Genomic DNA, 115,343 nt, shown 5'->3' with positions numbered 1-115,343 from the left:
AGCGGGTTTTTCGTCAGGTGCTGGCCCTCCTGCCAGATCCAATGGGTGTCGATGGCGGTGGGATTACCGGGCGCGGCGGCGCCGACATGGGTAAACATCGCCAGTGAAATATCGAAGTGATTATTGGAATGGCAACCCCAGGTCAGCCCCCAGTCGTTGCACAGCTGAGCTACCCGCACTGCGCCGCGCAGGGTCCAGAAATGCGGATCCGCCAAGGGGATATCCACCGCTTGCAGCATTACCGCATGGCACATCTCGCGCCAGTTGGTGGCGATCATGTTAGTGGCGACCGGCAAGCCGGTGGCGCGGCGGAACTCCGCCATCACTTCACGGCCGGAGAATCCCTGTTCGGCACCGCAAGGATCCTCGGCATAGCTCAGAATGCCCCGCATGCCCTTGCACAAGGCGATAGCCTCGTCGAGCAGCCAGGCGCCATTGGGATCGACGGTAATGCGGGCATCCGGGAAATGCTTAGCCAGCGCACGCACCGCGTCAATTTCCTGTTCGCCCGGCAACACACCGCCTTTCAGCTTGAAATCCCGGAAGCCGTAACGATCCCTGGCTGCCGCGGCCAGTTCGACGATCGCCGGCGTGTCCATTGCCTGCTGATGTCGCAACTGGTACCAGGGGTGCCGGCTGCGTTGAGCGGATTGATAGGGTAAATCCGTTTTCCCGGCGTCGCCGATATAAAACAGGTAGCCAAGCACCGCCACCTCGTCACGCTGCTTGCCGGGGCCAAGCAGCTCCACCACCGGCACGCCGAGGAACTGGCCGAGCAGATCGAGCAGCGCGGCCTCCAAAGCCGCCACCGCGTTCACCCGCAGCTCAAAGGTCCAGGCCCCCTGACCGAAGGCGTTAAAATCGGCCTCCTGATTGCCGCTGTGAATGTCGTGCACCAACCGGTTCATGTGCGCAACCTGCTGACCGATGACCCGGGGAATAACCGCCATCAGCGTGCGATAAATCACTTCGCCGCCCGGCGCCTCCCCAACGCCGGTATGCCCTGCGCTGTCGGTCAGCACCACAACGTTGCGGGTGAAACAGGCCCCGTGCGCGCCGCCGATATTCAGCAGCATGCTGTCGTACCCGGCCACCGGGATAACGCGCATTTCGGTGATCACCGGCGTGCTTTGCGTGTTGCTCATGCTAATTTCCTCACCTGTGCAAGGGTTTCAATTCGATGCGTTTGATTTCGCCGACAATGAACAGGTAGCTCGCCACCGCCAGCAAGGCGTGGATGCCGACATACACCAGCGCGCCGTTAAAGGATCCCGTGGTGCCGATGATGTAGCCGATAGCGATCGGCGTGACGATGCCGGAGACGTTGCCGAACATATTGAACAGCCCGCCGCTCAGGCCACTGATCTCTTTTGGCGCGGTATCCGCCATGACCGCCCAACCGAGCGCCCCCACCCCTTTGCCGAAGAACGCCAGCGCCATGATGCCGACCACCATCCATTCGGTGTCGACGTAGTTGCAGAACACCATCGTCATCGACAGCAGCATGCCCAGCACAATCGGCGCCTTGCGGGCGAAGGTCAGCGACTGCGTGCGGCGCATCAGGTAGTCGGAGATCACGCCGCCGAGCACCCCGCCGACAAAACCGCAGATGGCCGGCACCGAAGCCACCATCCCGGCCTTAAGGATCGACATGCCGCGCGCCTGCACCAGATAGACCGGGAACCAGGTGATGAAAAAATAGGTCAGTGCGTTAATGCAGTATTGGCCGATATACACCCCGACCATCATGCGCGACTGCAACAGCTGTTTGATCTGGTGCCACTTCTCGCCTTTCACCTTCACCTGCTGCGACCGCGGTTGATCCATGTTGATCAACGCGCCGCCGGCCTCGATATAGTCCAGCTCGGCCTGGTTTACGCCGGGATGCTCCTTGGGGTTGTGCAGCACTTTCAGCCAGATGAAGCTGAGCACGATGCCAAGCCCGCCCATAAAGAAGAACACGTGCGACCAACCTACCGCGTGAGTCAGCCAGCCCATGATCGGCGCGAAGATCACCGTGGCGAAGTATTGCGCCGAGTTAAAGATCGACACCGCCGTGCCGCGCTCGTGTGCCGGAAACCAGGCGGCAACAATGCGGCTGTTGCCGGGGAAGGACGGCGCTTCCGCCAACCCCACCAGGAAACGCAGGGCGAACAGCGCCACGACGATGCCAAAGCCGCTGAAGATATCCACGAACCCCTGCAACAGGGTGAACAGCGACCAAATAAAGATGCTCCAGAAATAGACGCGCTTCGATCCGAAGCGGTCGAGCAACCAACCGCCCGGGATCTGGCCGATTACGTAAGCCCATGAGAAAGCCGAGAAGATATAGCCCATCCCAATGGGATCCAGACCGATATCCTTGGCCATCGACGAGCCGGCGATCGACAGGGTGGCGCGATCGCCGTAGTTGAACGAGGTAACGATAAACAGCATCACCACGATCCAGTAACGCGCATGGGTTCTTTTAATCGAACTCGTTGCGGAGCTGATGGTAGACATTGTGTTCTCCTGAATGATAGCGGCTTGCTATATTCATCCTGAACCACAGATATATCCCCTATGGATTTCAAGTGGCCGCCAATCGGCCAATTCGCACATTCCATGCAATTGAAATACAACGGGCATGTAAATATCTCAGAACGAAATCGATTAAATTAGATTGCGCCAACAATGAGCAGTGCGGTTAATACGCCAGCGGCAATATTTAAATCCAATGAATTTCACTACGCAGAAAAGTATATGCGCCGTAAATTCATATCTCATCAGGCAATACAACAAGGATTACGGGGATATCGCGGGTAATTTATGGCATATGCCCAATGCAGTGGCGACTGGCTCACGAAACGTCGCCCACGAGCCTTTCCTGCCCTCTGGCTTTAAATCTGCAACCGGGCCACAGCTTGAAAATGAAGGGGTATCCGTGAGCCGCCTCACAACAGACTGGTCCGATGCCAAATAATCCATGCCGAATACCCGTTAATCCCGGTCATTTGCATAATGTCCCTCGGCTGTATCGCACTTATACTGCTTAATGAGCAACCGTGCCGGTTATTACCCTCAGCGTACCCAAAATAAATCTACTCAGGATAATAAGCATGTCCGATATAAACGAGACGCCGCTTTATATTAAGGTTCACGACTCGGATAATGTCGCTATCGTGGTAAACGATCGCGGCCTGCCGAAAGGCGCATTATTTTCCTGCGGGCTACAATTACTGGAACATGTACCGCAGGGGCACAAGGTCGCGCTGGAAAATATTGCCGCCGGCGGCGAGATTGTCCGCTACGGCGAGATCATCGGTCATGCGCAGCGTGCCATTTTGCGCGGCAGTTGGATCGATGAATCGCTGGTCTCACTGCCGGAGGCCCCTGAGCTGCAGCATCTGCCACTGGCCAATAAGGTTCCCGCCCCGCTGCCGCCACTCGAGGGTTATCGCTTCGAGGGCTACCGCAATGCCGACGGCAGCGTCGGCACCAAAAACTTGCTCGGCATTACCACCAGCGTGCAGTGTGTCGCCGGCGTGGTTGATTACGTGGTGAAAATCATTGAACGCGATCTGCTGCCGCGTTACCCCAATGTGGATGGCGTGATCGGCCTCAACCATCTTTACGGTTGCGGAGTGGCGATCAACGCGCCGGCGGCGGTGGTGCCGATCCGCACCATTCACAATCTGGCGCTGAATCCCAATTTTGGCGGCGAGGTGATGGTGGTCGGCCTGGGTTGTGAAAAGCTGCAGCCGGAACGCCTGTTGCAAGGCACTCCGGACGTGCAGGCGATCTCGCTCGACGAGAGCCACATTGTCCGTTTGCAAGACGAGAAACATCGGGGTTTCAGATCGATGGTTGACGACATTCTGACGCTCGCCGAGCGCCACCTCCAACGCCTGAACCGTCGCCAGCGCGAAAGCTGCGCAGCCTCAGAATTGGTGGTCGGCATGCAGTGCGGTGGCAGCGATGCGTTTTCCGGCGTGACGGCCAATCCGGCGGTGGGTTTCGCCTCCGATCTGCTGGTGCGCTGCGGCGCGACGGTGATGTTCTCTGAAGTCACTGAAGTGCGCGATGCGGTACATCTGCTGACACCGAGAGTGGCAGATGAACAGGTTGGCAAACGCTTGCTGGAGGAGATGGCCTGGTACGATGCCTATCTCGAAGCCGGCCAAAGCGATCGCAGCGCCAATCCGTCCCCGGGCAATAAAAAAGGCGGGTTGGCCAACGTGGTGGAAAAAGCATTGGGATCAATCGCCAAATCAGGCACCAGCGCTATTGTAGAGGTACTGTCTCCCGGCCAGCGCCCCACAAAACGCGGCCTGATCTACGCAGCCACGCCCGCCAGCGACTTTGTCTGCGGCACCCAGCAACTGGCCTCCGGCATCACTATCCAGGTATTCACCACCGGACGCGGTACGCCTTACGGCCTGACGGCTGTGCCGGTGATTAAAATGGCGACCCGCAGCGCGCTGGCGGATCGCTGGTACGATTTAATGGACATCAACGCCGGCACTATCGCCACCGGCGAAGCCACTATCGAACAGGTGGGCTGGCAGCTGTTTGAACTGATTCTGGATATCGCCAGCGGGCGCAAGAAAACCTGGTCGGATCAATGGGGGCTGCATAACGCGCTGGCGGTATTTAATCCGGCGCCGGTGACCTAGATCAGGCGTCGGCATCCAGTTGCAGCCCGATATACAGCAGCAGGCGATCGTCAAAACTGGCGAGGTTCAGCCCGGTCAGTTCTGCAATGCGGTTGAGCCGGTATTCCAGCGTATTACGATGAATATACAGCGCCTTGGCGGTGACGGTCGGTTGTACGTTATGCAAAAACCAGGCAGCCAGCGTACGGCGCAGCAGGCCGTTGCCGTCCATCGCCTTTAGCTTCGCCAGAGGGCGGGCCAGCTCATCCGCCTGCCAGCCGCCGCGCAGGCTATCGAGCAATACCGGCAACATCAGATCCTGGTAGTAATAGGTGCGTTGCTCCCCCATCCGCTGCTTGCCGACCACCATGGTGGTGCGCGCGGTGCGATAGGAACGGGCGATGCTGCCCGGTCCGGTGAAATAATTGCCGAGTGCGATGCGCACCCGCAGTCGACTGCTCTCATTCATCCTCGACAACAGGTTATCCACCCGTCGCCGGTGATCTTCCGCATCCCAGCGCCCATGGCCATTGAGCGCAGGTTTCAGCACCACCATTTCGCTCAATGAAACGATGGCGATCAAGTTGTCGCGCTCCGGCATGGTCAACAACGTCTGCAATTGCTGCAGTTCGGCCATTGCACTGTCTACGCCAAGCTGGCCGCTGTCCACTTCCACCACCGCCGCGACCCGTGGCTGGTTAGGATCGATCCCCAGCCGCTGCGCCCACTCCATCAGCGCCGGAGTGAGTTCATCGGTACGGATCAGGTTCAGCACCAATTCTTCCCGCAGCCGGCTGTCCTGCGCCAGCATATGCAACAGCCGGGCCTGCTCCAGCATCATTTCTGCGGTCATGCAGACCAGCTCGCCATACTGCCGCAGCTGGCCAGGGTTGCCGGTCAGGCCGATGACCCCGACGATGCGCCCGTCAATGCGCAGCGGCAGGTTAACGCCGGGGCGCACGCCATGCAGGTGACGCGCCACCGCTTCGTCAATATCCACCACCCGCGCCTGTGACAGCACCAGCAGCGCGCCTTCGTGCAGTTCCCCCACCCGCTCACGATCGCCGCTGCCGATAATCTTGCCGCGCGCATCCATCACATTGACATTGCTGTCGATGATTTGCATGGTGCGCGCAACGATCTCTTGCGCCAGCTTGCCATCGAGATGGTATTCCGACATGCCGTGTTCTCCTGCCCGGAAAGGTGCCAATTCTTCAGCATACCGACGGCGATCCTCAGGCACATTGTGCAGTTGCACAAAGCTTGGTGACCATTGCTGAAGTTGCGGCAAGGCTCACAGTTTTCACGACGTAAAAAAGGCACGCCGTAGCGTGCCTTGAGAGCGGTAGACCGTGAAGAACTTACTGCATCAACAGATACAGTTGGGTATCGCCGCGTTGGATGTTCAACGCCAGCACCGACGGCTTGCTGTCGAGAATTTTACGCAGTTCGCCCAGGTTCTGAATAGGCTGCTGGTTAACCCCGAGGATAATATCGCCTTTTTTCAGGCCGATGCGCGCAGCGGCACTGCCGGCTTTGACGTTATCCACCTTCACGCCTTTCTGGCTGCCGGCCTGGGCATTGCTCAGCTCGGCCCCTTCGATGCCGGTGTAGATATTGCCGGACTCCACCTGAGTCTGAGCGCTTTGCTCCAGCGTGACGTCCACGGTGACCGGCTTGCCGTCGCGGATGATGCCCAGCGACATTTTGCTGCCGACCGGCAGCGTGCCGATTTCCGCACGGAACGAGGCAAAGCTGGAGATGGCTTTACCGTTCATGGTGACGATAACGTCACCGGCCTTGATGCCCGCCTTGGCGGCGGAGGATTTCGGCATCACCTGGCTGACAAAGGCCCCGCGTTGTGCGTCCACCTTCATCGCTTTCGCCAGTTCGGAATTCAACTCGGTGCCCATAATGCCCAGTTCGCCGCGTTTCACCTGGCCGAACTCAACCATTTGCGCCGTCAGGTTTTTCACCATGTTGCTCGGGATGGCGAAACCAATACCGATGTTGCCGCCGTCCGGCGCCAGGATCGCGGTGTTAATACCGATCAGTTCGCCGTTCAGGTTAACCAGCGCGCCACCGGAGTTACCGCGGTTAATCGCCGCATCGGTCTGGATAAAGTTTTCGTAGTTTTCGATATTCAACCCGCTGCGGCCCAACGCGGAAACGATGCCGGAAGTCGCGGTTTCACCTAATCCGTAAGGGTTGCCGATCGCCACGGTATAATCGCCGACGCGCAGTTGCTCGGAATCCGCCATTTTGATTGCCGTCAGGTTTTTAAAGTCTTTCAGTTGGATCAACGCGATATCGGAACGCGGATCCTTACCTATCACCTTGGCGTCAAACTTGCGGCCGTCGCTCAGTTGCACCTGAATTTTATTGGCGTTATCCACCACGTGATTGTTGGTCACCACGTAGCCTTTGGCCGCGTCAATCACCACCCCGGCGCCCAGCGCCTGGAATTTTTCCTGGGTGCCCTGACCCGGTGCGCCCTGCCCGCCATCAGTGCCGCCCTGGCACATTGGCGAAGCCTGGAACGGCGAACCGTCCTGGCAGAAAGGCGAATCTTCGCCAAAGAACTGCTGGAACTGCGGCGGCATCTTCTGCGCGTTGACGGTGGTACTGCCTTCAACGTTAATACTCACTACGGAAGGCATCACTTTTTCCAGCATCGGCGCCAGGCTAGGCAGCTGCTGGGTGCTTGAAGAAGCGGTTTCTGCGGCGCCGGCCGTCATCGGGCCCAGTGCCATACCAATACTGAAAGCCAGGGCGCTAAGAACTAATGCGGTTTTTTTCATCTGTGTGTCTCTTATAAAGTCGTTCAGAAAGTATTGCGTTCTTTGTGCATAGTCAGAGCTTATTAATAGCCCGAAGTTCCGGCGCAGGTTATTGGTAATAGTAAACAAATATTGTCCGTCTTTACAAAACTCGAAATACTCACTGCGATCTGCAACGCATGCGTTCAAATAATATTTATTAACTGAATGAATTATTCAGCTGCCATTAGTTTTCTATATTCGTCGTAGGCATAAAGATCGGTCATGCCGCTGATATAATCTTGCAGCAAACGCGCGCGGAAATAATATTCCCGGATCGCCAATTGCTCGGGCGACAGGTGTTGCAACCCTTCAACCGCTTCGACATACGCCAACCGATGTTTGGTGGAAAGTTTGTGGAACAGGCGCGTTTCTATCGGATAAGCGCGATGGCTGTCTTCCTGCACCAAGCGGGTAAAATCCGCCAGCGACATCGCCAGCAAGGGGCTGTAGATGTCCAGCAAGCCGCTGATCACCCGGTAGCCCTGCAGCTCAAGCTGCTCCACTTCGGGGTGGTTGAACACGTGCTTGAAGGCCACATTTTTGAAGATCTTCAGCAGTTGGTACGCCGGGCTGGAGTCTTCCAGCAACGCCTGATTAAAGTTACCCCGATAAACCGCATCCAGATTATCAATAAAACGCTGCGCCGCATGCGGCACCAGCCGCGCCACGGTGAACACCCGCAAATACATGAAGAACTGATCTTCACTGCTGCGCCGCGCGCCGCCGCGATCGATCTTGCGAAAAGCGCTGGCCACGGTTTTATCAAACAAGTCGCCCGGCGATACCTCGCCCCATTCCTGAGTTAAATGCTGATAAAGTTGTTCAACGGTGAAAATGTTTTTTTCCACCGCGTCTTCCAGATCGGCGACGCAGTAAGAAATATCGTCCGCCGCCTCCATGATATAAGTCAGCGGGAAGCGATCGAACTCGCCCATATTCAGCTCGCGCCGCAAGCGATCGACAAACGCCTCTTCCGCCAGATAAAAGCCCGGTTTTTTCATCAGGTAGCTGTGGCTCGCGGGGATCTCGCTCGCCCAGTACGCCGGACGGGTATATTTCAGAATGCAGCCCACCTGCGCATAGGTCAGGTTGAGCTTCAGTAACGTATGCACCAGCCGAATCGCCTGGGCATTGCCCTCGAAATGGCTGAGATCGTGGCGGATGCGGCTGCGCAGGCGGTTGAGATCGCCTTCGCCTTCGTGCAGGCGCAGCACGCCGATCTGGCAACGATCGTTGCTGGCGGGCTCGCTCCCGCAACTGGCGGGATCGAGCCGCTGGGAAAACCAGTCGTTAATCGCCGACTCGCCGAAATGCCCAAACGGCGGGTTGCCGATGTCGTGCATCAGGCAGGACATCTCAACTATGCTTTCAAAAGGATCGAGCAGTTTGGTCAGGCCGAGCGCGTCGATCCGCCGTTCCTGTTTGAAACGGTTGAGGATCTCTTTTGCAATGTGCCGCCCGACCTGCTGCACTTCCATCGAGTGCGTCAGACGGCTACGCACCGCGGCGTTGCGCTCCAGAGGGAACACCTGGGTTTTTTGCTGCAGACGGCGAATGGCGGCTGAATTGACGATACGCCCGCGATCGCTCTCAAACTGCCGCACGATGTCATATTCTTCCTCAGCCTCGATAGGCTTACTGAAAGGCCGCTGGAAGCTGATTTTTTGCTTAAAGTCGATCCCGGACATCTGTTTCTCCTCCGTTGCGCCCAGCCTCCGTGATAACAATTCCCGACGGCATATGCAACGGATTATCTCTCTATGAGAGCCATGATAGACTATGGCGCAATTCCCACACCCAATCAGCGAGTGTTATTTATGAAAGTAGGCATCATCGGCGCCATGGAACAGGAAGTTACCCTGCTGCGCGAACAAATTGAAAACCGTCAGACCATTCAACGCGCGGGTTGTGAAATCTATACCGGCCAGATCGGCGGCGTTGACGTGGCACTGCTGAAATCCGGTATCGGTAAAGTTTCTGCGGCAATGAGCACCACTCTGCTGCTGGAACACTGCAAGCCGGATCTGGTGATCAATACCGGTTCCGCCGGTGGCCTGGCCGCTACGCTGAAAGTGGGCGATATCGTGGTTTCCGAAGAAGTGCGCTATCACGACGCCGACGTTACCGCCTTTGGTTACGAACCAGGCCAGATGGCCGGTTGCCCGGCGGCCTTCGTGGCGGACGAAGCGCTGATTGCGCTGGCGGAAAGCTGCATCAAGCAGTTGGATCTTAACGCGGTACGCGGCCTGATCTGCAGCGGCGACGCCTTCATTAACGGCGCAGAACCGTTGGAGCGCATCCGCACCACCTTCCCAACCGTTGCCGCGGTAGAAATGGAAGCCGCCGCCGTCGGCCACGTTTGCCACCTGTTCGGCACGCCGTTTGTGGTGGTGCGTGCCATCTCTGACGTCGCCGACAGTGAATCGCACATGAGCTTTGACGAGTTCCTTGTCGTGGCCGCCCAGCAATCAACGCTGATGGTCAACGCGATGCTGCAAACCCTGGCCAAGCGCGGTTGATGTGAAGCCACGCTTTTCAGCTCTGTTGTGGCTGCTCGTGCTCTGGGCAGCACTGCCTGCCGGCGCCGCTCAACGCGTGATCAGCCTGGCGCCCAATGCCACCGAGCTTGCCTACGCCGCCGGCATGGGCGATACCCTGCTGGCGGTGAGCGCCTTCTCCGATTACCCGCCGGCGGCCAAGAAGCTGGAACAGGTGGCGTCCTGGCAAGGGATCAACCTTGAGCGGGTACTGGCGCTGAAGCCGGATCTGATCCTCGCCTGGCGCGGCGGCAATCCGCAACGGGTGCTGGATCAGCTCGCCGCCTTCGGTATCCCGATTTTTTATGCGGATGCCACCACGCTCGATGACATCGCCCAGTCGCTGGATGACCTGGCCAAATACAGCCCGCATCCGGAGCAGGCGCACCAGGCTGCGGGCACCATGCGCCAACAGATCTCCGCGCTGAAAGCAAAATACCCGCACAACCAGCCGCATCGGGTCTTGTTGCAGTTTGGCACCCAGCCGCTGTTCACCAGCTCCGGCGCCACTCTGCAAAGCCAGGTGCTGTCGCTGTGCGGAGCGGAGAATATCTTTGCCGACAGCCGCATGCCATGGCCGCAAATCAGCCGCGAGCAAGTGTTGGCCCGCCACCCTCAGGCCGTAGTGATTACCGGCGACGCAAAAGAGATTGCCAGCGTGAAAGCCTTTTGGGCGCCACAGCTGCAAGTGCCGGTGATTGCACTGAACGGCGACTGGTTCAACCGCGCCGGCCCGCGCATCATGCTGGCCGCACAGCAACTGTGCAGCCAACTGGCGGAGCTCCCCTGATGCTGGTGTTTTGGCTGGATATTCTGGGTACCGCGGTTTTCGCCATCTCCGGCGTATTGCTGGCCGGCAAGTTGCGCATGGATCCGTTCGGCGTGTTGGTGCTCGGCGTGGTCACTGCGGTGGGTGGCGGCACCATCCGCGATATGGCGCTGGCCAATGGCCCGGTATTTTGGGTGAAAGACCCGACCGATCTGGTGGTGGCGATGATAACCTGCGTGCTGACGCTGCTGCTGGTACGCCAACCGCGACGCCTGCCGAAATGGATCCTGCCGGTGCTGGATGCCGTCGGGCTGGCGGTGTTCGTCGGCATCGGCGTCAATAAAGCCTTCGCCGCCGATACCGGCCCGCTGGTGGCGGTGTGCATGGGGGTCATTACCGGGGTTGGCGGCGGTATTATCCGGGACGTCCTGGCGCGGGAAATTCCGATGATCCTGCGAACCGAAGTTTACGCCACCGCCTGTATTGTCGGCGGTATCGTCCACGTTACCGCTTTCGCCACCTTCGGTATGCCGCTGCAGCAGGCGATGATGCTTGGCATGGGCATCACGCTGGCAATCCGGCTGGCGGCCATCCGCTGGCATCTGAAACTGCCCGCGTTTATCCTCGAACGATAACGACTGCCCGCCGAAACAAACCCGGTTCGGATCAGCATGAAATGGCGACCATAAAAAAACCCGCAAACCGGTGAGGTTGGCGGGTTTTATGCTGCTGCAGGCGGGATCAGACGCTGAACGAAGAACCGCAGCCGCAGGTGGTTTTGGCGTTAGGGTTGGTTACCACGAAACGTGAACCTTCCAGCCCTTCGGTATAATCGACCGAACCGCCCACCAGATATTGCAGGCTCATTGGGTCAACCACCAGCGCAACGCCCTGCTTCTCGATGGTCATATCGCCATCGTTGACCTTGTCGTCAAAAGTGAAACCGTACTGGAATCCGCTGCAGCCGCCACCGGTAATGTAAACCCGTAACTTCAGATTCGGATTTTCTTCATCAGCAATCAGGACCTTAACCTTGCTTGCTGCTGCCTCGGTAAATTGCAGGGGCAGTGCTGTTTCATCACTCATACTCTTTACTCCCAACATTGTTCTGCATCAGACCGCTACAATGGCAGTCTGATTAATGTTTTTGATTATCCAATACCTGAGTGCTGCGTTCAAGTATTCACCGCATTTGTTGTATTTTCTTTACCTGTTTTATCTGCCGCCTCACGCGCCTGCAGCGCTTCCTGCCGTTGCAACGTACGGGCCAATATCGACGAATACAACGGCTTACCCCCGAGGAACTGCGCCACCAGCGTAGCACCAAGGCAGGTAATGATCATTGGCAGTATGAGCTGATAATTATCGGTCATCTCCAACACCAGCACGATCCCGGTCAAGGGTGCGCGCACCGTGGCGGCAAACAACGCGCCCATTCCGGCAATGGCGAAAGTACCGGCCTCAATGCCGTACTGTGGAAACAGGTGCGCACCGGCCAGGCCAAAAGCGGTGCCAAACAGCGTGCCCAGCGCCAGCATTGGCGCAAAGATCCCGCCCGGCGCGCCTGAGCCAAAGCACAGCAGTGTGGTGATCACCCGTGCGATGAAAATAAACAGCAGCATACCGACGCTGTAATTGCCGGCAGCAGCAATCGGGATCAAACCAAAACCGCCACCCGCCGCCTGCGGCTGGATTAACCCAAGAATGCCGCACGTACCGCCGATCAGCCCACCAATCATCAGGATGTTACGCATTTTCCCGCCATGGAAACGGGCAAACATATCTTGAGTGCGAAAAATCAGGGCGTTAAACATCACCCCAACGGCGCCGAACACCGCACCCAGCACCAAATACAGCCACAGCGTGTTGATCGGTGCGGAGGAAAGCTTGCCTACCTCAATCACCGAGTGCTCACCATTGAACAACTGAAACACCACGCTCGACATGATCACGCCGATAAACACCGCTTTAATCGAGATCAGGTTATAGCGGAACTGCGGACGCATTTCCTCAATGATAAACAGAATGCCCGCCAGCGGCGCATTGAAGGCGGCGGACAGCCCGGCGGCCGCGCCGGTGGCCAGCAACGAATGACGCGCTTCGGCGCCGCGCATGCGGAAGATATCCAATACCATACGCCCGACGTTGCCCCCCATCTGCACCGTGGGCCCTTCACGGCCGAGTACCATGCCCGCCCCCAGCGTGCCCATGCCACCGATAAACTTCACCGGGATCACCCGCCACCAACGTACCGGACGCAACTCTTCCAGTGCCCCTTCGATCTCCGGTATGCCTGAGCCGCCCGCTTCCGGCGCAAAGCGGCGCACCAGGTAATACCCCAGCACCGCCAACGCAGCAGAAAGAATGAAAGCCAGCGGCCAAACCAGGATCCAGGAATCGGCGACCTGCGCCAGCGCGGATAACCGCCGCTGCTGCACCCAGTCCACCGCCTTATCAAAGGCTACGCCGAGCAATCCCGCCAGGGTGCCCACCACCGCAGCCATAAACAGGATGGCCACCGGCGTTTTGTCTCGGCGGATAAACTGACGCACCGCGTCACTGCGTTTCAGGCGTGGAGCCCGCGCCATCGGCGGCTGTTGCTGCAATTCAGTCATAATGGGGTATTCATTAACGGAATTAAATGTAATACAAATAGGGAAGCCAATTATTCTAACGCACCCACTGAGCGACCGCCCCCCAAAATAGGTATCTGACTGTGATCGTTTCATATCGACGAACACTTCTCTAGAATAGCGCGATTAAATCATTCGAAAGAGAATCCAGGAGCCGATTTATGAGCTTACACAGCAAGTCCGAAAGTCTGTATGCCCAAGCGCAACAGGTGATCCCAGGTGGGGTTAACTCTCCGGTGCGTGCATTCACCGGCGTTGGCGGTGTGCCACTGTTTATCGAGCGGGCGGACGGGGCTTACCTGTTCGATGTCGACGGCAAAGCCTATATCGACTACGTCGGTTCCTGGGGCCCCATGGTGCTGGGGCACAACCACCCGGCGATCCGCAACGCAGTCATCGAAGCGGCGCAGCGCGGCCTGAGTTTTGGCGCTCCCACCGAGATGGAAGTCAAAATGGCGGAGTTGGTCACCGAACTGGTGCCGACCATGGATATGGTGCGGATGGTAAACTCGGGTACCGAGGCCACCATGAGCGCTATTCGTCTGGCGCGCGGCTACACCAATCGCGATAAAATCATCAAGTTCGAGGGCTGCTACCATGGCCACGCCGACTGCCTGCTGGTAAAAGCCGGTTCCGGCGCGCTGACCCTGGGCCAACCGAACTCGCCGGGCGTGCCTGCCGATTTCGCCAAGCACACGCTGACCTGCACCTACAACGATCTGGATTCGGTCCGCGCCGCGTTCGAACAGTATCCTGCCGAGATCGCCTGCATCATCGTCGAGCCGGTCGCCGGCAACATGAACTGCGTGCCGCCGCTGCCGGAATTCCTGCCGGGCCTGCGGGCACTGTGCGACACCTACGGCGCATTGCTGATTATCGATGAAGTGATGACCGGCTTTCGCGTAGCGCTGGCTGGGGCGCAGGCCTATTACGATGTGGAGCCGGACCTTACCTGTCTGGGTAAAATCATCGGCGGCGGCATGCCTGTGGGTGCGTTCGGTGGCCGTCGCGACGTGATGGCGGCGCTGGCACCAACCGGCCCGGTCTATCAGGCAGGAACGCTGTCCGGTAACCCGATTGCGATGGCGGCCGGTTATGCCTGCCTGACCGAGGTTTCGCAGGTCGGCGTCCACCAGACGCTGACCGAATTGACCGATATGCTGGCGACAGGCCTGCGGGATGCGGCCAAAGAAGAAAACGTCGCGCTGGTCGTCAACCACGTCGGCGGCATGTTCGGCCTGTTCTTTACCGATGCCCCGGCGGTGACCTGCTACCAGGACGTGATGCAGTGCGATGTGGAACGCTTTAAGCGCTTCTTCCATCTGATGCTGGATGAGGGCGTTTATCTGGCGCCTTCCGCCTTTGAAGCCGGCTTTATGTCCATTGCGCACAGCAAGGAAGACATTCAGCGCACCATCGATGCCGCACGCCGCTGCTTCGCCAAGCTGTAATATTTCGCGGTCAAACAAAAACGGGCGCCAGTGTGAACTGAGCGCCCGTTTTTATTTTGTTAGAGCAAGGTACCGTAAATCGTCAGCAGCGCCACTACCACCACGATAACCATCGTCACCTTACGCGCCAGAGTGACCGCCGCACGCGGGGTTTGTACCGGATCCCTATGCGGATCGCGCGCCAGAGAAAACTGCGCCAGGCGAGTCAGTACCTGATATTGCGAGGTATGACGATCGCCCAGCGACGCAAACCATGCCGGCAAGGCTTTTTCACCGTGCCCCAGCAGCGCATAAGCCACGCCTGCCAGGCGTACCGGGATCCAGTCCAGCCAGTGCAACAGATGATCGATGCCGGATTGAGAACGCTCCAGCGGAGTATTGTGACGCGCCAGCCAGGTTTGATAAGCACGCAGGAAAGCATAACCCGCCAATGCGATTGGCCCGTATGGCCCGCAGACCACAAACCAAAACAGCGGTGCCAGATAATAACGGAAGTTAGTCCACAGCAGCGCATTTTGCAGTTCGCGCAGGCGCAGCTCTTCGCTGCAATTCGCCGGCAAGCCGTGGATCAGCGCCAGTTCCTCCGCCATTTGGTCGCTGGCATGGGCATCCCCCTGCCGCGCCGCCTTAAGATAGGCACGATAGTGTTTGCGCTTGATGCCGGCGCCCACACACAGCAAATCGATAATAATCCACAGCAGCAGCGTCACCACGCCGAACAACAGCCCGTGAGCCAACCACAAAATGCCCCACACCACCACCATCCAGGCGACGGTCAGCAGCAGCGTCTGCGCCAGCGAAAATCTATGCAGCCGATGGAACACCACTTCCAGGCGATGATCCAGTTGCCAGTGCTCCCCCAGCTTGAACAAACGTTCCCACGCCAGAACCAGTAACAGCGTAAACAGCGTCATTAGCGACTCCTCTCCCTTTCCATTTTCCCAAGCATAGCGCCATCGGGCTCGCAGGGTTGTTCCAGAGATGCCAGATAAAAGTCCCAGTCAAACGCCGGGCCTGGATCGGTTTTGCGGCCAGGGGCGATATTACTGTGCCCGGTAATGCTTGCCGCCGACATCGGATAATACCTGATTAACAGCGCGGTCACCGCTTTCAGGCTCTGATATTGCTGCGGCGTGAACGGCAGTTGATCGGTACCTTCCAGTTCAATGCCGATCGAAAAATCGTTGCAGCGTTCGCGCCCCTGATACTCGGAAACGCCGGCGTGCCAGGCGCGCTTGTCGAACGGCACATACTGAATGATTTCACCCTCGCGGCGGATCAGACAATGCGCCGAGACCCTAAGCTGATGGATGCCGGAAAAATAGGGGTGCTCTGCGGGATCGAGGGTGCCGGTAAACAGCCGATCGATATAGGGGCCGCCAAACTCGCCGGGCGGCAGGCTGATATTGTGGATCACCAGCAGCGAAGGGGCTTCATCATTCGGGCGAAGATCGCAATGCGGCGAAACGACCCGTTTCACCCCGACAATCCAGCCATGCTCTAACTGCATCAGACACCTCTCTGCGGTGGTACTTATCACGGCAACAGAGTAGCATGTTCCCCCTACGATCTTACCGTCCATTTCGGAGTTTTCTATGCCGACACGCCGCTACGATGCCGACAGTCGCCGCACCGAGCTTCTTGAACGAATTGAAAGCGATATCCCCTATGCCGTTGCCCAGGCGCTGCGCGAAGACCTGGGGGGTGAAGTCAATGCCGAGCACGATATTACCGCGCAATTGTTACCGGCCGACAAGCAGGCAGAAGCCACCATTATCACCCGTGAACCCGGCGTGTTTTGCGGCCGGCGCTGGCTGAGTGAGGTCTTCATCCAGTTGGGCAACCAGGTGAAGGTGGAATGGCTGGTGGCGGATGGCGATCGCCTGGTGCCTGACCAACCGCTGTGCAAACTGAGCGGGCCGGCGCGGATACTGCTGACCGGCGAGCGCACCGCGCTGAACTTTGTGCAGACGCTTTCCGGCGTAGCGACCGAAGTCAGCCGTTATGTGGCACTGCTGCAAGGGACGCAAACCCGCCTGCTGGATACGCGCAAAACCCTGCCGGGACTGCGCACCGCACTGAAGTATGCGGTGCTGTGCGGTGGCGGCAGCAATCACCGGTTGGGATTATCCGATGCCTTCCTGATCAAGGAAAACCACATCATCGCCTCCGGCTCGATCAAAAATGCGGTCGAGAAGGCTTTTTGGCTGCATGCCGACGTGCCGGTCGAAGTGGAAGTAGAATCCCTCGATGAACTGCAACAAGCGCTGGATGCCGGCGCCGACATCGTCATGCTGGATAACTTCAGCGTCGAGATGATGCGTGCCGCGGTAGCGCAGACCCAAGGCCGCGCACAGTTGGAAGTCTCCGGCAACGTGACCAGCGAAACGCTGCGCACCTTCGCCGAAACCGGCGTGGACTACATCTCCGTTGGCGCGCTGACCAAACATGTGACCGCACTCGATCTCTCAATGCGCTTTAAATAATCTCTGCCTTTCACACCGTCCTGGCCAGCCAGGGCGGTGCTTTTTCGTCAAAACTGCGAATCCCGCCGCAACTATTTTCATGCCGCTGCAAGCAGAACAACTTGCCGTGGAAGCGCGCCGCAGAACACTGACTCCCCGCTAGAAGCCCACTGTACGAGCCGTTACCGTTACCTCCACATTCACAGGGAGGCAATAACAAATGGAAACACAGCGCGGTTTTACTCTGATCGAACTGATGGTGGTGATCGCCATTATCGCAATATTGAGCGCCATAGGCGTACCCGCCTACCAACGGTATATTCAGAAAGCGGCGATGACTGACATGCTGCAAGTCATGACCCCTTACAAGCTGGCCGTGGAGCTGTGCGTGCTCGATGGCGGCGCACCGACAGGTTGTAATGCCGGCAGTAAAGGCATTCCTACCGGCGGCACCTCACGTTACGTCAGCGCTGTTAAGGTCAGCCAGGGCGTGATCACGCTGACCGGCACGCAAACGCTGCAAGGTCTGACCGTAGCGCTGACGCCCACCCAGAACGCCAGCGGCCTGACGCGTTGGACACGTCAGTGCACCAGTGACAACGTCAATCTGCAGGAGACCTGCCAGGAAGTCTTCCGCTTTGACGATACGGCGAAGGGGGCATCTCAATGAGCATAGGCATCAGCGATGAAATTCACGCCCTGTGCCAGCGCTACCAGGCGCTGGCGCTCAGCGAAGACGACGACAGCCTGACCGTTGCCCTGAACGCTGAAGTACCGCAGGAGCTGCTGCCGGCCCTGCGTTTCGCCACCGGCAAACGTATTCATCTGGAGCAATGGCCTGCGGCCCGACTGGAACTGGAACTGAACCGCCGGCAAATGCAGGGTGACAGGCTTGGACAAAGCGCGCCGGAAGCCGAGCCGGACGCCTCCTCATTAAATGGCGACAGCGACGCACCCGTGGTGCAGTTTATCAACCAAACGCTGCGCATCGCCATACAACGACGCGCGTCGGACATTCATTTCGAACCTTATCTGCAGACACTGCGTATCCGGCTGCGCATCGACGGCGTGTTGCAGGCCGTAGCTTCACCGCCTTTCCCCCTGGCCGCACGTCTTATCGCCCGACTGAAGATCATGGGACAGTTGGATATCGCCGAGCGCCGTCTGCCGCAGGATGGGCAGCTCAGCGTACAACTGGATAACGCCAGTTATTCAATGCGCATCGCTACCTTACCGACACTGCACGGTGAAAAAGTGGTGCTGAGGATCCTGCAAACCGAACGCCAGGAGCTGCCGTTGGATCGGTTAGGCATGAGCCAAACGGCGCTGGCGCAGTATGCTGAGGCACTGTCCTGCCCCCAGGGCATGATCCTGGTCACAGGCCCGACCGGCAGCGGTAAAACCGTCACGCTGTACAGCGGCCTGCGACAATTGAATGACGCGCAAAGCAATTTGTGCAGCGTCGAGGACCCGATTGAAATTCCGCTATTCGGCGTCAACCAGACCCAGATAAACCCCAAAACCGAGCTGGATTTCTCTCGCGTGTTGCGCGCCTTGTTGCGCCAGGATCCGGACGTCATCATGATCGGTGAGATCCGCGACCGGGAAACGGCGGAAATCGCAGTGAAAGCGGCTCAAACCGGTCATCTGGTCCTCTCGACGCTGCACACCAACTCCACCAGCGAAACCCTGACGCGTCTGACCCATATGGGTATTCCGGGTTATCTGATCGCCGCCTGTCTGAAGCTGGTCATCGCCCAGCGGCTGGTGCGCAAGCTGTGCAGTCACTGTCGCTATCAACAGAACCTGCCCGTTCACTTTCCCACCGCCATTTGGGCTCCCCCTCTGTTGCCCTGGCAGGCTGACGGCTGCGAACACTGCTTTAGCGGTTATTACGGCCGCACAGGGGTTTATGAGCTGCTGATGATCACTCCAGAGGTGCAAGCCGGTCTGCTGCAAGGCGCAGCCCCCGGCCAGTTGGCCGATATCGCCCGACAACAAGGACAGATAACGCTGCTGCAAGCCGGACTAACGCTGGTTTCTCAAGGCCTCACCTCGTTGGAAGAGGTATATCGCATTGTCGGTATCACCGCCGAAAGCGGAGCGACGCCGTGAAAGCACAGCGTCTTTTCCTGTGGCAAGCAGTCGATCCTCATGGCCAGTTACGCCAGGGGGAGCGGATGAGCAACGAAAAACACCTGGTCAGCCAGTGGCTCATTGAGCAGGGGTTGCAACCCTGCCAGATTAATGGTGGGAAACGCATTGCCCCCGCTCAGTGGCGGGGCGAACCCATGATCCAATTCACCCGCCAGCTCGCCACCCTGCTGCAAGCCGGGTTACCGCTGGTCAACGGATTGCAACTGTTGGCGGAAGAGCACCCGTCTGCCGCCTGGCGCTGCCTGCTGCGCGAGATAACCGAACAGGTACGGCAGGGCCAGCCCTTCTCCGACGTTATCGCCGGGCAACGCGCCATCTTTCCGCTCATCTACCGTCAATTAATCGCTATCGGGGAACTGACCGGCAATCTTGACGCTTGCTGCCTGCAACTGGCTCAACAGCAGGAGGCGCAACAAAAACTGCAAAAAAAAGTGATCAAGGCACTGCGTTACCCGCTGTTTATCTGCGCAGTAGCACTGTTGGTAAGCATTCTGATGCTGGTGATGGTGCTTCCGGAGTTTGCCGGCGTCTACCAGTCGTTCGATGCGCCATTGCCCTGGTTTACCCAAGGGCTGTTGAACCTGTCCGCGATCTTGGTCCACAGCGGTCCCTGGCTGGTGTTGATAATGGCCGGAGCGGTGTTTTCCTATTTCCGCTGGCTGCACCCAAAACCGCAGTGGCGCAGGCGCGAACAGGCGACGCTATTGCGCTTGCCGCTGATCGCGCAACTGATCAAAGGCGGTAGCCTGAGCCAAATATTCCGTATTCTGGCCATGACTCAGCAGGCAGGCCTCACTCTGGTTGAAGGCCTGAACGCCGCGGCGCTGTCGGTGGACAGCCTGTTTTACCGTCAGGCGATTGAGACGGTTCGGCAACAGATTGCACAGGGACATACTTTCTACAGCGCCCTGGGTCAACAGGCCCTGTTCCCGCCATTATGCCAACAGTTGGTGCGGGTGGGCGAAGAGTCCGGTTCACTGGACACCTTGCTGGGCAAGCTGGCGCTGTGGCATGAGCGGCAAACCTTTGAACTGGCCGATACGCTGGCGCAAACGCTGGAGCCGATATTGATGCTGGTGGTGGGAGGAATAGTCGGGACGCTGGTGATCGCCATGTATCTGCCGATATTTCAGCTGGGAAATGTTTTGGGGTAAACAGAAGGATCCGGGGCACAGCAAAATGTGAACTGCCCCCCGGGGAGTGGCTTTATTATCGGTTACTTAGCACCGAATACGCGGTTTTCCTGCTCCGCAACGCGGATAAAGGTGGTGCGTTTGGTCAACTCTTTCAGGCGTTCTGCGCCGACATAGGTGCAAGCTGAGCGCAACCCCCCGAGAATATCACGGACGGTGAACTCAACCTCGCCGCGCAGAGGCAGCTTCACGGTTTTGCCCTCAGCGGCGCGGTATTCGGCAACACCGCCCACATGGCGCTTCATCGCCGACTCTGAGCTCATGCCGTAGAACAGCATGAATTTTTCGCCGTTCTCTTCCACTACGGTGCCTTCACACTCGTCATGACCGGCCAACATACCGCCCAGCATGACAAAATCAGCGCCGCCGCCAAAAGCTTTGGCCACGTCGCCCGGCACAGAACAGCCGCCATCGCTGACGATTTGGCCGCCGAGACCGTGTGCCGCATCGGCGCACTCAATCACCGCAGACAACTGCGGATAACCGACACCGGTTTTTACCCGAGTGGTGCAAACCGACCCCGGGCCAATGCCGACTTTTACGATATCGGCACCAGACAGGATCAATTCTTCCACCATTTCGCCAGTAACCACGTTACCGGCGCAGATCACATGGTTCGGGCAAGCTTCGCGCGCTTTCTGCAAGAAGGCGACAAAATGCTCCGAGTAACCGTTGGCCACGTCGATGCAGATAAACTTAAGCCCCGGAGACAGCGCCAGAATCTGCTTCATCTTCACAAAGTCAGCCTCAGAGGTGCCGGTTGAAACCATAACGTGGCGCAGTACCGATTCCGGTACGCGCTGCACGAATGCGGCCCATTGTTCAACGGTGTAGTGTTTGTGTACGGCGGTGAGAACGTCGAAGGAAGCCAGAGCCTCTGCCATGCTGAAGGTGCCGACCGTGTCCATGTTGGCGGCAATAATCGGCACACCGGACCAGTTCCAGCCAGAATGTTTGAAGGTAAACTGACGCTCCAGTTCAACCTCAGACCGGCTTTTCAACGTGGAGCGCTTTGGGCGAATCAACACATCTTTAAAGCCTAACTTCAAATCTTCTTCAATACGCATGACTTATGATTTCCTGGTTTTTGGCGACGGATCGCAGGAGAATATTCGAGCCTATACCCTATGAATTTCAAGTTGCAGCCAGGCGACCAGATCGCTCATCCCCAAGAGCTTACATCAGTAAGTGGCTGGAGTGGGCGGACGCAGTCAACAACGCTACGACTTGAAAGCCGACGGGTAGAGTAGTGCCAGTTCCAGTGACGCTATCATACGCGCTAATAATCGCAGGACAAGACTGCGAATTCGCCTTTGTTTACGCTACAATCCGACAAATTTACCTACGCACGCGCGGCGTGATTCATCGCTCATTTTCCTTTCCCTGTCGCGCTTTTTATCGCCGTACAACGCAACCTGCCGGGCTAGCGCTCCCTACTGACTTGCACTTCTGCACGATCGCTTTATGATTCGTCTATTATTTTTTTATGAATATCGAGTGCATTTTATACCATGGCCTACATTGTAGCGTTGACAGGGGGTATCGGCAGCGGCAAGTCCACCGTAGCAGAAGCCTTTGCCCGCCACGGCGTGGCGATTGTCGACGCTGACGTCATTGCACGGCAGGTTGTCGAACCCGGCACCCCAGCTTTAGCCGCTATCGCCGAACGTTTTGGTAATGAAATGTTGCTGGCTGACGGCACGCTTAACCGCACGGCACTGCGGCAGCGTATATTCAGCACCCCGGATGAAAAGCGCTGGCTGAATCAATTGCTGCACCCGCTGATTCATCAGGAAACCCAACGCCAGTTGGCGCAGGTCGCCAGCCCCTATGCGTTGTGGGTTGTGCCACTGCTGGTGGAAAACAACCTGCAAGCGCGCGCAGATCGCGTGCTGGTGGTCGACGTCGACAGCGAAACACAGTTGGCGAGAACCATTACCCGCGACGGGATCAGCCGCCAACAGGCACAGAACATAGTGTCCGCACAGGCCACGCGTGAGCAGCGCCTGGCCGCTGCAGACGACATAATCGATAATAGCGGTGCCGCTCAGGGGATAGAGCCATTTGTTGCCGCACTGCATCGCCGCTACCTTGAACTGGCGGCATCAGCGACCCGACAGGATTAAACTGAATGAGTGATGTTTCCCCAAGCGTTCTTTTTGAACATCCGTTGAATGAAAAAATGCGCACCTGGCTGCGTATCGAGTTTTTACTGCAACAATTGCATGGCCAGCGGGCACTGAGCGAAACCGCCATTGCACTGACCTTCTTCCGCACTGTTGCGGACCTGCTGGACGTATTGGAACGCGGCGAAGTACGCACCGAACTGCTGAAAGAGTTGGAGCGTCAGCAACAAAAGCTGTTGGCATGGACCGATGTACCGGGCGTCGATATGTCTCTGATGAACCAGCTACGCGGCCAACTGAAGGAGCGCGCAACGGTGCTGATGTCCGCTCCGCGTCTGGGGCAGGCGCTGCGTGAAGATCGGCTGATAAGCCTGGTGCGCCAACGTCTGAGCATTCCCGGCGGCTGTTGCAGCTTTGACTTGCCCACATTGCATATGTGGATGCATGCACCGCAGCAAGAACGGGACGCCGACGTCACTGACTGGCTGCAGGCACTGGAGCCGTTGAATCTGGCGCTGACTATGGTGCTGGATCTGATTCGTCAGGCCGGCACATTCCGCAACCAGATCAGTTTGAACGGCTTCTTCCAGGATAACGCGGAAGGTGCAGACCTGTTGCGTTTGCGCATTAGCCTGACACATCAGCTTTATCCGCAGATTTCCGGCCATAAGACGCGTTATGCGATCCGTTTCCTGCCTCTGGACAGCGAGCTTGGCGTGGTGCCGGAACGGTTAACCTTTGAGCTAGCCTGTTGCTAACCCAATGACATAAAGACCTTTCACGCGTTGGAAGGAAGTAAGGAAAAGAGATGACTACCGTAGTGAAATGCCCAACCTGTGGCAAAGGCGTGGTGTGGGGTGAAGTGAGCCCGTTCCGCCCATTTTGCAGCAAACGCTGCCAGTTAATCGATCTCGGCGAATGGGCCGATGAAGAAAAACGCATTCCCAGCAACAGCGATCTGTCGGAAAGCGAAGAATGGAGTGAAAAGGACGATCTCTGATCGTCCCTACCGGCCTGGCACCAGCCAGGCCAGCCCGCCTTATTGCGCAGCGTTCGCCTGCGCCACCAACAGTTTGATAATACTGATATTCGCCTCGGGAAATTCGTCCTCCCGCAGTTCGGCCTGCTTCACCCAACGCATAGGCTGGCCTTCACGACCGAAGGGTTCCCCCGCCCAACCTTCCACCAGATAAAAATTCAGCGTCACGATACGATCGCTAAAACGGTGTTCCAGCACCTCCAACAGCTCAGCCCGTTCAGTTTCAATCCCGGTTTCCTCCAGCAGTTCACGATTGAGCGCCTGCTCCGGGGTTTCCCCTTGCTCAATTTTACCGCCGGGAAACTCCCAGAAACCGGCCATATGTGAATCTGCGGCGCGACGGGTAATAAAAATTTCCTGCTGGGCATTGCGAATGATACCGACGGCGATGTTCAGATGTTTCATCGCATCCTCCTGATTAATTCATAAGGGCGAGGACTCTGGCCCTAAAAAACAGGGGCTCAGCATGCTGACCCCCTGGGTTTGACTCGTTAAACGCTGCCGGGCTTACTTATTTCTGCAGACGGCCGTGGCACTGTTTGTATTTTTTACCGGATCCACATGGGCAAAGATCGTTGCGACCCACCTTGCGCTCCGCGCTTGCAGGAGCATTAGGCTCTTCGGTAACCAACGCATTTTCTTCGTAGTGGCTCAGCTGTTGCTGTGCTGCCAGGCGCTCCGCTTCTTCGCGACGCTGCAACTCCATCGCTTCAACCTCTTCTGGCATCCGCACTTGCACTTTACTCAGCACGCTGATCACTTCGTATTTCAGCGATTCCAGCATGGTCGCAAACATATTGAAGGATTCACGCTTGTACTCTTGCTTAGGATCTTTCTGCGCGTAGCCACGCAGATGGATGCCCTGGCGCAGGTAGTCCATTGCCGCCAGATGCTCCTTCCACAGGGAGTCCAGCGTTTGCAGCATCACGCCCTTCTCGAAGTTGCGCATCATATCCGTGCCAACCACTTCTTCTTTGCGCAGGTAGTCTTCCTTGGCCTTTTCCAGAATACGCTCACGCAGCGTTTCTTCGTGCAGATCCGGCTCTTTATCCAGCCATTCGGCGATTGGCATATCCAGATCGAAGTCGTTTTTCAGGCGCTCTTCCAGGCCCTGAATATCCCACTCTTCTTCCAGAGACTGCGGCGTGATGTAGCTGTCAATGGTGCTTTTGAAGACGTCCTCACGGATGCTGGCGATGGTTTCGCTCACGTCGGACACGTCCAGCAGTTCATTACGCTGGCTATAGATAGCGCGACGCTGATCGCTGGCCACATCATCGTATTCCAGCAGTTGCTTACGAATATCGAAGTTGCGGCTTTCCACTTTGCGCTGTGCGTTGGCAATCGCCTTGGTGACCCATGGGTGTTCAATGGCCTCACCCTCTTTCATACCCAGTTTACGCATCATGCCGGAAACGCGATCCGAGGCGAAAATACGCATCAAGGCATCTTCCATCGACAGGTAGAAGCGGGATGAACCGGCGTCACCCTGACGACCGGAACGGCCGCGCAGCTGGTTATCGATACGGCGTGATTCATGGCGCTCGGTACCAATGATGTGCAAGCCACCCGCCTTCAATACCGCTTCATGGCGGATTTTCCAGTCTTCTTTAATCGCCGCAATTTGCTCTTCGGTTGGGTCTTCCAACTGGGCAATTTCCGCCTGCCAGCTGCCACCCAACACGATATCGGTACCACGCCCCGCCATGTTGGTGGCGATAGTCACAGCACCTGTCTGGCCGGCCTGCGCCACAATGTCCGCTTCCATGGCGTGGAATTTGGCGTTCAGCACTTTGTGGTCAATACCGGCCTTCGTCAACTCGCGGGAAACGACTTCGGATTTCTCGATCGAGATCGTCCCCACCAGCACCGGCTGGCCGTTGGCGGTGCGCTCGCGGATATCTTCAATAATGGCGCCAATCTTCTCCAGTTCGGTCATATAGACCAGATCCGGCATGTCTTTACGCAACATTGGGCGGTTGGTCGGCACCACGATGGTATCCAGCTTGTAGATGGAGCTGAATTCAAACGCTTCGGTGTCGGCGGTACCGGTCATACCGGCCAGCTTCTCGTACAGGCGGAAGTAGTTCTGGAAAGTGATGGATGCCAGCGTCTGGTTCTCGTTCTGGATTTCCACGCCTTCTTTGGCTTCCACCGCCTGATGCAGACCATCGGACCAACGACGGCCCTGCATGGTACGGCCGGTATGTTCGTCAACGATGATCACTTCACCGTCTTTCACGATGTAGTCAACGTCGCGGGTGAACAACACGTGCGCGCGCAGAGCGGCGGTCACATGGTGCATCAACATGATGTTGGTCGGTGAGTACAGTGACTCCCCTTCTTCCATAATGCCGGCTTCCACCAGCATTTCTTCGATCAGGATCAGGCCGCGTTCGGTCAGGTGCACCTGGCGCGCTTTCTCGTCTACCGAGAAGTGGCCTTCGCCCTGGAAGGAGTCTGAATCCTCTTTTTCCTGACGGATAAGCTTTGGAATCAGCTTGTTGACCTTAATGTACATTTCTGAGCTGTCTTCGGCCGGGCCGGAGATGATCAGCGGAGTACGGGCTTCATCGATCAGAATGGAGTCAACCTCATCCACCAGCGCATAGTGCAGCTTGCGCTGAACGCGCTCTTCCGGGCTGAACGCCATGTTGTCGCGCAGATAGTCGAAACCGTATTCGTTGTTGGTGCCGTAGGTAATATCGGCGGCATAGGCTTCGCGCTTGGCCGGTGCAGGCATGCCCGGCAGGTTGATGCCGATGCTCAGGCCAAGGAACTCGAACAGCGGGCGGTTGTTTTCGGCGTCACGCTGTGCCAGATAGTCGTTGACGGTCACCACGTGTACGCCGCGGCCGCTTAAGGCATTCAGGTAGGCGGGCAGGGTTGCGGTCAGAGTCTTACCTTCACCGGTGCGCATTTCTGCGATACAGCGGTCGTTCAGTACCATACCGCCCAGCAGCTGCACGTCGAAATGGCGCATGCCGAATACGCGCTTGCTCGCTTCACGTACCACGGCGAAAGCTTCCGGCAGCAGATTTTCCAGCACTTCGCCCTTTTCCAGGCGCGCTCGGAACTCGTTGGTCTTGGCTTTCAGCTCGTCATCGGACAGCTTTTCCATGTCCGGTTCCATGCGGTTGATCAGTTCAACCGACTTACGCATGCGGCGCAGTGTACGATCGTTACGGCTACCAAAAACTTTGGTCAATAATTTCACTAACATGATGTTTAATATCTCTGTCATGACGGCCAACACGGGCAGTCAACTTGCTGTTATTTTTAGGTTTTTGTCGCCCAAAGGGCAAAGAATCAGATTGACGCTACTGGCCCGGCGCGGATGCCCTGCACCTGCGCGAGCCACAAGCCGGTCTGGTGCTGCGCAAAGGCAGGCAGTACGGCATGGTGGGTATCGCGAATGATGGTCGGCGGCTTCGGCTCATGCGTCAGCAGCGCGTTGAGTGTGGAAAGCAGCGCAAGTTGCGCCACCTGCAACGGGGGTTGTGCGACTTCCGCCTCGCTTTCCTGCACCCGCGCGTAGACTGCCTGCGGCGCAAGCGCAAAAGAAAGGTGACGAATGACGGTACGAAGCGCATGCTGGTGCCAGTAATCGACGCTGAAGGTCGGGCGGCGGTGCGCTTCCTGCAGCAACGCCAGGCTATTAAAGGCGCCGCTGGCGGAATTTTGCCGGTTCAGGCTGGACGAGGTGCTCGGCAGAGCGGCTTGATCGGAGTTGCCCGACAGATTTGAAGGTACGCCAAGCGTGGCCGCGACCATCCCTAACAGGAGATGGGGCCAGAAATAACGTCTGCCAAATTGTCGCCAACGATTTAGAATACCGATCACGAGTTTATAATCCGCCGGAGCCCATTATGCGCGATAGCCGTCCACAATTATTAGATGTCCTGTTCGACGACGCGTCTGCAGAAGACAAAGGGCCGCTGCATAACGTCCAACAACGCGCTGTGGCGCTGCTTAAGCTTAACCGTGCAGTGAAAGGCGTCTTGCCCGTTCAACTGCATCCCTGGTGCCGCGTCGCGAATTTCCGACAGGGTATTTTAGTGCTAGAAACGGCCAATGCCAGCTGGCTGATGCGCCTGCGCTACGAACAACCGGCTTTATTATCTGCACTACGAGCGCAAATTCTACCATCATTGTCGTCGATCGACATCAGGATTAATCCGGCCTTGATGGCAAAAGGGAGCAACCTTGTGCAGGACGCCGCAAAAACCTTGGGGAATGCGCAGACAAACGTGCCGAGGCGGCATCTGAGTCAGGAAAGTGCTGAGGAATTAAGAGGTTTGGCGAGCCGCAGTCCGGAAAAACTGCGCAAGGTATTGGAACGACTGGCGTCGCTGGCCGGAGAGAGTGCCAACGCTACCAGTCGTAAGAAGTAATCAGCAGTATCGACTTATGCCAATACGGTGGACGGGGCTTTGAATGCCAACGGCATTTCGGCTTCGTCCTGGAAGGTGACATATTCCCACGCTTCCTGTTTCGCCAGAACGGCTTGCAACAGTTTGTTGTTCAGCGCATGGCCTGATTTGTACGCGGTAAACGCGCCAATGATGTTATGGCCGCACATGAACAGGTCGCCGATGGCGTCCAGCATTTTGTGGCGTACGAATTCGTCTTCAAAGCGCAGGCCGTCTTCGTTCAGAACGCGGTAGTCATCTACCACGATAGCGCAGTCAAAGCTGCCGCCCAAGGCCAAACCACGTGACTGCAAATACTCGATGTCACGCATAAAACCGAAGGTACGCGCACGGCTGATTTGACGCACGAACGAGTCGGCGGAGAAATCCAGACGATAGCGTTGCGTACTGGCGTCGATCGCCGGGTGGTTGAAGTCGATGGTAAAGTCCAGACGGAACCCGTTATGCGGGGACAGCTCTGCCCATTTATCGCCATCTTCAACACGTACGGTGTCTTTCAGACGCAGGAATTTCTTCGCTGAGTTCAGTTCTTCGATGCCGGCATCCAGCAACAGGTAGACGAACGGACTGGCGCTACCGTCCATGATTGGGATCTCGGCGGCGTCAACTTCAATAATGATGTTGTCGATACCCAGCCCAGCCAGCGCAGCATTCAGATGCTCAACGGTAGAAATACGCACGTCATGCTCATTGACCAGGCAAGTACAGAGCATGGTATCACGCACGGATTTTGCATCAGCCGGAAAATCAACCGGTGGATTCAAGTCAGTGCGACGATAGATGACCCCGGTATTAGCCGACGCTGGGCGCATTGTCAGCGTGACCTTTTTGCCGGTATGCAAACCGACTCCAGTCGCCTGAACAATACGTTTTAATGTCCTTTGTTTGATCATCGTTTTATCTCGCAATGTTATCCATCCTACCGACCAAGCATACAGCATGGCCGGCGGGACAGTTTAGCACAAAGAGCGGAGATTCCAAATTCTCAGGATATTCTTAGTCTGCCTGCTTGCGCAGGAAGGCAGGAATATCAAGATAGTCGGGCTCTTTATTAGGCTGCGCAGTCGGATCGTTGACCACCTTGGCGGCCGGTTTCACTTCCTGCGGCAACGGCGACATGCCGTGCTGCTGGTAGCGATGATCCATCACTGGCTGGCTAGCCTGTTTATTGGTCACCAGAGTGATTTCAGGACGTTTGTCCATGCCGATACCGGTCGCAACCACGGTCACGCGCAGTTCGTCGTTCATTTCCGGATCCAGCGAGGTACCGATGACCACGGTGGCGTTGTCGGAAGCGAAAGCACGAATGGTGTTACCCACGGTTTCGAACTCATCCAGACGCAGGTCGAAGCCCGCGGTGATGTTGACCAGAACACCGCGAGCGCCGGACAGGTCGATGTCTTCCAGCAGTGGGCTGGAGATCGCCATTTCCGCCGCTTCTTCAGCGCGGTCTTCACCACAGGCAACGCCGGAACCCATCATCGCGTAGCCCATTTCGGACATCACGGTGCGCACGTCGGCGAAGTCGACGTTCATCAGGCCCGGACGGGTGATCAGCTCGGCGATACCCTGCACCGCGCCTTTCAGCACGTCGTTAGCCGCGCCGAACGCGTCCAGCAGAGAAATGCCGCGACCCAGAACTTTCAACAGCTTGTCGTTCGGGATAGTGATCAGTGAATCCACATGTTTGGACAGCTCTGCGATACCCTGCTCAGCGAACGCCATGCGTTTCTTGCCTTCAAAATTGAAAGGCTTGGTAACCACGGCCACTGTCAGAATACCCAGATCTTTAGCAACTTCAGCCACAACAGGTGCTGCACCGGTACCGGTACCGCCGCCCATGCCGGCTGCAATGAAGACCATGTCTGCGCCATCGAGTGCGGCACGCAGGGCTTCACGGTCTTCTTCCGCTGAATTGCGACCCACTTCAGGGTTCGCGCCTGCACCCAGACCTTTGGTAATACCGCTACCGATCTGGATGGTTTGGCCAACTGCCGTTTTACGAAGCGCCTGAGCGTCTGTATTAACGGCGAAGAATTCAACACCTTCGATGCGCTCGCGCACCATGTGTTCAACGGCGTTGCCACCGCCACCGCCGACGCCGATGACTTTAATCACCGCGTCATTGGTTAGTTCCATTGGTTCAAACATAGTTTCTCTCCGTTTTGTGCCTGTCGCTGCGAGATCATAAAAAGATTACTCAGCATGATCTCTTTGTTGAAACATTAAAACTCTTTTCTCAGCCAGCTATTGATGCGTTTAAACCAATTGCCCACCGAGGCGCGTTTTTCTACTTCTGCCTCACCGCTCAGGTGAGACTCTTTTCCATAGTGCAGCAGACCTACCGCAGTTGAGTAGTAAGGCTCCTGCGCATAATCCGTCAGACCCGTGATGTTCAAGGGTTGGCCGATGCGTACCTGGGTGTGGAACACCCGTTGCGCACAGGCTGCCAGGCCATCAATTTGGGCGGCGCCACCGGTCAGCACAATACCCGCTGCCAGATGATGCTTCACCCCTTGCTGACGCAGTTGCTCCTGCAATTGCAAAATTTCATCGTTAACCAGATTCAACAGTTCGGTGTAGCGTGGCTCAATAACTTCAGCCAGTGTCTGTCTTTGCAGACTACGAGGGGGACGTCCCCCAACGCTTGGCACCTCTACACTTTCATCCTTGCTAACAATCGACCCAAGCGCACAGCCGTGTCGAACTTTGATCGCTTCCGCGTCTGTCGGCGGCGTGCCGAAGGCGTAAGCGATATCGCTGGTGACCACGTTCCCGGCGTAAGGGATCACTTTGGTGTGGCGCAGAGCACCGCCGGTGTACACCGCCATATCCATGGTGCCGCCGCCGATATCCACCACACAAACGCCAAGTTCACGCTCATCTTCGGTCAGAACCGCATAGCTGGCGGCCAGACCGGCGAAAATAAGTTGGTCAACTTTCAGACCACAGCGTTCTACCGCTTTAACAATGTTCTTTGCCATATCGTTATGGCAGGTAATCAAGTGCACCTTGGCCTGCATACGCACGCCGGACAACCCAACCGGGTTCTTGATGCCTTCCTGATAGTCGATGGCGTATTCCTGAGGGATAACGTGCAGGATGCGGTGTTCGTCACGTACGCGTACCGATTTGGCGGTATGCACCACGTTCTCCACATCTTCCTGCGTCACTTCCTCTTCGGAAATAGGAACCATCCCTATTTCGTTCTGACAGCTGATGTGTTTACCCGACAATGCGAGGTAAACCGAAGAAATCTGGCAATCCGCCATCAGCTCGGCCTGATCGATAGCGCGTTGTACGCATTTGACTACCGACTCCAGGTCGTTAACGCCACCCTTATCCATACCGCGAGACGGGCAACTGCCCACCCCGATAATGTTGACCATGCCATCGGGCAGAACTTCCCCTACCAATGCGGAGACTTTTGCAGTACCGATCTCCAGTCCAACTACCAGTTTTCTGTCCGTCGACTTGATCATTGTTGTTTTGCCTGTGCCTGATTCTGTTGCTGATTACTGTTCTGCTGACCGCCTACCGCCTGCGGGTCGATCAATATCGGCGTCCAACCTACCGAGGCGCCGGACTCATAGCGCAAATCGACATAGTTGACGCGCTTGCTTTCCGCCTGCCCTTGTTGCAGCAATACCGGATAGAGCTCGATAAACCGCTGCAGGCGTCCGGTACGATCGTCACGTCCCAGCTCCAGCCGAACATCATTATCCAAAGCCAGCTGCCAGGAATGGCGAGCGCTCATGGCCGCCATTTTCAGCGTAAATTTGCTGGCCGCTAACATGTTGCTCATGGCCTGATAACCTTCCAGAACATCCTGTTCGCTCCCTTCCGGGCCATAGAGCAGCGGCAATTTTTGTTTGCCAATTCGTTCTGCCGGCACGCTGAAGGATTTACCTTCGGCGTCCACCATGTGTAAATCATTCCAACGCGCAATCGGGACATACTCGACCAGGTGGATCTTCAGCTCATCCGGCCACTGCTTGCGCACGCTGGCCTGCTTGATCCACGGCAGGCGTTCAATCTGCTGCTGGATGACATCAACATCCTGCGTCATGAACGTGCCCGGCGCACCCAGCGCCAAAATCGCCTGGCGAATATCATCGTTGGTGGTGTAGTGGCGTTCGCCGGTGACCACCAACCGTGAGAGCGGCAGCCGACTGGCGTCTTTCATCCAGCCAATCACCATCCAGCCACTCCACAGCACCGTTCCCAGCACCATCAGCAGGAAAACCATTCCCGCCAATTGAGTTCCATTGCTGCGGCGCGGGCTGTTATCCACCTCGCGTTCACGCGCATTCAGGGCAGCTTGCGACATATCAGTCGGCCAACTCCAAAATTCTCGCTACCAGCTGCGAGAAACTTAAACCAGACTGGCGCGCTGCCATCGGCACCAGGCTATGACTGGTCATGCCCGGCGAGGTATTCACCTCAAGCAGATAGAAGCTGCCATCGCTATCCTGCATCACATCCACGCGGCCCCAGCCGCTGCAGTCCAGTCCACGGTAGGCGCGTAACGCCAATGCGGCCATTTCGGCCTCTTGTTCCGCGCCCAGGCCACTTGGACAGAAATACTGGGTATCGTCCGAAATGTACTTGGCCTGATAGTCGTAAAACACGCCGGCCGGCTGAATGCGGATCGAAGGCAACACCTGGTCGCCCAGCATCGCTACGGTATATTCAGGGCCACTCAGCCACTTCTCCACCAGCACGTCGTCGTCATGGCGGAAACCTTCTTCCAGTGCTGCTTCAAGAGCATCGCGTTCGGTTACCTTGCTCATGCCGACGCTGGAACCTTCGCGGCTCGGCTTGACGATCAGCGGCAGGCCCAGAGCCTCCACGCGAGCAATCAGGCTCTGTTTCTCTGCGCCAGCATACTGCAGACGGTTAAGCGCCACATAAGGCGCGACCGGCAGCCCCATCGACTGCCACACCATCTTGGTGCGCCACTTGTCCATGGTCAGCGCCGACGCCATCACGCCGCTGCCGGTATAAGGCAGCTCAAGGAATTCCAGCATCCCCTGCAGGGTGCCATCCTCGCCGCCGCGCCCGTGCAGCGCGATAAACACTTTGGTAAACCCATGCTCTTTAAGCTGGGTTACCGGGAAATCGCGGATATCGATGCCATGGGCGTCGATACCGGCTTCCCGCAGCCCTGCCAACACGGCAGCACCGGATTGCAATGACACTTCACGTTCGGCGGAGGTGCCACCCAGCAGTACGGCAACTTTATCAGCCATGATGTTCCTCCTCTTTTTTCTGTGGCTGCAGCTTCAGCTCAGCCAGTTTGCGGGCGATTTTACCCACGTTGCCGGCGCCTTGCACCAGCACCAGATCCTCTGCCTGCAGCAGTTGCGCCAAGGTTTCCGGCACGATGTCCGCATCGGAAACCAGGATCGGATCCAGCTTGCCGCGGCTACGGATGGTACGGCACAGCGAGCGGCTATCCGCCCCCGGGATCGCCGTTTCGCCCGCGGCGTACACATCGAGCATCAGCAGCACATCAACCTGTGACAGCACGTTGGCGAAGTCGTCGTAGAGATCGCGGGTACGTGTGTAACGGTGCGGCTGGAAAATCATCACCAGGCGCTTATCCGGCCAGCCGGCGCGTGCAGCTTTCAGCGTGACGTCGACTTCGGTCGGATGGTGGCCATAGTCATCGACCAGCATCGCGGTACCGCTTTTGCCGTTCACCGGCTCCAGCGGGAACTCGCCCAGGAAATCAAAGCGGCGACCGGTGCCCTGGAAGCCCGCCAGCGCGCGCAGGATATCCTCGTCGTCAATGCCTTCTTCCGTCGCCACCGCCACTGCCGCCGCCGCGTTCAACGCGTTGTGACGGCCCGGAGCATTCAGGGTCACCGTCATCAAGGGTTTATCCTGGCGGCTCAAGGTAAAGTGGCCCTGCGGCCCAACCTGGCGATAGCTCTCAATGCGCACATCGGCATCTTCGCTGAAACCGTAGGTAGTGATATGGCGGCCCACGCGTGGCAGCAGTTCGCGCACCACCGGGTCATCAACACACATCACTGCACGGCCGTAGAACGGCAGGTTGTGCAAAAAATTGATAAACGTCTGCTTCAGGTTCTCGAAGTCGCCCTGGTAGGTATCCATATGGTCGGCTTCGATATTGGTGACAATCGCCACCATCGGTTGCAAATGCAGGAACGACGCATCGCTCTCATCCGCTTCCGCGATCAGGTAACGACTGGAACCCAGACGCGCATGGGTACCGGCCGCTTTCACCAGCCCGCCGTTGACAAAGGTCGGGTCCAGGCCGGCTTCGGCGTAAATGCTCGACACCATTGCCGTCGTCGTGGTCTTGCCGTGCGTACCGGCGACGGCAATGCCGTGACGGAAACGCATCAGTTCGGCCAGCATCTCCGCGCGGCGGATAACCGGGATACGCGCTTCACGGGCGGCGACGATCTCCGGGTTGTCGGCGGAAATCGCGGTGGATACCACCACTACGCTCGCATCCAGCACGTTTTCCGGGCGGTGATGGAAATAAATCGTCGCCCCGAGCGCGCTCAACTGTTGGGTTACCGGGTTAGGCGCCAGGTCGGAGCCGCTGATCTGATAACCTTCGTTAGCCAACACTTCGGCGATACCACCCATGCCGGCGCCACCGATGCCGACAAAGTGAATGTGCCGGACGCGTCGCATCTCGGGCACGATAGTACGTAGTTTCGCCAGTTGTTGTGTATTCATCACTCTCTCTAATCCGGGTCCGGCGTGCCGGGCCCCTACATGACATTTCTTTGATTCAGGCTCGGCGTACCGAACCCCTGCATTATTTATTTGGCAACCCGCACCAGCTCTGCCGCCACACGCTCGGTGGCGTCGGGAATAGCCACTGCCCGCGCTTTTTCGGCCATCGCCAGCAACTGCGGGCGATCCCAACTTGCCAACAGATCCGCCACGGTATCGGCGTTGAACTGCGGCTGTTCGATAATCTTCGCCGCGCCGGCTTCTTCCAGCGGGCGGGCATTCCAGTACTGCTGCCGATCTTTATGCTGAAACGGTACAAATATCGCCGGCAGGCCCGCCGCGGCGATCTCGCTGACGGTCAGCGCGCCGGAGCGGCACACGACAACGTCGGCCCAGGCGTAAGCGGCGGCCATGTCATCGATAAACTCGGTCACCTTATGCTGCGTCTGCCCTACCCTCTCGTAGTCGCGCAACACGTTTTCCAGCGCACCTTTACCTACCTGATGCCAGAGCGTAATTCTATCGCCCAATCTCGCCGCGACTTCAGGAACTGTCTGATTCAGCACCCGCGCGCCCTGACTTCCGCCAATCACCAGCACGCGGATGGGGCCTTCACGCCCGGTCAGTCGCTCCGCCGGCAGCGGCAGCGCCAGTACGTCGGTACGTACCGGGTTGCCCACGACGTCCGCATTCGGAAACGCGCCGGGGAATGCCTGCAATACTTTTTTGGCGATGCGGGCCAGCCAACGGTTGGTCAGCCCGGCAATGCCGTTTTGTTCATGCAGTACCACCGGGATGCCGCACAACCACGCAGCCAAACCGCCGGGACCGGAAACGTAACCGCCCATGCCCAGCACCACATCCGGCTGGTAGCTGCGCATAATCGCCTTCGCCTGGCGTACCGCATGCCAGATACGCAGCGGCGCGCTCAGTTGGGCCTTCAGCCCTTTGCCGCGCAGGCCGGAAATACGGATGAAATCAATCTCGATCCCGTGCTTTGGCACCAGATCGGCTTCCATTCGGTCTGCGGTTCCGAGCCAGCGCACCTGCCAGCCCTGCGCCATCAGATGATGCGCGACCGCCAGCCCCGGGAACACGTGTCCGCCGGTACCGCCTGCCATCACCATTAAACGCTTAGGTTTCCCGCTCATCCCTTACCTCTTCACAAACGCCTGGGCTTTGGCCAGACGCGTTTCATAATCAATACGCAGCAACAGCACGATCGCCGTCGACATAATCAACAGGCTCGAACCGCCGTAACTTATCAACGGCAGCGTCAGCCCTTTGGTTGGCAGCATGCCGGCTGCGGCGCCGACGTTGACCAGTGCCTGGAAGCTGAACCAGACGCCGATCGAGCAGGCCAGAAAGCCGGAAAAGCGCTGATCGATCTCCAGCGCGCGGCGGCCAATCGACATAGCGCGAAAAGCGACGAAGAATACCATTAACAATGCTAAAACCACACCGATATAGCCCAGTTCTTCGCCCAAAATCGAGAAGATAAAGTCGGTGTGCGCTTCAGGCAAATACTCGAGTTTCTGTACCGAGTTCCCCAGCCCCTGCCCCCAAAATTCACCGCGGCCAAACGCCATCAGCGACTGGGTCAACTGGTAGCCACTGCCGAACGGATCGGCCCACGGGTTCCAGAACGACGTCACGCGGCGCATACGGTAAGGTTCGGCAATGATCAACAGCACCACCGCAAAGGCACCGGAGCCGATAATCGCCAGGAACTGCCACATTTTGGCGCCGGCCAGGAACAACATCGCCAGCGTCGTGATAAACAACACCACCACGGTACCGAGGTCCGGTTGCGCCAGCAGCAGTACCGCCAGCACTACCATTACGCCCATCGGCTTGCAGAAGCCCCAAAAGTTGGTACGCACTTCTTCAACCTTGCGCACCAGATAGCTCGCCAGATAGCAAAACAGCGACAGCTTGGACAGCTCCGCCGGCTGAATACGCAACGGGCCCAGCGCGATCCAGCGCGATGCGCCGTTTACCGAGCTGCCGACCACCAGTACGATCAGCAGCATCACAATCGACAGCAGCAGCATCACATTGCTGTAGCGCTGCCAGACTTCCATCGGGATGCGCAGCGTTACCATCGACAAGCCAAAGGCCAACCCGAGGTACAGCGCGTCACGCTTGGCAAACAGGAAAGGATCGTCCGCCAGGCGCTGGCCGATCGGCATTGACGCCGAAGTCACCATGACAAAACCGATAATGGCCAACCCGAAGGTCAGCCACAGCAGGGTACGGTCGTACAGCACCATATTGACCGAATCGCTCTCGCGCGATCCCATCACCCAGTCTTTCAGTCTTTCGGTCAACCCGAACGTCGGCACCCGTAATTTCATCCGCCAAGCTCCTGTGCCAGACGGGCAAACTCGTCGCCACGCACTTCAAAGTTACGGAACTGATCCAGGCTGGCGCACGCCGGTGACAGCAGCACCATATCGCCAGGTTGTACCCGGCCCGCGATCGCTTGCATCGCCTGTTCCATCGTGTCGGTCAGCGTGGCAACGTCCGGCCGCAGCTCCGCCAATTGTTCGCCATCGCGGCCGAAGCAATACAGGCGAACGTTATCGCCCTGCAGATAGCGCCCCAGCGGGGAGAAATCGGCAGACTTGCCGTCGCCGCCCAGCAGCAGATGTAAAGTGCCGTCCACTTGCAGGCCATTCAACGCCGCTTCGGTGCTGCCGACGTTGGTGGCTTTCGAATCGTTAATCCAACGTACGCCGTTGTGTTCCCACGCCAGTTGGAAACGGTGCGCCAACCCGGTAAAGGTAGTTAGCGCCTTCAGGCTGGAGGCGCGCGGGATATTCACCGCATCGGCCAGCGCCAACGCCGCCAGCGCATTGGTATAGTTGTGGCGGCCAGTCAGCTTCATCTCGCGGGTATTCAGGATTTTCTCACCGCGCACGCGCAACCAGGTTTCGCCCTGCTGGCGGTTGAGGTGGTAGTCGCCCACGTCGGCCCCGAAACTGATGCAGCGCTGGTCTGCGCCGCGTACCGGCATGGTCAGCGCGTCATCTGCGTTAACCACGCACAGGGCGGCATTTTCATAGACACGCAGTTTGGCGGCGCGATACTGCTGCAGGCCAAACGGGTAACGGTCCATATGATCTTCTGTCACGTTCAGGATGGTCGCCGCCGCCGCTTTCAGGCTGAAGGTGGTTTCCAGTTGGAAACTTGACAGCTCCAACACGTACAGCTGGCATTCCTGACGCAGCAGGCTCAGCGCAGGCAGGCCAATATTACCGCCCACACCCACCGCCCAGCCGGCCGCTTTCGCCATCTCGCCCACCAGAGTGGTGACGGTACTTTTACCGTTGGAACCGGTGATCGCTACGATCGGCGCCTGGGCTTCGCGGCAGAACAGTTCGACGTCGCCGACAATCTCCACCCCCGCATCCGCCGCAGCGCTCAACGCCGGGTGAGCCAGCGCCATGCCCGGGCTGGCAACGATCAAATCCGCCGCCAGCAACCAGTCCAGATTCAGGTCACCCAAATGCCGTTCAACGCTTTCAGGCAGCTTGTCCAGCCCCGGCGGCGAAATACGGGTATCCATAACGCGCGGCGTTACGCCACGCGCCATAAAGAAATCAACGCAGGACAGGCCGGTGAGGCCTAACCCGATGATGACCACTTTTTTACCCTGATAATCCGCCATAATTACCGTACCTTCAGCGTCGCCAGGCCAATCAGCACCAGCATCAGCGAAATAATCCAGAAGCGCACGATCACGCGCGGTTCCGGCCAGCCCTTCAATTCATAATGGTGGTGGATCGGCGCCATGCGGAAAATACGTTGCCCGCGCAGCTTGAACGATCCCACCTGCAGGATCACCGACAGCGTTTCAACCACGAACACGCCGCCCATAATCAATAACAGGAACTCTTGACGCAGCAGCACCGCGATAGTGCCCAGCGCGCCGCCCAGTGCCAGTGAGCCGACATCACCCATAAAGACCTGTGCCGGGTAGGTGTTGAACCATAAAAAGCCCAGGCCGGCGCCAACGATGGCAGTACAGACGATCACCAGCTCACCCGCATGACGCAGATAAGGAATGTGCAGGTAGTTGGCGAAATTCATGTTGCCGGTCGCCCAAGCCACCAGCGCAAAGCCCGCCGCCACGAACACCGTTGGCATGATCGCCAGGCCATCCAGCCCATCGGTCAGGTTGACCGCGTTGCTGGTGCCGACCACCACGAAGTACGCCAACAGCACGTACAACAGGCCGAGCTGCGGCATGATGTCCTTAAAGAACGGCACAACCAGCTCGGTGGCTGGCGTGTCTTTTCCTACGGCATACATGGCGAAAGCGAAAATCAGCGCAATCACCGACTGCCAGAAGTATTTCCAACGGGCTATCAGCCCCTTGGTGTCTTTACGCACCACTTTGCGGTAGTCATCGACGAAGCCGACGATGCCGTAGCCCACCAGCACGAACAACACGCCCCACACGTAAGGGTTGGACGGGTAAGCCCACATCAGCACCGAAATGGTGATGGAGGTCAGGATCATGATGCCGCCCATGGTTGGCGTGCCGCGTTTGCTGAAATGCGACTCCGGGCCATCGTTACGCACGACCTGACCGAAGGACATCTCCTGCAAGCGTTTAATCACCCGCGGGCCCATCCATAAGGAGAGAAACAGCGCGGTGAGCAGGCTGACAATGGCCCTGAACGTCAGATAGGAGAAGACGTTGAAGCCGGAATAATATTTGACCAAATGCTCGGCCAGCCAAACTAACATGGTGCTTTCTCCTGTAACGCGCGTACTACCTGCTCCATTGCGGCACTACGTGAACCCTTGATTAACACGGTAATTACCGCATGTTCCGACAGTAACTCCGCCACGCGCGCGATCACTGCTGCCTTGTCCTGAAAATGTTCACCGCTGCCGGAAGCCGCGCACAGCGCCTGGCTTAACGGACCGATACCTATCACTTTATCGACGCCGGCCAGCCGGGCCGCTTCACCCACCTGGCGGTGACACTCTTCGGCATCCGCCCCCAGCTCGGCCATATCGCCAACCACCATTACGCGGTAGCCCGGCATCTCTGCCAATACCTGCGCTGCGGCGGTCATCGAGCCGACGTTGGCGTTATAGCTGTCATCGAGCAGCAGCTTGTTTTCGGTAAGCGCAATCGGGAACAAACGCCCCGGCACCCCCTGCAATTGTTTCAACCCCTGGCGCACGGCTTCGAGCGATGCACCGACCGACATGGCCAGTGCCGCTGCGGCCAGCGCATTGGCCACGTTATGGCGGCCCGGTAACGGCAGCGCTATCGTCGCGGTGCCGAACGGGCTGTGCAACGTAAATTGCGTGCCTTTGGCGTTCACCAGCACGTCGCTGGCGAAGAAATCCACGCCTTCCGCCGCCTGCGGCGAGAAGCGCCAGACGGTTTTATCGTTCAGCATGCTCTGCCAATGCGGCCAGTCGTTATTGTCGGCGTTGATGATCGCCACGCCGTCAGCCGGCAAGCCGGTAAAAATTTCACCTTTCGCCTGGGCGACGCCGGCCAAAGAGCCAAAACCTTCCAGGTGAGCCGCCGCCAGGTTATTCACCAGGGCGGTCTGTGGCCGCGTTAATGCGGTGGTATAGGCAATCTCGCCAATATGGTTGGCACCCAGCTCAATCACGGCAAAATCATGCTGCGGTTGCAAACGCAGCAGCGTCAGCGGCACGCCGATATCGTTGTTGAAGTTGCCGGCGGTATACAGCACCTCACCGCATTCACGCAAAATAGCGGCGGCCATTTCCTTCACCGAGGTCTTGCCCGATGAACCGGTTAACGCCACAACGCGGGCCGGCACTTGCTGGCGCACCCAGGCAGCCAGTTGCCCCAGCGCCAAACGCGTGTCTTTCACCACCAGTTGCGGTACGTCCACCAATAAGCGCTTACTCACCAGCAGCGCCCCAGCTCCTGCGGCTACAGCATCGGCAGCGAAGGCATGCGCATCAAAACGCTCGCCCTTCAGCGCCACAAACAGGCAACCTGCGGTTACCTGGCGGGTATCTGTCGTCACCTCAATGATTTGGCAATCGGCGCCGATCAACTCAGCGCTCAATACATCGGCCAGTGCCTGAAGGGAGACAGGAATCATGCTATTACCCCCAGCAGACGCGCAACGGTGGTGCGATCGGAGTAATCCAGACGGCGGTTCCCCACCAGTTGATAGTCCTCGTGGCCTTTACCCGCCACCAGCACCACATCTTGTTCTTTGGCTTGCATAATCGCGCTGGTTACCGCTTCGGCACGGCCGTGGATCACCAGCGCACGCCCGGCATCCAGCAGACCGGTAAGGATATCGGCAATGATCGCCTGCGGTTCTTCGGTACGCGGGTTGTCATCGGTCACCACTACGCGATCGGCGAACTGCTCGGCGATGCCACCCATCAGCGGGCGCTTGCCTTTGTCACGATCGCCGCCGCAACCGAACACGCACCACAGCTGCCCCTGGCAGTGCAGGCGCGCAGCTTCCAGCGCCTTCTCCAGCGCGTCCGGGGTGTGGGCGTAATCCACCACGACCGTCGGTTTGCCTGGCGCGTTGAAGACTTCCATGCGGCCGCATACCGGCTGCAGCTGATTGCCGGTTTCCACCAGTTTGTCCAGCGGATAGCCCAGTGACAGCAGCGTCGCCAGTGCCAGCAACAGGTTGCTGACGTTGAAAGCGCCCATCAGGCGGCTCTCAATTTCGCCATCGCCCCAGCTTGAGCTGAAACGGACAGTGGCGCCATTATCGTGATAACTGACCGCAGTGGTTTTCAGCCAGCGGCCATGGCAACCCAGCTGCAGGTTATCCTGCATGGTGACCGCCACCGCATCCGGCAATTTGCTCAGCCAGCGCTGACCCACTTCGTCATCGGCGTTGATGATCGCCTGCCCCACTTCGTGGCCGGCAAACAACGACCATTTGGCCGCTTCGTAATTGGCCATATCACCGTGGTAATCCAGGTGATCGCGGCTCAGGTTGGTGAACACTGCGGCGGCAAACGGCAGCGCCGCCACGCGGTTTTGCACCAACCCGTGAGAAGAGACTTCCATCGCGGCGAAGGTTGCGCCCCGATCGACCAACTCGTTTAATACGTGTTGAACATCCACCGCAGAACCGGTGGTATTCTCAGTCGGGCACACCTGGCCCAGCAGACCGTTACCGACGGTGCCCATCACTGCGCCGGTTTCACCCAACAGTTGGCTCCACTGCGCCAGCAGTTGCGTGGTGGTGGTTTTACCGTTGGTGCCGGTCACGCCAACCAGACGCAGGCGCTCGGCCGGTTGATGGTAAAAACGCCCGGCCAATGCGGAAAGGCGCTGGTTAAGCTGGCTCAGATAAATCACCGGCACACCGTGCATTTCCGTGATTGCGCCGTCTTCGGCCTGACCTTCAGCTTCGGCAATCACGGCTGCAACACCCTGCGCAATGGCCTGCGGAATATAGCGGCGTCCATCTGTCTGATGGCCAACAACGGCGACAAACAGATCCCCGGCAGCCGCAATACGGCTGTCTAATGTCATTTCCCGCAGCGCGCGCCCGGGCGCCGTCGGCACCCATGGAGCGAGTAAATCGCGCAAATTACGATCTGCCACCTGAACCCTCTTTTTTATTAATCACTAATTCGCTTTTATCAGCGGTGGGCAACGCGTCCGGTTCGACGTTCATGGTGCGCAATACGCCGCCCATGATGGCGCCGAACACCGGTGCGGAAATTGCACCGCCATAGTACTTCCCACCCTGAGGATCGTTGATCACCACCACCAGAGCAAAACGGGGATTACTGGCCGGCGCGACGCCGGCGGTATAAGCGAGATATCGGTTGACGTATTTGCCATCCGGGCCGACCTTTTTGGCGGTACCGGTTTTAATAGCGATGCGGTAACCCTTGATGGCGGCTTTCACGCCGCCGCCGCCCGGCAAGGCCACGCTTTCCATCATGTGCACCACGGTGCGCACCAGAGGTTCAGGGAAAATGCGTTCGCCGGCAACCGGAGGGTCAACCTTGGTGATCGACAATGGGCGATACACGCCCAGGCTGCCGATCGTTGCGTAGACTCGCGCCAACTGTAACGGAGTTACCATTAGCCCGTAGCCGAAAGAGAAGGTGGCCCTCTCTATGTCAGACCACCGTTGTTTTTTTGGGTATATGCCACTGCTTTCTCCGACCAGCCCCAAATTGGTCGCTTTTCCCAGTCCAAAACGAGAGTAAGTATCTACTAACGCCGAGGACGGCATCGCTAACGCCAGCTTGGTAACGCCAACGTTACTCGACTTCTGCAAGATCCCGGTTACCGACAGCTCCGCATAACGCGCCACGTCTTTAATCTCGTGGCCCTGAATGCGGAAAGGAATGGTGTTCAGCACGCTGTTTTCTTTCACCACACCGTTATGTAACGCTGTCATCACCACCATAGGTTTCACGGTGGAGCCAGGCTCAAAAATATCGGTAATAGCGCGGTTACGCATGGTGTCTTTCGGCGTACCGGCCATATTATTCGGGTTGTAAGACGGGCTGTTGGCCATCGCCAGCACTTCGCCGGTGTTCACGTCGATCAGCACCGCCGTGCCGGATTCAGCCTTGTTGAACGCCACCGCGTTGTTCAGTTCGCGATACACCAGCGCCTGCAGGCGCTCATCGACGCTCAATACCAGGTTATGCGCCGCCTGGCTGTCGACCGAGGAGATATCCTCGATCACCCGGCCATAGCGGTCTTTACGCACGGTTCGTTCACCCGGTTGCCCGGTCAACCAGCGGTCAAAGCTCTTCTCGACGCCTTCGATGCCCTGGCCGTCAATATTGGTCACGCCGATAATGTGTGAGGTGACCTGGCCGGCCGGGTAGTAACGGCGCGATTCCTGACGCAGGTAAATCCCCGGTAACTTCAGCTTGCGAATGTAATCGCCTACCGCCGGGTTCACCTGGCGAGCCAGGTAAACAAAGCGCCCTTTCGGGTTGGCGTTAACACGGGTAGAAAGCTGATCCAGAGGGATATTCAGCGCGTCGGACAACGCCTTCCAACGGCTATCCAGCGTAATGCCGCCACGCTCGTTCAGCTCTTTAGGATCCGCCCAAATGGCGTTGACCGGTACGCTCACCGCCAATGGTCGGCCAGCGCGATCGCTGATCATGCCGCGTGAGGTCGGTACCTCCTGCACACGCAGCGAACGCATGTCGCCTTCTTTCACCAGGCGGTCCGGATTGATGACCTGCAGATAGGCCACGCGCAGCATCAATCCCACCAGCGCCAGCAAAATACAGCCGCACAGCAACGCAAAACGCCAGCTTACAAAGCTGGCCTGATTTTCCGGGCGTTTCAACTTACCGGGGCGTGCTGCTTTCATGCGTTCCCTTTCTTCTCCGTGTCATGATTTCAGTTAAACTGTTCATTGTTTAACGATGATATTTTCCTGCGATGGATCAACATGTTGCATCTGCAGTTTTTCGGTGGCGATACGCTCGACCCGGCTGTGGTCGCCGAGGGCGTTCTCCTCCAAAATCAGGTTGCGCCATTCAATATCCAGAGCATCCCGCTCAAGCACCAACTGCTCGCGCTCAGCGGTCAGCAGGCGGGTACGGTGTGCGGTAGTCACCACAAAAATCGCAGAAATCAGTGAAGCGACCAGTAAAATCAATGGGATCTTGGCGTTACGCAGCAGATCGCCGCCAATCACCCCCACCAAACCGTGGCGTTCATTACCAATCACGCAGGCATCCTCTCGGCAATGCGCAGCACTGAACTACGCGCGCGTGGGTTTTCCGCCACTTCATCTTGCGAAGGCATCATCTTGCCCAAGGCTTTCAGCGTGCGCCCGCCCATGCCGCGCAGTTGCTCTTCAGTCAGCGGCAGACCTGCCGGTACCTGAGCACCGCGGCTATGGTGGCGCATAAAGCGTTTAACGATACGATCTTCCAACGAGTGGAAACTGATGATCGACAGGCGACCCTGCGGGGCCAGCACTTCCAGCGCGCCGTCCAGCGCACGCTCAATCTCTTCCAGTTCACTGTTGATGTAGATACGAATGGCCTGGAAACTGCGCGTTGCCGGATGCTTGTGTTTTTCCCGGAACGGGCTGGCATTGGCGATCAGGTCAGCCAGCTCTTTGGTGCGCGTCATCGGTTCGACACGGTTTCTTTCCACGATGGCGCGGGCAATGCGCTTGGCGAAACGCTCCTCACCGAAGGTTTTCAGCACCCAGGCAATGTCGTCCGCTTCCGCTTTCAACAACCATTCAGAGGCGGACTGGCCGCTTGATGGGTCCATACGCATATCCAGTGGGCCGTCACGCATGAAGGAGAAACCGCGCTCTGCGTCATCCAACTGCGGCGAAGAAACGCCCAAATCGAGTAAGACGCCATCAATCTGCCCCACCAATTCGCGTTCCCGCACGTAGTGTGACAAATCAGAAAATGGGCCGTGTACGATGGTAAAACGAGGATCTTCAATAGATTTGGCGGCTGCAATCGCCTGTGGATCACGGTCAATTGCCAGCAAACGTCCTTCCGGCCCCAGTTGGGACAGAATCAGACGAGAATGGCCACCGCGACCAAAAGTACCGTCGATATATATGCCGTTACTGCGAATATTGAGGCCATTGACCGCCTCATCCAACAGTACGGTGGTGTGTTTATAGTTTTCCAACATGCTTATAGCGACAAGTCCTGTAGCCGCTCAGACAACGGTTCCTGAGTCGACTGTTCTGCGTCAATATCATCCTTGACTTGTTGATACCAGGTCTGTTCATCCCACAGTTCAAACTTGTTGAACTGCCCGACCAGCATCACTTCTTTTGTAAGCCCGGCGTGTTGACGCAGCGTAGTAGCTAGCAACAACCGACCGGCGCTGTCCATCTGACACTCACTGGCATGCCCCAACAATAAGCGCTGAACGCGGCGCTCTGCGGGATTCATACTCGACAGACGGGATAATTTTTGTTCAATAATTTCCCATTCGGGCAATGGGTAAAGCAGCAGGCAGGACTGATGGAGGTCAATGGTACAGACCATTTGGCCTTGCGATTGCTCGTTCAGCAAATCCCGATAACGGGTGGGTACGGCAAGCCGCCCTTTGCTGTCGAGATTGACCATCGTTGCCCCACGGAACATTCCTGAGCTACCCCTTCATGACCGTTTTCACCACTTTACACCACAAATTCCCACATAAGGGAGTTTACGGAGGGTATGAAAACCTTGTCAAGCCAGAGCGGCGGCGCTTTGGCAATATTTCTCCCGTCATTTTGGGAGCTGACTCGCGAAAGGAACGCTATTTATTCGATGAGTTAAAATTAACATCATGATAAACGGGGATAATTTTCTGAGCGGAAAGAGGGTGATTAAAAACCTGACAAATTGGCGATTAATTAACTCATTACTTCCTTCTGCAATCGATGTCTCATTTTTTAGCTCGGCAATCACAACCCTGTAACCCGCCGTAACCCACACCGGCCAAGGCTCGCCGTTAACTCCGGCCATTGGCGAAATACGGTATAAGCCATTGAGTTAATAACGCTCAACGGTTATTGCACTTCAGGTCGGGCGCTATTTTACTTCAATTAAAGCGTCAGTGATAAGCCAGATGAAAAAATAAATTACTCGGATATTACGAGTCGAGTTATTTTCGATTTAAATCAGCTTGGTAAGATTATTCTCAAAATACCTGTTTACAATTATGGTTTCATTTCCTTACATCATTTATTCCCACAATTTTTGCTGTGAAAATGCACTTTATAATGAAAAAATTCGTAACCATATGTTTTAAATCAAAAAAGTAAAAACCCTCCCGTTTTAATCCCTTCGCGCCAGATTCTACCGCTCTTCCTCAGGATAAAAATCAGCCAAGAGCAATAAATAAAAATATTCAGCTACCCAATAAAAACAAGATAGAGGAGTAAACTATAAAAAACGCAATAAACAAGAATCAACAACCACAATCATCAGTTTTAACAGAACATTAACCAACACTTAAGGAGATTGCACCATGCTTTCGCCTGTCGCTTATTGGCGCAGCGCCGCCGCCGATACTTTTGCACTGGTGGTGTACTGTTTCATCGCCGGAATGGCGATAGAAATTTTGGTTTCCGGCATGAATTTTCAGCAATCGCTCTCCTCCCGCCTGGTGTCGATCCCGGTGAATATCCTGATCGCCTGGCCCTATGGACGCTACCGCGACCTGTTTATTCGCCTTGCGAAGCGCTCTCATCACGGACAATGGTTGCTGCGTAACCTCGCCGACTTGCTGGCGTATGTAAGTTTTCAATCGCCGGTGTACGCCGCCATATTGTGGAGCGTAGGTGCAGACGGGCAGCAAATTATGACTGCGGTGGCCGGAAATGCCGTGGTCTCGATGGCGATGGGCGTGATATATGGCTACTTTCTTGAATACTGCAGAAAGCTGTTCCGGGTCACCGGCTATGTGTAAAGCAGGGAGACAGGCAGGAAACAGCGACGCCGCCCCGCCTGTATTATTTATTTCCGGCTCAGACTACCGCGACGGAACAGATTGCGGCGAATACGCGTCAGGCCCGGTTTAGGTTTACGTGGTTCATCCAGGCTGGCCAACACCAGTTCCAGTACCCGTTCAGCCACATCACGGTGGCGCTGCGCTACCGCCAGCACCGGGCACTCAAGAAAGTCCAGCAGCTCGTGATCGCCGAAAGTGGCGATCGCCAGATCGGTCGGCAAGCGACCCCGCTGTTTCAACGTCACATCCATCACCCCCTGCAACAGAGAGAACGAAGTGGTGAACAACGCCTGCGGCATCGGATGCGTTTTCAACCATTCAGCAAACAGTACGCCGGCAGCCTCGCGTTCATAGCTGTTGGCATACAGATAATCGACAGGCCGTTCGTCGCCCTCCCACGCCTGGCGGAATCCTTGCTCACGCAGGAAACTGACGGACAGCTCAGGCAATGCGCCCAGATACAGCACCGACTCCGCCGGAAAAGTGCGAAGCTCCTGCGCCAGCGCGAAGGAATCCTCTTGGTCGGCTCCCACCACGCTGATGAAATGCTCGCGATCCAGTGCCCGGTCCAGAGCGATGATCGGTAATGGATCTTTGGCCCAGCGCTGATAGAACGGGTGCTCCGGCGGCAAAGCGGTGGAAACGATAATGGCGTCGACCTGGCGTTGCAGCAGGTGTTCGATACAGCGCATTTCGTTATCCGGCTGATCTTCCGAACAGGCAATCAATAGCTGATAACCGCGCTGGCGCGCCTGGCGCTCCAGGTAGTTGGCGATACGGGTATAGCTGGTGTTTTCCAGATCCGGTATCACCAGGCCGATAGAGCGAGTTCGTCCGGCGCGCAATCCTGCCGCGACGGCATTCGGGTGATAGTTATGCTCCCTGACCACGGCCATCACTTTTTCGACGGTTTTATCGCTGACACGATACTGCTTCGCTTTGCCGTTGATGACATAACTGGCCGTGGTGCGCGAAACGCCAGCGAGACGCGCGATTTCATCCAGTTTCACGTTAACCCCTTAATGACGCTGAAAATAGAAGTGAAAGCTATGCTCGGATTAACCATCGCATCCCGTGCGGTTATTCAATCCAGCCTCTGCGATCTAACAGCAGAAAACACTGCCGAGCAACCGCTTTTGCCGAAAGGTGCCAGCAAACAGGCAAAAAACACTGAAAAACAAAAGGCGCAGCCATGCCGCGCCCTCAGATTATGCCAATATCACGTTTCAGCGCATGATTTTATCGCCGCGCGACACGCCGACGACGCCGGAACGCGCCACTTCGACAATTTCAGCCACTTCGCGCACTGCATTAAGAAACGCATCCAGCTTGTCGCTGGTGCCGGCCAGCTGAACGGTGTAAAGCGTCGCCGTGACATCGACAATCTGCCCACGGAAAATATCGGCGCAGCGTTTCACCTCTTCACGGCCATAACCGCTGGCCTGCAGCTTCACCAGCATGATCTCGCGCTCAACATGCGCGCCCTGCACCAGCTCGCTGACGCGCAGCACATCCACCAGCTTATGCAGCTGCTTTTCGATCTGCTCCAGCACTTTCTCATCGCCGACGGTTTGGATGGTCATACGCGACAACGTAGGATCGTCGGTCGGCGCTACCGTCAGACTTTCAATGTTGTAACCACGCTGGGAGAACAACCCCACCACACGCGACAACGCGCCGGATTCGTTTTCCAGCAATACAGATAAAATACGTCGCATGATCAGGTCCTCTCCGTTTTGCTTAACCACATTTCGTCCATGCTTCCGCCGCGGATCTGCATGGGGTAAACATGTTCGGTCTCATCGACGGTGACATCGACAAACACCAGTCGTTCTTTCTCGGCCAACGCCTGCGCCAGTTTGCTTTCCAGTTCATCCGGCGTGCGAATGGCGATGCCTACGTGACCGTAAGCTTCCGCCAGTTTGACGAAATCAGGCAGGGAATCCATATAAGACTGCGAATGGCGACCTGAGTAGATCATGTCCTGCCACTGCTTCACCATGCCCAGATAGCGGTTGTTGAGATTTACCACTATCACCGGCAGGTTGTATTGCAACGCGGTGGAAAGCTCCTGAATGTTCATCTGGATACTGCCATCGCCGGTTACGCACACCACGGTCTCATCAGGCAACGCCAGCTTCACGCCCAGCGCAGCCGGCAGGCCGAAGCCCATGGTGCCCAGCCCACCGGAGTTGATCCAGCGGCGCGGCTTGTCGAACGGATAGTAGAGCGCGGCGAACATCTGGTGCTGGCCCACATCGGAGGTGACGTAAGCATCCCCCTTGGTCAAACGATGCAGGGTTTCGATCACTGCCTGTGGTTTGATGGTACCGCTGTTTTTGTCATAGCCCAGACAGTCGCGCGCGCGCCACTGCTCAATAGACTGCCACCAGTCGCGCAACGCATCGAAGTCCTGCGCCTTATCGTCCTGCGCCAACAGTTCCAGCATCTGGGTCAGCACCTGTTTGGCATCGCCCACGATCGGAATATCGGCATCGACCGTCTTGGAGATCGAGGTAGGATCAATATCGATATGCAGTACGGTGGCATCCGGGCAGTATTTTGCCAGGTTGTTGGTCGTGCGATCGTCAAAACGCACGCCGACGGCGAAAATCACGTCGGAATGGTGCATGGTTTTATTGGCTTCGTAAGTGCCGTGCATGCCGAGCATGCCGACGCTCTGGCGGTGCGTACCGGGGAAGGCACCCAGCCCCATCAGGGTGCAGGTCACCGGCAGATTCAGCTTTTCCGCCAATTCCAGCAGTTCTGCATCGCAAGCCGAGTTGATCGCTCCGCCGCCAACGTACATAACCGGTTTTTTAGCCGCCAAAATGGTTTGCAGCGCGCGTTTTATCTGCCCGCGGTGGCCCTGCACCGTTGGGTTATAGGAGCGCATGCTCACTTCCTGCGGATAGGCGTAAGGCATTCTGACCGCCGGGCCAACGATATCTTTCGGCAGGTCGATCACGACCGGGCCAGGACGGCCGGTCGAGGCCAGATAAAAGGCTTTTTTCAGGATGCCGGGGATATCCTCAGTGCGCTTCACCAGGAAACTGTGCTTCACCACCGGGCGAGAAATCCCGACCATGTCGCACTCCTGGAAGGCGTCATAACCAATCAGCGAGCTTGGAACCTGGCCGGAGAGCACCACCATCGGGATGGAGTCCATATAGGCGGTCGCAATGCCGGTAATCGCATTGGTCGCGCCGGGGCCGGAAGTCACCAGCACCACGCCTACCTCACCGGTAGCGCGCGCATAGCCATCGGCCATATGCACCGCACCCTGCTCATGACGCACCAATATGTGATCGATTCCTCCGACCGTATGCAGGGCGTCGTAGATATCGAGTACCGCCCCGCCCGGATATCCGAATACGTGCTTAACGCCCTGATCGATCAACGATCGAACGACCATCTCGGCTCCTGACAACATCTCCATGGGTTTGCCTCCAGGCTTACTTATTCTTGTCTGGCGCCGGAACGTAGCGCCTGTTGTGGGGCAATGCCCCAAAATTTTTGTGTATTGATTCTAACTGGCTAACATAACGTCAGAGTATTGAGCAGGCAAACGACAAAAAGACTCAGAAATAGAGTGGTTATTGCCATGCGACTGAGGATCGGGGGTTTACAAAAACAATGCACTAGCCGCTGGCGGATCAGGCTAGGCATTGTTTCGGGCAGACAGGGAATTACAGAACTATATCAGGCAAGAATTATGCTGTTTTTTTAGCCGGGTATACTGCCCGGCAGCATCCTTATGCCTGATCCTGGTACATCGAGTCAATTTCATGCTGGTAGCGCTGTAGAATCACCTTCCGGCGCAGCTTCAGCGTGGGGGTGAGTTCACCCAACTCCATCGAAAAGGCCGCCGGCAGCAGAGTAAACTTTTTCACCTGCTCAAAGCGCGCCAGCTCTTTTTGCATGTCGCGCAGACGGCTCTCGAACATTTCTATAATGTGGCTATTACGCAGCAGCTCAAGCCGATCCTGGTATTTCAGGTTAATGGATTTCGCATACTCTTCCAGCGACTCAAAGCTGGGTACGATCAGGGCCGAAACGAATTTACGCGCATCGGCGATGATCGCCACCTGCTCGATAAAACGATCCTGAGCCAACGTGCCTTCAAGCATCTGCGGGGCGATATATTTGCCGCCGGAGGTTTTCATCAAATCCTTCAGTCGCTCGGTAATGAACAGGTTACCCGCCTCGTCAATCGCGCCGGCGTCACCGGTTTTCAGCCAGCCGTCCCCGGTAAAAGAAGCGGTGGTTTCCAGCGGCTTATTGAAATAGCCGCGCATCACGATGGGGCCGCGTACCTGAATCTCATTTTCCTCGCCAATACGCACCTCAACCCCCGGCAAGGGTTTGCCGATAGAGCCAAAGCGGAAATTACCCTCTTCCCAGCAGGAGACGGTGGCGCAGGTCTCGGTCATACCATAACCATATTTGATATTGACGCCCATCGCCTGGAAAAACAGGATGACATTGTCGTCAAGTTTGGCGCCCGCCGCCGGCAAGAAACGCACCTTCCCGCCGAGGATGCCGCGCAGCTTGCTCAGGACCAGCTTGTCGGCCCAGCGGTGGGAAAGGTTGAACAACTTGCCCAGCGGCTTACCGGCGCGCTCCTGCAGGAACTTGCGTTCACCACAGACGATCGCCCAATGGAACAATGCACGACGCAGCCAGGGCGCACGCGCTACCTTTTCATGCACCGCGCTAAAGATTTTTTCGTAGAAACGGGGTACCGCGCACATCAACGTCGGGCGTACCGCCGTCATGGCTTCACGCACCCAGTCAGTATTCGGCAGATACACGTTCTGCGCGCCCGAGTGCATGATGAAGAAGCTCCAGATGCGCTCAAATACGTGTGATATCGGCAGGAAACTGAGGGAGACATCCTCTTCGTTCACCGTTAGCCGCTCGTCGTGCAGATAGAGCTGCGCGGCCAGATTACGGTAATCCAGCATCACCCCTTTTGGCTCGCCGGTGGTGCCGGAGGTGTAGATCAGAGTGAACAGATCCCGCAGATCGCAATCTGCAATACGCTCCCGCCGTTGAGATTCAAAGGCATCAACATCGGCCCCGCGTTCAAAGGCGCTCAGATGCCGGGCAATATCGCACCCGCGCAGATCGACTGCGTCATCGAACACGATGATATGATTCAACTGCGGGCACACACCGCGCAGCGCAATGGCTGCATCCAACTGTGCCTGCTCGCCGACGAACAGGATGCGAATATCCGCATCATTAATAATAAATGCTGCCTGGGCAGGCGTGTTGGTGGCATACAAGGGTACGCTCACCGCCCGAAGTTGCAGGATAGCCAAATCCGCCAGCGACCAAGCCATGCAGTTATTGGCAAAAATCGCGATGCGCTCCTGCACTTCGGACCCCAACGCCAGCAGCGCGCTGGCGATGCGGTTAATGTGGGCGTCGGCCTGTCCCCAGGTCAGTTGTGTCTCGCCATCAGGAGACCATTGGCGAAAAGCTGTGCGATCGGCACGATGGGAAATTTGGTGCTGTATACGATGAGTCAGATGGTATTGCAGCAGATTATTGATCATAGCGCTCTAAGCCTGAAATGAATCAAACAGTTAACCTCGAACAGAGCCTCTGGCCCCGAATCTCAGCTTACACGTGTTTACTTTTTTTCGCGCAGTCTACCTACTCTCAGGCAGCGGGAAAAGAGTTTTCAGCGTAGAAGTGTGAGCCAAAAGGCAGGCTAGCTTCACCACACCCTCAGGTTGGACAGAGCAGCGTTAAAAAGGTTTTATGTCGGGGACAAAATGCGGCCCCTGCGGGCCGTCCATTCAAATCAGTTTAAAACACCAATAAAAATTAAAAAATCAGAATATAAATTCATGTTATTATTTTTCATAAAATAACCATAACAGCTATAGAAAAGTTATTTTATCGCAAAAAACCCAGAAACATCTTAATAAAAACCAAGATAGTTCTTAGCTTTTTATCATGCAAAAAACCTGCTCATATAAATATTATCTTTCTTCAGGGAGAGTATTCCATGGATTTACTCTGGGTTGCCCGCCTCAGTCAGAACGGATTTCATCCATTGATGCCCTTTATCGCGTTCGGACGATTCGTGCCAGGAAAGATAACATGTCGCTTTATTGTCTTCCGCACACAAAGGCACCGCTTTTATCTTCAGTGACGTGGCCTGTTGCCGTACCAGCCATGCCGGTGCGATAGCCACCATTTCCGTCTGGGAGACCATATTTAACACGCTATATAAATCGGTGCACTGCTGAGTCACGGCACGCTGCATGGCTTCTTCGATATAATAAGGCTTGCTGAAAGATCCAAAGCTTTCCAGCGAGACCACGGCATGTTGCTCAAATAAAGCTTGCTCCGGTGTAAGACTCGCAGTCATTCTCGGGTGCGCCTGCGCGACAGCCAGCACCAGTTCATCGTCGAACAGCGCCAAACTGCGAAACTCCGCCGACTCAAATCGACTGTAGCCAATAACGAACTCAACATCCTGATAACGCAATTGATGCTCAATATTATTGTTAATGTATGACTTTACTTGCAAATTAAGCTGCGGGGCTATCTGTTTGACGTGGTTGATTATCTTGGCTCCCAACCGTAAGTCGAGCGGGCTGCAGAGGGATAGCGAGAAAGCCCGTATACTGGTAAAGGGTTCGAACTCTGAGCCGGGCAGTTCATTTTGCACCAATTGCAGTGCCTGACGTACCGGCCCGAATAACTGTCTGGCCCGCATCGTGGGCTGGATCCCCCGCCCGCTGCGCACAAACAGCTCATCATTGAACATCACCTTCAGGCGCGCAACCGCGTTGCTCACCGCCGGCTGCGACATCCCTAATGAAGTAGCGGCTCGCGTAATATTCTGCATTTGCATCACGGCGTCAAAAACAGTCAGCAAATTAAGATCGACGCTGCGCAAATGAATGTCCGCAGGCTCTTTAACCATGGCAATTTCTGAATCATATTCAGCCATATATCACTCCACTAAATCCTGTGTAGATAATCTTATCGCTGTGCAAGACAAACAATGTGAAGCCGTTTGTTTTATTCCCGCAAGACAAGATCGGTTATTCCTTCAATCAAACGACAGAAACCCTTGCTATACCGCCGTGGCGAAAAACGCATATAAGGTGCGTATCAGAGACTTCCACCGTTACGGGGGAAGAACGGCGACAATACAGTACTAATAAATAGGTAGATAAAATAATGAATACTGTTTAGCAACGAAGTTTCGATTATAAGCCAAGCGATAAAAACATATCACAACCGTCTAGAATATACGTTTAGCCGATGCAAAAATGCACCATCTTGTTATCTGTCCTTTCTACCAATAAATAAACTATATATATTTAAATGAAACCATTTACAAAAAAAATGGTATGTACTTTGTCCTTCGGTTGTCAGACATCGTTATCGCTTCAACGCAAATTTTAACCCAATGAGATACAGAAGCAATTGCCGCCGCATACATTCGATTAATTTATGCTAAGCAATGCGCAAAACACCCCCCGTTTTTCCACTAACCCTGCGAATTTTTACCGAATTATCCTCTGCGAGCACTTTTACCCAATTTCCTGACAAGGGGTTCGCACCCTATTCAATCAGATGTTGACATCGCCAGGCCAATAACGTATCAAATTAGGAACGACACAATTTTAAGAGAAGCTGAACCCTCATGATCCGTACTCACCGTCTACTAAGCCTACTACTTAACGCATCTTCTTTGCGCGGTATGCTGGTGGACGGAGTTCAGAGCTGATTCAGTCCCTCACTCATAACAAACCCGCGCTACTGCGCGGGTTTTTTTTTACCCGCTTAGCGTGAAATAAACACGATAAGGAACGCCCTGATGAGCCAACAAGTCATTATTTTCGATACCACGCTGCGTGATGGTGAACAAGCGCTGCAAGCCAGTCTGAGCGTAAAAGAGAAGATTCAGATAGCCATGGCGCTGGAGAGAATGGGCGTCGACGTAATGGAAGTCGGTTTCCCGGTCTCCTCTCCGGGTGATTTTGAATCGGTGCAGACCATCGCCCGTCAGATCAAAAACAGCCGCGTATGTGGCCTGGCCCGCTGCGTGGATAACGATATCGACGTCGCCGCCGAAGCGCTGCGCGTTGCCGAGGCCTTCCGTATTCACGTGTTCCTGGCTACATCCACTCTGCACATTGAATCCAAGTTGAAGCGCTCTTTCGATGAAGTGCTGGAAATGGCGGTACGCTCGGTGAAGCGCGCCCGCAATTACACCGACGACGTGGAGTTCTCTTGCGAAGACGCAGGCCGGACGCCAATCGATAATCTGTGCCGCGTAGTGGAAGCCGCCATCAACGCCGGCGCCACCACCATCAATATCCCGGACACCGTCGGCTACACCACGCCGAACCAGTTCGGCGGCATCATCACCACCCTGTATGACCGCGTACCGAACATTGATAAAGCCATTATTTCGGTCCACTGCCACGACGATCTGGGCATGGCGGTCGGCAACTCCATCGCCGCCGTGCAGGCGGGCGCTCGTCAGGTCGAAGGCACGCTGAACGGCATAGGTGAACGCGCCGGCAATACCTCGCTGGAAGAAGTGATCATGGCGATCAAAGTGCGCCAGGACATCATGAACGTGCACACCAACATTAATCACCAGGAAATCTTCCGCACCAGCCAGTTGGTCAGCCAGCTGTGCAACATGCCGATTCCGGCCAACAAAGCGATCGTGGGTTCCAATGCCTTCGCCCACTCCTCCGGCATTCATCAGGACGGCGTGCTGAAGAACCGTGAAAACTACGAAATCATGTCGCCGCAGACCATAGGTCTGAAAGACGTGCAGTTGAACCTGACCTCCCGTTCCGGCCGCGCTGCGGTAAAACACCGCATGGAAGAGATGGGCTATAAGGAACAGGACTACAACCTGGATACCCTGTACACGGCGTTCCTGAAACTGGCCGACAAGAAAGGCCAGGTATTCGATTACGATCTGGAGGCTTTAGCCTTCATTAACAAGCAGCAGGAAGAGCCGGAGCACTACAGCCTGGGCTATTTCAGCGTGCAGTCCGGCACCAACATCATGGCCACCGCCTCGGTGAAACTGATCTGCGGCGATGAAGAAAAAGCCGAAGCGGCAACCGGCAACGGCCCGGTCGACGCGGTTTATCAGGCCATCAATCGCATTACCGACTACCCGATCGAATTAGTGAAGTATCAACTGACCGCCAAAGGCCAGGGCCGCGACGCTCTGGGCCAGGTTGATATCGTGGTGTCCTACAACGGCCGCCGCTTCCACGGCGTGGGTCTGGCGACCGACATCGTGGAATCCTCCGCCAAGGCGATGGTTCACGTATTGAATAATATTTGGCGCTCCCAGCAGGTAGAAAAAGAAAAACAGCGTCTGCAGCAAAGCAAACATCAAAATAATCAGGAAACGGTGTGAACATGACGAAGACTTACCATATTGCCGTCTTGCCCGGAGACGGAATCGGCCCGGAAGTAATGGCTCAGGCGCACAAAGTGTTGGACGCCGTGCGTCAGCGCTTTGATATCCGCATCACCACCAGCGAATACGACGTCGGCGGCATTGCCATCGATCGCCACGGCAGCCCGTTGCCGCAGGCCACCCTCAGCGGGTGCGAGCAGGCCGATGCGATCCTGTTCGGCTCGGTGGGCGGCCCGAAATGGGAACACCTGCCGCCGGCAGAACAGCCTGAGCGCGGTGCATTGCTGCCGTTACGCAAGCACTTCAAACTGTTCAGCAACCTGCGTCCGGCCCGCCTGTACCAAGGGTTGGAAGAATTCTGTCCGCTGCGCGCCGACATCGCCGCCCGCGGTTTTGACATCCTGTGCGTGCGTGAGTTGACCGGCGGTATCTACTTCGGCCAACCGAAAGGCCGTGAAGGCCAGGGCATGCAGGAACGCGCTTTCGATACCGAGGTGTATCACCGCTTCGAGATCGAACGCATTGCGCGCATCGCCTTTGAGTCCGCACGCAAACGCCGTAACAAAGTGACCTCTATCGATAAGGCCAACGTGCTGCAAAGCTCCATTCTATGGCGTGAAGTGGTGAACCAGGTTGCCAAAGACTATCCGGACGTGTCGCTGTCGCATATGTATATCGACAACGCCACCATGCAGTTGATTAAAGACCCGTCTCAGTTCGACGTGTTGCTGTGCTCCAACCTGTTCGGCGATATTTTGTCCGACGAATGCGCGATGATCACCGGTTCGATGGGTATGCTGCCTTCCGCCAGCCTGAACGAACAGGGCTTTGGTCTGTATGAGCCTGCGGGCGGTTCTGCGCCGGATATCGCGGGTAAAGGCATCGCCAACCCGATCGCCCAGATCCTGTCCGCCACCCTGTTGCTGCGTTACAGCCTGGGGGCGTCTGAGGCGGCCGACGCCATTGAGCGCGCCATCAACCAGGCGCTGGAACAAGGTTACCGCACCGCCGATCTGGCCGGTGAGGGTAAAGCCATCAGCACCGATGAAATGGGTGACATCATCGCCCGCTTTGTAGCTCAGGGGGCATAACATGTCGAAAACGTTATATCAGAAATTATACGATGCCCACGTGGTGTACGAAGCGCCGAACGAAACGCCGCTGTTGTATATCGATCGCCATCTGGTGCACGAAGTCACTTCTCCGCAGGCGTTCGACGGCCTGCGCGCCATGGGCCGCAAAGTACGCCAGCCGGGCAAGACCTTTGCCACCATGGACCACAACGTGTCCACCCAGACCAAAGACATTAACGCCAGCGGCGAGATGGCCCGCATTCAGATGCAGGAACTGATCAAAAACTGCGCTGAGTTCGGCGTTTCGCTGTATGACCTGAACCACCCGTTCCAGGGCATCGTGCACGTTATCGGCCCAGAGCAGGGCATGACGCTGCCGGGCATGACCATCGTCTGTGGCGACTCCCATACCGCCACCCACGGCGCCTTCGGTTCGTTGGCGTTTGGGATCGGCACCTCGGAAGTGGAGCACGTGCTGGCGACCCAGACCCTGAAGCAGGGCCGCGCCAAGACCATGAAAATCGAAGTGACCGGCGTCGCTGCGGAAGGCATCACCGCCAAGGACATCGTACTGGCGGTAATCGGTAAAACCGGCAGTGCCGGCGGCACCGGCCACGTGGTGGAGTTCTGCGGCAAGGCGATTGAAGCGCTGAGCATGGAAGGCCGCATGACGCTGTGCAACATGGCGATCGAAATGGGCGCCAAAGCGGGCCTGGTCGCGCCGGACGACACCACCTTTGATTATCTGAAAGGCCGCCAGTTTGCGCCTACCGGCGAGAACTGGGAACAAGGCGTCGCTTACTGGCGCACGCTGAAATCCGACGACGATGCCAAATTCGACACCGTAGTAACCCTGCGCGCCGAAGACATCGCGCCACAGGTGACCTGGGGCACCAACCCTGGGCAAGTGATCGCCGTCAATCAGGCGATCCCGGCACCGGAATCCTTTAGCGATCCGGTCGAGCGCGCCTCAGCCGAGAAGGCGTTGGCCTATATGGATCTGAAGCCGGGCATTAAGCTGACTGAAGTGCCGATCGACAAAGTGTTTATCGGCTCCTGTACCAACTCGCGCATCGAAGATCTGCGTGCGGCGGCGGCGATTGCCAAAGGGCGCAAAGTCGCCAACGGCGTTCAGGCCATCGTGGTGCCGGGTTCCGGCCCGGTAAAAGCGCAGGCGGAAGCCGAAGGTCTGGACAAGATCTTTATTGAAGCCGGTTTTGAATGGCGTTTGCCGGGTTGCTCCATGTGCCTGGCGATGAACAACGACCGCCTGAATCCGGGCGAACGCTGCGCATCCACCAGCAACCGTAACTTCGAAGGGCGTCAGGGCCGAGGTGGGCGCACCCACCTGGTCAGCCCGGCAATGGCCGCTGCCGCTGCCGTTGCCGGCCATTTCGCCGATATCCGTGATATTCACTAAGGGGCACTACCGTGGCTAAATTTACTCAACATACCGGTTTAGTGGTGCCTTTGGATGCGGCCAACGTCGACACCGACGCCATTATTCCAAAACAGTTTTTGCAGAAAGTCACCCGCACGGGTTTCGGCCAGCACCTGTTCAACGACTGGCGCTTTTTGGATGACGCCGGCCAGCAACCGAACCCGGAGTTTGTGCTGAACAAGCCGCGCTACAAAGGGGCCAGCATCCTGTTGGCGCGTGAGAATTTCGGCTGCGGCTCCTCACGCGAGCATGCGCCCTGGGCGCTGACCGACTACGGCTTCAAAGTGGTGATAGCGCCAAGCTTCGCCGATATCTTCTACAGCAACTCATTCAACAACCAACTGCTGCCGGTGACACTGAGCGAACAGGACGTGGATACGCTGTTCAAGCTGGTGGCTGAAAACGAAGGTACCGAGTTTGTGGTGGATTTGGAAAATCAGACGGTGAATGCCGGTGGAAAAAGCTATCCGTTCGAGATCGACAGCTTCCGCCGCCACTGCATGATCCACGGGTTGGACAGCATCGGTCTCACGCTGCAGCACGAAGCGGACATCTCCCGCTACGAGGCACAGCAGCCGGCGTTTCTGAACTGATCACCTTCCAATACCCTAAATAATTGGAGCTGCGGCAAGGCGGCGAGTGAGTAAATCCCCTGGAGCTTGGCTAACCAAGTGACAGGGGTGCGCTTACTCAGCCAACACAGCGGCAGCTCCAAGTATGACGGGGTTACCAGTAACCCAGCCACTTCCACCATGCTCCGCCGATCAGGATCCAGATCAGCAGGTTAACCACGCTCACCACAAAGCCGGTTTTCCACCATTCTCCCAGCGTCACGTAACCGGAACCGAAGACAATAGGCGCGGTGCCGGTACCGTAATGGGTCAGCGACATCATCAGTGAAGAGGCGAACGCCAGAATCAACCCCAGCAGCGCCGGCGGTGCGCCCAATGTCATACCGGCGGCCAGGAAGGCGGCAAACATGGCGGTAACGTGAGCGGTGGCGCTGGCGAAGAAATAATGCGAATAGAGATAGATGGCGGTTAGCAAGATGGCACCGCCCACCCAGCTCATGCCCATGTGGTCGATGCCGCTGCCAACGGAGTGCGACAGCCAGTCAATCAGCCCCAGTTTGCCGAGGAAACTGGCCATCATTACCAGCGCGGAGAACCACACCACCGTATCCCAGGCTCCCTTGTGCTTCAGCACGTCCTCCCAGCTCAGCACGCCGGTCGCCAACAGCACCGCCAGGCCTATCAGCGCCGCCGTGGTCGGGTTTACCAGCCAGGCTGGGCCAAAGATCATCGCCGGAATGCCGGCCCACAGCACCAGCAGCAGGGCAAACACCCCTAAAGTGATTTTCTCCGGCAGCGTCACCGGGCCCAACTCTGTGAGTTTTTCCCGCGCAAAACGCGGTGCATCCGGGGTGCTTTTAATTTCCGGCGGGTACAACAGATAGAGCACCAGCGGTATCGCCGCCAGCGAACAGAGCCCCGGCACCAGTGCGGCAAGCGCCCACATTGACCATGACAGTTCCAGGCTGCCGCCGGTGCCTTTGGCGATCAGGCTGACGATCAGAGGGTTAGACGCGGTGGCGGTAATGAACATCGCCGAACTCACCGGGTTGATATTGTAATTCACCAGCGCCAGATAACGGCCAATCTTGCCGGAACTGTTCAGTTCCGGCCGGGATCCGAAGCTGTCGGCGATCGACTTCATTATCGGATGAATAATCCCGCCGCCACGGGCGGTATTGCTCGGGGTCACCGGTGCCAAAGTGAGTTCCGCCAGCGTCAGCGCATAAGCAATGCCCAGCGTCTTTTTACCGAACAGGGAAATGAAATAGTAACCGATCCGCGAGCCCAACCCGGTTTTGTTGAGGCTAAAGGAGATCATGATCGAGAAGCCAATCAGCCAAATCAGCTGATTGGAGAAGCCGCTGAGCGCATCCTCCAGCGCCGCACCCGGCTTGCCGGGATTAGTCACCCCGGTGATTGCCACCAGCGCGATGGCCACCACCGAAACGGCGCCGATCGGCATCGCCTTGCCGATGATGGAGATGATGGTGCCGATAAACAGCGCCAGCAGATGCCAGGCGTTGGGCGCAACCCCTTCAGGAACCGGGATGACAAACCAAATAAGCAAAACGGCGGCAACGGCACACAGAGAGGGGACGGGTTTGAGCGGTGTTAGTTTGTCCATGGCATACCCAAATGGTCTAAACGGATCGGCATCTCAGCAGCAAGATGGGCAAGAGCGCCGCAATCGCGCTCCGGGTCCGTATAGCTTGGGGTTCTGGCGTAATGTTCTCAATGACATGCGTCAATGTTAATGACGTTAGCGTTTACGCTTCTCGTACCCGAACACTGATCCACAGCGCCACCACCGCCAGGGCCGTCGCCAGCCAGTAAACCGCATAGTGCCCCAGATTTTCCACCAGCGCGCCTTGCAGCACGCCGGCCAGGATCACCCCGGTGGAAATGCTGTTGGTAAACAAGGTCGTCGCCGCACCCGGCCGCCCGGGCATCAGATCCTGGAAATAGAGCATACCTATACCGGCGATGATGCCGATGAATATGGCGTTGAACAGTTGCAAGACCATCAGCGCCAGCTTGAATTTAAACACCGCCAATCCGGCATAAAACAGGATGCCGGCCGCCACGGCAAACAGCATCATATTGCGCTTGCCGAAACGTTTGACGTAATAACCGGCCAGCAGCATCGCCGGGATCTCCAGCCCGGCTGCCGTGCCCATCAACAAGCCCGCAAGGTTCTCCGGCAGGCCCAGATCGGCGGTAATGTACAGCGGCATATCGATGATGTACAGGGTGTTGCAAGTCCACATCAGCATAGAGGCGATGAACAACAACCGCACATCGCGGTTTCGCCAGGCGCTGGCGGACGCTATCGGGGCCGAAGGCCCACCGTCCAGCGCATAGCCCTGCTCCGCCGGCGGGGGGCGCGGTACCGAAGGCAAGGTAAACCACACCAGCAAGGCACAGATCGCGAAAGTGGCGGCGGCGATCCCAAACATCCAGGTAAAGCCGTAGTTCAACGCCAGCGTGAACGCCAGGGGGGGACCGATCACCCACGCCAGCGACAGCTGCGCACGCATGACCGAGCTGAACATCACCACTTCGCGCGCCGAGCTGTCGGCATACTCCCGCGCCAGCGCGAAAATCTGCGGCATGGCAGTATTGGCAATCGCCGACATCAGCACCCCGGCGGTGATCAGCGTCAGGTAATCGCGGTTGAAGGCAAACAACAGGCTGTTGCCGACCGCCATCAGGCAGCACACCAGGATCAACGTGCGCCGGTCACCGCGCGTATCCGAACGCTTGGCCAGCAGAAAACTGACGGCGATGCCGGCAATGGCGTTAACGGTGTAGAACAACCCCACCCACAGCGGCCGTACCTTGACTTCGGTGGTCAGGAACAGGCTCAGCGTCGGTGCCATCAGCGCCCCGGCGATCCCGGAAAGAAAAGCAACCAGCAGGAATGCGGCAAAGATGGGATTAAAGCGGCGCGGCAACCAGTACAGTCGTTTCATATCTTCGTCCCTGCCCCTAAAGCGGAAGACAAAACCTTAGGCTACGGTGAAAAAATTGCAAGAACATCACCGCGACCAATAATAAAAAAACCAGTGGGTATGACCCCACTGGCTGGTGAACAACACCATTACTCAGAAACATTTTTGCTACCGCAACCTCAGAGGTGCTCGCGGTATTGCTTGTCCGTCATATCGAGGCTACGCCCCACCGTTGCACGTGAGCGCCGCTGGCGGTCATTTGGGCGTGCAGCAAGGCGCGTGTCGTGAGGTTTGGTGGGCCAAATAAGCGGCGCGCAACACAGATGTGCGCTCAAATGGCCCCAGCCCTTCGGGTCGCGCCCCAAAAACCCGTTTTCTGTGTTGGCGGGCTTGCCCATAGCCCACTATGGGCTGCTCCCTTCGTCGGGATAACGGGCTTTTGGGTCTGCGACGGCACCACGGTCAACGGTGGGGCGTAGCCTAAGATCCCACTGGATCAGGTGAGCCAGCATCTCCAGGCGCGCCTGTTCAGGCACCAGGCCCAGCCAGTCGGCGTGCTGGCGGCGCACCGCGCTGAAGTAGCGCTGATAGAACTGTTTTGACAAGAAAGCCTTCATCATTCGCCCTCCCCCTTTCATTGATGAAAATTATCGGCGTAATATGGGGAAAGATAAATTGATGAGTTGATGCCGGAGTGTTCCTCTTTTATGTCTACCTCACGTTTGCAACAACAGTTCATTCGCCTGTGGCAGCGCTGCCACGGCGAGACCACCGACACCACGCTGCAAGAGTTGGCCGAAGTGCTCACTTGCTCGCGCCGTCACGTGCGTTCATTACTCGGCGCCATGCAACAGCAAGGGTGGCTGACCTGGCAGGCGGAATCGGGGCGCGGCAAGCGCTCGCGGCTGACCTTCCACTATACCGGCCTGGCCCTGCAGCAGCAGCGGGCAGAAGAGCTGCTGGAGCAAGACCGCATCGATCAACTGGTGCAACTGGTCGGCGATAAAAACGTGGTACGGCAGATGCTGTTGTCCCAGCTTGGCCGCAGTTTCCGGCAAGGTAAACATATCCTGCGCGTGCTCTACTATCGCCAACTGTACAACCTGCTGCCCGGCTCGGCGTTGCGCCGTTCGGAAATTCACCTGGCCCGGCAGATTTTCAGCGGCCTGACGCGGATAAACGAGGAAAACGGGGAACTGGAGTCGGACCTGTCGCATCACTGGCAGCCGCTGACGCCTTTGCACTGGCGTTTTTATCTGCGCCCGGCGATACATTTTCATCACGGCCGCGAGCTGGAAATGGACGATGTGATTAGCTCCCTCACTCGTCTGATCCCTCAACCGCTGTTTTCGCATATCGAGAGCGTGACCTCACCGACGCCTTTCGTGATTGACGTGCACCTGCACAGCCCCGATTACTGGCTGCCCTGGCTGCTGGGCAGCGTGCCTGCCATGATCCTGCCGCGCGAGTGGCAAAGCATGCCGGAGTTCTCGCGCCATCCTGTGGGCACCGGGCCGTACAGCGTGGTGCGCAACCACCGCAGCCAGATGAAAATTCACGCCTTCGATGACTATTTCGGCTATCGGGCACTGATTGATGAGGTGAATATCTGGGTGTTGCCGGAGCTCACCGAAGAGTTGGTGCATTCCGGCGTGCAGTTGCAGGCGGATGACACCGGCAACAACGAGCTGGAAAGCCGGCTGGAGGAAGGCTGCTATTTCCTGCTGTTCGATCAGCGCTCTCCTTTGGCGGCCGATCCGGCCATTCGCAGTTGGCTGTGCGAGCTGATTAATCCCATCTCGCTGCTGGGCAACGCCGGACCGGTTTATCAACGCTATTGGTCACCGGCCTATGGCATCCTGCCGCGCTGGCATCACAATCGCGCGCTGGCGCAACAACCCAAGCCGGCCGGGCTGAGCGAGTTGACGCTGACCTACTACAGTGAACACTCGGAATTCCACGCCATTCAACAGGCAATTGAACCGCTGCTGGCATTGCACGGGGTGCGACTTAACGTGCAGACGGTGAGCTACGACGCCTGGCATAAAGGAGAAGCCACCAGCGATCTGTGGCTGGGTAGCGCCAACTTCTACCTGCCGCTGGAGTTCTCGCTGTTCGCCACCCTGTATGAGTTGCCATTGATGCAGCACTGCATGAATGAGGATCTCGCCGCAGATGCGGCGCTGTGGCGCGCCAATGCCCTGCCGCTGGCGGATTTTTGCCAACGGTTGGTCAAGGGTCACCAGTTACACCCGCTGTTTCATCATTGGCTGCAACTGCACGGCCAGCGCAGCATGCGCGGTGTGCGAATGAACACCCTTGGCTGGTTTGATTTTAAATCCGCCTGGTTTGCGCCGCCGGAAGCATAAGCGCCTTTCGCCGGCGCCCGTTAATCTCTACAATAGCGCCGTCTCAACGGGGTGCGAAACGGCGGCGGCGCGATGAAAACGCGGCGTGCAGGTTTTGCTGAGAACAAACCCGTCGAACCTGATCCGGTCAATACCGGCGGAGGGATTTGAGCATAGCGACCCGGTTTAATCACCTCGCCCTCAGATACCTTTGCCCCCTTATCTTTCAGGAGTGCAAAGTGGTCAAAAAAAGCCTGCCCTTATTACTGTTGTTGTGTGCCGCTTCGGCGTTTGCCAAGCCCACGTTGACGGTCTACACCTATGATTCCTTCGCGGCCGACTGGGGCCCTGGCCCGGCGGTGAAAAAAGCGTTCGAAGCGGACTGCAACTGCGAGCTGAAATTCGTCGCGCTGGAAGACGGCGTTTCGCTGCTTAACCGCCTGCGCATGGAAGGGAAAAACAGCACCGCCGACGTGGTACTGGGGCTGGACAACAACCTGCTGCAGGCCGCGCAACAAACCGGTTTATTCGCGCCAAGCCGCGTTGACGGCGCCAAACTGAGCGTGCCGGGCGGCTGGCAGGATAAAACCTTCGTGCCTTATGACTACGGCTACTTTGCCTTCGTTTACAACAAAGACAAGTTGAAGAACCCACCAAAAAGCCTGCAGGAACTGGTCAACGGCGATCAAAACTGGAAGGTGATCTACGAAGATCCGCGCACCAGCACCCCAGGCCTGGGCCTGCTGCTGTGGATGCAAAAAGTGTTTGGCGATAACGCGCCGGAAGCCTGGCAGAAACTGGCGAAGAAAACCGTCACCGTCACCAAAGGCTGGAGTGAAGCCTACGGCCTGTTCCTGAAAGGCGAAGGCGATCTGGTGCTCAGCTATACCACCTCCCCGGCTTATCATCTGATCGAAGAGAAGAAAGACAGCTACGCCGCGGCCAACTTCAGCGAAGGCCATTATCTGCAGGTGGAAGTGGCAGGCAAACTCAAGGCCAGCAAGCAGCCTGAACTGGCGGAGCGCTTCATGCAGTTTATGGTGACCCCGGCGTTCCAGAACACCATCCCAACCGGTAACTGGATGTACCCGGTGATCAAGACTCAACTGCCGGCCGGCTTTGAGCAAATGACCGTCCCCCAGACCGCGCTGCAATACAGCGCCGAAGAGGTCGCCAAACAACGCGGTAGCTGGATCCGGGCATGGCAAACCGCCGTCAGCCGCTGATCCCGCACTGGCTCTGGCCGGGGCTGCTGGCCGCCGGCCTGATCCTGGCCGTCGCCGCGCTGGCGATGGGCTCGCTATGGCGACACGCGCCGGAAAGCGATTGGCGCGGCCTGTGGCAGGACAGCTACCTGTGGCACGTAGTCCGCTTTACCTTCTGGCAGGCTTTGCTGTCCGCGCTGATCTCGGTGCTGCCCGCCATCGCGCTGGCACGTGCGCTATACCGCCGCCACTTCCCCGGCCGGCTGTTGCTGCTGCGTCTGTGCGCCATGACGCTGGTGCTGCCGGTATTGGTGGCGGTATTCGGCCTGCTCAGCGTGTATGGCCGACAGGGCTGGCTGGCATCGCTGTGCGGCTGGCTCGGCATCAACTACAGTTTTTCCCCCTATGGTCTGCAGGGCATCCTGCTGGCGCATATGTTCTTCAATCTGCCGCTGGCCGCCCGCCTGCTGCTGCAGGCGCTGGAAAACATTCCGGTCGAACAGCGCCAACTGGCGGCTCAGCTCGGCATGAACGGCTGGCAACAGTTCCGCTTCGTCGAGTGGCCGGCATTGCGCCGCCAGATCCTGCCGAGCGGCGCGCTGATCTTCATGCTCTGTTTCGCCAGCTTCGCCACCGTGCTGTCGCTGGGCGGCGGGCCGCAGGCCACCACCATAGAATTGGCGATCTACCAGGCGCTCAGCTATGACTACGATCTCAGCCGCGCCGCCCTGCTGGCGCTGATCCAGCTGGCCTGCTGTCTGGGGCTGGTAGTGTTCAGCCAGCGGCTGAGCCAGGCGCTGCCGGTCGGCAGCACCCAGGCCCACATCTGGCGCAATCCCGAAGACAGCCTGTGGCGTCGCGCCGGCGATTTTCTGTTGATCGCCGCCGCCCTGCTGCTGCTGCTGCCCCCGCTGCTGGCGGTGATTGCCGATGGCGCCAATCAGACGATGGTCAGCGTCCTGCAGCAGCAGGTGCTGTGGCAAGCGCTGTTCACGTCACTGCGTATCGCCCTCGGTGCCGGCGCGTTGTGCGTGGTGTTGACCATGATGCTGCTGTGGAGTAGCCGAGAACTGAAGCTGCAACAGCGGCTGCGCTGGGGCCAAACGCTTGAACTGAGCGGCATGGTGATTCTGGCGATGCCGGGGATCGTGCTGGCCACCGGTTTCTTCCTGCTGTTGAGCGATACTGTCGGGTTGCCGCAATCGCCCTATGCGTTGGTGATCCTCACCAATGCGCTGATGGCGGTACCCTACGCCCTGAAGGTGTTGGAAAACCCGATGCGAGACCTGGCCGAGCGTTACAACCCGCTGTGCCTGTCGCTGGGTATGCACGGCTGGCAGCGGCTGCGCTGGATCGAGCTGAAAGCGCTGCGCCGCCCGCTGGCGCAGGCGCTGGCTTTCGCCTGCGTGCTGTCGATCGGCGATTTCGGCGTGGTTGCCCTGTTTGGCAACGAGCAGTTCCGCACCCTGCCTTTTTACCTGTATCAGCAGATCGGCGCCTATCGCAGCAATGACGGCGCGGTCACCGCACTGTTGCTCCTGCTGCTGTGCTTCCTGCTGTTTACCCTGATCGAACGCTTACCGGGCCGCCATGCTGACGCTTGAAAAACTGACCTATCTGTATGAACACCTGCCGATGCGCTTTGATCTGCGCATCCGGCCGGGCGAACGTGTCGCGGTGCTCGGCCCCAGCGGCGCGGGCAAAAGCACCTTGCTCAGCCTGATCGCAGGTTTCCTGCCGGCCGCCAGCGGCAAGCTGCTGCTGAACGGCAGCGACCACACCGGCACGCCGCCGGCCAAAAGGCCGGTCTCGATGCTGTTTCAGGAAAACAACCTGTTCGCCCACCTGAGGGTGGCGCAGAACATCGGATTGGGCCTTGACCCCGGGCTGCGGCTGAACGCGGACCAGCAACAACAGTTGGCGCAGATTGCGCGCCAGGTGGGGTTGGAGGAGCATCTGCAGCGCCTGCCGTCGCAGCTTTCCGGTGGCCAGCGCCAGCGCGCAGCCCTGGCTCGCTGCCTGATCCGCCAGCAGCCCATCCTGCTGCTCGACGAGCCTTTCTCGGCGCTCGACCCCGCGCTGCGCAATGAGATGCTGCAACTGTTGCAAGAGGTTTGCGACCAACGCAACCTGACGCTGCTGATGGTGTCGCACAACCTGGATGACGCCGCACGCATCGCGCCGCGCACCCTGTTGGTGGTCGACGGGCGTATTTATTACGACGGCTCCACGCAGGCGCTGCTGGACGGCAGCGCGCCGGAAGCCCGGGTGCTGGGCATTTCGCACAAACCGTGATCTGCAGCGCGTTTTTTATGCTGGGCAAATAAACCTGTTGTGCGAATTTTTCGCCTGTGGTTTTATAAAAACCTGACTTCTATTACTGATGATAAGGTTCCCTGTGATCGCATCCTCGCTGACTTCGACCCTACTAGTTACCGCGCTACCAGCCGCGGTGATGGTCGTCGTGCGTGTGGTGGTGGTCGTCGGCAATGCGCCGTAGGGTCCGAATCAACGCATCGATTCCCAAACCCCGCCGGCGCAAACCGGGCGGGGTTTCTTGTTTTAGCTCCCTGCCCAGAAAAGCGAACCGGCCCTGAGAAAGGATAGGAACATGGCAATTTCGGGCACGCCACATCAAGGCCAACGCTTCACCGGCGCAGAACTGATCGTTCATTTGCTGGAGCGACAGGGCATCACTACCGTAGCCGGCATTCCCGGCGGCGCGGCACTGCCGCTGTATGACGCGCTGAGCCAAAGCACTCGCATTCACCACGTGCTGGCACGCCACGAACAGGGCGCGGGCTTTATGGCGCAGGGCATGGCACGCGCCAACGGCAAGGCGGCGGTCTGCATCGCTTCCAGCGGGCCGGGGGCGACCAACCTGGTCACCGCCATCGCCGACGCCAAACTCGATTCCATCCCGCTGGTGTGCATCACCGGCCAGGTGCCCTCTTCCATGATTGGCACCGACGCCTTCCAGGAAGTGGATACCTACGGCATCTCGATTCCCATCACCAAGCACAACCACCTGGTGCGCGACATCCGCGAACTGCCGCAGGTGATCTGCGACGCATTCCGCATCGCCGAATCCGGCCGCCCCGGCCCGGTATGGATTGACGTGCCGAAAGACGTACAAACGGCGGTGATCACTCTGGATGAACTGCCGCCCGTCGCGGTGCCTGACGCAACGCCGGCCTTCGAAGCCGCAGCAGTGGCGCAAGCCGCCGCAATGATCAACCAGGCCAAGCGCCCGGTGCTGTATCTGGGTGGCGGCATTATCTGCGCCAACGCTTACCAACAAGCGATTGAGCTGGCCGAACGCGCCAACCTGCCGACCACCATGACGCTGATGGCGCTGGGCGCCATGCCGGTGCAGCACCCGTTGTCACTGGGCATGCTGGGGATGCATGCGGCCCGCAGCACCAACTTTATTCTGCAGGAAGCCGATCTGCTGATCGTATTGGGCGCACGCTTTGACGATCGGGCGATTGGCAAAACCGAACAGTTCTGCCCTAACGCCAGCATCATCCACGTGGATATCGACCGCGCCGAACTGGGCAAGGTAAAGCAGGCGAATATTGCCATTCATGCCGACGTCGGCCAGGTGCTGCAACAGCTGTTGCCGCAGATTGAAGCGCAGCCGCGCAGCGAGTGGCTGGACACCGTCAACGGCCTGAAACGCGAGTTCCCGTTCAGCATGCCAAACGCCGAAGATCCGCTGAGCCACTACGGGCTGGTGCTGGCCGCCGCACGCTGCGTGGATGAAAGCGCCATCATCACCACCGACGTGGGCCAGCATCAGATGTGGGTGGCGCAAGCCTATCCACTCAGCCGACCGCGCCAGTGGCTGACTTCCGGCGGCCTGGGCACCATGGGCTTCGGCCTGCCGGCGGCTATCGGCGCGGCGCTGGCCGAACCGCAGCGCAAAGTGCTGTGCTTCTCCGGCGACGGCAGCCTGATGATGAACATTCAGGAAATGGCTACCGCCGTCGAGCACGATTTGGACGTGAAGATTATCCTGATGAACAATCAGGCGCTGGGGCTGGTGCATCAGCAGCAAACCCTGTTCTATCAGCAGCGCATCTTTGCCGCCGCCTACCCGAAACGCACCGACTTTATCAAGATTGCCGCCGGGTTCGGGCTGGACACCTGCGATCTGAACGCCGCAGAAGATCCGCAGGCCGCGCTGGCCGAGGCGATCCAACGCCCTGGCCCGTGCCTGATCCACGCGCTGATCGATATCAATGAAAAAGTCTTCCCGATGGTGCCGCCGGGCGCCGCCAACATCGACATGATTGGAGAATAAGCCATGTCAGAACAACACAATAATCCACAGGTGATCCTTGAGCTGGCGGTCCGCAACCATCCCGGCGTGATGTCGCACGTGTGCGGTCTGTTTGCGCGCCGCGCCTTCAACGTGGAAGGCATCCTGTGCATGCCGCTGAAAGACGGCAAACAAAGCCGGATCTGGCTATTGGTGGCAGACGATCAACGGCTGGTGCAGATGATCAGCCAGGTAGAAAAACTCGAGGACGTGCTGCTGGTGAAACGCCACAGCGAAGACGTGCGGGTGTTTGAACAGTTGGAAGCCTTCTTCCAGTAATGATATCCCCGTCGTATTTCAAGCGGCAGCGTTGTTGGCTGCGTCCCTAAACCCCAGTCACTTACCTAAGTAAGCTCCGGGAGTTTAGGTTCTTGCCGCCTAGCTGTCGCATGAAATCCATAGGGGATAAAATTTGCTGTCCGACATCAGCCGGCCAACACTTTCCACAACAGGTGACGGTAAACCGGCATCAACGGCTGTTGGTATAGGGAGTAAAAGGCGCCGAAAGCAAGCACCCAACTCAGCACGCAGGCCATCCGCAACCGCACCGGCGACAGCCAGGTGCTCAGCCGATCGGCGCTGCGCTTGCCTTCACGCCACCAACGCCAGCTCAGCCAGGCGGCCAGCCAAATCAGCACCACCACCGCAAACAGCAACCATTTGAATAACGCGCTGTTGGCGCTGGCAGGAATGTCTATCGCCACGCCGGCCAAAATACCCGGGAAGAAATAGACCGGCGGCCAGGTGATGCAGCCGATAATGTTAGGCAGGGCGAATTTGTACGGCGGCAGATCGAGCATCCCGGCCACCATCGGCACCAGTGGACGCGTCGGGCCGACAAAACGGCCAATCAGAATGGTCGCCATACTGTGTTGATGCAGCGCGTGCTCGGTCTTGTCCAGCATCGCCTTGTTCTTTTTTAGAAATGACCAGCGGTGCAGCGGCCCCTTGAAGGCACGGCCGATAAAGTACGAGATCCAGTCCCCCAGCAGGCAACCGAGGATCCCCGCGCCCCAGGCGTAATAGAAATCCACCTGGCCGCTGCCGATCAGCGCGCCGATGCTGGCCATCATTACCGTGCCGGGCAGTAACAACCCAACCAGCGCCAGCGATTCCAGAAACGCGACAAACATGACGACCATCAGAGTGAAAGCCAATGACTGGGTGATCAGATGCTGCAAATAGGCTTCCATAAACCTCTACTCGTTATCAAAAGCGCGTGGGCGTGGGATTGTCCGGTGCGGCCGGAAGTGAGTCAACCGATGAATTGTATGCGTTTTTAGCGGAACCGCCCGGCAATGGACAATTACTGTATAAAAACCCATACTGTAACTTATGCCTATCCTCTTTCAGTTTAGCTTCTCAGGAACCGCGTGATGTCACTCCAACAGGGTTTTCTGCTCACCCGCCACTGGCGCGATACGCCCGCAGGTACCGAGGTGGAGTTCTGGCTGGCGACCGACCACGGGCCGCAGCAACTTCGCCTGCCACCGCAAAACTCCGTAGCCTTTATCCCCGCAGAACAGCGCCAGCGCGCTGAGCTGTTGCTGCGTGAAGAGCGGCAACTGGAGCTGAAACCCCTGCCGCTGACCGATTTCCATCACCGCCCGGTGCTGGGGTTGTATTGCCGCCAGCACCGTCAATTGATCAAACTGGAAAAACTGCTGAAAGACGGCGGCGTCAATGTCTACGAAGCCGATATCCGCCCGCCGGAGCGCTACCTGATGGAGCGTTTTATCACCGCGCCGGTGTGGTTCAGCGGCCGGCCCAATGGCAGCGGCCCACTGCTCGACGGCCAGATGAAACCGGCGCCGGATTACCGCCCGACGCTGAAAATGGTCTCGCTGGACATTGAAACCACCGCCCACGGCGAGCTGTATTCAATAGCGCTGGAAGGGTGCGGTCAACGCCAGGTGTACATGCTGGGGCCGGCCAACGGCGGCAATGAACCGCTGGATTTCGAGCTGGAATACTGCACCAGCCGCCCACAAATGCTGGAACGGCTGAATCAGTGGCTGGAACGGCACGATCCGGACGCCATCATCGGCTGGAACCTGGTGCAGTTCGATTTGCGCGTGCTGCAAAAACACGCCGAGCGCTACCAAATCCCTCTGCGGCTGGGCCGTGGCGGCAACCTGCTGGAATGGCGCGAACACGGCTTCAAGCAGAATCACTTTTTCGCCTCTGCCGCCGGGCGGTTGATTATCGACGGCATAGAAGCGTTGAAATCCGCCACCTGGAACTTCCCTTCTTTCAGCCTGGAATACGTAGCGCAGGCGTTGCTGGGAGAAGGCAAATCCATCGATAACCCCTACCAGCGGATGGCGGAAATCGATCGGCGCTTCGCCGAAGACAAACCGGCGCTGGCGCGCTACAACCTGAAGGACTGCGAGTTGGTCACGCGGATTTTCGCCAAAGCCGAGCTGTTGACCTTCTTGCTGGAACGCGCGACCGTCACCGGGCTGGCGGCGGATCGCAGCGGCGGTTCGGTGGCCGCGTTCAGTAATCTGTATATGCCGCGCATGCACCGGCTGGGTTTTGTGGCGCCCAACCTCGGCGAGCAGCCGGAGGAACACAGCCCCGGCGGCTTTGTCATGGATTCCCAACCCGGCCTGTATGACTCGGTGCTGGTGCTGGATTACAAAAGCCTGTACCCGTCAATCATCCGCACCTTCCTGATCGATCCGGTCGGGCTGGTGGAGGGCATGCAGCACCCGGGCGATGCCGATTCGGTACCCGGTTTTCGCCACGCGCGTTTCTCGCGCGGCAAACACTGCCTGCCGGCGATCGTCGAACAGATCTGGCAAGGGCGCGAGGCGGCAAAACGCCAACAGAACAAGCCGTTATCCCAAGCCTTAAAAATCATCATGAACGCGCTGTACGGCGTGTTGGGATCGAGCGGCTGCCGCTTTTTCGATCCCCGCCTGGCGTCCTCGATCACCCTGCGCGGCCATGAGATCATGCGCCAGACGCGCGAACTGATCGAGGCACAGGGCTATCAGGTGATCTACGGCGACACCGATTCCACCTTCGTCTGGCTCAGGCAACCGCACAGCGAACAGCAAGCGGCGCAGATTGGCAGGGCGTTGGTGCAACAGGTTAACCAATGGTGGCAGCAGCATCTTCAGCAGCAATTCGGGCTGGAGAATGCGCTGGAACTGGAGTTTGAAACCCATTATTCACGCTTCCTGATGCCCACCATCCGCGGCGCAGAGCAAGGCAGTAAAAAGCGTTATGCCGGGTTGATCGCCAAAGCCGACGGCAGCGAAGAAATGGTCTATAAAGGGCTGGAAACGGTGCGTACCGACTGGACACCCCTGGCGCAACAGTTCCAGCAGTTGCTGTACCAGCGCATATTCAAACAGCAGCCGTATCAGGATTTTGTACGTGAATACGTCAGCAAAACGCTTAACGGCGACTTTGACGATCGGCTGGTCTACCGCAAGCGCCTGCGCAGGAAACTCGACGAGTATCAGCGCAACGTGCCGCCGCACGTCCGCGCAGCACGTATCGCCGACGACTATAATCGTCAACAGGGTCGACCGCTGCAATACCAGAGCGGCGGCTGGATCAGCTACGTCATGACCGTGGCTGGGCCGGAACCCCTGGAGACCCAGCAATCGGCAATAGATTACCAGCATTATCTGGACCGCCAGTTGCAACCGGTGGCAGACGCTATACTCCCTTTTCTGCATGACGATTTTACCACGCTGGTCACCGGGCAGATGGGGCTATTCTGACATTGCGCCCGCCATGCGGGCTTTGGCGAAGGGTTAAGAAAAATCATCGGGTTTTGCAGGTGACGAACGCGCCGCCTTCCATTACCATAGCGCCCTTCCCAAATTCTGAACCACGCTGCGCCCATGCCGTCTCGCGACGCCCGCATGGCGTGAACAGCTATTGCCCGTCAAATTAAAATAAACCGGGATTAGCAAACGTTTGATACAGGTGCCGCGGCCCTTCCCGCCCGGTAACAAGACTTACTTAAAAAGAATCGAGCCAACAACATATGCCTTTTACACTTGGTCAACGCTGGATCAGCGATACGGAAAGCGAATTAGGTCTGGGAACCGTCGTGGCGCTGGATGTGCGCATGGTTACCCTGCTTTTCCCCGCCACCGGTGAAAACCGCCTCTATGCCAGAAGTGACTCGCCAATCACCCGCGTGATGTTCAATCCGGGCGACACCATCAGTAACCACGAAGGATGGGAACTGCAGGTAGAAGAAGTCAAAGAGGATAACGGCCTGCTGACCTATATCGGCACCCGCCTGGACACCCAGGAAAGCGGCGTGGCGATGCGCGAAGTGCTGTTGGACAGCAAGCTGACCTTCAGCAAGCCGCAGGACCGTCTGTTTGCCGGCCAGATCGACCGTATGGATCGCTTCGCCCTGCGTTATCGCGCACGTAAATACCAAAGCGAGCAGTATCGCCTGCCGTTCGCGGGCCTGCGCGGCATGCGTGCCAGCCTGATCCCCCACCAGTTGCACATCGCTTATGAAGTCGGGCAGCGCCATGCGCCGCGCGTACTGCTGGCGGATGAAGTCGGTCTGGGGAAAACCATCGAAGCCGGGATGATCATCCATCAGCAACTGCTGGCGGGCCGCGCCGAGCGCGTACTGATCGTGGTGCCGGAAACGCTCCAGCACCAGTGGCTGGTCGAAATGATGCGCCGCTTCAACCTGTATTTCTCGCTGTTCGACGACAGCCGTTACTCGGAAGCCAAACTCGACAGCAGCAATCCGTTTGAAACCGAACAGCTGGTGATCTGCTCGCTGGACTTCGTGCGCCGCAACAAGCAGCGCCTGGAAGAGCTGGCGGACGCCCAGTGGGATCTGCTGGTGGTCGATGAAGCCCACCACCTGGCCTGGAGCGAAGAAGCGCCAAGCCGCGAATACCAAGTCATCGAACAGTTGGCGGAACACATCCCCGGCGTACTGCTGCTGACCGCAACCCCTGAGCAGCTTGGCCAGCAAAGCCACTTCGCCCGTCTGCGCCTGCTGGATCCGAGCCGTTTCCACGATTACCAAGAATTCGTCAGCGAACAGCAAAAATACCGCCCGGTCGCCGATGCCGTTACCCTGCTGCTGAGCGGCGAACGTCTGGCCGATGACAAGCTGAACATGCTGGGCGAACTGATCGACGAGCAGGACATCGAACCGTTGCTGAAGGCCGCCAATAGCGACGCCGAGGGCGCCGAGCAGGCGCGCCAGGAGCTGGTCACCATGCTGATGGACCGCCACGGCACCAGCCGCGTGCTGTTCCGCAACACCCGCAACGGCGTCAAAGGCTTCCCGCACCGCAATCTGCACCAGATCAAGCTGCAACTGCCGACCCAGTACCAGACCGCAATCAAAGTGTCCGGCATCATGGGGGCGAAGAAAACGGTTGAAGCGCGCGCGCGCGATATGCTGTACCCAGAGCAAATCTACCAGGAATTCGAAGGCGAGAACGCCACCTGGTGGAACTTTGATCCGCGCGTGGAGTGGCTGCTGGACTACCTGGTGGCCAACCGCGATAAGAAAGTGCTGGTGATCTGCGCCAAGGCCGACACCGCGCTGCAACTGGAACAGGTGCTGCGTGAGCGTGAAGCGATCCGCGCTGCGGTGTTCCACGAAGGGCTGTCGATTATCGAACGTGACCGCGCCGCCGCCTACTTCGCCTCAGAAGAAGACGGCGCCCAGGTGTTGCTGTGCTCGGAGATCGGTTCCGAAGGCCGCAACTTCCAGTTCGCCAGCCACCTGGTGATGTTTGATCTGCCGTTCAACCCGGATCTGCTGGAGCAGCGTATCGGCCGTCTGGACCGTATCGGCCAGATGCATGAAATTGAAATCATGGTGCCGTACCTGGAAAACACCGCTCAGGCGGTGCTGGTGCGTTGGTTCCATGAAGGGCTGGATGCCTTTGAGCACACCTGCCCGACCGGCCGCACCATTTATGACAGCGGCTACGAGCAGTTGATCGGCTTCCTGGCTGCGCCGACCGAGCATGAAGGGCTGGACGAATTCATTCACGCCTGCCGCCAACAGCACGATCACCTCAAAGCGCAACTGGAGCAGGGCCGCGATCGCCTGCTGGAAATGCACTCCAACGGCGGCGAGAAAGCTCAGGCACTGGCGGAGGCCATCGCCAATCAGGACAACGACGTCAATCTGGTGGGCTTTGCGCTTAACCTGTTCGACATCGTCGGCATCAACCAGGACGATCGCAGCGACAACCTGATTGTGCTGACGCCGTCCGATCACATGCTGGTGCCGGACTTCCCTGGCCTGCCGCAAGACGGCTGCACCGTCACCTTCGATCGCGAACAGGCGCTGTCGCGTGAAGACGCGCAGTTCGTCAGTTGGGAACACCCGATCATCCGTAACGGCCTGGACCTGATCCTGTCCGGCGATACCGGCAGCTGTGCGGTGTCCCTGTTGAAAAACAAGGCGCTGCCGGTCGGCACCTTGCTGGTCGAACTGGTGTACGTGGTGGAGGCGCAGGCGCCGAAACACCTGCAACTGACCCGCTTCCTGCCACCGACGCCGATCCGCATGCTGATGGACCGCAAAGGCACCAACCTGGCGGCGCAGGTCGAATTCGAAAGCTTCAACCGTCAGTTGAACGCGGTCAACCGCCATACTTCCAGCAAGTTGGTCAACGCCGTACAGCAGGACGTACACGCCATGCTGCAACAGGCGGAAAGCCTGGTTGAAGACCAGGCGCGCGCGCTGATTGAACAGGCGAAGCAGGAAGCGGACGACAAGCTGAGCACCGAACTGGCGCGTCTGGAAGCGCTGAAAGCGGTTAACCCGAACATCCGTGATGACGAAGTGGAAGCGCTGGAGTTCAACCGTAAACAGGTACTGGTCAACCTGAATGAAGCGGGATGGCGTCTGGACGCTATCCGTCTGGTGGTGGTCACTCACCAGTAACCTGCGGCACGGGGAACTCCGGTTCCCCGTACGGTCACTTTCAGCGGAGCCAAGATGGAACCCTACAATCCCCCTCAGGACCCGATGCATATTCTGTATCAGGATGAGCACATTATCGTGGTCAACAAGGCCAGCGGCCTGCTGTCGGTGCCCGGCCGCGCGCCGGAAAACAAAGACAGCCTGATGACGCGTATTCAGGCGGACTTTCCGGCGGCCGAATCGGTACATCGCCTGGACATGGCGACCAGCGGAGTGATTGTGGTGGCGCTGAACAAGGCCGCAGAGCGTGAACTCAAGCGTCAGTTCCGCGAGCGCGAGCCGAAGAAATCCTATATCGCCCGCGTGTGGGGCCATCTGGAGCACGATGAAGGGCTGGTGGATTTACCGCTGATTTGCGACTGGCCGAACCGGCCGCTGCAGAAGGTGTGTTTCGAAACCGGCAAAGCGGCGCAAACCGAGTATCTGGTGTTGTCGCGCGATGCCGATGGCAGTACGCGGGTAAAACTGACGCCGATCACCGGCCGCTCTCACCAGTTGCGAGTGCATATGCTGGCGCTGGGCCACCCGATCCTCGGCGATGGGTTCTATGCGCATCCCGCAGCCAAGGCAATGGCGCCGCGATTGCAACTGCATGCGCAGGAACTGCGCATCACCCACCCGGCATTCCTGACGCCGATGCATTTCCGCGCCGAACCGGATTTCTGAATCGCATTTAAAACGGGCCCAGCCTGCTGAGCCCCTACGTAGTATGACGGTTCTATACTCTAAATAATTGGCGTTGCATCGAGGCGGCAAGCCTGAAAATCCCCGGGAGCATAGTCAACTATGTGACCGGGGTGAACAGGCGCAGCCAACAAAGAGGCAACGTCAAGTATGACGGGTATAGTTATTTGAAGCCTTTCTCGCGCTTGATCAGGTCATACGCCGCCTGAATCTCCTGCGCTTTCTGCTTGGCCATTTCCATCATTTCCGGCGGTAAACCTTTCGCTACCAGTTTATCCGGATGGTGTTCGCTCATCAGCTTGCGGTAGGCGCGCTTGATGGTGGTGGCATCGTCACTGCTGCTGACGCCCAGCACTTTGCAGGCATCCTCCAGCGTCGGTCCGCGTTGCGCTTGCTGATAGCCGCCCTGCTGCCCGCCGCCAAACTGGCGCCCGCCTTCCATCATGCTGAGGAACTGATCGAACTGCGCGCGTGAAATGCCCAGTTCTTCAGCGATCACATACAGCACCTGACGTTCGTTCGGATGCAGCGAGCCGTCGGCAAACGCCGCCTGGATTTGAATTTCCAGAAACATCCGAATCAGGTCAAAACGCCCGAAACAGATACTGCGGAACTGCTGCAGCGTCTCTCTCAGCGGGAACTGGCTCTGTTTGCCTTCGCGAAACGCCTGCTGCGCCGCCGTACGGGCTTCCCCGTGCAGTTGCAGACGATCCATGAACAGGCTGGCGATCTGAATATCCGCCTCGGTAACGCGCCCTTTTGATTTGGTCAGGTGACCCATCACCTGAAAAGTGGTGCGGAAAAACAGCGTTTGCCGCGTTTGCTGATCGGCGAAAAAGCCCCGGCTGCGCTTGTTGCTGCGCGCAGTGTCGATCATATGACCGACAATCAGCCCCAAAACTACACCCCAGAATCCCGCGCCAGACCAAATGGCAACGATGACCCCGAGCAGTTTTCCCCAATACTGCATATACTCCTCAATTATCATGCCGAAAGCCGCCGGCTCCCTTGTGTCTTAGATAAGGGTTAAGGCGATTTTTCCCAGGATTTGGATTATCATACCTGTCATTTATCTTTGCGCCTAACGACGACGCAAGTAAACGGCAGGATTTAACACTAGCGCAACGCAGATGAGTGATATAGTCTCTGACCGTTTGCCGGACATGACGCCTCTGATGACGGAACACCAAAACCGCGTATGAAAAAAAGTTTCCCAACACTGCTGGCCACAATGATTTGGACGGCACTCTACAGTCAGCACGCGCTGGCTGATCTGGCCGAGCAATGCATGCTTGGCGTCCCTGTTTATGACAAACCGCTGGTCAGCGGCGATCCGAACAGCCTGCCTGTCACTATCAATGCGGATGACTCTAAAGCAGACTATCCGAAAAGCGCCCTGTTCACCGGCAACGTGAATATTGAACAAGGCAACAGCACCCTGACCGCCAAGCAAGTGGAACTGAACCAGACGCAAACTCCGGGGCAGGCCGAACCGGTGCGCACCGTGACTGCGACCGGCGACGTGCACTACAGCGACAATCAGATCAAGCTGAAAGGCCCGAAAGCCTGGTCAAATCTGAACAACAAAGATACCGACGTCTATGAAGGCGACTACCAAATGGTAGGCCGTCAGGGGCGTGGCGACGCCGATAAAATGAAGATGCGCGGCGCCAACCGTTACACCATTCTGGAAAACGGTACCTTTACCTCTTGTTTGCCTGGCGACAACAGCTGGAGCGTCGTCGGTTCAGAAGTGATCCACGACCGCGAAGAGCAGGTGGCCGAAGTCTGGAACGCCCGCTTCAAAATCGGTGGCGTACCGGTGTTTTACAGCCCGTACCTGCAATTGCCGGTCGGCGATAAACGCCGTTCCGGTTTCCTGATCCCGAATGCAAAATACGGCAGCAGCAATGGCTTTGAGTTCATGTTGCCGTATTACTGGAATATCGCGCCTAACTTCGACGCCACCATCACACCGCACTACATGTCCAAACGTGGCCTGCAGTGGCAGAACGAATTCCGCTATCTGGTGCAACCCGGCCTGGGCCTGATGGAGTTCGACTGGTTGCCGGACGACAAGGAATACAGCAAGGATAACCCTGACGACAGCACCCGTTGGTTGTTCTTCTGGAAACACAACGGCGTGATGGATCAGGTGTGGCGTTTCAACGTCGACTACACCAAAGTCAGCGACTCCAAATACTTTACCGATCTGGACTCGAAATACGGCTCAACCACCGACGGTTACGCAACGCAGAAATTCAGCGTCGGCTATGCCATCGACAACTGGGATGCCACCTTAAGCTCCAAGCAGTTCCAGATCTATGACGACACCGACCGCAGCCAATCGGATTCGTACAAGGTTCAGCCGCAGCTGGATCTGAACTACTATAAAAACGATCTCGGTCCGTTCGATTTACGCATTTACGGCCAGGCGGCCAAGTTCACCAGCGTTAACCCCTACAGCCCGGATGCGACCCGTTTGCACCTGGAGCCGACGCTCAATCTGCCGTTGACCAACGGTTGGGCCAGCCTGAACACCGAAGCCAAACTGCTGGCCACCCATTATCAGCAGGATATTCCTGACGGCTTTGCCAACAACTACAAGAGCCGTACCGGCAACGACGCGCCAGACCTGCAAGACTCGGTCAACCGTGTGCTACCGCAGTTCAAGGTCGACGGCAAGCTGGTGTTCGAACGCCCGATGATCTGGACAGAAGGCGCTACCCAGACCCTCGAACCGCGCTTCCAGTACCTGTACGTGCCTTATCGCGACCAAAGCAACATCTACACCTACGACACCACGCTGCTGCAGACCGACTACTCCGGCCTGTTCCGCGACCGCGCATACAGCGGCCTGGATCGCATCGCCTCGCAGAACCGTGTCTCCACCGGTTTAACCACGCGAATTTATGATGACGCGCTGGTTGAACGTTTTAACGCTTCCGTGGGTCAAATCTACTACTTCAGCCGTTCGCGTACCGGCGACCAGACGACGAACTACGACAACAACGATAATACCGGCAGCCTGGCTTGGGCTGGCGATACCTATTGGAAGATTGACGATCGTTGGGGACTGCGTGGCGGGCTGCAGTATGATACGCGCCTGAACAGCATCTCATTGGGCAACGGCGTGCTGGAGTACCGCCAGGACGCAGAACGCGTTCTGCAGTTGAACTACCGCTACGCAACGCCGGAATATATCCAGACGGCGCTGAACACCAGGCAGGTTCCAGCTTATCAGGACGGGATCTCTCAAGTGGGCGTAACCGGCAGTTGGCCGATTGTCGATCGCTGGTCAATCGTGGGCGCTTATTACTACGACACCCGCGCGCAACAGTCCGCCGATCAGTTGCTCGGTCTGAAGTACAACACCTGCTGCTGGGCGGTGACTCTGGGCTATGAACGCAAGATCACCGACTGGAACAACAGCAACCAAAGCAGCGTTTATGACAACAAAGTTTCATTCAATATCGAACTGCGTGGCCTGAGCAGCGATCACAGCCTGGGCTCCGCGGAAATGCTGCGTTCCGGCATTCTGCCTTACCAGCGTGCGTTTTGATACTTTGTAACACTTTGAAAACGACAACTTTCACCCGCATTTGCGGATTACAGAATGGGAAATGTATGAAGAACTGGAGAACGCTTATTCTCGGATTGGTGGTTTGCGCCAATACCGCGTTCGCAGCACCCCAAGAAGTGGATAAAGTCGCCGCCGTCGTGGATAACGGCGTAGTGCTTGAGAGCGACGTTAGCAGTCTGTTGCAGTCGGTGAAGCTCAATGCGCAACAGGCCGGCCAGCAATTGCCGGATGACGCTACGCTGCGTCACCAGATCCTCGAACGTCTGATTATGGATAACATCCAGCTGCAGATGGCCAAGAAAATGGGGATCGCCGTTTCCGATGCCGATCTGGACAAAGCCATCGGCAATATCGCCGCACAGAACAAAATGAGCATCGATCAGATGCGCAGCCGCCTGGCGTACGAAGGGCTGAACTACAACACCTATCGTTCCCAGATCCGCAAGGAAATGCTGATTTCTGAAGTGCGCAACAACGAAGTGCGCCGTCGCGTCACTATCCTGCCTCAGGAAGTCGACGCACTGGCAAAACAGGTTGGCGCCCAGAACGGCAGCGATACCGAGATGAACATCAGCCATATCCTGATCCCGTTGCCGGAAAACCCGTCGCAGCAGCAGGTTGACGAAGCGGAAGCCCTGGCCAAAAAGCTGATGGGTGAAATCAACGGCGGCGCCGATTTCGGCAAACTGGCGATCTCTTATTCTGCCGACTCACAGGCGCTGAAAGGAGGCAACATGGGCTGGGGCAAGCTGCAGGAAATCCCTACCCTGTTTGCCGAAAGACTGGCTAGCGCCAAAAAAGGCGACGTGGTCGGCCCGATCCGCTCCGGTGTCGGTTTCCACATTCTGAAAGTGAATGATATCCGCGGTGCCAACCAGTCCGTGTCCGTCACCGAGGTTCATGCACGCCATATTCTGCTGAAACCTTCTGTGGTGCTGACCGACGATCAGGCTCGCGCCAAACTTCAGGCAGTAGCCGAAGCCATCAAGAGCGGTAACGCCAAGTTTGCTGACGAAGCCAAACAGCTGTCTCAGGATCCGGGTTCTGCGTTGCAGGGCGGCGATCTGGGCTGGGCTTCTCCGGACATTTACGATCCGGCCTTCCGCGATGCGTTGATGAAGCTAAGCAAAGGCGAAGTCAGCAAACCTGTGCACTCCTCCTTCGGTTGGCACCTGATTCAGTTGCTGGATACCCGCCAGGTGGACAAAACCGACGCCGCGCAGAAAGATCGCGCTTACCGCATGCTGTTCAACCGCAAGTTTGCTGAAGAAGCGCAGACCTGGATGCAGGAACAACGTGCACAGGCTTACGTGAAGATCCTCGACGGTAATGCACAACAATAATCGCATAGTCATCACCCCCGGCGAGCCTGCCGGGGTTGGGCCGGATTTAGTGGCAGCGCTGGCGCAACAGGATTGGCCTGTTGAACTGGTGGTATGCGCGGATCCGGCCTTGTTGCTTGAGCGCGCCCGGCAGTTGAATCTGCCGTTGCAGCTTCGCGACTATCAGGCGGGCCAACCCGCCCAACCACAGCGTGCAGGTACGTTAACGGTGCTGCCGGTGGCAACCGCCCAGCCGGTGGTCGCGGGCGAGCTGAACGTGGGCAACAGCGCCTATGTGGTGGACACCCTGGCACGCGCCTGCGATGGCTGCCTGAACGGCGAGTTCGCCGCGCTGATTACCGGCCCGGTGAACAAAGGCGTGATCAACGACGCCGGCGTGCCCTTTATCGGCCATACCGAATTCTTTGCCGATCGCAGCGGTTGCGAACGCGTAGTGATGATGCTGGCAACCGAAGAACTGCGCGTAGCGCTGGCGACCACTCACCTGCCGTTATTGGCAGTGCCGGGTGCCATCACTCGTCAAAGCCTGTTTGAAGTCATCCGCATTCTCGACCAGGATCTGAAAACCAAATTTGGCATCGCCCAGCCGCAGATTTATGTCTGCGGGCTGAACCCGCACGCCGGGGAAGGCGGCCACATGGGGCGCGAAGAGATTGATACCATCATCCCGGCGCTCGATGCGCTGCGGGCTGAAGGTATTCATCTTATCGGCCCGCTACCGGCGGACACCCTGTTCCAGCCCAAGTATCTGCAACATGCCGATGCTGTGCTGGCGATGTATCACGATCAGGGTCTGCCGGTGCTAAAATACCAAGGGTTCGGCCGGGCGGTAAATATTACCCTCGGTTTGCCTTTTATCCGTACCTCGGTCGACCACGGTACCGCTTTAGAACTTGCAGGCACCGGCACCGCCGATGCGGGCAGTTTCAAAACGGCCTTGAATCTCGCCATTAAAATGATAATTAATTGTAATGAATAATAAAGTCCACCAAGGGCACTTTGCCCGCAAACGCTTTGGACAGAACTTTTTAACCGATCAGTTTGTCATCGATAGCATTGTCTCCGCCATTCACCCGATGCCGGGTGAAGCGGTGGTTGAAATCGGCCCCGGCCTGGGTGCACTGACCGAGCCGGTAGGCGCACGCATGGACCGCATGACGGTGATTGAGCTGGACCGCGATCTGGCGGCCCGCCTGGCAAACCACCCGCAGCTGAAAGACAAACTGACCATTCACCAGCAAGATGCCATGACGGTGAATTTCGCCGAGATGGCCGAGCAGGCCGGCCAACCGCTGCGCGTGTTTGGCAACCTGCCGTACAACATTTCGACGCCGCTGATGTTCCACCTTTTCAGCTATACTCAGGCCATTCGCGACATGCACTTTATGTTGCAAAAAGAGGTGGTCAACCGCCTGGTTGCAGGCCCGAACAGCAAAGCCTACGGGCGTTTGACGGTGATGGCGCAGTACTACTGCAACGTGATTCCGGTGCTGGAAGTGCCGCCCACCTCGTTCACGCCGGCGCCGAAAGTGGATTCCGCTGTGGTACGTCTGGTGCCGCACCAGGTGAACCCAAACCCGGTGGGTGATGTGCGTATGCTTAGCCGCATTACCACTCAGGCATTCAACCAACGCCGGAAAACCGTTCGCAACAGCCTGGGCGATCTGTTCACCCCAAAGCAGTTGACGGAATTAGGTGTCGATCCGACGTTAAGAGCAGAGAATATTTCTGTGGCGCAATACTGTAAGCTGGCTAACTGGCTTTCAGCCAACCCCACGCCGCAGCAATAAGGAGTAGTGGTCATGATTGATTCGCCCCGTGTATGTATTCAGGTACAAAGTATCTACGTGGAATCACAGTCGATACCTGAAGAAGAACGTTACGTCTTCGCTTATACCATCACCATCCGCAACCTGGGGCGTTTCAACGTGCAACTGCTGGGCCGGTATTGGCTAATCACCAACGCCAATGGCCGCCAAACCGAAGTTCAGGGCGAAGGCGTGGTCGGCGAACAGCCGCTCATCCAGCCCGGCGGTGAATTCCAATACACCAGCGGCGCGGTTCTTGAAACGCCGTTGGGTACCATGGAAGGCCATTACGAGATGGTTGATCATCAGGGTCAGCCATTCCGCACTGCCATTCCCGTGTTCCGCTTAGCTATCCCAACGCTGATTCACTAACTATGTCGACATATCTTATCGGCGACGTTCATGGCTGTTTTGATGAACTTCAATCGCTATTGGCCCAGGTGGCTTTCGATCCTCAAAGCGACCGACTGTGGCTGACCGGCGATCTTGTCGCCCGCGGCCCCGGCTCGCTGGACGTGTTGCGCTACGTGCGTTCGCTTGGTCCTGCGGTACGCATGGTGTTGGGCAACCACGATCTGCATCTGCTGGCCGTCTATGCCGGTATTAGCCGCAACAAACCCAAAGACCGCATTACCCCGCTGCTGGAAGCTCCGGATGCCGATGAGCTGATCAACTGGCTGCGCCGTCAGCCGGTGCTGCAGGTGGATGAGGAACTCAAACTGGTGATGGCGCATGCCGGCATCACGCCGCAGTGGGATATTGAAACCGCCCAACTGTGCGCCCGCGAAGTCGAAGCGGTACTGAGCAGCGACAGCTATCCGTTGTTCCTGGATGCCATGTACGGCGATATGCCGAACAACTGGGCCCCGGAACTGAGTGGGTTGGCGCGCCTGCGTTTCAGCACCAATGCCCTGACGCGCATGCGCTACTGTTTCCCGAACGGCCAGCTCGACATGATCTGCAAAGATGCGCCGGGCACCGCCCCTGCGCCGCTGAAGCCCTGGTTTGAATTGCCGCGTTTAGTGGACCCTGAATACACCATTATCTTTGGTCATTGGGCATCGCTGGAAGGTAAGGGCACGCCAGAAGGCATTGTCGGCCTCGATACCGGCTGTTGCTGGGGAGGCGATCTGACCATGTTGCGCTGGGAAGACCAACAGTACTTCACTCAACCTTCGAACCGCCGCGATATACTCGACAACGCGAATACGCTGGCAGCGTCATAATAAAACCGGGGTGGTTCGACGCCGCCCCGGCCTTTTCCGTTTAAGCTTAAGCGCCAATCACCCCGCCATCCTCACGCGTAATCATCAAGACTGACGAACGCGGACGCGGGCTGTTGTTCGGGAAATGAGAGTCGCCTTCTTCACCCGGATGCTGCACGTTGACGAACATCGTCTTGTAATCCGGCGTGAAGGTGATGCCGGTCAGCTCGCACGATTTCGGCCCAACCATAAAGCGGCGGATTTCACCGCTCAGCGGGTCCCCCACCAGCATTTGGTTATTCCCCTGCCCGGCATAATCGCCCTTGTTGCTGTACTTGCCGTCGGTGAGGATCCACAGGCGCCCAGCCTTATCAAAACCCAGCCCGTCCGGGCTGTTAAAGGTATTATCTGCGGTGATGTTCGGCGTACCGCGATTGACCCCTTCCGGATGCGCGATCGGGTTGCCGCACAGCGCATAAATATCCCAGGTAAAAGCGGCTGCGGTGGCGTCGCCGCCCTCATCCCAGCGGATAATCTGGCCGTAAACATTGTTCGGTCGCGGATTGGCGGCGTTCAGCGGCATGCCTTCTTCGCCGCGCTTGCTGTTATTGGTCAGCGTGCAATAAGCGCGCCCGTCATGCGGGTTCACGGCGATCCATTCAGGGCGATCCATTTTGGTTGCCCCCACCTGCGCCGCTGCCTTGCGCGCGAAGATCAACACTTCCGCCTCATCACGGAAGCCGTTTTCCGGCGTCAGGCCATTTTTGCCGAATTCCAGCGCAATCCAGCGCCCAGTCCCTTTCAGCGGCGTACCGCCGGCGTCACCGTCAAACTGCGCCACATACAGCGTGCCATCATCCAGCAAGCTGCGGTTATTGGCCGGATTGGCGATGTCTACCAAGCCTTTAGAGACGTACTTGTAGATATGCTCGCCACGCTCGTCGTCACCCATATAGACCACCAGACGCCCATCTTTAGCGACGGTCACCGCGGCATTTTCATGCTTGAAGCGGCCCAGCGCAGTGTGTTTGATTGGCGTTGACGTAGGGTTCATCGGGTCGATTTCAACGATCCAGCCGTGGCGGTTGAATTCGTTCGGGTTCTTCGCCACGTCAAAGCGCTCATCATAGTCCGGCCAGTTGCGCTCAGGTTCGCTGACCTTCAGCGTATAGCGCTTCTGTTCTGCCGTAGTTTGATAGTCGGCCTGATGGGTGCCGAAATAGGTATCGAAATTCTCTTCGCAGGTCAGGTAGGTGCCCCAGGGCGTTTTGCCGTTAGCGCAGTTGCCGAAAGTACCCAATACTTTGCGCCCGGTGGGATCGGCCGCAGTTTGCAGCAGCGGATGGCCGGCGGCCGGGCCGCTGAACTGCATTTCGGTGTTGGCGGTGATACGGCGGTTGTAGCGCGAAGGGCGCTCCACCTCCCAGCGTTGGCTATCGCCGGCGCGCTTCACCGCCACAATGGAAACGCCATGCGCCGCCTGGGATTTACGTACGTCCTCCAGGCTGGTGGCCTTGCTGCCGCCGTGGGCGAACAGGTACTGCTCATTCACGTATTCGTTGTTGATGGCCATCACGCCGTGATTGTCATCAATCGGGAAGAAGCTCATGCCGTCATTGTTGTCGCCAAACTGCTTTTCCTGATCGGCGGCGCTGTTGTTGCCCTGGGCATCAAATGCGGCGGCGCCCTCCACCAGCGGCTCCCCCCAGGAGATCAACACCTCGGCGCGATACCCCGGCGCAATCAACACTTCGTCGGCGGTGGAGGCTGTAATGCCTTTAAAGCCCAACAGCTTGTTCGGCGGCAAATCCTCGGCCAGCGCCTCGGCGGAAACCGTCCAGATGCCGCCGCCAAGGAATCCCGCCAGGCCAACAGCGCCTGCGCTGCCGAGCAGCAGTTTACGACGGGTGGGATCGGTCAGGCGGTCGGCGTCTAATTGCTCAATTTTGCTCGTCATGTGTCTGCTTCCTTTTTAAATGGCGCCGCGATCAAGATTCACCAGAGTTGCCGGGCGCTCGAAGTTGAGCTTCATACTAATCAGGAAGTGTGACGAAAATGTTACAACTGAGCGGCGCAAAAACGACAAAGGGCACAATTTCTTGTGCCCTTTGGGAGGAGGTGGCTAACGCCCGAAAATCAACGGCGTTCTAAAATCTCAAAGCAGTAGCTGTGAGAGTTCAGCTCGTCAGCATCGTGGAATTCGCTGAACGAAGTTTCCCATTCGTCCGGCTCATAGTCCGGGAAATGGGTGTCGCCACCGACTTCGGCGTCGATATGCGTCAGATACATACGGTCAGCACGCGCCAGGAACTGGGTATAGATATGCCCACCGCCCATGACCATGACTTCTTCCACATCACCGGCCGCAGCCAGCGCCTCGTCCAAAGACGTAGCCCAGGTCACCCCGGTTTCACTGCCGGGACGGCTGCTTAAAACGATGTTATGGCGGCCCGGCAGCGGGCGACCAATGGACTCGAACGTTTTACGGCCCATAATGACCGGTTTATTCAGCGTGTTACGTTTAAACCACGCTAAGTCCGCCGGCAAATGCCACGGCATGGCGTTTTCCATACCAATAACGCGATCCGCCGCCAAGGCAGCGATCAGGCTGATAATCATTGTTAAACCCTGTGTAGGCAGCAAAATTGCTCACACTATACGTAAAGGCCTATCCGTCGTCGATAGGCTAATCAAGCAAGATGAATATATAAGATAGCTCTTATCAGTATATCTAATAACCAGCGTTTACGGCTGCCGGGTTTCATACCCCTGGACGTTTTCGATACAGCCACAACCCCGGCAATGACAGCCCTATCGATAGCGCGCCGACGATGAAACTGGCCTTGAGAAAATTGGTGACCATGGTTTCCATCAAGGCTTCGCTATAGCCCAGATGCGAAATCTCCACCACCGTGATCATCGCGGTATAGGCGGAAATGCCGGGGAACATCGGGATCACCGCCGCTACGGTAAAGACCTTCGGGTGCGCCAACAACCAGCGCGACCAATAGATGCCGATGATGCCGATCAAAATCGCCGCCAGCAGCGACGCCCACTCGATATTCATGCCGGCGTGTATCATCAACATGCGCGAACCCCGGCCCACTGCGCCAAGCAGGGCGCAATAGCGCAGCGCGCGCAGCGGCACGTTGAACACCATGGCAAAACCCAGCGCCGGCACCGCCGCCAGCAGCATTTCCAGCAATAAGGCCCACAACAGACTCATGACCACCCCCGCAAATCCCACAGCGACATCGCCATCACCACGCCGATACAGGTAGCCAACGTCAGCAGACTGGCCATAGCCCAGCGCGCCAATCCGGTATTCACATGGCCTTTAAACATGTCCGCCACCGCGTTGATCAGCGGGAATCCCGGCACCAGCAGCAGCACGCTGGCGGCCATCGCTACGCTGGAGGTGTCGCTGAACACGGGTAACCGCAGCAACAGGCCGGAAACCGAAGTAGCGACAAACGCCGTCAGACAAAAGTTGATCAGCGGATTCATATGGCGGGCAGTGAGCATCTGGCGTACCAGCATCGCCACGCCGCTGGCGATAAAGGTGACCATGAACGCATCCCCGCCGCCGCCGTTGAGCATGCTGAAACAGCCACACGACAGCCCCACCATCACCACCACCAGCCAACGCGGGTAGCGCAGCGGGCGAATTTTCTCGAAACGCCGGGCAACATCGCGCGCATCCGCCAGCCGGTGCTCCGCCAGAATGACGATATGCTGTACCTCGGTCACCATCTGCATATTGATGCCCCGATCGATGTTCTTGCGCGTGGTGGTCAGGCATTCGCCATGGCTGATGGTCGTCAGCACCACCGCGTTGGCCGAGATGGAGCTTTCCACGCTGTCCATGCCCAGCGCTATGCCCAGCCGGGTCGATAACTGTTCCACCACCATGCTTTCAGCGCCATGCTGCAACAGCAGCAAGGCGCATTGAATGCACAGGCGGGTGATTTCACGCTGTTGCCGGTGCGGCTCCGGCATATCGGTCGTTGTGGTTTGATTCATAATGTCCCGTGGTGTGCCCTGAATAAAAGTTCATCATATTGCCTAACGGGGTCCCAATGGGTTGATGCTAATCAGGAGAAGCAGCGTTATTATCAGCGCAATTACGCCTTTTGTGCAGAGACTCGAAACCATGCTTGAAACTTCGCTGTTCGTCGCCGGTATTGTCGCCCTGGGCATGCTGTCGCCCGGCCCGGACTTTTTCCTGGTGATCAAGAATGCCGCTCGCTATCCGCGCCCCGCAGCCATGATGACCGCCCTCGGGGTGATCTGCGGCGTCGCGACCCACATGTCTTACTGCGTTGCCGGGTTGGCGGTGGTGATCACCACGACGCCGTGGCTGTTCAACGTGCTGAAATATGCCGGTGCGGTCTACCTGATCTGGGTGGGCATCCAGGCGCTGCTGTCGCGCGGGGGCAGCAAGATGAACGTCAGCCACCTGCCGCAGCAGCAGGTGAGCCTGAAAAGCGCTTTTGTACAAGGCTATCTGTGCAATCTGCTCAATCCCAAAGCCACGTTGTTCTTCCTGGCGGTCTTCACTCAGGTGTTGCAGATCGACTCCGGGTTGAGCGAAAAACTGTGGTATGCGGGGATTATCCTGGGCCTGTCCGCCGTCTGGTGGCCACTACTGGTGTTCTTGTTCCAAAGCGGGCCGGTACGTCGCGGATTGGAAAAAACGCAGAAGGTGGTCGATAAGCTGTTGGGCGGCATGCTGATTGCTCTGGGCATCAAGGTTGCGCTGAGCTGATTTACCCGTCATACCTGCCGCCGCAGCGTTGTTGGCTGCGTACATTTACCCCGGTCACTTGGTTCACCAAGCTCCTGGGGATTCACGTACTTGCCGCCTAGCTGCAGCACCAGGTATTTTGGGTAAAGATCAGCGTTAGCCCTTGGCTTCCACCACCTCGTCTTCCGGCGCCTTGCCGTCGATGCTGCCGCGCCAGCCGGTTTGCTGCACCCGCGCCAACCGATTCTGATCCTGCTCGATGGCCGCGCTGAGCATTTCCTTAGCCCGCTGCAGGCTGGCGATGCGGAACTCGGTATCCTGGTAATTCTCCAGCGTGTTTTCCAGCATCTTCAGGTTGTAACGCCGGAAAGTATCCGCTTTCTCACGCGCCTCGTAGGCGTCCAGCCCCAGTAGCTCCAGTGTCTCACGGCCAATGCGCAGCGAACTTTCGAAGGTTTCACGCTCCGGGCTTTCCACTCCTAACTGCCGAAGCTGATACCAGTGATCGACATCGCGCGCGCGCGCCACGATTTTCAGGTGCGGGAAGTGTCGCTTGGCCAGTTCGGTCAGTTGCAGGTTGGCTTCCACATCGTCGATGGCATTAATCAATACCTTGGCGTGCGCGGCACCCGCCGCCTCCAGCAGATCGGCGCGAGTCGCGTCGCCGTAAAACACTTTGGTACCGAATTTTCTCAGCGTTTCAATATGGTCTGGATCGTGATCCAACACCACGGTGTGGACACCGTTAGCCAACAGCAAACGGCCGGCGATCTGGCCAAAACGGCCGAAGCCGGCAATGATCACGCTGGCGTTTTCTTCATCAATCACATCCGCAGGGAGTTCGTCCTTCGGCGCATTTTTCTCCAGCCTCGCGGCCACCACCAGTAACAGCGGCGTCGCCGCCATCGACAGAGCCACCGCCAGCGTCAGCGATTTAGCCCAGTCCGGTGGCAACACGCCGGCCAGTTGTGCGGCGCCGAAGATCACGAAGGCAAACTCACTGCCCTGCCCCAGCAAAATGGCAAACATGCCGCGCTGGCGTTTTGGCACGCCCAGCCACGGCCCAATCAGCCACAGCAACGCCGCCTTGATCAACATAAAGCCCAATAACAGCGAGGCGATCAGCAACGGATGGTGGAACAGAGTCCCGAAGTCGATCGACATGCCGACACCGATAAAGAACAACCCCAGCAACAGGCCCTTGAACGGCTGGATGTCGCTTTCCAGTGCATGACGATATTCCGAACTCGCCAGCAGCACCCCGGCGAGAAAAGCGCCCATCGCCATCGATAGCCCGGCCATTTCCAGCAAGATGCCAAAACCGAACACCAGGAACAGCGCCACGGCGCTGAACACTTCACGCATGCCGGACCGGGCGACAAAGTGCAGCAGCGGCCGGGTTACGTAGCGCCCAAGCAGCACCACTATCGCCAGCGCGCCCACCACCTTCGCCGCAGACAGGGCGAACGCGCCCAACGTGGTGGTAGCGCCGCTGCTGGCCAGCAAAGGGATCATCGCCACCAGCGGGATCGCCGCGATATCCTGGAACAACAGCGCCGCGAACGAGCTGCGGCCAATCGGCGATGGCGTCAGGTTACGCTCGCTCATCGCCTGCATGGCGATGGCGGTAGAAGACAGCGCCAGCGTCAGGCCAATCAGCAGCGCCACCTTCCAGTCCAGCCCGAGGAAGTAACAGAAGGCGCTGAGCGCCAGCCCACACCCCACCATCTGGATACTGCCCCCGCCAAACACCGAGGCGCGCAGCGTCCACAGCCGTTTAGGATCCAGCTCCAGCCCGATGATAAACAGCATCAGCACCACGCCAATCTCGGCAAAGGTGAGGATCGACTCGGCGTCGGAGACCAACTTCAGCCCCCAGGGGCCGATAATGCAGCCGGCGATCAGGTAGCCGAGCACCGAGCCCAGTCCGAGACGCACTGCGATAGGTACGAACAGCGCGGCCGATCCGAGATAGATCAGCCCCTCAATCATCATCTTGTGATTATCCATGGCCGACTCCCTGATCCGCAGGCTCACTGTGTTCCATCAAATACTCAACCAAACGCTGGCGGTAAGCCTCGCCGGCGGCAATCAGCGCCGGCTCGTTACAGGTAAAAGTATTATGCACGGCAAAATACGGTTGCCAGTTCATGCCGCAATAGAGCGCGGTCGCCTGCAGCGGCTGCCCCAATACGGCGAAATTTGGGTAATCGCCCAGTTCAAAATGATGCTCGTCCCCGCCGCTGGTGACCGCCCACAGGCAATCTTTTCCCACCAGCGCATCGCCGTCATGGCCGTAAGCCCAGCCGTGCTCCAGCACTTTGTCGATCCACAGTTTCAGCAGCGGCGGCAGGCTGTACCACTGCATGGGATGCTGAAACACCACCATATCGGCACGCTCCAGCGCACGTTGCTCGGCGTTGATATCGATGTTGAAGTCAGGATACAGCTCATAGAGCGCGCGTACTTCCACGTCCGAAATGTCTTTTACCGCCTGCAGCAGACGGTGATTGGCATGCGAATGCCGGGGATACGGGTGAGCGTAAATAATCAGAATCATTGTTGTCGTCGTTCCTTTGTCCCTTGCCAATTTATCAAGCATATACCAATCACACAGCGTGACATTTTGCTGAATGATTGATAGCGGAAATTTCTAATTCAAGGCAACAAATTTGCTGAACAAGATAAAAAAATAAGGGCGCTGCATATGCAGCGCCCTCGGGCATTACGGCATCACTGAATTACTTGGTGATGCGAGCATGCAGCTCCTGCACTGAGGTAACTTGCTCGGTCGGATCCGCTTTCAGCGCCATCGCGGTGGCAAAGCCGCCGTTCAGGGTGGTGTCGTAATGCACCTTGTACTGCAACGCGCTGCGGCGAATCAGCTTGGAGTCCTCAATCGCCTGGCGACCGGCCGTGGTGTTCACGATGTAGGTGTACTCGCCATTCTTGATACGGTCCTGAATGTGCGGACGGCCTTCATGCACCTTGTTGACCAGACGCGGGTTAATGCCCGCCTCGCCCAGCACTACCGCAGTGCCGTGGGTCGCATCCAGCTCGAAGCCCTGTTTCAGCAGGCTTGCCGCCAGATCCACCACGCGGGCTTTATCGCCTTCACGCACCGACAGCAGCGCACGGCCTTGTTTCTTCATGCCTGACTGGCTGCCGAGCATCGCCTTGGAGAAGGCTTCCGCGAAGGTGCGACCAACGCCCATCACTTCCCCGGTAGAACGCATTTCCGGCCCCAGAATCGGGTCGACGCCAGGGAACTTGTTGAACGGCAGCACCACTTCTTTCACTGAGTAGTAAGGCGGGATAACTTCTTCCGTTACGCCCTGCTCGGCCAGCGTCTTGCCCGCCATGACCCGTGCAGCTACCTTGGCCAGCGGCACGCCGGTGGCTTTGGAAACGAACGGCACGGTACGTGCGGCACGCGGGTTGACTTCAATCAGGTAGACTTCGTTGTTCTTCACCGCGAACTGTACGTTCATCAGACCGCGCACCTGCAGCTCGAACGCCAGTTTCTCGACCTGCTGGCGCATCACATCCTGAATTTCTTTGCTCAGGGTGTAAGCAGGCAGTGAACAGGCGGAGTCACCGGAGTGCACGCCAGCCTGTTCGATATGTTCCATGATGCCGCCAATCAGCACGCGCTCACCGTCGCAAATGGCATCGACGTCCACTTCTACCGCGTCATCCAGGAAGCGGTCCAGCAGCACTGGCGCGTCGTTGGAGACGCTGACGGCGTTCTGGAAGTAACGGCGCAGGTCGATTTCGTCGTAGACGATCTCCATCGCACGGCCGCCCAGTACGTAGGAAGGACGTACCACCAGCGGGTAACCGATACCGGCCGCTTTCTCTACCGCCTGTTCGATGGTGGCAACGGTGGCATTGGCCGGCTGTTTCAGGCCCAGGCGGTGTACCGCCTGCTGGAAACGTTCACGGTCTTCGGCACGGTCAATCGCATCCGGGCTGGTACCGATAATCGGCACGCCGGCGGCTTCCAGCTCACGCGCCAGCTTCAGCGGAGTCTGGCCGCCGTACTGCACGATAACGCCTTTCGGCTTCTCGATGCGCACGATTTCCAGCACGTCTTCCAGCGTAACCGGCTCGAAATACAGGCGGTCGGACGTGTCGTAGTCGGTGGAAACGGTTTCCGGGTTACAGTTGACCATAATGGTTTCGTAACCGTCTTCGCGCAGCGCCAGCGAGGCGTGCACGCAGCAGTAGTCGAACTCGATGCCCTGGCCGATACGGTTCGGACCGCCGCCCAGCACCATCACTTTCGGACGGTCGTTGGTCGGGTTGGACTCGCACTCTTCTTCATAAGTGGAGTACATGTAGGCGGTGTCGGTGGCGAACTCCGCCGCACAGGTATCCACACGCTTGTAAACCGGGTGCAGGCCATAGCCGTGGCGCAGCTTGCGGATTTCGCTCTCGGCTACGCCGGCCAGCGTGGCCAGGCGTGCATCAGCGAAACCTTTACGCTTCAGGGTACGCAGGAACTCCTGGGCCAGGCCGTTGATGCCGGATTCCGCAACCTGCTCTTCCAGACGCACCAGCTCTTCAATCTGCACCAGGAACCAGCGGTCAACGTTGGTCAGGTTAAACACGCCGTCAACCGACATGCCGGCACGGAACGCGTCTGCGATGTACCAGATACGGTCGCAACCGGCATCCTTCAGTTCGCGACGGATTTTGGTCAGCGCTTCCGGATCGTCCAGGTTCACTTTCGGGTCAAAGCCGGTGGCGCCCACTTCCAGACCGCGCAGCGCTTTCTGCAGCGACTCTTGTTGAGTGCGGCCAATCGCCATCACTTCGCCGACGGATTTCATCTGGGTGGTCAGGCGGTCGTTAGCGCCGGCAAATTTCTCGAAGTTAAAGCGAGGAATTTTGGTCACCACGTAGTCGATGGACGGCTCAAAGGACGCCGGAGTGCGGCCGCCGGTGATGTCGTTCATCAGTTCGTCGAGGGTGTAACCCACCGCCAGCTTGGCGGCGATTTTGGCAATCGGGAAGCCGGTGGCTTTTGACGCCAGCGCCGAAGAGCGGGACACGCGCGGGTTCATTTCGATGACGATCAGGCGACCGTTTTTCGGGTTAACCGAGAACTGCACGTTGGAACCGCCGGTTTCCACGCCGATTTCACGCAGCACCGCCATCGAGGCGTTACGCATGATTTGGTATTCTTTGTCGGTCAGCGTTTGCGCCGGTGCCACGGTGATGGAGTCACCGGTATGGATGCCCATGGCGTCGAAGTTTTCGATAGAGCAGACGATGATGCAGTTATCGTTCTTATCGCGCACCACCTCCATCTCGTACTCTTTCCAGCCGATCAGCGATTCGTCGATCAACAGCTCTTTGGTTGGCGACAGATCCAGGCCGCGCTCGCAGATCTCTTCGAACTCTTCGCGGTTGTATGCGATGCCGCCACCGGTGCCGCCCATGGTAAAGGAAGGGCGGATGATGCACGGGAAGCCAACGTCGGCGGCAACCGCCAGCGCTTCTTCCATATTGTGCGCGATACCGGAACGCGCAGTATCCAGGCCGATTTTCTTCATCGCCACGTCGAAACGGCGGCGGTCTTCGGCTTTGTCGATAGCGTCGGCCGTGGCGCCAATCATGGTCACGCCGAACTCGGCCAGCACGCCCTGACGCTCCAGCTCCAGCGCGCAGTTCAGCGCGGTCTGGCCACCCATGGTCGGCAGCACGGCATCCGGACGCTCTTTTTCGATGATTTTACGCACCACTTCCCAGTGGATCGGCTCGATGTAGGTCGCATCGGCCATTTCCGGGTCGGTCATGATGGTGGCCGGGTTGGAGTTCACCAGAATGACCCGGTAACCCTCTTCGCGCAGCGCTTTACACGCCTGGGCACCCGAATAGTCGAACTCACACGCCTGGCCGATGACAATCGGGCCAGCGCCGAGGATCAGGATGCTTTTTATGTCTGTACGTTTTGGCATTTTTTTACTGCTCCTGATTATTTGGCGTTAGAACGGTAAGTCTCGATCAGTTCGATAAAGTGGTCGAACAGCGGCGCGGCGTCGTGCGGGCCTGGGCTGGCTTCCGGGTGGCCCTGGAAGCTGAACGCCGCTTTGTCGGTGCGGTGAATGCCCTGCACCGTGTGGTCAAACAGTGATTTGTGCGTTACGCGCAATTCGGCCGGCAGGTTATTTTCGTCAACAGCGAACCCGTGGTTCTGTGCCGTGATCATCACGCAGTCGTTATCCAGATCTTTCACCGGGTGGTTACCGCCGTGGTGGCCCAGCTTCATCTTCACGGTTTTCGCACCGCTGGCCAGCGCCAGCAACTGGTGGCCGAGGCAGATGCCGAACACCGGAATGTCGGTTTCCAGGAACTGTTTGATGGCGGTGATGGCGTAATCGCAAGGCTCCGGGTCGCCCGGGCCGTTGGACAGGAAAATGCCGTCCGGATTCATCTTCAATACTTCATCTGCCGGGGTCTGCGCCGGCACCACCGTCAGGCGGCAACCGCGATCCACCAACATGCGCAGGATGTTGCGCTTGGCGCCGTAGTCGTAAGCCACCACGTGGAACGGCAACTCGGAGGCCGGCTTGGCTTCCGGCAGGTCGCCTTCAAGCGTCCAGCTACCCTGCTGCCAGCTGTAAGCTTCTTTGGTGGTCACTTCTTTCGCCAGGTCCATGCCTTTCAAGCCCGGGAAACCCTGCGCCTTGGCCAGCGCCAGCGCGGCGTCCGGTGAATCGGCGGCGATGATGCAGCCGTTCTGTGCGCCTTTTTCGCGCAGCAGGCGGGTCAGTTTGCGGGTATCGATATCGGCAATCGCCACGATGTTATGACGCTTCAGGTATTCTGACAGGCCTTCTTCGCTGCGGTAGTTGCTGGCAATCAAAGGGAGATCACGAATGACAAGGCCTTGGGCGTGTACCGCGGAGGATTCTTCGTCGGAAGCATTGGTGCCGACATTGCCGATATGAGGATAAGTAAGAGTAACGATCTGGCGAGAGTAGGAAGGATCAGTGAGGATTTCTTGATAGCCGGTCATCGACGTATTGAAGACCACTTCCCCCACTGCCGTACCCTCTGCCCCGATGGCCCGACCGTGGAATTGGGTTCCGTCTTCCAGAACCAATAGCGCTGACTTAATCAAAACACCCTCCGAGGAATAATCAATCACAATATCTGCATATTAATTCAGATATCGCGATCTAAATCAATGCAAAAACCGCCCTCAAGGCCAATTTTTGGCAAATTGGGCGCATTTTAATGATGAGTGCTCCACTTGTCTACCCAAAGCGCCATTTTTTCTCTTATTTTTGCACTTCTCAACGTTTAATAGGGTCAGCAGCCATAAAAACACAGCTAAACTCGGGTGGGTAAACGGTTGCGAGGAAGAATGACAAAAAATCACCTTTCCAAAGGTCTGTTATCGGGTGAAAAGTATCTATCAGGGAAATTACTCGCCAAAAAACGCAAGAAAATAACAAGAAATAATAATCAAGCAATAAAAAACGGATAAAGCCTTCGTTTTTAATGTTAAAAAAAAGGACAATAAAATTATTGTCCGTTAATCATAGCATTATGATCAATACAACCACATCACGATGGTATTCAAATAGATTATAACTGGTCCAATCCGAGCACGTCCCGCATATCAAATAGACCTTTATCCTGGCTATGCAACCAAGATGCCGCCCGAACCGCACCGGCGGCAAAAGTCATGCGGCTGGAGGCTTTATGGGTGATTTCCACCCGCTCGCCGATGTCGGCAAACATCGCGGTATGCTCACCGACGATATCGCCGGCACGGATGGTGGCGAAACCTATGCTCTTGGGATCGCGTTCGCCGGTATAACCTTCGCGCGCATAGACGGCGCATTCTTTCAGGTCACGCCCCAGCGCGCCGGCAATCGCCTCGCCCATCGCCAACGCCGTGCCCGAAGGGGCATCCACTTTATGGCGGTGGTGCGCTTCAATAATTTCAATGTCGGTGTAGTCACCCATCACCTGAGCGGCTTTTTCCAACAGTTTCAGCACCAGGTTGACGCCCACGCTGAAGTTGGCGGCGAACACGATGCCAATCTGCTGCGCGGCGGCGCGGATGGCCTCTTTGCCCGCATCGTCAAAACCGGTGGTGCCGATCACCATCGCCTTGCGATGTTCGACGCAGAAAGCCAGGTACGCCAGCGTGCTTTCCGGGCGGGTGAAGTCGATCAGAATATCGAAGTCATCGACCACCTTTTCCAGGCTGTCGCTGACGGTCACGCCCAGCGAGCCCACGCCCGCCAGTTCGCCGGCATCGGTGCCGATCAGACTTGAACCCGGACGCGACACCGCAGCCCCCAGCACCACGCCCTGCACCTGATGTACCGCCTGGATCAATTGGCGCCCCATGCGGCCGCCGGAACCCGCAATCGCAATGCGGATTTGTGAATCAGTCATGCTTGCTCTCTTCTTGATTAGACGCCTACTCCATAGGCTATAGGTTTAGGGTAACTGCCCCATAGGATCACCGCCAGAAGATTCATTTCATAATTAGAAAATTATGATATCTCCCGCTTTTCATCAGTAATGTTGTCAATGGGTTAACAACCGGTCAAATAAAACCCGTTTTTCAATTGTACATAATCATGCAAATTTGATGAGAGAAACCTGCATAAAAAAGGCGCCGCAAAGGGCGCCCTGAGGAACTCGATTACGGCTTTCAGCCGGTTAAGGCTGCCACCTCTTCGGCAATCGCCGCCAAGGCATCATGGCGGGCATAGTCGGCCTGTACCAGCGCCGCGCGTTGCCGATAAACCGGCTGCGACAGGATTTGCTGCACAGCCTGCCGCAGTTGCGCCTCATCCGGCTCGCTGGTATGCAGGTTAATCCCGCAGCCCGCGGCCACCACCCGAGAAGCCGCCTCGAGCTTATCCTCGCCGGTCCCGGCGACAATCAAGGGCACAGCATGATCCAACGCATAATTGATCGAACCATAACCGCCGTTGGTGATCAACAGCGCCGCCTGCGGCAGCCAGTGCTCGAAAGAGATAAACTCCCGAACTCTGGCGTTGTCCGGCAGTTGCGCCAACACCCCATCAACCGGGCGGCCGCCGGTGGTCGCCAGCACCCGCACCGGTAACCCGGCCAGCGCTTTTAGCGTCGGAACAATCAACTGGTGCAGATCGACATTCGCCAACGTACCCTGCGTCACGATCACCAACGGGCGAGGATCCGTTTCATCCCACTCGCCTCCGCCTTGCGGTGCCGCCGCCGCACCGCGCAACGGGCCGACAAATCGCACGCCTGCCGGCAGATCGTCACGCGGATACTCCAGCGCCGGGGTAGCCAGTTGCAAAAAGCGATCGCAGCCGCCTATCAACGCATCCGTGAACGGCTGTTGCAGCGGCCCGCCGCCGGATTGCGCCATCGCGACGTTGAAGCTCTGCTGTACCTCATCGATCAAGGCACGCGTGGCTTCGTCCACCAATTGTTCACGTTGCAGTTCGCGCGGCAACAGCGCCGGGGGAATGCGCGGCCCGTAAAAGATGGAATCTTCGGACGAGAACGACAGCGGCGTCACGCCAATGCCGATCACCGGCAGGCGGTCGGTTAGCTGCAACAGCGGCAATACTCCGTAGAAGCAGTTTTCCACCATCAGCAGATCGGTCGCCTCGGCGGCTATCGCCGCCCTCAGTTGCCGATCCAGCAACGGGATCGGCGCGGCGAAGAAATCTTTCAGCGCCAGCGCCATCTGTACATTGCCCGGTGGTAGCGCGGCGCGTTCGGGAAAATGCTGCTCCAGGTAGCGATAATCGAAATCCACCTGCGCATCGAAAGGCACAAACTGCGCGCCCACCGCTTCGGCGCGTTCGCGGAACAGCGCACCGGTCATCAGCCGCACCCGGTAGCCCTGCGCAATCAGGTAGCGAGCAATCCCCAGCATCGGGTAAACGTGCCCTGGGGTGGCGACGGCCGCCATCAGTATCCTTGCCATAATGTCCTGTTAAGCCTCTGCGTTGGCCGGCTTCAGCGCCAGGTTGGCGCACACCGGGTTACTCTGAATATGCACGCGCTGCAGATGACGGGCGGAACGGGCGGTGAAACCTTCGCGTCCGTGCAACAGCGAGAAGTTATCCGCTACCACCACATCGCCCTGCTGCCACTGGTGGGCGTAATAGTGGCGCGGATCGTAGAGATGCTGTTGCAGAGTCTGATGGAAAGTCTCCTGCTCTTCTTGTGGCACGCCATGATATTCAAGCGCATGCTGGTTAAGGAACTTCTTGCCCTCCGTCGGCGGTTCGTTGTAACGCATGATCACCCCGCTGCCGCTCGGATGCGTCACCACCAGCGGCGAACATACCTCGCCGCCGTAGTGAACCACTTGCTTGATCCGATAAGAAATAGACACTTTCAGCCACTGCGCCAACAACGATTCATCGGCATTGGCCAGCAGCCGCGTAGTATCGACAAAGGTGGTGCGCCCGCCCTCATCCTGCGACGGTGCCGCCACGCAGTGGAATAGCTGAAACTCGGGAATGGTCGGTTTGTACATGCCATCCCAGTGCAGCGGGACATAGCTGCTGTCGAAAATGTGATCTTTGGCGTCCGGATGCTCCTTCACGTCCAGCACGGCGCCGAACGGCCACATCATGATCTCTCCCCAACCGCCGGCATAGCGGGTCAACACCTGAGGATCGGTAAAGCCGGAATCGAAACCACGCAGTACCAGCAGATGGTGCCTTTGCGCCAGCGCCCGCAGCGCCGCTACCGGCAGCTCGCTGATTGGCTGTCCGGGATATTTCGGGGTCAGCACTGCGCCAAACGGGGTATTAAGCTCAATGCGGCAATTCAGTTGTTGATTGTCCATCGGTAACTCTCCTTGAAGCGAATTTGCTGCTCACACGGCAACCGTGCCGTTAAAACACGCCCGCCAACGCAGCGGGCGCAACGTGGCGTGTTACGCCACCTGAGGCTGTTCGATCAGGTAATGGCTTGGCGTGCCGCGAATCGCCACCAGTTCACCCGCCAGCTGCTGCGCGTCTTTGCGCTTCATCAGCACGAACTGGCCGTTGACGTTTGCCGCCACGCCGTGCCACGGCGTCAGCCAGTCGTCTTTGGTCGGCATCATATGGATGCCCATTTTCAGGCTGTCAGCGGGTTGCGGGTGGATAGACAGGCGTATCGCCGCCGGGAAATGTTGGGCCAGCAGGTTGCCCCATGCCCAACTGCGCTGTATTACGCCGCAGGCGCGCTGTTTGGCGTCTTTCTGCAACGCCGCATTGGAGCCGCTGTAACCCGGCAACTGGCTGTCTTCATACAGAAAACGGGTAATGGCGCGATACAGCTGCAATCCCTGCTCGTCCTGCATCAGTTGCTGCTTGATTGCCTCCTCCGGTTCGGCGTAGCCGTCGACCAGCAGTTGACGCAGCAGGTCGTAGTCGTCGGTATGTTCCGCCAGCCCTTCGACGTCACCCAGGTTGAACACGCTCAGGTGCGTCGCCCCCACCTCGTGCAACAGGTTTTCAATTTCGCGCTGATAATGGTTGATGGCATCGTCGCTGACGCGGATCAAATCACCGAACACATGACCATCAGAGCAGATCACGATATGCGCTCCCGGCGGGTAATAAAGCTGGATGCGCTGACACAGAGAATTTAGGAATATCAACGATAGCCGTTCCGCCATGTCGGGCACCGCGCCGATCACTTTATTGGTATTGGGTGATTTTGTCGGGAAGGCCGGCAGCACAAATTCGATGCGCTGATTGTTTGCAATGAATGCCCGGATACGCGGCAATTGCACCTGAGAAACGACCCGTTCCTCCTCAGTATTTGAGGTTTCAAGGCCGGGAAAGCGACGCCGATATTGTAATAACTCATGGAGAATTTTTAATGACACGGTTTCAATATAGGCAATATCCACAATTAACTCCTGTTCAGATGTGGCATAAGAATTTTATTCGCAAACGCAATAAGACTTATCAAAAAGAGGAATGATGCGCAGGCAATAAGTCTCACCGTGCGTTTATCTGCTTCAGGCAATATAGAAGAGATAATGCTATATTATTAGCCCTTATAATTTGCAATCTTGGTTAAGTTGAACTTAACAAACTATGAGTAATATTCTAAAACGCATGGCTATTTTTTCTAAAGTTGTCGATTGCGGCGCGTTCAGCATGGCAGCCAAAGAATTAGGCATTACCACCTCGGCCGTCAGCCAGCATATCCGCCAGCTGGAAAACGAACTGGGCATTCAATTACTTTTGCGCTCTACTCGCTCACTGAGCCTGACAGAGGCCGGACAATGTTTTTATGAGGATTGCGTGCTGATGATCCATGCCGCCGAGCGGGGTCAACAGCGTATTGCCGCGCTGCGCGGCGAACTGGCCGGTGAACTGCGCGTCGCCACCTCCACGGAATTCGCCACCCATTATCTGGTGCCGGCGTTGCAAAGCTTTCTGGATGAACATCCGCGCATCACGCTGCGGCTGGAAATCCATGACGAGAAAATCGACCTGATAGGCCAACGGATAGATCTGGCGATCCGCGGCGGCGTGCTGGCCGACTCCAGCTACGTCTCCACCCGCCTGGCGCGCTTTCGCGAAGTGTTGTGCGCCTCCCCGGCCTACCTTGCCGACCACGGCGTGCCGGAGTCTCCACAGGCCTTAACCCGCCATCAATGGGTCACCTTCACCCCTTTGGGAAACCCGCAGTTTGTTCGGCTGAACCACGCGAATGGCGATGAGCACCGGTTGCGCATGACCGGGCGTCTATTTACCAATAACGGCATGGCGATGAAAGAATTGGCGCTGGCCGGCAAGGGGATTATCCGTAATTTCTTCGTCAATGTTGAACGTGAATTACGCAGCGGTGATTTAGTGGAAGTGTTGCCTGAATGGCGATTACCGGAGATTAATTGCTATGCGATTATGCCTCGCCGTGACAGCCAACCATTAAAGGTTCGCCGTTTACTGGAACATATGAAAATCCATTTAAAAGAAAAAGAACAAAATTCCGTAGACCAGTTACGCACTTAATTAAATAAGAAGTATCTGTAACACCAATTACTTTAGTTTTTTAACTTTTCAGCCGATTGCTGACCAGCACCAGAGCGTTATTTTTAGATTGCAGCCTAATGATATTATCCTTAATAACTTTATTTTCGCCAATATAATCATTCCTGCAGGGTTAATTCAAATAGTCAGAACGAACTTGGCTTTAAGTAACAGAAAATTTGAATCAGCCCTTCTCAATTTTGCTATTTATCCCGCAACTTATCCCCAAAATGCAAAACGGGGAGCCATAGCTCCCCGTGGTAACACTTTTGCCAAAAAGCTTATTCGACCTGTCTGATATCAACACGCAGCTCTTTCGGCACTTCAAATACGATATTCTCTTCACGGCCGCTGACTTCATGCACATCCACACCGCCCATCGTTCTCAGGCGGCTGATGACATCCTGGACCAACACGTCCGGCGCCGACGCTCCGGCGGTCACGCCGATGTTGCGGGCGTTTTTCAGCCAGGCTTCCTGAATATCCGCCGCAGAGTCGATCAGGTACGCCGGCTTGCCAACGCGCTGAGCCAGCTCGGCCAGACGGTTGGAGTTGGACGAGTTTTTCGACCCGACCACCAGCACCACGTCCGCGTCGCCGGCCAGATTGCGTACCGCTTCCTGCCGGTTGGTGGTGGCGTAGCAGATGTCGTCTTTGCGCGGCCCGATAATGCTCGGGAAACGCTGGCGCAGGGCGTCGATCACTTCTGAGGTGTCATCCACCGACAGCGTGGTCTGCGTCATAAAGCACAGGTTGCTTTCGTCCTTCACCTGCAGTTTCCACACGTCTTCCGGCGATTCCACCAGATACATGCCGCCCTTCGGGTTGCTGTACTGGCCCATGGTGCCTTCCACTTCCGGATGGCCGGCATGGCCAATCAGGATTGCCTCGGTGCCCCGGCGGCTGGCTCGCGCCACCTCCATGTGCACCTTGGTCACCAACGGGCAGGTAGCATCAAACAGCATGGTCAGATCACGGGCTTTGGCTTCTGCCCGCACCGCCTGGGAAACCCCGTGCGCCGAGAAGATCAGAATCGACCCGTCCGGCACTTCGGCAATCTCTTCGATGAACACGGCCCCGCGTTCGCGCAGGCTGTCCACCACGTAGCGGTTATGCACCACTTCGTGACGCACGTAGATAGGCGCGCCGTAAATCTCCAGCGCGCGCTCAACGATACTGATCGCACGATCAACCCCGGCGCAAAAGCCGCGTGGGTTAGCCAGCAATATTTGCATGCGTCTCCTCCTGCTGCGGGTCAATCTCCAGCACTTCGATATCGAAGCTCACAGGATGGCCCGCCAGTGGATGGTTGAAATCAACGGTAATCGACTCTTCCGCCACTTCACGCACCACACCCGGCATTTCGCTGCCGTCGATGGCGGTAAACAGCATGATGGTGCCCACGTCCGGCACCCCGGTTTCCGCGAAATCACGGTGTGAGAAGAACTGGACCAGATCCGGATTCTCTGCGCCGAACGCCGCTTCCGGCTGCAGGGTAAAGGCGCATTTATCGCCCGCACGCAGGCCGAGCAGTCGCTCTTCCAGCGGTGCCGACAGGCTGCCGTCACCCAGGCGGAACAACGCCGGTTTGCCGTTACCGCGGGTCGACTCTGCGGTTGAACCGTCTTCCAGTTTCAGTGTGAAGTGAACCAGCACTGCGCTGCCACCGTTAACCTGAGCCGTCATATTACTCACCTTTACTCTTTGCGCCTTTGCTCGCCGGCGACAGGAAGCCTTCCAGCACAATCATCGCCGCCCCCACGCAGATAAAGCTATCCGCCAGGTTGAAGGTCGGGTAGTGCCAGTTGCCCACATAAAAATCGATAAAATCGACCACGAAGCCGTGCCAAAGACGATCAAACAGGTTGCCTAGCGCACCGCCAATGATAAAAGCATAGGCGATATTGTTCAGCTTCTGCTGCGCCTGACTGCGGTACATCATCACCAGCAGCACCGCCACGATGGCGACAGCGATACCGGCGAAGAACCAGCGCTGCCAGCCGCCGTGATCGGCGAGGAAGCTGAATGCGGCACCGTAATTGCGCGCATAGAACAGATTGAACGACGGGATCAACGGCTGGGACTGGCCCAGCACGAAGTTACCGAGGATCCACTGCTTGCTGGCAAAATCCAGCACCAGCACCACTACCATCACCCATAGCCAACGCAGGCCGGTCGAACAGATTGGTTTACTCATCAGGCACTTGTTCTCAGGCGTAGTTACGCTTTTCGCCGTCGCCGGCTACGTTGATCACACAGCGGCCACAGATGTCTGCGTGGTCCGCCACCAGGCCGATGTCAGTGGTGTAATGCCAGCAGCGCGGGCACTTCTCGCCTTCTGCAGTACTGAAGGCAATCTTCAGACCTTTCACCAGTTCCGACGCCTGCGCATCCGCCGGCGCATCGGCCAGAGGCGCAACGCGCGCCGCCGAGGTGAGCAGCACGAAGCGCAATTCGTCTTGCAGGCTATTGAGACGCTCAGCCAGCTCGCTGTCGGCATACAGCGTGACCGCCGCTTCCAGAGAACCGCCAAGGCGCTTATCGGCCCGCGCTTGTTCCAGCACCTTGTTCACTTCGCCACGCACTTTCAGCAGTTCGGCCCAGAAGGCATCGTTCATGCTTTCGCCTTCGGCCAGACCGAACAGGCCGTCGTACCACTCTTCAGTGAACACGTACTGCGCGCGCTTGCCCGGCAGGAAGCCCCAGATTTCATCGGCAGTGAACGACATGATCGGCGCCATCCAGCGTACCAGCGCTTCCGCGATGTGGAACAGCGCGGTCTGGCAACTGCGGCGGGCGATGCTGTCGCTCTTCGCGGTGTACTGACGATCCTTGATGATATCCAGATAGAAGGAGCCCATCTCGACCGAACAGAACTGCATCAGACGCTGCACCACTTCATGGAAATCGTAGTTGGCGTAAGCCTGCTCGATATCCTGCTGCGCCGCCAGCGCACGGCCGACCGCCCAGCGATCCAGCACCACCATTTCTTCCGGTGCCACGCAGTCGGTGCTCGGCTCGAACCCGTTCAGGTTAGCCAGCAGGAAGCGCGCGGTGTTGCGGATACGGCGGTAAGAATCGGCGGAGCGTTTCAGGATTTCATCGGAAACCGCAATCTCGCCGGTGTAGTCGGTAGACGCCACCCACAGACGCAGAATGTCGCCACCCAGCTTGTTCATCACGTCCTGCGGACTGACGGTGTTGCCGATCGACTTGGACATCTTGCGGCCCTGACCGTCAACGGTGAAACCGTGAGTCAGCACTTCTTTATAAGGCGCTTTGCCCTTCATGGCGGTAGAAATCATCAGTGATGACATGAACCAGCCGCGATGCTGATCGGAACCTTCCAGATACATGTCGGCGCCGTGGCCGTTGAACTCAGGGCGCACGTCCACGACCGAAGAGTGGGTCGAACCTGAGTCGAACCACACGTCCAGGGTATCGGGCACTTTCATGTAGTCGGCAGCGTCAGCGCCGAGAATATCGGCCGCGTCCAAATCCCACCAGGCCTGAATGCCGTCCTGCTCAACGCGTTTCGCCACTTCTTCTATCAGCTCTACGCTGCGCGGGTGCAACTGCTCAGTGTCTTTGTGCACAAACAGCGACATCGGCACGCCCCAGGTACGCTGACGCGAAATGCACCAGTCCGGGCGGTTGGCGACCATGGTTTCGATACGTGCCTGGCCCCATTCAGGGATCCATTGCACGCCTTTGATCTCTTCCAGCGACTGCTGACGCAGGCCTTTCTGATCCATGCTGATGAACCATTGCGGGGTAGCGCGGAAGATGATCGGCGTTTTGTGGCGCCAGCAGCAAGGATAGCTGTGAACCAGTTTTTCCACGTGCAGCAGTGCGCCTTTCTCACGCAACAGCTCAACGATCAGATCGTTGGCCTTGAACACGAACTTGCCGTCCAGCAGCGGATAGGTGCCGGTCAGGTAGCAGCCGTTCGGCCCTACCGGGTTGGCCACTTCCAGGCCGTATTTCTGGCCGATCACGAAGTCGTCCGGGCCGTGGCCAGGCGCGGTATGCACCGCACCGGTACCGGCGTCCAGCGTGACGTGATCGCCGAGGATTGCCGGCACGTCGAAGCCCATGAACGGGTGTTCGAAGCGCAACAGCTCCAGATCGGCGCCCTTACAGCTGCCCAGCACGGTCCACGCGCTGATGCCGGCGCGTTTCATCACGCTCTCGACCAATTCGGCCGCCAGGATCAGGCACTGGCCTTCAACCTGTACCAGCTGATAAGCAAACTCCGGGTGCAGCGAGATAGCGCGGTTAGCCGGCAATGTCCACGGCGTCGTGGTCCAGATCACCAGAGAAACCGGGCCGTTAAAGTGGGTCACGCCAAATTTGGCCGCCACGGCAGCCGCGTCAACCGCGTGGAAAGCCACATCGATTGACGGCGAAGTTTTGTCGTAATACTCAACTTCCGCTTCCGCCAGCGAAGAGCCGCAATCGGTACACCAGTGCACCGGCTTGGCGCCTTTCAGCAGGTGACCGTTGCTGATGATTTTGCCCAGCGCGCGGATGATGTTGGCTTCGGTTTTGAAGTCCATGGTCAGGTACGGGTGATCCCAGTCGCCCAGTACGCCCAGACGGATGAAGTCTTTCTTCTGGCCTTCAACCTGCTCAGCGGCGTACTCACGGCATTTCTGACGGAATTCCGCCGGCGTAAGTTTCTCGCCCGGCTTACCGTACAGCTGCTCTACTTTCAGTTCGATCGGCAGACCATGGCAGTCCCAACCCGGAATATAAGGCGAGTCGAAACCGGACATCCCTTTAGACTTGATAATAATGTCTTTGAGAATCTTGTTAACCGAGTGACCAATGTGAATGCTGCCGTTCGCATACGGAGGGCCGTCATGCAAAATGAAGGATTTTTTGCCCTTTTTGGCAGTACGAATCATCCCGTACAGATCCTGTTCATACCAACGTTGCAGCATGCCAGGTTCACGCTTGGCGAGATCGCCGCGCATCGGGAACCCTGTTTCCGGCAAGTTCAGGGTATTCTTGTAGTCACTCATTAGATTCTCGGTTCCGTTTTCGGCTATAGAGATTAAACCGGTGTCTGTAGCCCGAAGAACTTCCGGGCCGTCACCACATCATTGGCGATTTGCTGCTTCAGCGCATCGAGCGAAGCAAAACGCTGTTCATTGCGCAATTTCGCGCGGAGCACCACGTCAATATGGCGCCCGTAAAGATCCATTGTGACATCCAGCAGATGGACTTCCAGCTGCTGTCGCACGCCGGCAACGGTCGGGCGCGTGCCGATATTGGCCACGCCAGGGAGCGGTTCAGGGCCCAGACCATAAACATCCACCGCATAAACCCCTTTCACCGGCGCAACCAGGCGCTTCAGCGGCAGGTTGGCGGTTGGGAAGCCAATGGTGCGGCCCAGTTCATCGCCGTGCACCACCCGGCCAGAAATGCTGTACGGATGGCCCAGCAGCGTTTCCGCCTGCGCCAGGTCATCATCGCGCAGCGCATTGCGAATGGCCGTGCTGCTGATACGCTGATCGCCTTCGCGGAAGGTCGGCGTACTGATCACCTCAAAGCCGTATTCTTCTCCGGCTTTTTGCAATAACGGAAAATCGCCCTGACGGGCTGCGCCAAAGCGAAAATCATCCCCGACCATCAGGAATTTCACGCCAAGCTTTTCCACCAGCAGTTCGGCGACGAACGCCTGGGCGGTATTGGCGGCGAAACGCGGATCAAACTTGACGCACAGCAGGTAATCTACCCCCGCCTGTGCCAGGTATTTGGCCTTGTCACGCAAACGCGTGAGCCGGGCCGGCGCCTTGTCCGCTGCAAACATTTCCAGCGGCTGTGGCTCAAAGATCATGACCATCACGGGCAACCCCAGACGCTGCCCTTCTTGCTTCAGCTGCTCCAGCAACGCCTGGTGACCGCGGTGTACGCCGTCGAAGTTGCCGATGGTGAGCACGCAACCATGGTGACGTGCCCGGATATTGTGAACGCCGCGAATTAGCTGCATAGCTGGCTCAAAACAGTGGAAATCGCCGGATTATACCTTGTACAGCGGTTAAGGTTAACCCGCGATTGGTGCCTTTATGTAATAGACATACCATACCGGAGATAATCTGCAGGTGAAACGCCCAGACCGCAGTTTATCCGGTGCTATAAACGCGATTACCGACTACAGCCAATGGCTTGCGACCAAGGCGACAAATCATTGGCGAATTTTCTCGCGAAAGACTGTATTCCCATGACCGAAGCTGGTAAAATCCTGCGCCATCACAACGTAGCAAGTGCCGCCCGTACAAACGGCGCTTATTTGCACAAATTCATTGACAAACGCAGGCCAAAAGGGCATATTCCTCGGCCTTCGAATTGTCCTCAATAGAATATATTTGGGAGTTGGACCTTGGCTAATATCAAATCAGCTAAGAAACGCGCCGTACAGTCTGAGAAACGCCGCAAGCACAACGCTAGTGGTCGTTCAATGATGCGTACCTACATCAAGAAAGTAGAAGCGGCAATCGTAGCTGGCGACAAAGAAGTAGCACAAAACGCATTCAACGTAATGCAACCAATCGTGGACCGCAAGGCTGCTAAAGGTCTGATCCACAAAAATAAAGCAGCACGTCATAAGTCAAACTTGTCGGCGCGCATCAACGCAATGCAATAAGCATCGTGTTGTCTGCTTGATAAAAAAAACCGGCTCAGGCCGGTTTTTTTACGTCCGCAATACCCGTTCTAGTAAGCAAACAGCGCCGAGAAATCCTTGTTGCACACCCTTTGTACCGCCGGATGCTGGATCATTCGCTCGGCAAAGATGATGTAGTACTCCTCCTGCACGCTATCTATACGCCCAATCTCCACCACGTCATCATCGTTATAAGTGTCCTGCGCATACAGAGTCGGCGCAACGAAGATCGCGTTGTGGTACATGCCAAATGTCTTCATCAGTGCAGCATCATCAAACTCGCCCAGAATCTCCACCTGGATACCCTGGGTGTTAAACCAGTTGAGCAGTTTACGCCCCAGCATCGAACGGCGGCCGGGGATCAACAGCTTGCGCTGCTCCAGACAAGCAGGGAACGGCAGGTCCGGCGCCGGCTGGCGGCAGAAGAAGCTAATGCCGCACTCGCCCAGCTTGAGCGAAAACAACCCTTCCTGCTGGCTGGAATCCACCGGGCAGTCTGACAGGATCATATCCAGTTTGTGCTGGCTGAGCTGTTCCAACAGCATCTCATGCGTTGATTCAAAGCAACGCAGGTGGATTTGCTCGTTGTCCACCACCACCGCCGTTTCCAGAACCTGACTCACCAGACGTTTTGAAAGCGCATCCGCCACCCCCACGTCGAACAGCAGATTCGATTCTTTGCGATAGTTGACGATATCCAGCATTTCCTGGCTGAGCATAAACATCTTGTCAGCATAACGGAAAACCAGCTGCCCCAGCTCTGAAGGCACCAGCCCACGCCCCTGACGCTTGAACAGCTTGCCGTCCAAACGTTCTTCCAGCGCCTTGATCTGGCCGGTAATGGTCTGCGGCGTCAGAAACAACGCTTCGGCGGCACCGACCACCGAACCTTCTTTGCAGACCTGCCAGAAGTAGTAAAGGTGATTAAAGTTGATATGCGACATCCTCACGAGGTGCTCTCCTTAACGTTTCGCATCGGCAAAAGGCCTACCGTGATGAGCGATTAATGTCCTTGTAATGTTTCAGACAACCTGTTGCTGCATTCGTCCTAAACAGAATGGTCGAAGTTGAACATATTTTATACTGAACAACTCCGACCAGCTATTGTAGTGTGTCCCCATCAACAGGGGATCCCCTAAAGGAGTTATCTGACTCGAGGTAACGACAGACGCAACAGACCGTATCCCACTACCGCCGCGGTGGTGGAACCCATCAGGATACCCAGCCGCGAGTAGGTGCTTAATGCAACATCCGCATCGCCAAAAGCCAGCGAAGCGATGAAGATCGACATGGTGAAACCAATACCACAGAGCACAGAAACAGCAAACACCTGTTTGAAACCAATTCCTTCAGGCAGACGGGCAATCCCCAGCTTCACGGCGAGCAGGCTAAAAGTGAAGATACCCAAGGGTTTACCGATAAACAGCCCCGCGGTAATCCCCATTGGCAACAGCGAAGTCAGCCCGCTCAGCGACACGCCCTGCAATGAAACACCGGCGTTGGCAAAGGCAAACAGCGGCAGTATCAGGAACGCCACCCAGGGGTGCAGCCCATGCTCCAGCGTCTCTGACGGCGACGGCCCTTTTTTCACATGCAGCGGTATCATAAAGCCGACGATCACCCCAGCCAGCGTCGCATGCACCCCGGACTTGAGGATCGCCACCCACAACACCAGGCCGACAAACATATAGAGCGAGGTTTTCCCCACGCCACGCCAGTTCATCAACGCCAGCACGGCAATGGAAGCCGCAGCCACGCCCAGTGCCGCCATCGACACTTCATGGGTATAGAACAGCGCGATAATCACGATCACGCCCAGGTCGTCGATAATCGCCAGCGCCAACAGGAACACCTTCAGGCTGGTGGGAACGCGGTTCCCCAACAGCGCCATAACCCCAAGGGCGAACGCAATGTCGGTAGCCGCCGGGATTGCCCAGCCCTGACGGGTGACCTCATCCGCGCCGTTGAACATCAAATAAATCAGCGCCGGCGCCAGCATACCGCCCAACGCGGCGATCGCCGGAAATACCGCCTTGTCACGCCCGGCCAATGAGCCTTCCATCAACTCACGCTTAACTTCCAGCCCGACCACCAGGAAAAAGATCGCCATCAGGCCGTCGTTAATCCACAGCAACAAGGGTTTGCCAACCTCCAGCGAGGAGATTTTCACCATGACAGGTAAATCGAGAAAAGCGTGATAAATCCCCTGAGCCGGAGTGTTGGCCATGATCAACGCGATAATCGCGGCCACAATCAGGATAATGCCGCCCGCGGCTTCCTGACGTAAAAACTGACGAATAATGTTGGTCACAATACGTCTCTCCACAGCATTGCGGGGCAGAAAAAACGTCCCGCGGACAAAGTAATGGAATGAGTATAGACGCCGTTTAAGCTCGAAAAAACACGTTTATAAATGCTATTAACATCGTAAAAACCGAGCAATTAACGATGTAAGTCACATTCTAATGAGGGGACGTTGGGATCCGAAAATCAATAAAAAACCCCGGATTCGACGCCGGGGTTTTACGCATTACGCTAACGCAAACAGTAGGTTAACGAGTCAGGTCGTCAAAAAACTTTTTCACGCCGTCGAAGAAGGTCTTCGAACGCGGGCTGTTTTTGTCGCCGGATGGGCCGCCAAGGCTCTCTTCCAGCTCTTTCAACAACTGCTTCTGCTTGTCGTTAAGGTTAACCGGGGTCTCCACCACCACGCGGCACAGCAGGTCGCCCTGGCTGCCACCACGCACAGATTTGACGCCCTTGCCGCGCATGCGGAACAGTTTGCCGGTCTGGGTTTCCGCAGGTACCTTCAGCTTCACGCGGCCATCCAGCGTCGGCACTTCAATCTCGCCGCCCAATGCTGCCATCGCGAAGTTAATCGGCACTTCACAGTACAGGTTATTGCCTTCACGCTCGAAGATCGGGTGCGCTTTCACCTGAACCTGAACGTACAAATCCCCCGCCGGTGCACCATGCTCACCCGCTTCACCTTCACCCGCCAGGCGGATGCGGTCGCCGGTATCTACGCCGGCCGGGATTTTCACCGACAGCGTTTTGGCTTTCTCTACCCGGCCGTGGCCGTGGCAGCTGTTGCAAGGATCTTTGATGATCTGACCGCGGCCATGACAGTGCGGACAGGCCTGCTGCACGGTAAAGAAGCCCTGGCGCATTTGCACCTGGCCCTGACCATGACAGGTCGGACAGGTCACCGGCGAACTGCCGGGCTTCGCGCCGCTGCCGTGACAAACGCCACACTCTTCCAGCGTCGGGATGCGGATCTCTTTGGTAACGCCACGAACCGCTTCCTCGAGGGAGAGCTCCATGTTGTAGCGCAGATCGGAACCGCGGCTGGCGCGTTGACGGCGGCCACCACCGAAGATGTCGCCGAATACGTCGCCAAAGATATCGCTGAAGTCGGCGCCGCCGCCGCCAAACCCGCCACCACCACCCATACCGCCCTGTTCAAAGGCGGCATGGCCGTACTGATCGTAGGCCGCGCGTTTTTGAGCGTCGGTCAGGACCTCGTAGGCTTCCTTAACCTCTTTAAATTGGGCTTCGGCGTCTTTCTCCTGGTTGCGGTCAGGATGGTATTTCATCGCCAGGCGTTTATACGCCTTTTTTATCTCACGCTCTTCCGCCGTCTTGGAGACGCCGAGAATCTCGTAATAGTCTTTCTTCGCCATTATTTCTCTTACCCTTAACATGCGTGCACGGGCGTAGAGTTGCCTCGACGCCCGTGCTGGTTTCCAGTAACGGCCTGACGGCCGTTACGTGCCCGCTTAAGGGCGATTATTTCTTGTCTTTAACTTCTTCGAACTCAGCGTCAACCACGTCGTCGTCTTTCTGCGCCGCGTTGTCAGCACCGGCATCAGCGCCTTGCTGAGCCTGCTGCGCCTGAGCCATTTCCAGCAGCTTGCCGGAAACCTGCACCAGCGCCTGGGTCTTGGCTTCGATCTCGGCTTTGTCTTCGCCTTTAACCGCCACTTCCAGATCTTTCAGCGCCGCTTCGATAGCCGTTTTGTCTTCCGCCGGCAGTTTGTCGCCTGCTTCTTCCAACTGCTTACGGGTGCCGTGGATCAGGTGATCGGCCTGGTTACGGGTCTGCACCAGCTCTTCGAACTTACGGTCAGCTTCGGCGTTCAGTTCGGCATCACGCACCATTTTCTGGATTTCTTCTTCGTTCAGACCGGAAGAAGCCTTGATGGTGATTTTCTGCTCACGGCCGGTATTCTTGTCTTTGGCAGACACGTGCAAAATACCGTCGGCGTCGATGTCGAAGGTCACTTCGATCTGCGCCATACCGCGTGGAGCAGCCTGGATGCCGTCCAGGTTGAACTGGCCCAGCGACTTGTTATCGTTAGCGCGTTTACGCTCACCCTGCAGCACATGGATGGTTACCGCAGACTGGTTGTCTTCAGCGGTAGAGAACACCTGGCTGTGCTTGGTCGGGATGGTGGTGTTTTTGGTGATCAGCGGAGTCATCACGCTGCCCATGGTTTCGATACCCAGCGACAGCGGGGTAACGTCCAGCAGCAGA

The 115,343-nt window shown here is 57.4% G+C and carries 97 protein-coding genes and 1 riboswitch (2 of these 98 running past the window's edge); of the genes, 37 read left to right on the top strand and 60 right to left on the bottom strand.

Features of this window, described 5'->3' with window-relative positions; all coding sequences use genetic code 11:
• Window positions 1-1,145 carry the 5' portion of an enolase C-terminal domain-like protein gene (locus tag ACUTQW_RS14455; protein WP_006323622.1) on the bottom strand. 193 nt of this gene lie to the left of the window's left edge, so the window shows 1,145 of its 1,338 coding nt (coding positions 1-1,145); the start codon lies at window positions 1,143-1,145; its stop codon lies off the left edge, out of view.
• A gap of 10 nt (window positions 1,146-1,155) precedes the next feature.
• Complete coding sequence (locus ACUTQW_RS14450) at window positions 1,156-2,502, bottom strand: MFS transporter (protein ID WP_006323621.1); 1,347 nt, start codon at window positions 2,500-2,502, stop codon at window positions 1,156-1,158.
• Window positions 2,503-3,098: 596 nt separating this feature from the next.
• Between ACUTQW_RS14450 and garD the strand changes: the two genes are divergently transcribed.
• Entirely contained in the window at window positions 3,099-4,655 is a 1,557-nt protein-coding gene (garD, locus tag ACUTQW_RS14445; RefSeq protein ID WP_020438437.1) for a galactarate dehydratase, read from the top strand.
• Window position 4,656: 1 nt separating this feature from the next.
• On the opposite strand, the gene ACUTQW_RS14440 is transcribed toward garD, so the two are convergent.
• The 3 genes from ACUTQW_RS14440 to dgt all read right to left on the bottom strand — a co-directional run bounded on the left by ACUTQW_RS14440 (window position 4,657) and on the right by dgt (window position 9,144).
• Window positions 4,657-5,814: a CdaR family transcriptional regulator gene (locus tag ACUTQW_RS14440; protein ID WP_006323618.1), complete on the bottom strand. Its 1,158-nt coding sequence runs from the start codon at window positions 5,812-5,814 to the stop codon at window positions 4,657-4,659.
• 181 nt (window positions 5,815-5,995) lie between these two features.
• Window positions 5,996-7,435: a serine endoprotease DegP gene (gene degP, locus ACUTQW_RS14435; RefSeq protein ID WP_006323617.1), complete on the bottom strand. Its 1,440-nt coding sequence runs from the start codon at window positions 7,433-7,435 to the stop codon at window positions 5,996-5,998.
• Between the two features lie 191 nt (window positions 7,436-7,626).
• Window positions 7,627-9,144, bottom strand: a complete 1,518-nt coding sequence (dgt, locus tag ACUTQW_RS14430; protein ID WP_006323609.1) for a dGTPase — start codon at window positions 9,142-9,144, stop codon at window positions 7,627-7,629.
• A gap of 129 nt (window positions 9,145-9,273) precedes the next feature.
• On the opposite strand from dgt, the gene mtnN reads away from it, so the two are divergent.
• Genes mtnN through ACUTQW_RS14415 form a run of 3 tightly spaced genes read left to right on the top strand, consistent with a single transcriptional unit; the run spans window position 9,274 to window position 11,397 of the window.
• Window positions 9,274-9,975 (top strand): 5'-methylthioadenosine/S-adenosylhomocysteine nucleosidase, encoded by a 702-nt coding sequence (gene mtnN, locus ACUTQW_RS14425; protein WP_037432163.1) that lies wholly within the window; start codon window positions 9,274-9,276, stop codon window positions 9,973-9,975.
• Between the two features lies 1 nt (window position 9,976).
• Window positions 9,977-10,783 carry a vitamin B12 ABC transporter substrate-binding protein BtuF gene (gene btuF / locus ACUTQW_RS14420; RefSeq protein ID WP_020438436.1) on the top strand — a complete coding sequence of 269 codons (807 nt, stop codon included), beginning with the start codon at window positions 9,977-9,979 and terminating at the stop codon, window positions 10,781-10,783.
• The gene (locus ACUTQW_RS14415; protein ID WP_004950186.1) at window positions 10,783-11,397 is read left to right on the top strand and encodes a TRIC cation channel family protein; all 615 of its coding nucleotides are present in this window, start codon (window positions 10,783-10,785) and stop codon (window positions 11,395-11,397) included. Before btuF ends, ACUTQW_RS14415 begins: the two co-directional genes overlap by 1 nt.
• 106 nt (window positions 11,398-11,503) lie before the next feature.
• Here ACUTQW_RS14415 and erpA read toward each other — a convergent pair whose 3' ends face one another.
• Window positions 11,504-11,848, bottom strand: coding sequence for an iron-sulfur cluster insertion protein ErpA (gene erpA / locus ACUTQW_RS14410; protein ID WP_004950184.1), 345 nt, complete (start codon window positions 11,846-11,848; stop codon window positions 11,504-11,506).
• A gap of 89 nt (window positions 11,849-11,937) precedes the next feature.
• Window positions 11,938-13,377: a H(+)/Cl(-) exchange transporter ClcA gene (gene clcA, locus ACUTQW_RS14405; protein WP_006323606.1), complete on the bottom strand. Its 1,440-nt coding sequence runs from the start codon at window positions 13,375-13,377 to the stop codon at window positions 11,938-11,940.
• 179 nt (window positions 13,378-13,556) lie between these two features.
• Between clcA and hemL the strand changes: the two genes are divergently transcribed.
• Window positions 13,557-14,846 carry a glutamate-1-semialdehyde 2,1-aminomutase gene (hemL, locus tag ACUTQW_RS14400; protein WP_020438435.1) on the top strand — a complete coding sequence of 430 codons (1,290 nt, stop codon included), beginning with the start codon at window positions 13,557-13,559 and terminating at the stop codon, window positions 14,844-14,846.
• 59 nt (window positions 14,847-14,905) lie between these two features.
• Here hemL and ampE read toward each other — a convergent pair whose 3' ends face one another.
• Entirely contained in the window at window positions 14,906-15,760 is an 855-nt protein-coding gene (ampE, locus tag ACUTQW_RS14395) for a beta-lactamase regulator AmpE (RefSeq protein WP_004950178.1), read from the bottom strand.
• On the bottom strand, window positions 15,760-16,356 hold the full coding sequence (gene ampD / locus ACUTQW_RS14390) for a 1,6-anhydro-N-acetylmuramyl-L-alanine amidase AmpD (protein WP_006323603.1): 597 nt from the start codon (window positions 16,354-16,356) through the stop codon (window positions 15,760-15,762). Before ampD ends, ampE begins: the two co-directional genes overlap by 1 nt.
• A gap of 85 nt (window positions 16,357-16,441) precedes the next feature.
• Between ampD and nadC the strand changes: the two genes are divergently transcribed.
• The 4 genes from nadC (at window position 16,442) to hofC (ending at window position 20,622) form a co-directional block, all read left to right on the top strand.
• Window positions 16,442-17,332: a carboxylating nicotinate-nucleotide diphosphorylase gene (gene nadC, locus ACUTQW_RS14385; RefSeq protein ID WP_004950175.1), complete on the top strand. Its 891-nt coding sequence runs from the start codon at window positions 16,442-16,444 to the stop codon at window positions 17,330-17,332.
• Window positions 17,333-17,531: 199 nt separating this feature from the next.
• Entirely contained in the window at window positions 17,532-17,981 is a 450-nt protein-coding gene (gene ppdD / locus ACUTQW_RS14380; RefSeq protein ID WP_006323602.1) for a prepilin peptidase-dependent pilin, read from the top strand.
• Window positions 17,978-19,426 carry a type II secretion system protein GspE gene (gene gspE, locus ACUTQW_RS14375; RefSeq protein ID WP_445654882.1) on the top strand — a complete coding sequence of 483 codons (1,449 nt, stop codon included), beginning with the start codon at window positions 17,978-17,980 and terminating at the stop codon, window positions 19,424-19,426. The genes ppdD and gspE overlap by 4 nt, the downstream gene beginning before the upstream one ends.
• Window positions 19,423-20,622: a protein transport protein HofC gene (gene hofC / locus ACUTQW_RS14370; RefSeq protein ID WP_006323600.1), complete on the top strand. Its 1,200-nt coding sequence runs from the start codon at window positions 19,423-19,425 to the stop codon at window positions 20,620-20,622. Before gspE ends, hofC begins: the two co-directional genes overlap by 4 nt.
• A gap of 62 nt (window positions 20,623-20,684) precedes the next feature.
• On the opposite strand, the gene ACUTQW_RS14365 is transcribed toward hofC, so the two are convergent.
• The gene (locus tag ACUTQW_RS14365) at window positions 20,685-21,728 is read right to left on the bottom strand and encodes a GMP reductase (protein WP_004950166.1); all 1,044 of its coding nucleotides are present in this window, start codon (window positions 21,726-21,728) and stop codon (window positions 20,685-20,687) included.
• Between the two features lie 444 nt (window positions 21,729-22,172).
• On the opposite strand from ACUTQW_RS14365, the gene coaE reads away from it, so the two are divergent.
• Genes coaE through yacG form a run of 3 tightly spaced genes read left to right on the top strand, consistent with a single transcriptional unit; the run spans window position 22,173 to window position 23,787 of the window.
• Window positions 22,173-22,787: a dephospho-CoA kinase gene (gene coaE, locus ACUTQW_RS14360; protein ID WP_004950163.1), complete on the top strand. Its 615-nt coding sequence runs from the start codon at window positions 22,173-22,175 to the stop codon at window positions 22,785-22,787.
• A gap of 5 nt (window positions 22,788-22,792) precedes the next feature.
• Complete coding sequence (gene zapD / locus ACUTQW_RS14355; protein WP_004950161.1) at window positions 22,793-23,545, top strand: cell division protein ZapD; 753 nt, start codon at window positions 22,793-22,795, stop codon at window positions 23,543-23,545.
• A gap of 50 nt (window positions 23,546-23,595) precedes the next feature.
• Window positions 23,596-23,787, top strand: a complete 192-nt coding sequence (gene yacG, locus ACUTQW_RS14350) for a DNA gyrase inhibitor YacG (RefSeq protein WP_004950159.1) — start codon at window positions 23,596-23,598, stop codon at window positions 23,785-23,787.
• Window positions 23,788-23,826: 39 nt separating this feature from the next.
• Here yacG and mutT read toward each other — a convergent pair whose 3' ends face one another.
• From mutT to secM, 3 genes are all read right to left on the bottom strand, one after another.
• Window positions 23,827-24,231 carry an 8-oxo-dGTP diphosphatase MutT gene (gene mutT / locus ACUTQW_RS14345; RefSeq protein WP_006323599.1) on the bottom strand — a complete coding sequence of 135 codons (405 nt, stop codon included), beginning with the start codon at window positions 24,229-24,231 and terminating at the stop codon, window positions 23,827-23,829.
• A 106-nt stretch (window positions 24,232-24,337) separates the two neighbouring features.
• Complete coding sequence (gene secA, locus ACUTQW_RS14340) at window positions 24,338-27,049, bottom strand: preprotein translocase subunit SecA (RefSeq protein ID WP_020438434.1); 2,712 nt, start codon at window positions 27,047-27,049, stop codon at window positions 24,338-24,340.
• An 86-nt stretch (window positions 27,050-27,135) separates the two neighbouring features.
• Complete coding sequence (gene secM, locus ACUTQW_RS14335) at window positions 27,136-27,669, bottom strand: secA translation cis-regulator SecM (protein WP_198640526.1); 534 nt, start codon at window positions 27,667-27,669, stop codon at window positions 27,136-27,138.
• 26 nt (window positions 27,670-27,695) lie between these two features.
• On the opposite strand from secM, the gene ACUTQW_RS14330 reads away from it, so the two are divergent.
• Window positions 27,696-28,220, top strand: a complete 525-nt coding sequence (locus ACUTQW_RS14330) for a DUF721 domain-containing protein (RefSeq protein WP_235196047.1) — start codon at window positions 27,696-27,698, stop codon at window positions 28,218-28,220.
• A 14-nt stretch (window positions 28,221-28,234) separates the two neighbouring features.
• Here the strand turns inward: ACUTQW_RS14330 and lpxC are convergent, their stop codons facing one another.
• The 16 genes from lpxC to mraZ form a co-directional block, all read right to left on the bottom strand.
• Window positions 28,235-29,152, bottom strand: a complete 918-nt coding sequence (gene lpxC, locus ACUTQW_RS14325; protein ID WP_006317618.1) for a UDP-3-O-acyl-N-acetylglucosamine deacetylase — start codon at window positions 29,150-29,152, stop codon at window positions 28,235-28,237.
• Between the two features lie 103 nt (window positions 29,153-29,255).
• Complete coding sequence (gene ftsZ, locus ACUTQW_RS14320; RefSeq protein WP_004950150.1) at window positions 29,256-30,410, bottom strand: cell division protein FtsZ; 1,155 nt, start codon at window positions 30,408-30,410, stop codon at window positions 29,256-29,258.
• A 74-nt stretch (window positions 30,411-30,484) separates the two neighbouring features.
• Window positions 30,485-31,741, bottom strand: coding sequence for a cell division protein FtsA (ftsA, locus tag ACUTQW_RS14315; RefSeq protein WP_004950148.1), 1,257 nt, complete (start codon window positions 31,739-31,741; stop codon window positions 30,485-30,487).
• Entirely contained in the window at window positions 31,738-32,589 is an 852-nt protein-coding gene (gene ftsQ, locus ACUTQW_RS14310) for a cell division protein FtsQ (RefSeq protein ID WP_004950146.1), read from the bottom strand. Before ftsQ ends, ftsA begins: the two co-directional genes overlap by 4 nt.
• A 1-nt stretch (window position 32,590) precedes the next feature.
• Entirely contained in the window at window positions 32,591-33,511 is a 921-nt protein-coding gene (locus tag ACUTQW_RS14305) for a D-alanine--D-alanine ligase (RefSeq protein ID WP_004950144.1), read from the bottom strand.
• The gene (gene murC, locus ACUTQW_RS14300) at window positions 33,504-34,979 is read right to left on the bottom strand and encodes a UDP-N-acetylmuramate--L-alanine ligase (RefSeq protein ID WP_004950142.1); all 1,476 of its coding nucleotides are present in this window, start codon (window positions 34,977-34,979) and stop codon (window positions 33,504-33,506) included. The genes ACUTQW_RS14305 and murC overlap by 8 nt, the downstream gene beginning before the upstream one ends.
• An 86-nt stretch (window positions 34,980-35,065) precedes the next feature.
• The gene (murG, locus tag ACUTQW_RS14295; RefSeq protein WP_004950140.1) at window positions 35,066-36,130 is read right to left on the bottom strand and encodes an undecaprenyldiphospho-muramoylpentapeptide beta-N-acetylglucosaminyltransferase; all 1,065 of its coding nucleotides are present in this window, start codon (window positions 36,128-36,130) and stop codon (window positions 35,066-35,068) included.
• A gap of 3 nt (window positions 36,131-36,133) precedes the next feature.
• Entirely contained in the window at window positions 36,134-37,336 is a 1,203-nt protein-coding gene (ftsW, locus tag ACUTQW_RS14290; RefSeq protein WP_004950139.1) for a cell division protein FtsW, read from the bottom strand.
• Window positions 37,333-38,652 carry a UDP-N-acetylmuramoyl-L-alanine--D-glutamate ligase gene (gene murD / locus ACUTQW_RS14285; protein WP_006323588.1) on the bottom strand — a complete coding sequence of 440 codons (1,320 nt, stop codon included), beginning with the start codon at window positions 38,650-38,652 and terminating at the stop codon, window positions 37,333-37,335. Before murD ends, ftsW begins: the two co-directional genes overlap by 4 nt.
• A gap of 2 nt (window positions 38,653-38,654) precedes the next feature.
• Window positions 38,655-39,737 (bottom strand): phospho-N-acetylmuramoyl-pentapeptide-transferase, encoded by a 1,083-nt coding sequence (gene mraY, locus ACUTQW_RS14280; protein WP_004950137.1) that lies wholly within the window; start codon window positions 39,735-39,737, stop codon window positions 38,655-38,657.
• Window positions 39,731-41,092 (bottom strand): UDP-N-acetylmuramoyl-tripeptide--D-alanyl-D-alanine ligase, encoded by a 1,362-nt coding sequence (murF, locus tag ACUTQW_RS14275; RefSeq protein ID WP_006323586.1) that lies wholly within the window; start codon window positions 41,090-41,092, stop codon window positions 39,731-39,733. Before murF ends, mraY begins: the two co-directional genes overlap by 7 nt.
• A complete protein-coding gene (murE, locus tag ACUTQW_RS14270; protein WP_006323584.1) occupies window positions 41,089-42,576 on the bottom strand; it encodes a UDP-N-acetylmuramoyl-L-alanyl-D-glutamate--2,6-diaminopimelate ligase in 1,488 nt (495 codons plus the stop codon). The genes murF and murE overlap by 4 nt, the downstream gene beginning before the upstream one ends.
• A complete protein-coding gene (locus ACUTQW_RS14265) occupies window positions 42,563-44,326 on the bottom strand; it encodes a peptidoglycan glycosyltransferase FtsI (RefSeq protein WP_004950134.1) in 1,764 nt (587 codons plus the stop codon). Before ACUTQW_RS14265 ends, murE begins: the two co-directional genes overlap by 14 nt.
• A 42-nt stretch (window positions 44,327-44,368) precedes the next feature.
• Window positions 44,369-44,689 (bottom strand): cell division protein FtsL, encoded by a 321-nt coding sequence (ftsL, locus tag ACUTQW_RS14260; RefSeq protein ID WP_004950132.1) that lies wholly within the window; start codon window positions 44,687-44,689, stop codon window positions 44,369-44,371.
• Window positions 44,686-45,627, bottom strand: coding sequence for a 16S rRNA (cytosine(1402)-N(4))-methyltransferase RsmH (rsmH, locus tag ACUTQW_RS14255; protein WP_004950130.1), 942 nt, complete (start codon window positions 45,625-45,627; stop codon window positions 44,686-44,688). The genes ftsL and rsmH overlap by 4 nt, the downstream gene beginning before the upstream one ends.
• A gap of 2 nt (window positions 45,628-45,629) precedes the next feature.
• The gene (gene mraZ / locus ACUTQW_RS14250; RefSeq protein ID WP_004950128.1) at window positions 45,630-46,088 is read right to left on the bottom strand and encodes a division/cell wall cluster transcriptional repressor MraZ; all 459 of its coding nucleotides are present in this window, start codon (window positions 46,086-46,088) and stop codon (window positions 45,630-45,632) included.
• Window positions 46,089-46,959: 871 nt separating this feature from the next.
• On the opposite strand from mraZ, the gene ACUTQW_RS14245 reads away from it, so the two are divergent.
• Window positions 46,960-47,400 (top strand): L-alanine exporter AlaE, encoded by a 441-nt coding sequence (locus ACUTQW_RS14245; RefSeq protein WP_004950126.1) that lies wholly within the window; start codon window positions 46,960-46,962, stop codon window positions 47,398-47,400.
• A gap of 47 nt (window positions 47,401-47,447) precedes the next feature.
• Here the strand turns inward: ACUTQW_RS14245 and cra are convergent, their stop codons facing one another.
• From cra to leuO, 5 genes are all read right to left on the bottom strand, one after another.
• Entirely contained in the window at window positions 47,448-48,452 is a 1,005-nt protein-coding gene (gene cra, locus ACUTQW_RS14240) for a catabolite repressor/activator (protein WP_004950124.1), read from the bottom strand.
• 216 nt (window positions 48,453-48,668) lie between these two features.
• A complete protein-coding gene (gene ilvN, locus ACUTQW_RS14235; RefSeq protein WP_004950121.1) occupies window positions 48,669-49,160 on the bottom strand; it encodes an acetolactate synthase small subunit in 492 nt (163 codons plus the stop codon).
• A gap of 2 nt (window positions 49,161-49,162) precedes the next feature.
• Complete coding sequence (ilvI, locus tag ACUTQW_RS14230) at window positions 49,163-50,881, bottom strand: acetolactate synthase 3 large subunit (RefSeq protein ID WP_004950120.1); 1,719 nt, start codon at window positions 50,879-50,881, stop codon at window positions 49,163-49,165.
• Window positions 50,882-51,197: 316 nt separating this feature from the next.
• A complete protein-coding gene (locus tag ACUTQW_RS14225) occupies window positions 51,198-53,006 on the bottom strand; it encodes an AMP-dependent synthetase/ligase (RefSeq protein WP_064798653.1) in 1,809 nt (602 codons plus the stop codon).
• A gap of 464 nt (window positions 53,007-53,470) precedes the next feature.
• Complete coding sequence (gene leuO / locus ACUTQW_RS14220) at window positions 53,471-54,418, bottom strand: transcriptional regulator LeuO (protein ID WP_064798652.1); 948 nt, start codon at window positions 54,416-54,418, stop codon at window positions 53,471-53,473.
• A gap of 876 nt (window positions 54,419-55,294) precedes the next feature.
• Between leuO and leuA the strand changes: the two genes are divergently transcribed.
• Genes leuA through leuD form a run of 4 tightly spaced genes read left to right on the top strand, consistent with a single transcriptional unit; the run spans window position 55,295 to window position 59,979 of the window.
• On the top strand, window positions 55,295-56,869 hold the full coding sequence (leuA, locus tag ACUTQW_RS14215) for a 2-isopropylmalate synthase (RefSeq protein WP_004950113.1): 1,575 nt from the start codon (window positions 55,295-55,297) through the stop codon (window positions 56,867-56,869).
• Window positions 56,870-56,871: 2 nt separating this feature from the next.
• Complete coding sequence (leuB, locus tag ACUTQW_RS14210) at window positions 56,872-57,963, top strand: 3-isopropylmalate dehydrogenase (protein WP_004950110.1); 1,092 nt, start codon at window positions 56,872-56,874, stop codon at window positions 57,961-57,963.
• Window position 57,964: 1 nt separating this feature from the next.
• Window positions 57,965-59,365 carry a 3-isopropylmalate dehydratase large subunit gene (leuC, locus tag ACUTQW_RS14205; RefSeq protein ID WP_004950109.1) on the top strand — a complete coding sequence of 467 codons (1,401 nt, stop codon included), beginning with the start codon at window positions 57,965-57,967 and terminating at the stop codon, window positions 59,363-59,365.
• 11 nt (window positions 59,366-59,376) lie between these two features.
• Window positions 59,377-59,979: a 3-isopropylmalate dehydratase small subunit gene (leuD, locus tag ACUTQW_RS14200; RefSeq protein ID WP_020438431.1), complete on the top strand. Its 603-nt coding sequence runs from the start codon at window positions 59,377-59,379 to the stop codon at window positions 59,977-59,979.
• A 133-nt stretch (window positions 59,980-60,112) separates the two neighbouring features.
• Here leuD and ACUTQW_RS14195 read toward each other — a convergent pair whose 3' ends face one another.
• From ACUTQW_RS14195 to sgrT, 3 genes are all read right to left on the bottom strand, one after another.
• The gene (locus ACUTQW_RS14195) at window positions 60,113-61,585 is read right to left on the bottom strand and encodes an anion permease (RefSeq protein WP_020438430.1); all 1,473 of its coding nucleotides are present in this window, start codon (window positions 61,583-61,585) and stop codon (window positions 60,113-60,115) included.
• 142 nt (window positions 61,586-61,727) lie between these two features.
• Window positions 61,728-62,933, bottom strand: a complete 1,206-nt coding sequence (locus ACUTQW_RS14190; protein ID WP_020438429.1) for a sugar efflux transporter — start codon at window positions 62,931-62,933, stop codon at window positions 61,728-61,730.
• Between the two features lie 383 nt (window positions 62,934-63,316).
• Window positions 63,317-63,532, bottom strand: a complete 216-nt coding sequence (gene sgrT, locus ACUTQW_RS14185; protein WP_020438428.1) for a glucose uptake inhibitor SgrT — start codon at window positions 63,530-63,532, stop codon at window positions 63,317-63,319.
• An 87-nt stretch (window positions 63,533-63,619) separates the two neighbouring features.
• On the opposite strand from sgrT, the gene sgrR reads away from it, so the two are divergent.
• From sgrR to ilvN (ACUTQW_RS14150), 7 genes are all read left to right on the top strand, one after another.
• On the top strand, window positions 63,620-65,281 hold the full coding sequence (sgrR, locus tag ACUTQW_RS14180; protein WP_006323574.1) for an HTH-type transcriptional regulator SgrR: 1,662 nt from the start codon (window positions 63,620-63,622) through the stop codon (window positions 65,279-65,281).
• Between the two features lie 37 nt (window positions 65,282-65,318).
• Window positions 65,319-65,444: riboswitch (TPP riboswitch) on the top strand.
• Between the two features lie 55 nt (window positions 65,445-65,499).
• Window positions 65,500-66,486 carry a thiamine ABC transporter substrate binding subunit gene (gene thiB / locus ACUTQW_RS14175; protein ID WP_004950096.1) on the top strand — a complete coding sequence of 329 codons (987 nt, stop codon included), beginning with the start codon at window positions 65,500-65,502 and terminating at the stop codon, window positions 66,484-66,486.
• Window positions 66,462-68,069, top strand: coding sequence for a thiamine/thiamine pyrophosphate ABC transporter permease ThiP (gene thiP, locus ACUTQW_RS14170; RefSeq protein ID WP_445654881.1), 1,608 nt, complete (start codon window positions 66,462-66,464; stop codon window positions 68,067-68,069). Before thiB ends, thiP begins: the two co-directional genes overlap by 25 nt.
• Entirely contained in the window at window positions 68,056-68,760 is a 705-nt protein-coding gene (gene thiQ / locus ACUTQW_RS14165) for a thiamine ABC transporter ATP-binding protein ThiQ (RefSeq protein ID WP_004950092.1), read from the top strand. The genes thiP and thiQ overlap by 14 nt, the downstream gene beginning before the upstream one ends.
• 88 nt (window positions 68,761-68,848) lie before the next feature.
• A complete protein-coding gene (ivbL, locus tag ACUTQW_RS14160; RefSeq protein ID WP_208295193.1) occupies window positions 68,849-68,965 on the top strand; it encodes an ilvB operon leader peptide IvbL in 117 nt (38 codons plus the stop codon).
• A 111-nt stretch (window positions 68,966-69,076) separates the two neighbouring features.
• On the top strand, window positions 69,077-70,771 hold the full coding sequence (gene ilvB / locus ACUTQW_RS14155; RefSeq protein WP_037432152.1) for an acetolactate synthase large subunit: 1,695 nt from the start codon (window positions 69,077-69,079) through the stop codon (window positions 70,769-70,771).
• Between the two features lie 3 nt (window positions 70,772-70,774).
• Window positions 70,775-71,068: an acetolactate synthase small subunit gene (gene ilvN / locus ACUTQW_RS14150; protein ID WP_006323570.1), complete on the top strand. Its 294-nt coding sequence runs from the start codon at window positions 70,775-70,777 to the stop codon at window positions 71,066-71,068.
• A gap of 146 nt (window positions 71,069-71,214) precedes the next feature.
• Here ilvN (ACUTQW_RS14150) and ACUTQW_RS14145 read toward each other — a convergent pair whose 3' ends face one another.
• On the bottom strand, window positions 71,215-71,982 hold the full coding sequence (locus ACUTQW_RS14145) for a DedA family protein (protein ID WP_006323569.1): 768 nt from the start codon (window positions 71,980-71,982) through the stop codon (window positions 71,215-71,217).
• A gap of 183 nt (window positions 71,983-72,165) precedes the next feature.
• Here ACUTQW_RS14145 and ACUTQW_RS14140 point away from each other — a divergent pair, with 183 nt between their 5' ends.
• From ACUTQW_RS14140 to rluA, 3 genes are all read left to right on the top strand, one after another.
• Entirely contained in the window at window positions 72,166-74,529 is a 2,364-nt protein-coding gene (locus ACUTQW_RS14140; protein WP_006323568.1) for a DNA polymerase II, read from the top strand.
• 269 nt (window positions 74,530-74,798) lie between these two features.
• The gene (gene rapA, locus ACUTQW_RS14135) at window positions 74,799-77,705 is read left to right on the top strand and encodes an RNA polymerase-associated protein RapA (protein WP_062791255.1); all 2,907 of its coding nucleotides are present in this window, start codon (window positions 74,799-74,801) and stop codon (window positions 77,703-77,705) included.
• A gap of 54 nt (window positions 77,706-77,759) precedes the next feature.
• Window positions 77,760-78,410, top strand: coding sequence for a bifunctional tRNA pseudouridine(32) synthase/23S rRNA pseudouridine(746) synthase RluA (gene rluA, locus ACUTQW_RS14130; protein ID WP_020438425.1), 651 nt, complete (start codon window positions 77,760-77,762; stop codon window positions 78,408-78,410).
• A 181-nt stretch (window positions 78,411-78,591) separates the two neighbouring features.
• On the opposite strand, the gene djlA is transcribed toward rluA, so the two are convergent.
• Complete coding sequence (gene djlA, locus ACUTQW_RS14125) at window positions 78,592-79,398, bottom strand: co-chaperone DjlA (protein ID WP_004950081.1); 807 nt, start codon at window positions 79,396-79,398, stop codon at window positions 78,592-78,594.
• Window positions 79,399-79,626: 228 nt separating this feature from the next.
• Here djlA and lptD point away from each other — a divergent pair, with 228 nt between their 5' ends.
• The 6 genes from lptD (at window position 79,627) to apaH (ending at window position 86,388) form a co-directional block, all read left to right on the top strand.
• On the top strand, window positions 79,627-81,990 hold the full coding sequence (lptD, locus tag ACUTQW_RS14120) for an LPS assembly protein LptD (RefSeq protein WP_006323565.1): 2,364 nt from the start codon (window positions 79,627-79,629) through the stop codon (window positions 81,988-81,990).
• A gap of 65 nt (window positions 81,991-82,055) precedes the next feature.
• The gene (surA, locus tag ACUTQW_RS14115; RefSeq protein ID WP_006323564.1) at window positions 82,056-83,354 is read left to right on the top strand and encodes a peptidylprolyl isomerase SurA; all 1,299 of its coding nucleotides are present in this window, start codon (window positions 82,056-82,058) and stop codon (window positions 83,352-83,354) included.
• Window positions 83,341-84,333, top strand: a complete 993-nt coding sequence (gene pdxA, locus ACUTQW_RS14110; RefSeq protein WP_037430224.1) for a 4-hydroxythreonine-4-phosphate dehydrogenase PdxA — start codon at window positions 83,341-83,343, stop codon at window positions 84,331-84,333. The genes surA and pdxA overlap by 14 nt, the downstream gene beginning before the upstream one ends.
• Entirely contained in the window at window positions 84,326-85,144 is an 819-nt protein-coding gene (gene rsmA, locus ACUTQW_RS14105; RefSeq protein ID WP_445654880.1) for a 16S rRNA (adenine(1518)-N(6)/adenine(1519)-N(6))-dimethyltransferase RsmA, read from the top strand. Before pdxA ends, rsmA begins: the two co-directional genes overlap by 8 nt.
• Window positions 85,145-85,156: 12 nt before the next feature.
• The gene (apaG, locus tag ACUTQW_RS14100) at window positions 85,157-85,534 is read left to right on the top strand and encodes a Co2+/Mg2+ efflux protein ApaG (protein WP_004950071.1); all 378 of its coding nucleotides are present in this window, start codon (window positions 85,157-85,159) and stop codon (window positions 85,532-85,534) included.
• A gap of 2 nt (window positions 85,535-85,536) precedes the next feature.
• Window positions 85,537-86,388, top strand: coding sequence for a bis(5'-nucleosyl)-tetraphosphatase (symmetrical) ApaH (gene apaH, locus ACUTQW_RS14095; RefSeq protein ID WP_004950070.1), 852 nt, complete (start codon window positions 85,537-85,539; stop codon window positions 86,386-86,388).
• A gap of 46 nt (window positions 86,389-86,434) precedes the next feature.
• Here the strand turns inward: apaH and ACUTQW_RS14090 are convergent, their stop codons facing one another.
• The 4 genes from ACUTQW_RS14090 to ACUTQW_RS14075 all read right to left on the bottom strand — a co-directional run bounded on the left by ACUTQW_RS14090 (window position 86,435) and on the right by ACUTQW_RS14075 (window position 90,390).
• A complete protein-coding gene (locus ACUTQW_RS14090; protein WP_006323562.1) occupies window positions 86,435-88,324 on the bottom strand; it encodes a PhoX family protein in 1,890 nt (629 codons plus the stop codon).
• Window positions 88,325-88,503: 179 nt separating this feature from the next.
• A complete protein-coding gene (gene folA, locus ACUTQW_RS14085; protein WP_004950065.1) occupies window positions 88,504-88,986 on the bottom strand; it encodes a type 3 dihydrofolate reductase in 483 nt (160 codons plus the stop codon).
• Window positions 88,987-89,128: 142 nt separating this feature from the next.
• Window positions 89,129-89,593 carry a threonine/serine exporter gene (locus ACUTQW_RS14080; protein WP_004950063.1) on the bottom strand — a complete coding sequence of 155 codons (465 nt, stop codon included), beginning with the start codon at window positions 89,591-89,593 and terminating at the stop codon, window positions 89,129-89,131.
• Complete coding sequence (locus tag ACUTQW_RS14075; protein WP_004950061.1) at window positions 89,590-90,390, bottom strand: threonine/serine exporter family protein; 801 nt, start codon at window positions 90,388-90,390, stop codon at window positions 89,590-89,592. The genes ACUTQW_RS14080 and ACUTQW_RS14075 overlap by 4 nt, the downstream gene beginning before the upstream one ends.
• A gap of 130 nt (window positions 90,391-90,520) precedes the next feature.
• Between ACUTQW_RS14075 and ACUTQW_RS14070 the strand changes: the two genes are divergently transcribed.
• On the top strand, window positions 90,521-91,135 hold the full coding sequence (locus ACUTQW_RS14070) for a LysE family translocator (RefSeq protein WP_006323560.1): 615 nt from the start codon (window positions 90,521-90,523) through the stop codon (window positions 91,133-91,135).
• 135 nt (window positions 91,136-91,270) lie between these two features.
• Here ACUTQW_RS14070 and kefC read toward each other — a convergent pair whose 3' ends face one another.
• The 8 genes from kefC to pvcA form a co-directional block, all read right to left on the bottom strand.
• Window positions 91,271-93,124, bottom strand: coding sequence for a glutathione-regulated potassium-efflux system protein KefC (gene kefC, locus ACUTQW_RS14065; protein WP_006323559.1), 1,854 nt, complete (start codon window positions 93,122-93,124; stop codon window positions 91,271-91,273).
• On the bottom strand, window positions 93,117-93,674 hold the full coding sequence (gene kefF, locus ACUTQW_RS14060; protein ID WP_445654879.1) for a glutathione-regulated potassium-efflux system oxidoreductase KefF: 558 nt from the start codon (window positions 93,672-93,674) through the stop codon (window positions 93,117-93,119). Before kefF ends, kefC begins: the two co-directional genes overlap by 8 nt.
• 181 nt (window positions 93,675-93,855) lie before the next feature.
• Complete coding sequence (gene carB / locus ACUTQW_RS14055; protein WP_445654878.1) at window positions 93,856-97,080, bottom strand: carbamoyl-phosphate synthase large subunit; 3,225 nt, start codon at window positions 97,078-97,080, stop codon at window positions 93,856-93,858.
• A gap of 17 nt (window positions 97,081-97,097) precedes the next feature.
• The gene (carA, locus tag ACUTQW_RS14050) at window positions 97,098-98,246 is read right to left on the bottom strand and encodes a glutamine-hydrolyzing carbamoyl-phosphate synthase small subunit (protein WP_004950050.1); all 1,149 of its coding nucleotides are present in this window, start codon (window positions 98,244-98,246) and stop codon (window positions 97,098-97,100) included.
• A 470-nt stretch (window positions 98,247-98,716) separates the two neighbouring features.
• Complete coding sequence (dapB, locus tag ACUTQW_RS14045) at window positions 98,717-99,538, bottom strand: 4-hydroxy-tetrahydrodipicolinate reductase (protein ID WP_006323555.1); 822 nt, start codon at window positions 99,536-99,538, stop codon at window positions 98,717-98,719.
• Window positions 99,539-99,800: 262 nt separating this feature from the next.
• Entirely contained in the window at window positions 99,801-101,060 is a 1,260-nt protein-coding gene (locus ACUTQW_RS14040; protein ID WP_006323554.1) for a glycosyltransferase, read from the bottom strand.
• A 24-nt stretch (window positions 101,061-101,084) separates the two neighbouring features.
• Window positions 101,085-101,948 (bottom strand): TauD/TfdA dioxygenase family protein, encoded by an 864-nt coding sequence (locus tag ACUTQW_RS14035; protein WP_004950044.1) that lies wholly within the window; start codon window positions 101,946-101,948, stop codon window positions 101,085-101,087.
• Window positions 101,949-102,038: 90 nt separating this feature from the next.
• Window positions 102,039-103,004 (bottom strand): L-tyrosine isonitrile synthase, encoded by a 966-nt coding sequence (gene pvcA, locus ACUTQW_RS14030; RefSeq protein WP_004950042.1) that lies wholly within the window; start codon window positions 103,002-103,004, stop codon window positions 102,039-102,041.
• 190 nt (window positions 103,005-103,194) lie between these two features.
• Between pvcA and ACUTQW_RS14025 the strand changes: the two genes are divergently transcribed.
• A complete protein-coding gene (locus ACUTQW_RS14025) occupies window positions 103,195-104,118 on the top strand; it encodes a LysR family transcriptional regulator (RefSeq protein ID WP_006323552.1) in 924 nt (307 codons plus the stop codon).
• Between the two features lie 299 nt (window positions 104,119-104,417).
• Here ACUTQW_RS14025 and ispH read toward each other — a convergent pair whose 3' ends face one another.
• The 5 genes from ispH to ribF are packed head-to-tail and all read right to left on the bottom strand — an operon-like array spanning window position 104,418 to window position 110,134.
• Window positions 104,418-105,371, bottom strand: coding sequence for a 4-hydroxy-3-methylbut-2-enyl diphosphate reductase (ispH, locus tag ACUTQW_RS14020; RefSeq protein ID WP_006323551.1), 954 nt, complete (start codon window positions 105,369-105,371; stop codon window positions 104,418-104,420).
• Window positions 105,352-105,822 carry an FKBP-type peptidyl-prolyl cis-trans isomerase gene (gene fkpB / locus ACUTQW_RS14015; RefSeq protein WP_235196043.1) on the bottom strand — a complete coding sequence of 157 codons (471 nt, stop codon included), beginning with the start codon at window positions 105,820-105,822 and terminating at the stop codon, window positions 105,352-105,354. Before fkpB ends, ispH begins: the two co-directional genes overlap by 20 nt.
• A gap of 1 nt (window position 105,823) precedes the next feature.
• Complete coding sequence (lspA, locus tag ACUTQW_RS14010) at window positions 105,824-106,333, bottom strand: signal peptidase II (protein ID WP_004950035.1); 510 nt, start codon at window positions 106,331-106,333, stop codon at window positions 105,824-105,826.
• A gap of 13 nt (window positions 106,334-106,346) precedes the next feature.
• A complete protein-coding gene (ileS, locus tag ACUTQW_RS14005) occupies window positions 106,347-109,163 on the bottom strand; it encodes an isoleucine--tRNA ligase (RefSeq protein ID WP_006323548.1) in 2,817 nt (938 codons plus the stop codon).
• Window positions 109,164-109,195: 32 nt separating this feature from the next.
• Window positions 109,196-110,134, bottom strand: a complete 939-nt coding sequence (ribF, locus tag ACUTQW_RS14000; protein WP_004950032.1) for a bifunctional riboflavin kinase/FAD synthetase — start codon at window positions 110,132-110,134, stop codon at window positions 109,196-109,198.
• Between the two features lie 390 nt (window positions 110,135-110,524).
• On the opposite strand from ribF, the gene rpsT reads away from it, so the two are divergent.
• Window positions 110,525-110,788 carry a 30S ribosomal protein S20 gene (rpsT, locus tag ACUTQW_RS13995; protein ID WP_006317535.1) on the top strand — a complete coding sequence of 88 codons (264 nt, stop codon included), beginning with the start codon at window positions 110,525-110,527 and terminating at the stop codon, window positions 110,786-110,788.
• Window positions 110,789-110,856: 68 nt separating this feature from the next.
• Here the strand turns inward: rpsT and nhaR are convergent, their stop codons facing one another.
• From nhaR to dnaK, 4 genes are all read right to left on the bottom strand, one after another.
• Window positions 110,857-111,756 (bottom strand): transcriptional activator NhaR, encoded by a 900-nt coding sequence (nhaR, locus tag ACUTQW_RS13990; protein WP_004950031.1) that lies wholly within the window; start codon window positions 111,754-111,756, stop codon window positions 110,857-110,859.
• 194 nt (window positions 111,757-111,950) lie between these two features.
• Window positions 111,951-113,117: a Na+/H+ antiporter NhaA gene (nhaA, locus tag ACUTQW_RS13985; RefSeq protein WP_006323544.1), complete on the bottom strand. Its 1,167-nt coding sequence runs from the start codon at window positions 113,115-113,117 to the stop codon at window positions 111,951-111,953.
• A gap of 241 nt (window positions 113,118-113,358) precedes the next feature.
• On the bottom strand, window positions 113,359-114,489 hold the full coding sequence (gene dnaJ / locus ACUTQW_RS13980) for a molecular chaperone DnaJ (RefSeq protein WP_006323543.1): 1,131 nt from the start codon (window positions 114,487-114,489) through the stop codon (window positions 113,359-113,361).
• A gap of 106 nt (window positions 114,490-114,595) precedes the next feature.
• Window positions 114,596-115,343, bottom strand: the end of a protein-coding gene (dnaK, locus tag ACUTQW_RS13975) for a molecular chaperone DnaK (protein WP_004950026.1). The gene runs 1,166 nt beyond the window's last position; only the last 748 of its 1,914 coding nucleotides appear in the window; its start codon lies beyond the right edge, outside the window — the gene reads right to left on this strand; it ends in the stop codon at window positions 114,596-114,598.

The sequence above is a fragment of the Serratia sp. TSA_7 genome (genome assembly GCF_052692135.1).
The sequence above is the reverse complement of the archived record's forward strand: the minus strand, read 5'-3'. Positions and strand labels throughout refer to the sequence as shown.

What these genes read in the sequence shown, in the direction of transcription:
- ppdD (WP_006323602.1), top strand. Translation starts at nt 17,532, where the DNA reads ATGGAAACACAGCGCGGTTTTACTCTGATCGAACTGATGGTGGTGATC.
- rluA (WP_020438425.1), top strand. Translation starts at nt 77,760, where the DNA reads ATGGAACCCTACAATCCCCCTCAGGACCCGATGCATATTCTGTATCAG.
- ACUTQW_RS14140 (WP_006323568.1), top strand. Translation starts at nt 72,166, where the DNA reads ATGTCACTCCAACAGGGTTTTCTGCTCACCCGCCACTGGCGCGATACG.
- ispH (WP_006323551.1), bottom strand. Translation starts at nt 105,371, where the DNA reads ATGCAAATATTGCTGGCTAACCCACGCGGCTTTTGCGCCGGGGTTGAT.
- ACUTQW_RS14365 (WP_004950166.1), bottom strand. Translation starts at nt 21,728, where the DNA reads ATGCGTATTGAAGAAGATTTGAAGTTAGGCTTTAAAGATGTGTTGATT.
- degP (WP_006323617.1), bottom strand. Translation starts at nt 7,435, where the DNA reads ATGAAAAAAACCGCATTAGTTCTTAGCGCCCTGGCTTTCAGTATTGGT.
- kefC (WP_006323559.1), bottom strand. Translation starts at nt 93,124, where the DNA reads ATGGATAATCACAAGATGATGATTGAGGGGCTGATCTATCTCGGATCG.
- sgrT (WP_020438428.1), bottom strand. Translation starts at nt 63,532, where the DNA reads ATGATGAAGGCTTTCTTGTCAAAACAGTTCTATCAGCGCTACTTCAGC.
- garD (WP_020438437.1), top strand. Translation starts at nt 3,099, where the DNA reads ATGTCCGATATAAACGAGACGCCGCTTTATATTAAGGTTCACGACTCG.
- ACUTQW_RS14450 (WP_006323621.1), bottom strand. Translation starts at nt 2,502, where the DNA reads ATGTCTACCATCAGCTCCGCAACGAGTTCGATTAAAAGAACCCATGCG.
- ftsA (WP_004950148.1), bottom strand. Translation starts at nt 31,741, where the DNA reads ATGATCAAGTCGACGGACAGAAAACTGGTAGTTGGACTGGAGATCGGT.
- ACUTQW_RS14190 (WP_020438429.1), bottom strand. Translation starts at nt 62,933, where the DNA reads ATGAAACGACTGTACTGGTTGCCGCGCCGCTTTAATCCCATCTTTGCC.
- ACUTQW_RS14145 (WP_006323569.1), bottom strand. Translation starts at nt 71,982, where the DNA reads ATGGAAGCCTATTTGCAGCATCTGATCACCCAGTCATTGGCTTTCACT.
- sgrR (WP_006323574.1), top strand. Translation starts at nt 63,620, where the DNA reads ATGTCTACCTCACGTTTGCAACAACAGTTCATTCGCCTGTGGCAGCGC.
- dnaJ (WP_006323543.1), bottom strand. Translation starts at nt 114,489, where the DNA reads ATGGCGAAGAAAGACTATTACGAGATTCTCGGCGTCTCCAAGACGGCG.
- ACUTQW_RS14195 (WP_020438430.1), bottom strand. Translation starts at nt 61,585, where the DNA reads ATGGACAAACTAACACCGCTCAAACCCGTCCCCTCTCTGTGTGCCGTT.
- mraZ (WP_004950128.1), bottom strand. Translation starts at nt 46,088, where the DNA reads ATGTTCCGTGGGGCAACGATGGTCAATCTCGACAGCAAAGGGCGGCTT.
- leuC (WP_004950109.1), top strand. Translation starts at nt 57,965, where the DNA reads ATGTCGAAAACGTTATATCAGAAATTATACGATGCCCACGTGGTGTAC.
- rapA (WP_062791255.1), top strand. Translation starts at nt 74,799, where the DNA reads ATGCCTTTTACACTTGGTCAACGCTGGATCAGCGATACGGAAAGCGAA.
- ACUTQW_RS14415 (WP_004950186.1), top strand. Translation starts at nt 10,783, where the DNA reads ATGCTGGTGTTTTGGCTGGATATTCTGGGTACCGCGGTTTTCGCCATC.
- carB (WP_445654878.1), bottom strand. Translation starts at nt 97,080, where the DNA reads ATGCCAAAACGTACAGACATAAAAAGCATCCTGATCCTCGGCGCTGGC.
- rsmH (WP_004950130.1), bottom strand. Translation starts at nt 45,627, where the DNA reads ATGTTGGAAAACTATAAACACACCACCGTACTGTTGGATGAGGCGGTC.
- apaH (WP_004950070.1), top strand. Translation starts at nt 85,537, where the DNA reads ATGTCGACATATCTTATCGGCGACGTTCATGGCTGTTTTGATGAACTT.
- lspA (WP_004950035.1), bottom strand. Translation starts at nt 106,333, where the DNA reads ATGAGTAAACCAATCTGTTCGACCGGCCTGCGTTGGCTATGGGTGATG.
- ivbL (WP_208295193.1), top strand. Translation starts at nt 68,849, where the DNA reads ATGATAAGGTTCCCTGTGATCGCATCCTCGCTGACTTCGACCCTACTA.
- erpA (WP_004950184.1), bottom strand. Translation starts at nt 11,848, where the DNA reads ATGAGTGATGAAACAGCACTGCCCCTGCAATTTACCGAGGCAGCAGCA.
- leuB (WP_004950110.1), top strand. Translation starts at nt 56,872, where the DNA reads ATGACGAAGACTTACCATATTGCCGTCTTGCCCGGAGACGGAATCGGC.
- kefF (WP_445654879.1), bottom strand. Translation starts at nt 93,674, where the DNA reads ATGATTCTGATTATTTACGCTCACCCGTATCCCCGGCATTCGCATGCC.
- zapD (WP_004950161.1), top strand. Translation starts at nt 22,793, where the DNA reads ATGAGTGATGTTTCCCCAAGCGTTCTTTTTGAACATCCGTTGAATGAA.
- ileS (WP_006323548.1), bottom strand. Translation starts at nt 109,163, where the DNA reads ATGAGTGACTACAAGAATACCCTGAACTTGCCGGAAACAGGGTTCCCG.
- ilvN (WP_006323570.1), top strand. Translation starts at nt 70,775, where the DNA reads ATGTCAGAACAACACAATAATCCACAGGTGATCCTTGAGCTGGCGGTC.
- yacG (WP_004950159.1), top strand. Translation starts at nt 23,596, where the DNA reads ATGACTACCGTAGTGAAATGCCCAACCTGTGGCAAAGGCGTGGTGTGG.
- lpxC (WP_006317618.1), bottom strand. Translation starts at nt 29,152, where the DNA reads ATGATCAAACAAAGGACATTAAAACGTATTGTTCAGGCGACTGGAGTC.
- pdxA (WP_037430224.1), top strand. Translation starts at nt 83,341, where the DNA reads ATGCACAACAATAATCGCATAGTCATCACCCCCGGCGAGCCTGCCGGG.
- dapB (WP_006323555.1), bottom strand. Translation starts at nt 99,538, where the DNA reads ATGACTGATTCACAAATCCGCATTGCGATTGCGGGTTCCGGCGGCCGC.
- folA (WP_004950065.1), bottom strand. Translation starts at nt 88,986, where the DNA reads ATGATTATCAGCCTGATCGCTGCCTTGGCGGCGGATCGCGTTATTGGT.
- thiP (WP_445654881.1), top strand. Translation starts at nt 66,462, where the DNA reads ATGGCAAACCGCCGTCAGCCGCTGATCCCGCACTGGCTCTGGCCGGGG.
- murG (WP_004950140.1), bottom strand. Translation starts at nt 36,130, where the DNA reads ATGAGCGGGAAACCTAAGCGTTTAATGGTGATGGCAGGCGGTACCGGC.
- ACUTQW_RS14090 (WP_006323562.1), bottom strand. Translation starts at nt 88,324, where the DNA reads ATGACGAGCAAAATTGAGCAATTAGACGCCGACCGCCTGACCGATCCC.
- ampD (WP_006323603.1), bottom strand. Translation starts at nt 16,356, where the DNA reads ATGCAGTTAGAGCATGGCTGGATTGTCGGGGTGAAACGGGTCGTTTCG.
- leuA (WP_004950113.1), top strand. Translation starts at nt 55,295, where the DNA reads ATGAGCCAACAAGTCATTATTTTCGATACCACGCTGCGTGATGGTGAA.
- nadC (WP_004950175.1), top strand. Translation starts at nt 16,442, where the DNA reads ATGCCGACACGCCGCTACGATGCCGACAGTCGCCGCACCGAGCTTCTT.
- leuO (WP_064798652.1), bottom strand. Translation starts at nt 54,418, where the DNA reads ATGGCTGAATATGATTCAGAAATTGCCATGGTTAAAGAGCCTGCGGAC.
- ilvN (WP_004950121.1), bottom strand. Translation starts at nt 49,160, where the DNA reads ATGCGACGTATTTTATCTGTATTGCTGGAAAACGAATCCGGCGCGTTG.
- mtnN (WP_037432163.1), top strand. Translation starts at nt 9,274, where the DNA reads ATGAAAGTAGGCATCATCGGCGCCATGGAACAGGAAGTTACCCTGCTG.
- ACUTQW_RS14330 (WP_235196047.1), top strand. Translation starts at nt 27,696, where the DNA reads ATGCGCGATAGCCGTCCACAATTATTAGATGTCCTGTTCGACGACGCG.
- ACUTQW_RS14035 (WP_004950044.1), bottom strand. Translation starts at nt 101,948, where the DNA reads ATGGACAATCAACAACTGAATTGCCGCATTGAGCTTAATACCCCGTTT.
- murC (WP_004950142.1), bottom strand. Translation starts at nt 34,979, where the DNA reads ATGAATACACAACAACTGGCGAAACTACGTACTATCGTGCCCGAGATG.
- ACUTQW_RS14245 (WP_004950126.1), top strand. Translation starts at nt 46,960, where the DNA reads ATGCTTTCGCCTGTCGCTTATTGGCGCAGCGCCGCCGCCGATACTTTT.
- mraY (WP_004950137.1), bottom strand. Translation starts at nt 39,737, where the DNA reads ATGTTAGTTTGGCTGGCCGAGCATTTGGTCAAATATTATTCCGGCTTC.
- ACUTQW_RS14265 (WP_004950134.1), bottom strand. Translation starts at nt 44,326, where the DNA reads ATGAAAGCAGCACGCCCCGGTAAGTTGAAACGCCCGGAAAATCAGGCC.
- ACUTQW_RS14225 (WP_064798653.1), bottom strand. Translation starts at nt 53,006, where the DNA reads ATGATCAATAATCTGCTGCAATACCATCTGACTCATCGTATACAGCAC.
- ACUTQW_RS14440 (WP_006323618.1), bottom strand. Translation starts at nt 5,814, where the DNA reads ATGTCGGAATACCATCTCGATGGCAAGCTGGCGCAAGAGATCGTTGCG.
- ACUTQW_RS14025 (WP_006323552.1), top strand. Translation starts at nt 103,195, where the DNA reads ATGAGTAATATTCTAAAACGCATGGCTATTTTTTCTAAAGTTGTCGAT.
- apaG (WP_004950071.1), top strand. Translation starts at nt 85,157, where the DNA reads ATGATTGATTCGCCCCGTGTATGTATTCAGGTACAAAGTATCTACGTG.
- coaE (WP_004950163.1), top strand. Translation starts at nt 22,173, where the DNA reads ATGGCCTACATTGTAGCGTTGACAGGGGGTATCGGCAGCGGCAAGTCC.
- ACUTQW_RS14305 (WP_004950144.1), bottom strand. Translation starts at nt 33,511, where the DNA reads ATGGCTGATAAAGTTGCCGTACTGCTGGGTGGCACCTCCGCCGAACGT.
- ACUTQW_RS14040 (WP_006323554.1), bottom strand. Translation starts at nt 101,060, where the DNA reads ATGGCGGCCGTCGCCACCCCAGGGCACGTTTACCCGATGCTGGGGATT.
- mutT (WP_006323599.1), bottom strand. Translation starts at nt 24,231, where the DNA reads ATGAAACATCTGAACATCGCCGTCGGTATCATTCGCAATGCCCAGCAG.
- ACUTQW_RS14080 (WP_004950063.1), bottom strand. Translation starts at nt 89,593, where the DNA reads ATGAGTCTGTTGTGGGCCTTATTGCTGGAAATGCTGCTGGCGGCGGTG.
- dgt (WP_006323609.1), bottom strand. Translation starts at nt 9,144, where the DNA reads ATGTCCGGGATCGACTTTAAGCAAAAAATCAGCTTCCAGCGGCCTTTC.
- fkpB (WP_235196043.1), bottom strand. Translation starts at nt 105,822, where the DNA reads ATGACGGCTCAGGTTAACGGTGGCAGCGCAGTGCTGGTTCACTTCACA.
- murD (WP_006323588.1), bottom strand. Translation starts at nt 38,652, where the DNA reads ATGGCGGATTATCAGGGTAAAAAAGTGGTCATCATCGGGTTAGGCCTC.
- djlA (WP_004950081.1), bottom strand. Translation starts at nt 79,398, where the DNA reads ATGCAGTATTGGGGAAAACTGCTCGGGGTCATCGTTGCCATTTGGTCT.
- ACUTQW_RS14070 (WP_006323560.1), top strand. Translation starts at nt 90,521, where the DNA reads ATGCTTGAAACTTCGCTGTTCGTCGCCGGTATTGTCGCCCTGGGCATG.
- ribF (WP_004950032.1), bottom strand. Translation starts at nt 110,134, where the DNA reads ATGCAGCTAATTCGCGGCGTTCACAATATCCGGGCACGTCACCATGGT.
- ilvI (WP_004950120.1), bottom strand. Translation starts at nt 50,881, where the DNA reads ATGGAGATGTTGTCAGGAGCCGAGATGGTCGTTCGATCGTTGATCGAT.
- rsmA (WP_445654880.1), top strand. Translation starts at nt 84,326, where the DNA reads ATGAATAATAAAGTCCACCAAGGGCACTTTGCCCGCAAACGCTTTGGA.
- ftsQ (WP_004950146.1), bottom strand. Translation starts at nt 32,589, where the DNA reads ATGTCGCAAGCTGCCCTGAATGCGCGTGAACGCGAGGTGGATAACAGC.
- ftsZ (WP_004950150.1), bottom strand. Translation starts at nt 30,410, where the DNA reads ATGTTTGAACCAATGGAACTAACCAATGACGCGGTGATTAAAGTCATC.
- gspE (WP_445654882.1), top strand. Translation starts at nt 17,978, where the DNA reads ATGAGCATAGGCATCAGCGATGAAATTCACGCCCTGTGCCAGCGCTAC.
- thiQ (WP_004950092.1), top strand. Translation starts at nt 68,056, where the DNA reads ATGCTGACGCTTGAAAAACTGACCTATCTGTATGAACACCTGCCGATG.
- murF (WP_006323586.1), bottom strand. Translation starts at nt 41,092, where the DNA reads ATGATTCCTGTCTCCCTTCAGGCACTGGCCGATGTATTGAGCGCTGAG.
- lptD (WP_006323565.1), top strand. Translation starts at nt 79,627, where the DNA reads ATGAAAAAAAGTTTCCCAACACTGCTGGCCACAATGATTTGGACGGCA.
- hemL (WP_020438435.1), top strand. Translation starts at nt 13,557, where the DNA reads ATGAGCTTACACAGCAAGTCCGAAAGTCTGTATGCCCAAGCGCAACAG.
- ampE (WP_004950178.1), bottom strand. Translation starts at nt 15,760, where the DNA reads ATGACGCTGTTTACGCTGTTACTGGTTCTGGCGTGGGAACGTTTGTTC.
- surA (WP_006323564.1), top strand. Translation starts at nt 82,056, where the DNA reads ATGAAGAACTGGAGAACGCTTATTCTCGGATTGGTGGTTTGCGCCAAT.
- clcA (WP_006323606.1), bottom strand. Translation starts at nt 13,377, where the DNA reads ATGACTGAATTGCAGCAACAGCCGCCGATGGCGCGGGCTCCACGCCTG.
- secA (WP_020438434.1), bottom strand. Translation starts at nt 27,049, where the DNA reads ATGTTAGTGAAATTATTGACCAAAGTTTTTGGTAGCCGTAACGATCGT.
- ilvB (WP_037432152.1), top strand. Translation starts at nt 69,077, where the DNA reads ATGGCAATTTCGGGCACGCCACATCAAGGCCAACGCTTCACCGGCGCA.
- ACUTQW_RS14075 (WP_004950061.1), bottom strand. Translation starts at nt 90,390, where the DNA reads ATGAATCAAACCACAACGACCGATATGCCGGAGCCGCACCGGCAACAG.
- ftsW (WP_004950139.1), bottom strand. Translation starts at nt 37,336, where the DNA reads ATGAAATTACGGGTGCCGACGTTCGGGTTGACCGAAAGACTGAAAGAC.